Raw genomic sequence first — 115,343 nt, forward strand, 5'->3', positions numbered from 1 at the left:
AGTCCTTCTCCTTGCAAGTTTTCCCGATTGAAAGACTTGTGTTTTTGCGGTCTTTTATAAATGAAATTATGATACTTCTCTCCCCTGTTTTATTCGCTTTTGGAGCAAGTGTAAAGGTGTAACTTACCATTTTGTGTCAATTTTTATCGTTTTTCACGAACATTTTTTTCAGATATTCCTGTTTATCGTGTTTTACAAAAATTTTTTCACGAACATTTCACGAACATTTGCCCTCCAAAAGTAAAATATTATAAAATACTGTACAAGAAAAATATTTGTAAACAATTGATAATCAAAGAAAATAAAGCATAATAAAGATTAAGCAAATTATAATAAAACACAATAAAACCGACTGTTAATCAGAGGGTCGCTGGTTCGAGCCCAGCAAGAGGAGCAAAACCATCACAGAAATGTGGTGGTTTTTTGTTTTAGGTTTTTAATTCTTGGACTTATTTGAACGAGGAGATTACCAATTACTAATCCCATTTTGCAAAATTCTGAAATAATTTTCCCGATCAAAGTGCAGCCCGTTTTCAAGGCGGATAAAGAATTTTCAGATTTAAAACCGAAAAATTGATTTTGAATTTTTAATATTTCTATTTTAAGGGTCTCTTTTTTGAGATCTTTTTTTCTGAAAAAATATTGAATTTAATTATTCGGTTTGCTATTTTTTATTCTTCTCCTCGATCCAGCGGCTCATATATTTTGTGGAGTTCAGTTGATGGTGCTGAAGGATTTTACTTAGATAATTTTCGGTTCTGTGATTTTCCAGATTGTTCTCAATTTCCAAAACTTTATTAATGAAAGACCCTGCGAATAATTCTTTTCTGAAAAGAGAATCAATAATTTTATATCCATTTTCCTGAGCTTGGTTCCAAATCCTTTCATCCTGATAAAGCTCAATTGCTTTATCAACAAAAGCCTCTTCAATATCTTCAATGAAACCATTCCAAGGGAGATTTTCGTGCATTGCTTCTGCTCCAACAGAGCTTGTAACATTGGGTAATCCGAGCTTCATACTTTCCCAAAGTTTCCCCTTCAATCCCGCTCCAAAAGGAATGGGTGCCAGCAGAACTTTTGCTTTATCAAAAATATCTTCCACAGAATTCGCTCTTCCTTTTACCAGAAATCCATCTTTCTCATTATGAAGTTCCCAAACCTTCTGGCCGGCATAAGCCCCATAAATATGAAGTTCGGCTTCCGGAAGTTTTTTCTTGATCGCTTTCCAGATTGGTTTCAATTTCAAAACCGTTTGCCAATTGGGTTCGTGGAGGAAATTTCCGATGCTTACAAAGTGTTTTCGGTCTTCAAATGGAATTTTACTTTTCTCAAAATTCTCAGTTAAAAATGGAATGTAAAACAGAGTATCGGGATTGATTTTAAAATCATCAACCAAAAGATGATATTCAAATTGTGAAATGATTAATGCCAGATCACAACGCAAAATCGAGGCAATTTCTCTTAGAAAAATATCATTAACGAGATCGCTCTTTTCAAGATTTCTCCTTTCAACAAAAGCTTTCCGCCGCGCTTCTCTCAGAAAATGCAGATCTTCTGTATCCATGATTTTCGCAGCATCAGGGCAATTCTCAGAAACGCGCCAACCGAATTGTTCCTCGGTCACATAGCGGTCAAAAAGGACGACAGCCGGATTGAGATTTCTAATCTTCTCATCAAAACTTTCATTATTGATTTCAATCTTCTGAACTTCGATTTTCTCGGAAAATTCAATGTTATTTGAAGCGGTCAGAAATGTGATTTTGTAATCAGCTTCAGAAAAAAGCTGCATCAGTTGCATCATCCGATGTCCGGCCGCAGTAGAAGCCGGCTCGGGAATAACGAGACCAATGATGACAAGATGTTTCACGAAGGCAAAAATAGAGATTCTAACTTTAAAATTTGAAGTCTGATGGAATTTAATAACGATTGTGATTAAATTGTCTTTGGATTTTCGAAACGTTTTTACTAAAACAATCTTGATTTCCAAGAAAAATAATGTTAATTTTGGCTTATGCGAATAGAAAACGAAATCAAGTTGGGGTTCAAAGATGTGATGTTTCGCCCGAAGCGATCCACACTCAAATCCCGGTCGGAAGTGACGATAGAAAGAGAATTTACTTTTCTGCACACGAAGAAAAAATGGAGCGGCGTTCCGCTGATTGCCGCCAATATGGACACAGTCGGAACTTTCGAAATGGCAGAAGCTTTGTCGAAAGACAAAATCATCACAGCCATACACAAACATTATTCCGCCGAAGAATGGAATCAATTCTTGGCAGGAAAAACCGACGAATTCTACCAATACATCGCCCTGAGCACCGGAACCGGAAAAGCGGACGAAGAAAAAATCAAAACCATTTTGGACGCCAATCCGAAGATCCAGTTTCTTTGTATTGATGTTGCAAACGGCTATTCCGAGCATTTTGTTCAGTTTGTAAAGAAAGCAAGAAAAAATTTCGCCGATAAAATCATCATGGCAGGAAACGTCGTCACCGGCGAAATGGTGGAAGAACTGATTTTGGCTGGCGCTGATATGATTAAAGTGGGAATTGGCCCGGGCTCGGTCTGCACAACGCGTGTAAAAACGGGTGTTGGCTATCCGCAACTTTCTGCCATCATCGAATGTGCGGATGCAGCGCACGGATTGGGCGGACAAATTATTGGCGACGGCGGGTGCAAAGTTCCTGGTGACGTAGCGAAAGCCTTTGGTGGCGGTTCAGATTTTGTGATGTTGGGCGGAATGTTTGCCGGACACGACGAAAGTGGCGGCGAGCTGATTACGGAAAATGGAAAAACTTTCAGATTATTCTACGGAATGAGTTCTCAAACCGCGATGGATAAACATTCCGGCGGCGTGGCAGAATATCGGGCTTCTGAGGGGAAAACCGTGAAAGTTCCTTACAAAGGTCCCGTCTCGGAAACGGTGAAAGATATTTTGGGTGGCGTTCGTTCCACTTGCACTTATGTTGGTGCTTCGAAGTTGAAGGAACTTTCTAAGCGAACGACTTTTATCCGAGTTCAGGAGCAGGAAAATCAGGTTTTTAACAGATAGAATCTTAATATGAACAAATTCTCATTTTTGTTATTACTTTTCATCATCTCTTGTACAAATCAAAAATCTATAAGCATTCCAGAAAATTTTTATGAAAATAAAATACCCAAGCTTTATAGTGATGAATGGTATAATCTTAACTATTCGAATGATGATTATTTAGTAAAAAATGACAATGGAAAACTTGTTGTTGAAAAAACTACATACAGAAACTCTTCAACATTAAATATTCTTGGAGGAAAACTCCTTGGTGAAAATGGTGGAGAATGGGGCGGAGAATTATCTTTTAAATCAAATGATGATATTTTGCCAATTAAGAAAATCAAATCTGGAAACATTGTACAAATTTTCAAATTTCAGAATCGAATTTTTTTTATCGAAGGCTTAGCTCATTTATCTACAAGTGAAGGCAAACTTTATGAATTGTACCCAAAAGATTTTAGTTATAAAAAGCTTATTGATTTTGAAGACGCTCCCGAAGCAGTTACAACTTATAACAATAAAATTTTTGTAGCCTCACATCAAAATTTTTATGAAATAGAAAATTTCAAAAAAACTAAACTATTTGAGAAAGAATTTTGGGGAAGTTTATATCCAAATTCAATTGCTGTTTTTGACGAGGAAAATATTTTCTTGGGAATAAGAAGTGGAATCGTAAAAATAAATCTGAAAACTAAAAAAATTGAATTTTTCAGAGAAAATAAAAAATAAGAAAAACAGCCATAAGCTGGCTGTTTGTTATTTTGCCGCTTCTAAAAATATATTCAACTTATTGAATTTTAAGTTTTTAAGTGCGGATTTTTAAGGAATGACCATTGATTGAAATCCTCAGATATGCGGGTGTATATGAAGTCCTTAAAATTTAGAAGTTGATGACCGGTTTATAGTTCTCTATTGAAAAGTTTTATGGTTGGAAAGGTCCAGAATTCTTTCCGCTTTTCCTGTGGTGATATACTTTTTCACATTCTCTATTCCCATCTTGCTTGAATGCAGCAGCACACCTTCGACCATTGCGGAATTGTGTGGGGATCCCAAGACGTTTGGCAATTCTAAAAACGGAAAATTCAATTCAAATTTATTTACAAAAAAAGGTTCTATCCACCAGGCATCTATGGCCGCCTTGAAGGTTGGGGTCGCTTTAAGCTTTTGGAATAAAGGCTCTTCCTCAATGATTTGTCCACGAGCCAGGTTGACCAGGATAGCATTATCTTTCATTTTATTGAGTTCTGCGTGGCCGATAAGATTATTAGTCTCTTCTGTTAGCGGGATTGTAATGACCACAAAATCTGAATTAGAGAGCAGGAAATCCAATTCGTCTAGTGTTCCAATCCAGTCGGTTTTTTCCGTACTCTTGCCGCTGGTGTTTATGGCGAATATTTTACAATCAAAAGCCGACTTCATTATTTGTCCAATACGCTTTCCAATACTTCCATAACCTATTATTCCACAAACTTTTTGGTCAATCAGCATAGATTTACTGTCAAATTGATTGAATATTCCCTGTTTCATTTCTTCATGCCTTAGTCTTAAATTTTTGGCCAATGATAAGATCATACCCACGCCATGCTCTGCCATTGGCTTTGCATAGGCGCCCATATTGCCGGCTACAATGGTGTCCTTGGGAAACCTGCTAAAATCCAGATGGTCATAACCAGCCGAAAGGAGTTGGATAAACCGAATTCCTTTAAAGGCACGATCCTCCACTTCGGGAAGTTCAACGGTGGGATTTCGAGCAATTAAGATGTTCGATTCTTTGAGTTTTTCTTTCTGAATTTCTGGGGATAAGCCATTAAGAAAATGAACTTCTGCCATTCCCTCAAGTTCCTTTCTATAGTATTCAGTTTCCTCATCGCTTGCTTTATTGCTGACTGAAATAATATACCTTGAGTTTTTCATATCTTAAATTGGGAATTTTGATTCTCCACCATCAACAGTCCATATTGATCCGGTCACAAAGGAAGCTGCGGGAGAAAGCAAAAAAGTGGCAACTCTACCAATCTCTTCCGGTGCTGCAAAACGACCTAAAGGAATGTTTGCCGCCATTTGTTTTTCTGTCTCTTCTATGTTTTGACTTTTTTCCTTTGCCACCATCTCTACGTATTTAGCCACAACTTCGGTATTCGTATATCCCGGGGCAATACCATTTACCCGAATACCTTTAGGCGCCAATTCTTCTGAAAAAGTTTTGACCATACCCGCCACAGCCAGTCGCAGATTGGAAGCCAGGGTGTAATCTACGGACGGCTGCCGTATATAACTTGAAGTATTGAGCACAATACTCCCTTTATCACTAAGAATTTTCAAAGCATGGTAACAGAGATGCCTCACAGATGCTATAATGGTGGTGTAACCTTTGTCCCAATCTTCGGAAGAAAGGGAGGATAGATTTCCCGCAGAAGGGGCTCCTGAATTGGTGAAAAGCAAATCCAGTTTTCCTTGTTGTTCACGTACAATATCAAAAGCTTTTATGATGTCGCTTTCGTTGGTAACGTCGCATACTAAAGGAATGACTTTGTTTCCAGTCTGCCCTTCAATATTTTTTGCTTTTTCTTGAATACTTTCTTTTGTGCGAGCACATGCATACACTATTGCTCCTTCTCGGGATAGCTCTTCTGCTACAGCTGCTCCCATGCCTTGGCTGGCTCCAGCTACAAAGGCTATTTTGTTCTTAAGTTGTAAATCCATTTTATCAATTGGCTGTAATTAATCCTCCGTCTACATGTATATTCTGACCCGTGATATACTGGTTTTCTTCCGACAGCAGAAAAGTGATTAATGCTGCCACATCTTCAGGCTCTCCAAATTTCTTCAACGGAATTTCTTGGATTGTTCTTTGGTCGACCTCTTCTTTGCTAATGTTCTCTTGATCTGCGTACCGCTGATTAAAATCCAGAATCCGTTGCGTCGCGATGTAACCAGGAGCTACTGTATTGATTAATATCCCATCACTGCCTAATTCCATAGCTGCGGTCTTTAACGCGTTGACTAAGGCGGCCCTCAAACTATTTGATAAGACAATCCCTGCGCGTGGGCTTTTGACCGTAAAAGAACCTATTGCTACCACTCTACATTTCTGCTGTTTCTGCATAATGGGTGTCAATTCGCGCAAAAGCCTAAGCGGACCGTGCAGCATGATACTGGTATAAGTTTCCCATTCTGCATTAGATACTTCCATAAAAGGTTTTACAGGAGGTCCTCCATGGTTGAGGAGCAGAGCATCTATTTGACCTTTTTCTTCTACTTTGGCTATTAAAGCTTTGATGGTGGCAGCATCGCCCAAACTTCCATCCACTCCCTCTACTACTGCGCCATATTCCCGGAGTTTTTTCGCCGCATCAGCTGTATTCCTGCTGTTGATGATCAATTCATATCCTTTTTTGGCCATCATTTCTGCAGTGGCATATCCAATGCCCTTTGAAGCTCCTGTAAGCAGTGCTATTTTTCTTTCCATCATTTAGCCGCCTCTTTTAATTTTTGGATAAAATCTTCTCTCACTGGGGTGAAGATGTCGAGAAGAAGAGTGTCTTCTACCGCTTCCAATTCGTGCTCTTCATTAGAAGGAAAGTGTACAACTCCGCCTTGCGACAAAGTAAATTCTTCACCTTTCATTCTTACTTTCACCTGACCTTTGACTACATAACTCATTTGTTCGTGAGGATGAGAATGTTTGGCAGCTATACTTCCTTTTGGTAAGTCTGCCTGCACCGTCATTAGCTTATCCCCTGCAAAAGGAAAAAGCTTTAAATTCCCCACCTGAAGATGGGGAAGTTGATTCATTTGTGCAAATTTACTGTTATTCATATATCATATTTATTTTTTAAAAGATGGGAATTAGTATAACTAATTTTTATAGACAACATTATTTAGGCCAAACTTTTGTGAATGTGAAATTAACAAAAGGAGCCTGAGACCATCTATTTTCACTAGCTACATCAAAGGCCGCTGTTAATCGAAACATATAAGTTTTATACTGTTTAAAAAATGACGGACCGATGGAAAATACCATTTCTTTTGAATTTGGTATGGTGTTCCCCGCTATTTTATGGTCTGACAATTGCTGTAAATAATAGCCTGCTGCCCCAACTCTAAATTCTTTCCCTACATTGTAAGAGACTCCATAATTCATATAGAAAGCTTGACCTGGTTGGGTTTCATCAACGCCAAGACCCACAAATGGATCATTGTTCTTTGAATTCCACATATAGCGGAATCGCATTGAAGTTTCCCATTTATTACTTGCGTCCCACTATATTGTAAAGGCATAATAGGGCATAATGCTCCATACATTCGATCCCACATTGACTACCTTTTCTTTATCATAAGACCCAATGGGAAGGATGACATTCAATAAAAAACGGTGAAAGTACGTTTTGCCGAATAGTTTTTTATTTGGCCATTGAACACCTCCTCCTACAATAACATCACCAAGTCCAAATTCGCTTTCATCTAAAACAGGAGGCACCTCAATTCCTACATTGACTAGGGGAACTAAGATTTCAGCCACCGGGAAACCATTGAGCATTGGCTTTTTGGAGACTATGGCCAAATGATTGATGAAAAGAAAATTGTGCAGGCTATTGTCCCCGGGAATTTCGTCGCCATTTGCATCGTTTAGCCTTGTTGAATTTTGGCTGCCCAGAAAAGCCTCGTAAAGGATCGCTGGGCCTGCAACTCCGTCATTAATACTTGTTAACCCTAAATCATTTGCAGGCAAATTTACTTGCGCTTGAAGAACTAAAGGAAGGCAAGAAAACGAAATTAACAATAATGACGTTCGTATTTCTCTTGAAATAAATTTGTTTAAACTTTTCATGGTATCATTTTTTTGATTTATTCAGGACCAATAGAATTCGCTAAAAAATCAGGAGACAGCTCTGGTCCCCACCAAATGATACCCTCAGCCAACTCACTTTCTCTCCAAAGAACAGGCTTCCAGTCGGGATCGTAAATATGATAACCACCACTAAACAGTTCCAGTCTGATTCCACTTCCCGGATCAATTGCATAGATGAACCCTGCTTGGGAGATGCCGTGTTTTCCGGGAGCTAAACTAAGCTCAATGCCATTTTCCCTATAAATATCTGCAGCTCTTGCCACATCTTGGAAATTATCAAGATAAAAGGCGATGTGGTGTAATCTGTTTTGACGTCCGGCTTCGTCAAACATTATAGCCAAATCGTGTACTAAAGTGGTTACAGATGTCCAATAAGCCATTCCAAATCCATTGTCGAGTTGGATGTATTCACGATTTTTGAATCCAAAAAGTTCTTCATGTAATTCCATACATTCTCGCGGATTTCCCACATTGAAATTAACGTGATCTATGCAGCGAGGAGAGATTCCATGATCCCAAGCTCTATATGCTTGATTTTTAAGTCTCGATCTTTGGCCTTCAGGAGCCAATGGCCTTTCCATCTCGTAGTAGATTTCATAAGTCTGCCCCGTCGGTAAATCAAATCGAAACGCCTTTCCAAGACCTGCCTCTTCGCCTTCAGGAACCCAAGCGGGATTTAAGCCGGCATTTTTTACCTTGTCATAAAAATAATCTACATCCTCTGGCTCGTGGGTTTTCCAGGCAATATGATCCAGCATAGCTACATCTCCTTCAATTAAAATCAAAGAATGATGTTCAAATTCTGCCCATGCGCGATAATAGATTTTATTTCCTTCGCGCTTTTGTTCGTTTAATCCCACTACATCGTGAAAAAACCAATGTGATTTTTCAAGATTGGGTGTTACAAGGGCTACATGCCCTAGTTTTGCTAGTTTTGTTTGCATTGTAAATTGATTTTGGTTAGTATTTGTTTTCAAAAAAACCCTTCAATAAAAAATGAAAAGATTCTTTATATTCTATTTGAGTCCAGTGGCTGCAGTGACTAAAAATGTGCATTTGAGCATTTGGAAGATGCTTGATGAGATAATGGCTGGTTTCTACATTGACTAATAGATCCTCCTGACCATGGATGAGCAAGATAGGATGATTCATGTTTCTCAAAGAACCATCGGGGATTACCAATTCATCGATATGTTGTTGTCTGGGAGCCGGGAACATAGCCTCAAATGATCTACGGATATTGGAATCTGATGAAGCCTCATGTCTCATTTTTGCAATTTCTCTCAATTGATCTCCTATAACAGTATTATCGTATGAAAACCAAGAAATTATATTTGCCATAAGTTCAGGCGAAGGATCGTCATAATATCCCCAGGTCCTGTCCAGTTCTGTAGTAATGGTGGTGGGTACGCCGGCAGGCCCCATAAGTACAACCCGATCAAACCGGTCTGGGAAATCCATTAAAAGCTGAAGGCTGATAGCGCCTCCCATTGAGTTTCCGACCATATGCACCTTTTCCAGCTTTAGTTCGTCTAACAGGGAAATAATTTGGTCCATCCATAGCCGCATCCAGTTACGCATCCCTTTAGGTGGTTTTTCCGGATGGTTGCTTTTTCCAAAACCAACGAGATCTGGTGCAATACAATGGAATTTTTCACCAAATTCGGGCATGATATACTGCCAATTGGACCATGCGCTAGCTCCGGGGCCAGAACCGTGCAAAAACAAAATCGCTTCTTTATGACTTGCCCCACATTCATTGAGGTACGTATTATTCGCACTTTTTACGATACGGTGAACAACTTCTTCCATGAGTTTTAATATTATTTAAAGATTAACTAAACATTTATTCAATATTAAAACTTTAAATGACACGAGTTGTGCATTATATTGTCTTAAAAGTGCACAATTCGAATATTGTCTTTTTTCTTTGATGGATAGGGGATTTCGGAAAATGGAAGTTTGTTTATCTTTTACGATAGCTGTTCCGGAAGTCTTTAGGTGTTTTGCCTACGTATTTCTTGAACATCCTAAAGAAATAGGTGGGATGACTAAAGTCCAACTGATAGGCAATTTCAGAAATTGTTCTGTCCGAATAAATAAGTAACCTTTCCGCCTCATGGAGTAGTCTCTCTCTTATCACTTCCCCGGCGGGATGTCCCGTTTCGTTTTTTACAACATAATTAAGATAACCTTCCGAAAGGTTCAAATCGCGTGCATATTCGGATACAGTCTTTTTGTTTATGAAATGTTCCTCAACCGCTTGAAAAAATTTATTCACAATCACTTGAGATGATGTGTGGCGGGTGCTACTTTCCTGCAAATTATTACACTCATAGAGTTTTAATAATACAAGATGTAAATAGGATCTAATAATCTCATCTTTCAAAAATGACCCGCTAAGATAGGTGCTATATATATATTGAATAAGATCATTCACTTCTTTCGAGGTGGAACTGTCCATCTTCACGATTAGGAACCTTTTTGAAATATTGTGTTTGATAATTCTTGCTAAGTGACTTTTATTTTCAGAATGGATTTCAAAAAAATCTGAGCTGAAATGCATGGAATATCCTCGTATTGTTTTTGTAAAATTTGTTGCGTGAATGGTGTTTGGATAGAGGAGCAGAAAATGATCGTTTTGTATTTCATGTTCTTTTTCATCTATTGTGACGATGTATTTACCTTCCGATATCCATACTAACTGAAAAAGATGGCTATGGCAATGTGGCTCCAGCACCCTTATTTTCTGAGCCAAGCTTTCAATAGTATTTATTGAAAAATAATCTGTGGGATGTTTTAGAGAATTTTCACCATATTCTAAATAATTTGGGATGGTTTTCATTCAGTAAGGTATTTTTTTAATAAGCGATTCAACTAATAAATGCAACTTGCCTTTTGTTATTGACTTATTGTAAATGTACTTGATTTGGTGTTAAAAAACCAAATATTTTTTGATCTGTTGTATTTTCTACATATTAAATATCATTATCAGTGATTTTGTGAAATTTTCCCCTTTGTTAAAATTTTTGTTTGCCGATCTTTCCAAAACGTGATAAGGTTTTTCAAAAATAATCATCCCCCATCATTCACTATACAGTATTTGGTGCTTTTTTAAAGTCTGTCCAATTCTCTTCTCAAAGCAATCGAAGCTTTTGTGACTTCCAGAGTCCAGTCATCAGCGGCATCGCCGTCTGCACCATCGGAAATATATTTCAAACACAGAAAATCTACGCCTTCTGCTTGCGCCACTTTCGCAAGTGCAAAAGCTTCCATATCGATCACGTTATATTCAGGATTAATGTGTTCGATTTCAAATTGGTCGCCTGACCCGCAGATGCCATTCGGGAGATTTTCTAATTTTAATCCATATTCTAAAAGTATAGCTTCATCAGAAAACGGCGTTTCAAACTTCTGAAAACCTAAAGCTCTCACATCCATATCTCTCTGAATGAATCGATTGCAGTTTACAACACTTACTCTATCGAAGGTTGTACTGCCAGCCGTTCCAAGATTGATAATCAAATCCGGATTAGATTTCTGAATTGCTTTCGTCAGATTGTAAGTCGCTTTAACTTTTCCGATTCCCACGAACACTTTTTCGAAATCCTCAAACTCTTTTCCTGCTTCTGATTCCAAAGCAAAAACCAATAAGATATTATGGTAATTTTTTTCGTTGATTGTCATATTTTTATAAAAAAAGCTTTTTGAATAATTTACAAAAAGCTTTATAAGTATTTGATTTCGTTTGTATTAAGTCAGCATTCCGCCGTCCACATTCAGGACTTGACCGGTAATGTAGGACGACATATTGCTGCCGAAAAAAACGCACGCGTTGGCCACGTCTTCAGGCTCTCCGCCACGTTTCAAGGGGATGCCGTCTCTCCAACCTTGCACCGTTTTTTCGTCCAATGCAGCGGTCATTTCAGTTTCAATAAAACCTGGAGCAATTGCATTGCAACGGATATTTCTGGAACCTAATTCCAAAGCGACGGATTTTGTGAAACCAATTACGCCGGCTTTTGATGCGGCATAATTGGATTGGCCTGCGTTTCCCTTCACACCAACCACGGAGGTCATATTGATGATCGAACCGGATTTTGCTCTCATCATTGGTTTGATGACCGCTTTTGTCAGGTTGAAAACGGAGTCCAAGTTCACTTTGATAATCTTGTCCCAATCGTCTTTTGACATTCTCATCAACAAGTTATCCCGAGTAATTCCGGCGTTATTTACCAAAATATCAATCGCTCCGAATTCTGCCAAAACATCTTCCACCAATTTTTGAGCAGCATCATAATCGGAAGCATCGGACTGATAACCTTTGATTTGAGTTGTTTTGCTCAATTCCGTTTCCAATTCTTTGGCTTTTTCTACCGAACCAGCGTATGTGAACGCGATTTTGGCGCCTTCTTTGGCAAAAACCTCAGCAATTCCTCTTCCGATCCCTCGGGTTGCACCTGTAATGATGGCTACTTTACCTTCTAATAGTCCCATAGTTTGTATCGTATTTCTATTTGTTAGGGCAAAAATAGTATTTTAAGCATTATTCACAATCAAAACAATCTCCCCTTTCAATGTTTTGCTTTTTGAAAATTCGATTAATTCCAAGATTGTCCCGCGCTTTGTTTCCTCAAATTTCTTGGAAATCTCTCTGCTCAAGCTCACTTTCGTCTCCTCGCCGAAGAATTCTTTGATCTGTTCCAAAGTCGTGTTGATTTTATGCGGACTTTCGTAGAGAATAATAGTCTTCTTTTCTTCCGCCAGCTGTTTCAGCTTGGTTTGTCGGCCTTTTTTTTGTGGTAGAAAACCGGCAAAATAGAAATCGTGATTTGGCAATCCCGAAACTACAAGCGCCGGCACAAAAGCGGTTGCGCCGGGTAAACAAATCATTTCCAAGTCTTTATCTGCGCAAGCCTTCGCCAAAAGATAGCCCGGATCTGAGATTCCCGGCGTTCCTGCATCAGTTATAATCGCAATCGTTTGACCATTTTCCAAATCTTGAATGACTTTCTCTGTCATCTGGTGCTCGTTGTGCAAATGATAAGACTTCACAGGTTTTGAAATCTCATAATGCTTCAGAAGAAATCCCGAAGTTCTGGTGTCTTCGCACAAGATATAATCGACCTCTTTCAGCACCTTTACCGCGCGAAAGGTCATATCTTCCAAATTTCCAATCGGCGTTGGCACGAAATATAAAATTCCCCTCATTTTTTCTTTTTTTGTTGCAGTTGGAATAAATTCCAACCTTTGTACATAGCCCGTTTCTATGGAACTTTGCCTAAACTTTTTTTGTTCAGGTTGGAATAAATTCCAACCTGACGATATCTTTCGTTCCTACGGAACTCCACTAACCAAGTCGCAAAGCGACGACCGATTTTCGAAACCTAAGATTTTAATCTTAGGGACATCAACCTTAGGATTTCGACACCTACGGAAATTCCGCACAAACCAAGTCGTAAAGCGACGACCGATTTTTCAAACCTAAGATTTCAATCTTAAGGACTACTCAACCTTAGCACCTCTGTTCCTACGGAACTCCACTAACCAAAGTCGCAAAGCGACGACCTATTTTTCAAACCTAAGATTTCAATCTGAGGAACTTTCTTTAGAAATTAAATCCTCAAACCAATAATTTTCATCGTAGTTCACTTCAAATTTTTTCAATAATTGGAGATATTCATCTTTAAAAGTTTGCTTTTTGTGATGTTCTTCTTGATTTTCAATATACTTATATACTTTCCCTATCGAAGATTGATTATAACTAAATCCTCCGAATCCTCTTTGCCATTCAAAACGTTCTTCTAAAAATCCGTTTTCATTAATCCATTTCGATGATTTTGCTTTAACACTTTTCATAACCTCAGAAAGAGAAAGTGTAGTTTTCAAAACAAAAAAACAATGGACGTGGTCTTCCACCCCATTTACAATAATAGTGCTACATCCTGTTTCGTTTATCAAATTTCCAATGACAGCAAACAACTCTTTACGGAAGTTTTCCCTTATCAAAGAATTTCTGTACTTTACTGCAAAAACGGCTTGTACATATAACTTTACATACGTGTTAGGCATCTTTCTGTGCGTTTTTTATGGTTACCAAAACTTGATGTATGTCGTTTCATTTGCTCAAAACAAAGTCGCAAAGCGACGACCGATTTTCGAAACCTAAGATTTCAATCTTATGGACTTCAACCTTAGGATCTCAGCTCCTACGGAAACTCCGCACAAACCAAATCGCAAAGCGGTACTTTCTTGTTCAGGTTGGAATAAATTCTAACCTTACGATATCTGTCGTTCCTACGGAACTCCACCAACCAAGTCGCAAAGCGACGACCGATTTTTCAAACCTAAGATTTTAATATTAGGGACATCAACCTTAGGATTTCAGCACCTACGGAACTCCACCAACCAAAGGAGCAAAGCGACGACCGATTTTCGAAACCTAAGATTTCAATCTTAGGGACATCAACCTTAGGATCTCCGCTCCTACGGAAATTCCGCAGAAACAAAGTCGCAAAGCGACGACCGATTTTTTCTCCAACCCTAAGATTTCGATTTTAGGGACTCTGCGGCTCAGTACAAAAACAGCTACAAAAATCTGCTCTCCACCAAGGACCACAGTCTCTGTGCATAGCTGTCAACTTTTTTCCAGTCTTTTTCGTAATAAATATCACTCAAAAATTCTTGAGCTTTTTCCAGAGACGTAAAAGAATTAAGAGTGGCAACCACTTGATTCAGTTCGCTTTGGCTTCCACCAAAAAGATACTGGGAAAAGGCTATTCTGTCATTCAGATCAAGCTTAAATTCCGGCTTCGGCTTTGGTGCTTCCATATATTCTTTCGGAACATTGCTTTTCAGGATACTCCCGGCATCCGATTTTGGTTGTTGAGGATCGGAATCTTCCAATTGATCCTCATCAAAAAGTGATTTAGTAATTTTTAAACCCTTGATACTTGCCAACTTTACTTTTCTATCGTGATGCTCCTCCGGATTTTGATCTTCGTAAACTTTTTGCGTTTTTTCTTTACCGGACGTTTTTTCTTTTGATAATTCTACAATTTTCCTTCGCTTTTGTTCAAGTTCCTTTAGTTTGGCTTCTTTTTCCGCCAGTCTTGTTTCGTAATCATTTTCCTCTTTTGTTTCCTCTTTTTCCATTGCAAAAGAAAAACGGCTGTCTTGCATTGGTTCTAATTTAGAAGAGATATTTTGAAAGAGATTCTCCTCTAGTTCTGAACCGATTGTGGTTGTACGGCCAGCGATTTCTTCTGAATCCGGTGCTGTCGGAGAAGCATGCCGTGCATCCTTTTTTTCCAGTGAATTAACTTCTGCTACTTCGGCACCAGCGTCTAAAATATTTTGTACGTCATTTTCTCCCGTCGTGGTATCCACAAGCTCATTTTCATCTTGGACTTTTAGGTCATAAATTGAATCGGATTTTTGCATTGTTAATTGATAATCAATATCTTCTTGACTTGAAGATTGAGTTGGCGCGTGATTGATTCCTTTAGATAATTTCAAATAAGAGAATTTCTGATAAAGCGCCGTCAATTGCTGTTCTTTGTCCAATAAATCTTCTAAGGAATCGTTTCTGGACAATTCTTCGAGGAGAATTTTGATTTCCCCAAAAATACTTTCGTATGGTGGTTGCAAGATTTGCATAATAATTTTTGATTAATTTTTACCTAAATTTGATATTTATAAATTTAAGAACAATTTTGTTCAATAAAAGGATTTTGTGAAGTTTTTCTGAATAGAATTTTAAAACAATTTTGCTAAATTAATAATGTTTTTAGAAAATACAATTAATCATTCCAAACAAAGCGGCTGGATGGAGGTGATCTGCGGTTCGATGTTTTCCGGCAAAACCGAAGAACTCATTCGAAGACTGCGGCGAGCAGAATTGGCAGGTCAGATCGTAGAGATTTTCAAACCAAAAATCGATACGAGATATTCGGATGATGATGTCGTCTCTCATAACCAAAACAAAATTCGGAGTACCAGTGTCGAAAGTCCCTCGGAAATCCTTTTGTTGGGCTCGAACTGTCAAGTGGTGGCCATTGACGAAGCTCAGTTTTTTGATGAAAGCATCGTAGACGTAGCTAATCAGTTGGCAAACAGCGGCATACGGGTGGTGATTGCAGGCTTGGATATGGATTTTTTAGGACGTCCATTTGGGCCAATGCCTAATCTGATGGCAACCGCAGAATATGTGACCAAAGTTCATGCAATTTGCAAAAGGACGGGCAATTTAGCAAATTATTCTATGAGAATCACATCAGGAAAAGATCTGGTGGAACTCGGGGAAACCGAAGCTTATGAAGCTGTGAGCAGAAGCGTTTTTGTCGAAGAAGTTTTGAAAAAAAATAAATAGTTTATCTGTTAATAGTCAATGAATTACACCATCAAGGAGATTGCTGACATCACCCATTCTAAGTTTTTCGGAAATGGTAAAACCAAAATCAAAAACATTGCTTTTGACAGTAGAACGATTTATTCGGCGAAGCAAACCGCATTTTTGGCCATCAGCACCCAGAAAAATTCTGGCCAGAAGTATATTGATAAGGTCATTGAAAAAGGAATTAATACGATTATCACCGAAAACGAAATCACAAATGCTTTTGTAAATCAAATTATTACAAAAAATTCCATTGAGTTTTTGCAAACCTTGGCCCGATATCACTTCGAACATTCTGACATCAACTCCATCGGAATTACCGGAAGCAATGGGAAGACAATCCTGAAAGAATGGCTTTATCAGTGCCTTTGGAATGAATTTGCAACGGTCAAAAGCCCTAAAAGTTTTAATTCGCAAATTGGTCTGCCCTTGTCGGTTTTACAGATTGAAAAAAAACACGAACTGGGAATCTTCGAGGTTGGAATATCTAAACCCGGCGAAATGGAAAAGCAGGAACGCGTTTTCCAACCAAAAATTGGCCTGCTGACGCATATCGGCTCCGCACATTCTGCGAATTTCAGCTCTGAAGAAGAATTGATTCGTGAAAAACTAAAGCTTTTCCAGCATTCAGAAATTATTTTTTATAATGGCGATAACTTGTTGACTGAGAGCATCATCCGGGAACTATATCCCCACAAGAATTTAATATCCTATGGTTTAGAAAGCAGCAACCGCATTACCATTATTTCTGAAATTAGCAATCGTGCAGAAGATATCCAAATCCAATATTTCGACGAAATCATCTCACTCCCCATCTTCCAACGAGATGACGCCACGTTGACCAATGTCCTCGCATTGGTCGGGATTCTTAAGGAATTAGGTATCTCCAATTCGGATATCAAAGAAAAGATCGACGATTTGAAAGCTGTAGAAATGCGTCTGGAAAGCGTCGAAGGTGTGAGAAATAACCTGATTATCAACGATTCTTACAACTTGGATCTGGATTCTTTGAAAATCGCTTTCCAATTTATCCGGGAATACAATAATCCAAGAAAATCTCTCATCCTAACGGATATTCTTGATTCGGGCGAGAATCGGACTGCGCTGTATCACGAAGTTGCTGAGCTCGTGAATGAGCAGAAATTTGACAAAATCTTTTTGATTGGCGACGAAATTGGTTCGTTTTCCGCACTATTTAGTCCCGCGCCATCTGTATTTAGCACTACAAGCCAACTGATTGAAAATAAAGCACTTAATGAGATAGAAAACCAAATCGTTTTGCTGAAAGGCGCAAGAAAATTTAAGATTGAAAGAATCAAAGAACTCCTCGAACTCCGAAAGCACGATACCGTTTTGGAAATTAATTTGAATGCCATTCTTCATAATATTAATTTTCATAAATCTCTTTTGAAGCCAGAAACCAAAATGATGGCAATGGTAAAGGCGAATGCCTACGGATTGGGAAGCTATGAAATTTCGGAATTTCTGCAACTGCATCATATTGATTATCTGGGTGTTGCCTTCGCCGATGAAGGAATCGAGTTGCGAAAAAAAGGAATCACAACGCCCATTATCGTTATGAACCCCGAGCAGCACAGCTATGACAGCATCATCGAGTACAACTTGGAACCGGAAATTTACAGTTTGCGGGTTTTGGAAGTATTCAATGAGCAATTGCTGAAGTCCGGAAACCAGCAAAAATATCCCATTCACGTAAAGCTAGAAACGGGGATGCATCGTCTTGGGTTTAAAGATTTCGAACTGGACGAACTAATAGATCGGTTGAGAGTGACCAATGTACAGGTAACCAGCATTTTCAGTCACTTATCGTCGGCCGATATTCCCGAAGAGAGAGATTTTACACTTCAGCAATTGAAAACTTTCGATAAAAATTCGACCTATCTTATTAATAAGCTGGGCTACAAACCCCTTCGGCATATTTTAAATTCTTCAGGAATTACAAATTATACTGATTATCAATATGATATGGTAAGGATCGGAATCGGAATGATCGGTGAATCTTCCAATAAATTAATAAAAAATCAGCTCCAGAATTCGGTATGTTTTAAAACGGTAGTTTCGCAAATTTCTGAGGTAAAAAGCGGAGAATCTGTGGGTTATGGCCGAGGATATCGAACGGACCAAGACACAAAAATTGCCACGATTCCCGTGGGATATGCAGACGGTATTCCAAGAATGGTCGGAAATATGGTGGGAAGGGTTGGGATCCATAAAAAACTTTATCCCATCGTGGGAAATGTCTGTATGGATATGATGATGATAAGAGTAGATGGAGCCAATGTGGAAGAGGGAGATCCTGTTGTCCTATTCAATTCAAATCCGACGTTGGGAGAATTTTCAAATTATTGCAAAACAATTGCTTACGAAGTTTTAACATCGATTTCTCCGCGTGTAAAAAGAATCTATATCAAAAATTAAAATGATTAAAAAATTTATCATTTTTCTTCCACTTTTAGCTTATTTGATAAGTTATTCGCAAGTGAAAGAAAATCTTAAGATACCCAAAAACCCCCGAATTGGACTTTCTCTTTCTGGCGGCGGAGCCAAGGGCTTTTCTCACGTGGGCGTTTTGAAAGTGATAGATTCTCTCGGAATTAAAATCGATTATATTGCCGGAACCAGTATGGGCGCGATTGTAGGCGGTTTATACGCTGCCGGATATACAGGAAAAGATATCGAAAAAATCGTGATGGACACGGATTTCTATTCCTTGATCACGGATCCGAAAACAAGAAAAGAGCTTCCATTCTTCAACAAAAATGTAGACAAATATCTTTTGACTTTTCCTCTGAAAAACGGTAAAGTTTCTTTGCCATCGTCCATCAGCACAGGGCAAAGAAATATTTATCTTCTGAAAGAGTTGTTGAAAAATGTTTCAAATATAGATGATTTTTCCAAATTACCTATTCCGTTTCTATGTGTGGCTACAAATCTAGAAAGTGGCGAAATGAAAATTTTTGAAAAGGGCGATTTGGTTTCGGCCATTCTGGCAAGCTCGGCTTTTCCCTCGCTTTTGGAGCCGGTGAAAATCGGGGACAGCATCTATATTGATGGTGCAATGAGCGTAAACTATCCCTCCAAACCATTGAAAGACAAGGGAATAGACATCGTCATCGGCGTAGATCTCAACCAGCCATTAACCAAGCGGGATAATCTGAACAGTGTCATCGATATCCTTAATCAAGTCATCGATTTTGGCATTCAGAAAGAGACCAAAAACCAGTACAAATACACCGATATTAATATCAAACCAAACCTTACCGGAATGACCGCTACCAGCTACGACGACAAGCGGATGATTCTGGATAGCGGCTATGCAGAAGCCTTGAAATATACCGACATTTTAAAAGAATTGCCCAAGAGAAATTTCGAAAGATTGCGGTCTCCCACCAATCCCATATTCTCAAGTGTTTACAAAATCGACAACCTTGTGGTCGAAAATGAGAAAATATACCGTTCTAATTATATCCGTGGAAAAATGGGTCTTAAAACGCCTTCGCTGCAAACCTACGGCAGTATAAATAAAATGCTGGACAAGCTTTATGCCACCAATAATTACAAATTTCTCAATTACGACATCGTTCAGGAAGACAACCGTAATTATCTCAAACTGTACGTCACAGAAGATGAAACCCGCCATTTCCTCAAGATAGGTCTCCATTACGATGAAATCTTCAAGACAGGTTTGCTGATAAACTACTCGGGCAAGCGCCTGCTTTTTAACAACTCCAATCTGTCTTTGGACATTGTAATCGGAGATAGTCCCAGATATTATTTTAATTATTTTATCGATAACGGTTATATTCCCGGCGTTGGCATATATTCCTCTGCGATGAGCTTCGATCTCAAGGATTCTCATAAAAACACCTTGGAGACTTGGGACTGGTTCCGGAACGAAGTTTATATCCAGTCTGTATGGAACGACAAATTTGCAATAGGCGGCGGTATAAGCTACGATTTGTTCAAAAGCGACAAAAATGGTGCAGATAAAAAGGATGAAAAATACCTAAATCCGTATCTCTTCCTCAAAAGCGATACGCAGGACGACAAAGATTTTCCGACCAGAGGATTTTATTTGAATGCCGAGGGCAAAATTATAGATCTTTTCGGAAGTGATCTGGAGGAAAAACCGATTTTGATCAAAGCAGACATCAAGATGAATTTTTATTTCTCAAAAATGTTTACTTACCGGCTCAATTTGTACGGAGGCATCACGATCGGCGACATTTTGCCCTCGTTTTATCAATATAGGATAGGAGGCATTTTCGAGCAAAATATTGTCAACTTCAAGAGGTTTGCCGGCTATCAGTTTGGCTTGCTTAATGATAATAACATTTTTTTGGCATCCAATGATTTTCAGTTTAGGTTCGGTAAAAATTATTTTTTGGTGGCCAATTTCAGTATTGCAAATCTTTTCGATTCTATTAAATTTGCAGATGCTGCAAAACTTAATTACAATTCCGCGGGAATCACCGGCGGCTACAAATCGCCTTTTGGGCAGATAAAACTGAATTTCAGCCATTCTCTGGATCGTCATAAAGGAATTTTTTCTGTTATACTGGGACATTGGTTTTAAATAATGATAAACTTTTTCTTCGAAAATATTGAATCTCAGGATATACCGCCGAACACAGCACCTTGGCTGGAAGATTTGATCCTTTCAGAAAACAAAAAACCCGGCGAGATTAATTATATCTTCTGCGATGATGAATATCTTCTGAAAGTCAATCAAGACTACCTCCATCACGACTATTATACCGACATTATCACCTTCGACTATGTAAAGGGGAAAACTATTTCAGGAGATATTTTCGTATCTTTGCCCCGCGTTCGGGAAAACGCCTCGTCCTTGGAAAACGATATTGAATCAGAATTGCGGAGAATCTTGGCTCACGGCATTCTTCATCTGTGTGGATATACGGACAAAAGCGATCAGGAGCGGTCTACAATGCGAAAAAAAGAAGATTTCTATATCAATCGGTATTCAAATTTTTAAGGAGCTATTTCCCGCTTTCCGCTCTTACTCCTCGCGCCAATGCTTTCCAACCGCATGCTGCGGGGTAACCGCTTCAATCGGGGCTATTTCCAATCATCATGTTTCACGTGAAACATTGTTTTTTAAATTATAAAATATGATAAACGACATATATGATGTCATAATCGTTGGCGCGGGCCACGCCGGTTGCGAAGCCGCCGCTGCTGCAGCCAATTTAGGCTCAAAAACTTTATTAGTCACCATGAATATGCAGACCATCGGCCAGATGAGCTGCAACCCCGCTATGGGCGGCATTGCAAAAGGCCAAATCGTAAGAGAAATCGATGCAATGGGCGGCTATTCTGGCATTGTGGCAGATAAATCCGCAATACAATTCAAAATGCTCAACCTTTCTAAAGGTCCTGCAATGTGGTCTCCGAGAACCCAGAACGACCGAATGCTTTTTTCACAAGAGTGGCGACTGGCACTGGAGCAAACTCCAAATCTGGATTTCTTCCAAGATATGGTCAAAAGCCTGATTATCGAAAATGGTAAAGTTGCAGGAGTCATTACTTCCTTAGGAATACAAATCAAATCTAAAGCTGTGGTTCTTACGAACGGTACTTTCTTAAACGGCCTTATTCACGTGGGCGACAAACAGTTGGGCGGCGGTCGAATGGGAGAGCCAAAGGCTTTTGGTATTACTGAACAGCTCGTTTCCTTAGGCTTCGAAGCCGGCAGAATGAAAACCGGAACTCCACCCCGCATCGACGGAAGAAGCCTCGATTATTCCCAAATGGAGGAACAAAAAGGCGACGAAAATCCACAGAAATTTAGCTTTTTGGACACTCCGAAACTTACAAAACAGCTACGCTGTCATATCGTTTATACCAACGAAAAAGTTCACGATATTTTGCGAGAAGGATTTGACAGAAGTCCTATGTTCAACGGTACGATCCAAAGCACTGGTCCACGCTATTGCCCAAGTATCGAAGACAAAATCAACCGCTTTGCAGAGAGAAACAGACACCAACTTTTCGTAGAACCGGAAGGTTGGAAAACTATCGAAATCTATCTGAACGGCTTTAGCTCTTCGCTTCCGGAAGATATACAAATAAAGGCGATGAAGCATATTCCGGGTTTCGCCAATGTTAAAGTTTTCCGTCCGGGATATGCCATAGAATACGATTACTTTCCCCCTACCCAGCTTTCGCATACCTTAGAAACAAAACTGATTGAAAACTTATATTTTGCCGGTCAAATCAACGGTACCACCGGATATGAAGAGGCTGCAGGTCAAGGTCTGATGGCGGGCATCAATGCACATAACAAAGTTCACGAAAAGGAATCTTTCATTCTAAACAGAGACGAAGCCTATATCGGCGTTCTAATAGACGACTTGATTACTAAAGGAACCGAAGAACCTTACCGGATGTTCACTTCCCGTGCAGAATACCGATTGCTTCTGAGACAAGATAATGCCGATATTAGATTGACCGAAAAATCCTACAAGCTTGGTTTAGCATCCGAAGAAAGATTGCGAAAAGTGCAGGAGAAAATCAGTAAAAGCAACGAATTAGAAGCGTATTTAAGAGATACGTCTATCAAGCCAGCACAGATCAATCCAATCCTCAAAAACATCGCTTCAGCATTGGTTGACCAAGCTTATAGAGCCTCCCATTTTCTGAGCCGACCTAATATGACTTTAGAAAGCTTGGAAGAAATCAATGAAATTAAGGACATAACATCGGCCTATAAAGAAGAAGTCAGAGAGCAGGCCGAAATCAATATCAAATACAAAGGCTACATCGAGAAAGAAAAAGAAAATGTAATCAAGCTACATCGGCTGGAAACCATCAAAATACCTGAAGATTTTGATTTTTCCCAGATATCATCTTTATCTACGGAGGCAAAGCAGAAAATGACAAAAATAAGACCAGTAACCATTGCGCAGGCGGGAAGAATTAGTGGTGTATCTCCATCCGATATTAATGTACTATTGATTTATTTGGGAAAATAAAGACAATGTTCCACGTGAAACATTTAATCGCAAGAATCCATTTTAAATAATTAAAAAATACCCATATCACAGAATTACCAGTATGAAAATTAAAGACTTTTTTCTTTCTCAGGAGGAATTCGAAATTGCAGAAACAGAAACAAAAGGGGTTTTAATAACCCAACCGCTTCCTTCTAATATTTCTAAATACTATGAAAGCAAAAACTACATTTCCCATCATCAAGACAGCGGAAGTACGAAGGAAAAAATATATAAATTTTTGCAAACATTCAATCTTCTTTATAAGAAAAAAATTCTGTTGGAAAGGCTCAAGAAGGGATCCAAAGTTCTGGATTACGGGTGCGGCGCCGGCGAATTTGTCAAATTTATTGAAAATGATTTCGTCACTTTTGGTTTTGAACCTAATTCTAATGCTAGAAATGCCGCGCTTAATAAAACCGCAAAGACTAAAATTATTGATGATTTGAATGCCGTTTCAGATCAAAGTCTTGATGCTATAACGCTTTGGCACGTATTCGAGCACATCGACAATCAAAAAGAAATCTTAGCTGCATTCCATTCCAAATTGAAGGAAAAAGGATTATTGATCATTGCTGTTCCCAATTTCACTTCGTATGATGCAAAGCATTATAAAGAATTTTGGGCGGCTTATGATGTTCCGAGACACGTTTTTCATTTTTCGAAATCCGGCATGGAAAATCTGATTTCAAAACTTCCCGAATGGCAATTAATAAAAATTAAGCCACTTCTGCTCGATTCATTTTACATTGCTTTATTGAGCGAAAAATACAAAAAATCATCGCTTTTCTGGCTAAAAGCTCTATTCCATGGGACGGCTTCTAACGTAAAAGCCATTTTTACCACCGAATTTTCAAGTTTGATATATATTATTGAAAAAAAATAGAAAATGAATTTTTGACCGGTTTATAAAGGTGGTTTTTTTTCAAAACAAGAAAAAAAACTTCACAAATAAACAAATTTATTCAAAATTGTAAACTTTCAGTAAAAAAAACGGCAAAATGATTTACCGTTTTTTTATTCCCGAAGAACTGGGATTCAGTTATTAATAGCAGCGACACCGGGAAGCTCCAATCCTTCTAAGCTTTCCAACATTGCGCCTCCGCCCGTGGAAACATAACTTACTTTGTCCGTAAAACCAAATTGTTTCACAAAGGCAACACTATCGCCACCACCAACTAATGAAAATGCGCCCAGTTTAGTAGCCTCTGCAATACTGTCTCCTAAAGCTATAGTTCCTGCTGCAAAATTTGGCATCTCAAAAACACCGACAGGACCATTCCACAGAATTGTCCTGGAATCCAAAATTACATCGTTGAATATTTCTCTTGAGCGCGGACCGGCGTCTAATCCTTGCCAATTTTCAGGAATTTCCATGATATCAACTACTTTTTTTTCTGCCTCGTTACTAAAATCGTCAGCAATCACAACATCGGTAGGCAGGTACACTTCTACTTTATGTTGTTTTGCTTTTTCCAATATTTCAATCGCAAGACCTTTCTTGTCTTCTTCCACTATAGATTTACCAATTTTTCCGCCAAGCGCTTTTATAAAAGTAAACGCCATTCCTCCACCAATTATTAAATTATCAACTGCGGGCAAAATGTTTTCGATAATCGTAATTTTGGTAGAAACCTTCGAACCTCCGAGTATGGCGGTTACCGGTTTTTCTCCGGAATTAAGTACCTTATCTATGGCTATGAGTTCTTTTTCCATCAACAAACCGAAAAATTTAGTAGAAGGAAAAAATTGAGCAATGACAGCCGTGGATGCATGTGCTCTATGCGCTGTGCCAAAGGCGTCGTTCACATACGCATCGCCTAATTTTGACAGTTTCTCCGCAAAACCTACATCGCCTTCCTCTTCTTCTTTGTGAAAACGCAGATTTTCCAATAACAAGATTTCTCCGGGCTGGAGCGCGGCCGCAGCTTGTTCCGCCTTCTCGCCTACCGATTCTTCTACAAATTTAACTTCCCTTCCCAGAACCGCTGATACATCTGGAAGGATATTTCTAAGGGAATATTTTTCATTTACTTGACCTTTGGGTCTACCCAGATGTGTCATCAGTATCACCGAACCTCCATCGGCAAGGATTTTCTCCACCGTTGGCTTTACAGAAACAATCCTAGTATTATCGGTAACTTTAAGATTTTCATCTTGTGGCACATTGAAATCTACACGTACCAATGCTTTTTTGTTTTTAAAATTGAAATCTCTTATTGTTTTCATTAAGTTTAAATTTTCTTATTGAATTGGAAAGGCATTATCTCCTCCCGCTTTCACAAATTTAAAACTTATTCTCGCCTTTTGGAAATTTTATTTGCAAAAAAAATCCACAGATCAACATAACAATATATTTATTTTCTTTTATTAATTTATAAAAAAGACATTGTCGAATATTGTTGTAGTGTGGGAGTATGGGGAGAAAAATTAGGGCAATATTTTGCCACACGAAATAGTGAATAACAAGTAGTTTGTTAACATTAATTTAATATTGATAATCAAAGCATTACTATTTTTATCAACAAATGTTTATAATAAATATGAAACTTCTCTATTAATAAAAAGCTGGGGATAATTTCTTTTGTTGAAAGCTAAAAGTAAATAGAAATTAAATATTGTTCTTGCCGAGAAATAGTTCAATACGAAAATCGGTTGATAATAACAACAAATATTTCTGCAAAATTACCCACAGGTTTTCGGTGTACTTCCAACATTATATTATCATATTTTTAATATTTATACCAACAACTCTTGAAATATTAAAAATTACCTTGAAATTTTTATTTATTTGGATAGAAGAACGGTTTTTTTATTGAAAAGTGAATTAAAATATTATGCCAGGTTTAATAAAATAAATGTTAAATTTATAGCAGAATTAATAAAATAATTAGGTTGATAATGAAAAAGATAGCTATCGCTGCCGACCACGCGGGTTTTGAGTACAAAGAACTGCTTAAAAAGCAGCTCGAAGGTAAATACGAAGTACAAGATTTTGGAACTTATTCTGCTGATTCTGTGGATTATCCTGATTTTGTGCATCCGGCTGCAGCATCTGTTGAAAACGGCGAAAACGAACTCGGAATTTTGATTTGCGGCACCGGAAACGGTGTGCAAATCACTGCCAACAAGCATCAAAAAATCCGGTGTGCTCTTTGCTGGATGCCCGAACTTGCCACTCTTGCAAGGCAACACAACGATGCCAATATGATGTCGATGCCCGCAAGATTCATTGCCAAAGAATTAGCGTTGGAGATTGTAGATAAATTCCTAACCACAGATTTCGAAGGAGGAAGACATCAGAACAGGGTCGATAAAATAGCAATCTGCTAATTATCAAAAGCTTGTATTAGCGGGTATTGCAAGTTTTATTTTAAAGTTATATCTTTGTAGCACATTCCTTTTAGAGAATCTTCTTTCTCACGAACCGTAAACTAATAGAGCGGTTTTTCAAACTCCCCATTTTATTTTTATCTTTAATAAAAATTAATAACAAGAGAATTTTTGCAGTTGGAACAGAATGAAGATGAATGTTAATTTCAAACAATGAAAAACAAAAAAAATACAAGTCATAAAAACGAACAGAAGCTTCTGGAATTAGGAAAAACCATCCTCCGTTTTATGAATCAGAACACATCCAAAATCTATAATTACAAACAGATTGCGGACGGCATAGAGTACAAGAATCCCAGACAAAGAGAGCAAGTGATCCAAGCGCTACACAGATTGCAGGCAACGCAGAAAATCAAGGAAACGGAAAAGGGAAAATACATCATCAATCTCAATATCGAAGGCACTTTGACCGGTGTCATAGATTTCAACCAGTCCGGCAACGCCTACGTGAAAGTGGAGGGGATGGCCGATGATATTTTCGTGCATCAAAAAAATGTAAAAGATGCTCTGCAAGGCGACAAAGTCCTTTTGGTAACTTATAATTTCAAAGGCAAAAAAGTCGAGGGGGCGGTGGTAGAAGTCTTGGAAAGAGCTAAAGATACTTTTGTGGGCGTTTTCCAGAAGATCGCGGAAAAAGATTTCGCTTTCGTAATCTTCGATAAGAAAACTATGAACACCGATATGTTCATCTCCAAAAATCATTTCAATGGTGCGGAAGACGGCGACAAAGTCATTGTGAAAATGCTCGAATGGCGCCCGGTAAACAAAAATCCGGAAGGCGAAGTTGTGAGGGTTTTGGGAACGCCGGGCGATCACGAGACCGAGATACATTCCATCCTTGCAGAATATGGCTTGCCCTACAACTTCCCTCCCGAAGTGGAGCAAGAGGCCGACAAAATAGACAGAAGCATCAATGGTGAAGAAGTGGCAAAACGTTGGGATATGCGCAACATTTGTACATTTACCATCGATCCCAAAGATGCCAAAGACTTTGATGATGCTTTATCCATCCAAAAATTAGATAATGGGCTTTGGCAAATAGGCGTTCACATTGCAGACGTTTCGCATTACGTGAAACCGGGAACCATTCTGGATCGCGAAGCTTATGAGCGGGCAACCTCGGTTTATCTCGTGGACAGAGTGGTGCCGATGCTGCCGGAAGTGCTGAGTAACGACGTTTGCTCTTTGCGCCCCAATGAAGATAAATTCACTTTTTCTGCCGTATTTGAAATGGACGACGAAGCAAAGATTCATAAGCAATGGTTTGGCAGAACCGTCATCCATTCCGACAGGCGATTTTCTTACGAAGAAGCTCAGGAAAGAATCGAAACTCGGGAAGGAGATTTGACGGAAGAAATCCTTCAGCTTGATAAATTGGCCAAAATAATGCGGGCCGAAAGAATCCGAAACGGAGCCATCACCTTCGACAGAAGCGAAGTAAGATTCAATCTGGACGAGAATAGCAAACCGATTGGCGTTTATTTCAAAGTCAGCAAAGACTCCAACCATCTGATTGAGGAATTTATGCTATTGGCCAACAGAAAAGTATCCGAATTTATCTCCCTAAATAAAAGGAACGAACCTACCGGAAATACTTTCATTTATAGAATTCACGACGACCCTAATCCCACGAAACTACTTGCATTGCGCGATTTCGTAGGCACTTTCGGTTACAAACTGGATTTGGCCAATACTCATAAAGTAGCAGAATCGCTGAACAAATTATTAAATGATGTCAAAGGCAAAGGCGAAGAGAATATGATTGAGACTTTGGCGATGAGAAGTATGAGCAAAGCTGTTTATTCCACAGACCCCATTGGGCATTACGGACTTGGCTTCGAATATTATTCGCATTTCACCTCGCCCATCCGTCGGTATCCGGATTTGATTGCCCATAGATTGCTTCAACATTATTTGGAGGGTGGCAAATCTCCCAACAAAGAAGAAGTAGAAGTCCAGTCCAAACATTGTTCCGCGATGGAACGTTTGGCTGCTGAAGCAGAACGTGAAAGCATCAAATTTATGCAGGTCAAGTTTATGCAAGACCACGTGGGAGAGGTGTTCCACGGCGTGATTTCTGGAGTTGCAGAATATGGTTTCTGGGTAGAAATACCAGAAAACGGAGCAGAAGGAATGATAAAACTGCGCGACTTGGTAGATGATTCTTACTCGCTGGATGCAAAGAATCACGCCATTGTGGGTTCCAGAACCGGCAATACATACCAACTGGGCGACAAAATAAAAATAAAAGTATTGAAAGCAAATCTGATCGCAAAACAACTCGACTTTAAAATTGTAGAGTAAGAATATGAGAGGTATTTAAAAAGTAAAATGTAATTTTGCTTCCATCTTTTGAAGAGATGCATTTGGCTTTTTATAAAAACAAAAAATGTTAGAACTCATTTTATATGCTGTCGGCTTGGGAATTATGCTGAGTTTGGTTTTCATCGGGCCTGTCTTTTTCCTGCTGATAGAAACCAGTTTTTCACGCGGACCCCGGCACGCTATAGCTTTGGATTTAGGGGTGGTTTCTGCAGATATTATTTGCATTATGGTCAGTTATTATGCCAGTGCAGACTTGGTCAGCATTATCGATCAGCATCCCGGGTTCTACCGCATTTCGGCTTTTTTGATTCTCATTTATGCCATTTATATGCTTCTCTCTCGGACGCGCATGCACCTTCCGGGAGAAGAAAAACTCATCGATCAGAATTATATAAAAACCTTTCTCAACGGATTTTTGCTCAACTTGCTGAATATCGGGGTTGTCCTTTTTTGGCTTGTAACCGTGATTTCCGTAAGAAATGCTTATCCGGAAATCGAAGATTTCGGTCTGTATATTGCCATCGTTATAGGGACTTATCTGCTCTTAGATCTTGCAAAGATCCTATTGGCCAAACCATTTCACAACAGACTGAATCAGCGCCTTGTCAATAAAATCAGAAAAGGAGTAGGCTTTATTTTAATCATTTTCAGTATCGCAATTTTTCTTCAGAGTATTAAGAAATTCAATAAATTCGACGAAAAACTGGAAAATGCGGAGAAACAAAGCCAGAAAGCAAAGGAATAAGGAGATACCGGATTTTCAACTTTTTCTTTGAAACAAATTAAAAATCATTCCCTCAGATCAGGTAGAAAGCGTGCATCATAAAAAAGAATGAAAAAAATCATTTTTCCAAAATCCTTAAAGAAAGGAGACCGGATTGCTATCATATCTCCCGCTGGCTCGGTGGAAATTCCTCAATTGGAGCAAACCCTAAACTTAATAAAATCCAACGGATACGACGTTGTTTTAGGCGAAAATCTGTATGCCAAATACCAACACGGATATTCATACGCCGGCACAGAAAAGCAGCGAATCAATGACCTCAACCGGGCATTGAACGACCCCCACATTGCTGCAATTTGGGCATCAAGAGGCGGTTACGGTTGCCAGCAATTGGTACAACATATTAAACTTTCAGAATTCAAGACAAATCCAAAATGGTTTATCGGATATTCGGACAACACGGTCATTCAGAGCTATTTATTTCAGAAGGGTTATGCCTCGATTCACGGGCAAACGATTAAAACCTCTGGCTTCGGTGTAACGGAAAAAAGTTATGAATTAATTTTTGATATTCTAAAGGGAAGATACCCAAATTACAAAATAGATTCCACCGCCTTTAACCGCAGAGGAGAGACTGCAGGGGTTTTGGTGGGTGGCAATCTCGCCTTGATTTATGCGCTTTTGGGAACCCAATATTCTTTCGATTTTAAGGATAAAATTTTGTTCATAGAAGACATTGGTGAGAATTTTTATGCGATGGACCGAATGATTATGAGTCTCGAATTAGCCGGTGTTTTCAAAAAAATCAAAGGACTCATCGTGGGCGGCATGACCAATATGGGCAAAGAAAATGAAAATGAAAACTATGACCAATCTTTCGATCCTTTTGTAAACCAATTGATTGCAGAAAGAGTTTCAAAATACGATTTTCCAACCGCCTTCAACTTTCCCAACGGCCATATTTTTGACAACCGACCTTTGATTATCGGTTCAGAAGTGAAGATGTCTGTCGGCGAGAAAGTGGTGATTGAAATTTAATCATTTATCAACTATCATTTATCAACTATAAATATGGCAGACCACAACGAGTTCGGAAAAATAGCAGAAGACCTTGCGGTTGATTTTTTGCTTAAGGCTAATTATAAGATTCTTGTCCGGAATTTCCGCTATCTAAAAGCTGAGGTTGATATCATCGCGGAATATGAAAATCAAATTATCATCGTAGAAGTCAAAGCCCGACATACAGATGCTTTTTTGGAACCTCAAGAAGCAGTTAACAAAAAGAAAATCAAATTATTAGTTGCTGCGGCCAATTATTATATAGAGGAAAATAATATCGATAAAGAAGTTAGATTTGATATCATTTCAGTTCTTCCGAACAAACAAAAAACTTTGGAAATTCATCATATTATGGATGCTTTCCAAAGTTTTGAAATGTAATTTTGAAAAAAATTTGCGCTTCACAAAAGACATAGATTTGGGAATCTATTTTTCTCCCAAACGATTTATTTGATTTCTACACATCCAACTCTGCCGCCGGCATTTCCGGTAGGTTGTGTATGAAAATCGTCTACACCGGCGTGGATCACGACAGATTTACCGATGATATTTTTCATAGGATCTTTGCATCCCAAACACCATTTATCGGTGCTGAAAATCAAACGTGCTGTGCCATCTTTTTTAGCTTCGATGTTTCCGATATCTCCCATATGGAAATGTTCGGTATCCCATTTTCCGTGCGCATCTTTGGACGGATTCCAATGTCCGCCGGCAGTTGAAGCATCTGTTGCGCTGCAATTTCCAAATTCGTGGATATGAACAGCGTGCAGACCTGGCGATAGTTTGAAAACGCTGAGATCCATCTCAACTCTGCCCTTATTCTGAGTGAAATTAGCCGTCCCCTGAGTTTCTGTATAAGACTTTGGACGGATGGTGTATTGCTTAGAAACGGTTTTGCAAGACGCTAATGTAAGCGCCGCAACAGCAACAAGTAATAAATTTTTCATAATTAGTTTATTTGATTAATTAACGATTAAAAAGCAGTTCTTGCTTCAATGTCAAGTGAGTAACAAATTTAAAGCCAACATGATAAATAGTCTGTAGTGAAACCTTAATGACGGTTCGGCGGTTAAAAATTACAAATCAGTCAGTTTAAATTTAGTTTAAAAATGGGGCTCTATATCTTTGGACAAAATTAAAAAGGATGATGACGCAACTAAGGATATTACTATTATTAACTTTTTTGATCAGTATAAGAGTTTGGTCACAGATCACAGTATCTGGCCAAGTAATATTCAAGAACAAAGCCCTGAAAGACATCAACGTTACATTGAAAGACACCTACGACGGCGCAACCACCGACGATAAAGGCAATTACTCATTTTCAACAGCAGAATCCGGAGATAAAATTTTGGTTTTTTCGGGTACCGATTATGAGGAAATGGAAATTCCCGTGAAGTTGGAGGGCAAAAATATTTTCGTTGCAGCCCTTCTGAAAGCTCAGATCAACGAGATCAACGCCGTCGTAATCACTGCAGGAAGCATCGAAGCGAGTGACAAGAAAAGAGCAGCGACATTGCTTACGCCGCTGGATATTTACACGACAGCGGGAGCCAATGGCCAGATTTCTACTGCTTTGGGATATTTGCCGGGCGTTCAGAAAGTGGGCGAGAGCGAGGGATTATTCGTAAGAGGCGGAACGGGAACCGAAACCAAAATCTTTATGGATGGGAATCTTATCAATAATTATTTTACCAATTCGGTTCCGGGTATTGCTGGCAGAGATCGTTTCAACACATCACTTTTCAAAGGAAATATATTTTCAAGCGGAGGTTATTCAGCGATTTACGGACAAGCTTTGTCATCTGTTTTGATTCTGGAAAGTGTGGATTTGCCAGAGAGAACATCATTCGATTACGGGATTTCTCCGATTTTTTTAAGTGCTAATTATCAAAAATTAAACAAAGAAAAAACAGCTTCTTGGGGTGTTGCCGGAAGTTATTCTAATCTCGGATTGATGGGAAAACTGTTCAATTTCAATACAGATTTTGGTAAATATCCGCAAGGTTATAACTTCGACGGAAATTTCAGAATTAAAACGAAAGGAGGAGGTTTCATAAAATATTACGGAAGTGTAGATGAAAACCAAATGTCTGTTGGATCAAAAAGCTTAGAGCCAGATTATGACCGGAATCAAGTGAATTTAACAGGTAATAATATGTACCATAATTTGTCTTACAGAGAGAAATTTGGGAAATATCTGGTGAATATTGGCGCATCATATTCTTATAATTCCAGCGATCTTGATTTTAAAAACCTGTTGAATGATGTAGAAATGAATGATACAAAAATCAACAGCAAATCAAATTATATTAATAGCAAATTGGTAGTTGAAAGAAAAATAGGCAGAAATACAGTACGAGGAGGATTTGAACTCAATAATGCTGATGAAAATATGAATTACGGAACTTTCGAAAAGAAATATAAAGACCTCATTTCATCTGCTTTTGCTGAAACAGATTTGATTTTCACTAATGATTTATCTGCAAAAATAGGAGCCAGAACAGAACATTCTTCTTATCTCGACAAATGGAATTTTGCACCAAGAGCCGCTTTAGCTTATAGGATTTCCAAAGAATGGACGACGTCTTTGGCATACGGAATGTTCTACCAAAATCCGGAAAGCAAATATCTCATTTCAAACAATTTCGATTTCCAAAGAGCGGATCATTATATTTTTCAGGTTCAAAAAAACGCTGATGGAAGGAATTTGAGATTCGAAGCATTTTATAAGAATTATGATAAACTCATCAAAACATCCTCTATCGCTAGTGGAAGTTCTACATCTCCAAATAACCAATATACACAGTTTGCAGATAACAATGGCGGTGGCGGTTATGCAAAAGGAATCGAATTGTTTTGGAGAGACAAAAAGACATTCAAAAACATCGATTATTGGCTGACTTATTCTTATTTGGATTCCAAAAGAGATTTTTTAAACTATCCTTTTAGTTTAGCGCCCAATTTTGCTTCAAAACATACCATTAATGCTGTTGCGAAGAAATTTGTAATGGATTGGAAAACTGGTTTCAATCTGTCTTATACTTATTCAAAAGGACGGCCTTATTACGATATCATTTCCGATAATGGTAATAACATTCTTCGAAATCAGGGGAAACTGAAAGATTACAGCGGACTCAACTTCAGTGTCAATTATGTGCCGAGTGTTGGTAAAAAAGATTCAAAATCATTTACTGTTTTTGTTTTGAGCATCAATAATATCTTAGGAAATAAAAATGTTTACGGCTTCAATTATTCTGCAGACGGTGCCAGCAGAACTGCTGTAAGGCCACCGGTTAATACTTTTGTCTTTGTAGGAGTCTTCGTAAGTTTTGGTGTTGATAAAACGAATGATGCGATTAATAATAATTTGTAATCATTCAAATATCAATAGAGTCGGGCTTTAGCCCGACCTATTAAAGAAGTACAGGAATGGCTTTAGCCGAAATTTCAATAATTTACAACTCAGTCACAGAAAATTACCATTCAGCAGAATAAAGTTTTATTCAATCAAAAGAGCTTATATCTTTGAATTATAAATTAAAACAAACCCTAAAATATTCACCTATGAAAAAATTAATCATAAGCAGCAGCCTTACATTATTGAGCTTTTCTGCCTTTGCGCAAACCGCCTATGAGAAAGTGATGACAGAAAAGATTGCAAAGATTCAGGATCACAAATCACCAGAAGAATTCACGGCGCTTGCCAATGATTTTGATCGGATCGGAACTAAGGAACCCGCCGAGTGGCTACCGTATTATTATGCCGCTTTTGCGACGATTCAGAAGGCACGCCTACTAATGCAGTCTGGTAAAACGGCAGAGCTGGATCCTGTTGCAGAGCAGGCCGAGAAGTACATTGCGAAAGCGGAGGCGCTGAGCCCCAATAATGCAGAGATCTTTATCCTAAAAAAAATGACGAGTAGTTTCCGGATGATGGTAGATCCAATGGGGCGGTATATGTCGGAATCTCCAATTGCGCAAAGTGCCTTGGCAAAAGCGAAAGAATTAGATTCAGAAAATCCCAGAATCACGGTTCTTTTAGCAGAAGATGCTTACTTTGCACCGGAACAATACGGCGGAAGCAAAAGTAAAGGAATAGAACTTTTCAAAAGATCTTTGGAACAATTTGCGGTTTACAAGCCTAAAACGGCGCTTGATCCGAATTGGGGGAAGTCTGAAGCGGAATATTTTATCAGCCAGAAATAAAACACAAACATTCATATTCCATAAAATTCCTTCGCCAACGGGTAAGGAACTTCTATTTGAAACCAAAAAAGCTTTCAGCTTTTGGAATTTTTATTTTTTGTATTTTTGAGAAAACCTTTATTAATGAATATTAAACCGATATTAATAACAGCTGGAGTCCTCTTTTCAGCGACTATTTATTCTCAAAAAATGACTTATCCCAAAGCACAGAAAGGCACTCAGACAGACAATTATTTTGGAACTCAGGTTGCCGATCCTTACCGCGATCTGGAAAACGATTCTGAACCGACTAAAAAATGGGTGGACGAAGAAGTGGCCTACAGCCAGAATTATCTTTCGAAAATTCCTTACCGCGATCAGATCAAAGATCAGCTGAGAACGATCTGGAATTACGAAAAAATATCGGCGCCGTTCAAAGAAGGTGATTATACTTATTTTTACAAAAACAACGGATTACAGGCACAATCTGTGATCTACAGAACCGGACTTAAAGCCAAGAATATCGAAGTTTTTCTGGATCCGAATCAATTTTCTGATAAAGGAACAACGTCACTTTCCGATCTTTCATTCAACAAAAAGGGAAATCTTGCGGCTTATTCTATCTCAGAAGGGGGAAGTGACTGGAACAAGATCATTATTATTGATGCCATTTCGAAGAAACAAATCGATGATACTTTGATTGATGTGAAATTCAGTGGAATCTCCTGGCAAGGGGATGAAGGCTTTTATTATTCCAGCTATGACAAGCCAAAAGAAGGAACGGTACTTTCCGGAATGACGGATAAGCACAAAGTTTACTTTCACAAATTAGGGACAAAACAATCTGAAGACAAACTGATTTTCGGAGGCGAAAAAACACATAGAAGATATCTTTCTGCTGGTGTTTCAGAAGATCAGAGATTCCTGATCATTTCCGGAGCTAACGCAACCAACGGAAACGAATTGTACATCAAAGATCTAAAAAACGGTGGCGATTTTATCCAGGTCAACCAGGGTTTTGATATTAATGCTGATATTGTGGATACGCAAGGTGATGATCTTTTCATCTTCACAGACAAAGATGCACCGAATATGCGATTAGTAAAGGTCAGTATCAAAAACCCAAGTCCTGAAAACTGGAAAGATGTGATCCAGGAAACCGAAAATGTTTTGGGAATCTCCGGCGGCGGCGGTTTTTTCTTCGCAACGTATATGAAAGATGCGATTGATATTGTAAAGCAGTGCGATAAGACAGGAAAACTCATCAGAGAAATCACACTACCTGGAAAAGGAAATATCTCCGGTTTTGGAGGTAAGGAAAAAGAAAAAGATCTCTATTATTCCTTCACGAATTATATCACGCCGGGAACGACTTACAAATACAATGTAGATTCCGGAAAATCAGAAGTTTATCAGAAACCGGATGTGAAATTCAACCCTGAAGATTACGTTTCCGAACAAGTTTTCTACACTTCAAAAGACGGGACCAAAGTTCCGATGATGATCAATTATAAAAAAGGAACCAAGCTGGACGGGAAAAATCCAACGATCCTTTATTCATATGGTGGTTTCAACATTAGTTTGCAGCCAGCTTTCTCTGTAGTGAATGCCATCTGGATGGAAAACGGAGGAATCTACGCGGTTCCAAACATCCGTGGCGGCGGCGAATATGGAAAAAAATGGCACGATGCAGGAACTAAGATGCAAAAGAAAAACGTGTTTGAAGACTTCATCGCGGCTGGAGAATATCTACAGTCAAAAGGTTATACTTCGAAGGAATTTATGGCGCTTTCCGGGCGTTCAAACGGTGGGCTTCTGGTTGGTGCAACAATGACGATGAGACCGGATCTGGCAAAAGTTGTTTTCCCTGGCGTTGGTGTTTTGGATATGCTGAGGTATAACAAATTTACGGCTGGCGCAGGCTGGTCTTACGATTATGGAACAGCTGAAGACAGCAAAGAAATGTTTGAGTATCTGAAATCATATTCGCCGGTTCACAATTTAAAAGCAGGAATTTGCTATCCATCAACGATGATTATCACAAGCGATCACGATGATAGAGTAGTGCCGGCACATTCATTCAAATTCGGGGCAGAGTTGCAGGAGAAACAAAGCTGTAACAATCCAATTTTACTAAGAATCGAGAAAAACGCCGGTCACGGAGCTGGCCGTTCTACGGAACAAGTGATTGGTGAAAATGCAGATCTGTTGAGTTTTGCATTGTTTGAAATGGGAATTAAATCTTTAAAAAAATAAATCATATTAATGATAAAATCCTGAAATTTGTCTTCAGATTTTTGTGCTTTGGAAGAGTATTTGATGCAATTGGGTAGTAACTTAATACGCTTCTCATAATGAAAACAAATCTCTTAATTGTAGCTTCCATAGCAGTCGCTTTAGTGTCTTGTAAGAAAAATGAAGACAGTAAAATGGTGAAACAATCCTACTCTGCCGAAACTGAAGTGGTAGAAAATAACGGCAAAATCGACAGTGCCACTACTGCAAAAATGGAAAAAGAAGTCAACGGCAAAAAGATCAAGTCGGAGTCTTATCCTTACAAAGGTCTCGACGGAAGCCGTGCCAAAGCAACATTTACGGATAACGGCGAAGAAAAAACCATTACCATCGAAGCCAACCATACAAAATATGTTTTGGACTTCAAACGGTCAACACCAAAAGGAGAACTCTATGAAAGAAACGGCATCTCTGCAGAAGCATCGGAAGATTCGCTTATCATTTCCCAAGGCAATACCGTCATCCCTCTGGAAAAAATCAAGTAAAACGAGGCAATAGCAAATGAAATCCCAACAAATATTGGGATTTTATTTTGTTTTTTACACCAAAAGAATCTTTCTTAAATCTTACTCAGCAAAGTCCTGAAATTCACTTTTTCATCAATAATCTTTCTAAGATCAGCCACAGCGACCCTCTCCTGCTTCATCGTGTCGCGATCTCTGATGGTGACAGTGTGATCTACCAAACTGTCGTGATCGATTGTGATACAAATTGGCGTTCCGATCGCATCCTGTCGTCTGTAACGTTTCCCGATCGCATCTTTTTCTTCATAGAACAGGTTAAAATCATACTTCAGATCGTTGAAGATTGTTTCTGCATATTCTGCCAAACCGTCTTTTTTCATTAATGGAAGAATCGCTGCTTTTACCGGCGCCAAAGCTGGCGGCAAACTTAGAACCGTTCTTTCTGATCCGTCTTCCAAAACCTCATCTTTAAGACAAGTCGAGAACAGAGCTAAGAACAATCTGTCCAATCCAACCGAAGTTTCTACAACGTAAGGCACATAGCTCTCATTTCTTTCCGGATCAAAATACTGTAACTTCCTGCCCGAGAATTTCTCGTGGGCCTTCAAATCAAAATCAGTTCGGCTGTGAATTCCTTCCAATTCTTTGAAACCAAAAGGAAAATTAAACTCGATATCAGCCGCGGCATTCGCATAATGCGCCAGTTTCTCGTGGTCGTGGAACCGGTAATTTTCTGCACCAAGACCCAGCGCTAAATGCCACTTAAGACGCGTCTGTTTCCAATATTCATAAAATTCCAACTCCGTTCCCGGCGGCACAAAATATTGCATTTCCATTTGCTCAAATTCTCTCATTCGGAAGATGAACTGCCGCGCAACGATCTCATTTCTAAAGGCTTTTCCAATCTGCGCAATCCCGAATGGCAATTTATGACGAGACGTTTTTTGAACATTCAGATAATTGACGAAAATCCCCTGAGCCGTTTCCGGTCTTAAGTAAAGTTCCGTGGCATTTTCCGAAGCAGCACCCAGTTTGGTCCCAAACATCAGGTTGAATTGTCGCACTTCTGTCCAGTTTCTTGAACCCGTATCAGGATCGGCAATTTCCAACTCCTCGATCAATGCTTTCACATCCGCCAGGTTTTCAGTTTCCAGAGATTTTGCCATTCTCGTAAGGATTGCCGCTCTTTTCGCCCGATATTCCAAGACTTTGGGGTTCGTCGCTTCAAACTCAGCTTTGTTGAAAGCATCACCAAATCTCTTGGCCGCTTTTTCTATTTCTTTATTTTCTTTTTCCTCAATTTTCGCGCAATAATCCTCGATCAAAACATCAGCACGGAATCTTTTCTTAGAATCTTTGTTGTCGATCAAAGGATCGTTGAACGCGTCCACGTGTCCGGAAGCCTTCCAGATTGTCGGGTGCATAAAGATGGCAGAGTCTATGCCCACGATGTTTTCGTTCAGCTGAACCATCGCTTTCCACCAGTATTGTTTGATGTTATTTTTCAGTTCCGCACCGTTTTGTCCGTAGTCATAGATTGCAGAAAGTCCGTCGTAGATCTCAGAACTTGGGAAAATAAAACCATATTCCTTAGCGTGAGAAATCACCTTTTTGAAAACATCTTCTTGCTTTGCCATATCGAGTTGAATTGATGTGCAAAAATAAGGAAAATGTAGGAAGTTGAGACAACTTTTTGGATTCCCAAAATCGAGCGTTCAAAAACCCGAATTTTAAGGAGCCGGGAACCGGCTGTCCGTTGCAAACCTAACGAAGTGGTTCGACGTAGTCAATCTTTTTTGCCACACGCTTTGCCAAGATGACACGGTACAAAAACGGCAAAAAAGGATTTCCACTACCATCAGGGCTAGTAACGTTTTCGGCTTCGAAAAGAAAACTTCAAAAAAAATCGATGTTTCACAATAGAACGAGAGAGAAACGCAGAAAAAACTTCCAAAACCCATCTTCCCGCTTCCCGCAATTTCATTACTTTTGTGAAACTTCTTTCCGATGTACAAACGCATTATCCGCCCGATTCTTTTCCACTTCGATCCGGAAGCGGTTCATCATTTTACCTTTTCTGTTCTGAAAAATTTCGGTTTTCTGGCTCGATTATTTTTACCAAAACCAATCGAAGATAAAAGACTCGAACGCGAAGTTTTCGGACTCAAATTCAAAAATCCGGTGGGCTTGGCTGCAGGTTTTGATAAGGATGCAAAACTCTTCAACGAACTTGCCAGCCTTGGTTTTGGCTTCATCGAAATCGGAACTTTGACACCCAAACCGCAGCCCGGAAATGATAAAAAACGCCTGTTCAGATTGAAGGAAGATTCTGCCATCATCAACCGAATGGGTTTCAACAATGGCGGCGTGGACGAAGCCATCGAACGATTGAAGAAAAACAAAAACGTGCTCATCGGCGGAAACATCGGCAAAAATAAAGCGACGCCAAACGAAGAAGCGGTTAACGATTACAAAATCTGTTTCGAGAAATTATTTCCGTACGTCGATTATTTCGTCGTGAATGTCAGTTCGCCAAACACACCGAATCTGCGTGAACTTCAGGATAAAAAACCTTTGACGGAAATTCTTTCGTCACTTCAAAACCTCAATCTCCAAAAGCCAAAACAAAAACCTATTCTTCTAAAAATTGCTCCTGACTTGACGGATGAGCAGCTTTTGGACATCATTGCAATTGTAAAAGAAACCCAAATCGCCGGCGTCATCGCAACGAACACCACTTTGTCGAGAGAAAATTTGATTTCAGAAAATAAAACCGAAACCGGCGGACTTTCCGGCAAACCTTTAGCTAAACGCTCAACAGAAGTCATCAGATTTCTGTCAGAAAAAAGCGGAAGAGCTTTCCCAATCATCGGCGTTGGCGGAATCCATTCGGCGCAAGATGCTTTGGAAAAACTGGAAGCTGGCGCGAGTCTTGTTCAGCTTTATACAGGCTTCATCTACGAAGGTCCGGAGTTGATTAATGAAATCAATCGCGCAATTCTTCAAAAATCATAAACAATGGAACTTATTACACTTAGGATTTTCAACACCGAAATAGAAGCCGAAATGCTTAAGATTTTTCTAGAAACCAATGGCGTTGAAGCCTTTGTCTTCGGGAATATTTTGGCAAATACCTACAATCTTTTCAACACAACAAGCGGCGGCGTTCAGCTGAAAGTCTCGGAAAACGACTTCGAAAAAGCGAATGAATTGATGACTGAATTTTATAACAAAGACAATCAGTAAAAAACAAAACCTCGCCCAATTTGACGAGGTTTTGTTATAATTTTCCTAAAGTTTTAAAACTTAAAATCTACACCAACATAGAAATTCTGCTTCATCACCGGCGCATAAACCATTCCGCCATCAAAGTAATTTCCAAAAGGATTGCCTGCATCCAGAATTGCAGTTTTCTGTTGATAGCCAGTTAAATTTTCTCCACCCAAATATACTCTGATTTTCTCAGAAAAGTTCCTTGAAATCTGAGCATTCAAAGTAGAATTACTTGGCGAATAATCTCCAATTTGAAACTCTGCAGGATTCGATTTCGTATTCGGAAGTCTTTGTTTTCCTACTAAATTTAATGTCGTATCGAAACTCCAGAATCTGCCTTTTTCTGTTTTATTGGTTGAATATGCCAAGTTCGCAAATCCACGGTGTTTCGCCATAAACGGCACTTTTTTCAGTCCGCTCAAGTAATCCAAAGCGACATCGTAATATTTGTAAGCCATTCGAAATTCCAGATTTTTAACCGGCTGAAAATCCCATTGCGTCTGGAAACTATTGGCAAATGATTTTCCTTCCAAATTATAAAACAGAATCTTCTGAGCAGATTCATCCAAATCCGTCACCACTTGATTCTGGAAATCGGTTCTGAAAAAATCGGCCAAAATACTGGATTTTCTTCCAAACAATTTGAATTCCTGCTGAAGACTTACACCATAATTCCAAGCGATTTCCGGTTTCAAACCATAGATTTCTCCGCCATTATTTTGGATTTCAATTTTCCGATTGGATGCAAAATAAGCCTGATTTTCCGCAAAAATATTCGCAGTTCGGAATCCTTTTCCGGCTGAAATTCTGAAAATCGTTTTCGGCGTCAAATCGTATTTGAAATTCATTCTCGGCGTAAACTGTGTTCCTGCAAGATTGTGAAAATCAACGCGAGCGCCCGTCACCAAAGTGAATTTTTCGCCAGTCAAAGTATATTCTGCAAACAATCCCGGAACGGTTTCAGTTCTCTTGTAATTGTTCAAAAGATAATCTTCATCATATTTATCATAAAGGAAACTCGCGCCAACTTTATATTTGTTGTTCGTATTTCCGATGATGCTTTCGAAAATCAAATTGGAATAATAAGACGTTTCTTTCCCAAAATAATTTCTTAATCCGAAAAAGCTATCTTGCTGATGATAAGTCAGTTGATTCATCCAACCGAGACTTTGATAAGGCTTTCCTTTGAAAATATAACCCGTTTTGTTCCACAATTGGAATCACGAAATATCAATCCCGACGCCATAAAGCGTTTGGTCTTGCTGCGGAATTCTTTTATTAAATCCGATTTGTCCGGCTGTTCGTTCATCTTTCAGAAAATTAATTCCGAAGTGCGTCCCAAATCCGGAGCCTTCCAAATCGTTGTAATTCAATAAATAAGCTACATTTAACTGACTCCCTTTTGGTCTGTCAAGAAAGTTGTCATCATTCATATCCGTATCGCCAAAAGTTCCGTTTCCGTGAAGCAAAACACTTTGGTTCCATTTGCCGGAAAGTGGCGAAGTGCTGGTTACATTAGCTTCAACGCGGCCGTTGTTATCGGCAAAAAGATTGATTTCGGTCTCCGCTTTTTTAGCATCATCTTTGGTTTTCAAAAGTTCGGTATTGATTTGCCCCGTGATGCTTTCGTAGCCGTTCACAACCGTACTTCCACCTTTCGTCAGCTGGATGCCGCCAATCCATCTTCCAGGAATAAAAGTCAGTCCGTATGGCGAGGCCAAACCGCGGATTTCCGGCAATTGCTCTTTGGTAAGCAAAGTGTATTTTTGGTCTAATCCCAACATTTTCAGCTGCTTGGTTCCGGTCACAGCGTTGCTGAAGGAGACATCGACGGTTGCGTTGGTTTCAAAACTTTCGGAAAGATTGCAGCAGGCGGCTTTTAGCAATTCTTTGGAACTGATGTTGAAGACAAGTCCGGCTTCCTTCTTGTTCAGAGCGGTGGCCTCTTTTTCCCGTATCAATTTTACCCCTTCGATCTGCTTCTCATCATTTTCCGAGTGATGAAGAAGAGTATCATTAGGTTTTTCAAAATCAGAATCTCGGGAGTAAAGGCAGCATTCTGGGAGCGCGTTGTAAACCTCATCCGGCGCTCTATATTTTTCATTGTCGTGGCCGGCGTCCGCAATGCTTTTCAGAATGGCATCGCCTGTCACTTTTGATTGGTCGAGGGTGGTTGTCAGCGTCTGGTTTTCGGCGCTCCAATTGGCGGAAGTGGCGCCGGCGGTTAGAGCCGCTTTTTCTATTCTCGCTTTGCATTGTCCGCAATTTCCTTTTACCAAAAACTGTTCGGTAATGGTTTGTCCCAGGGAAAAAACAGATGCCAGCATTAGAATAAAAAACGTAAGTTTTCTACTTAAATAAGTCATCGTTGAAAAGTTTAATTAATTATTTAAGCTCGCAAACTTGCGTTGGATCACACGATTGGGCCATTTTTTGGCTATTGTCCGGTCGGTCGTATTGGCAGCAAGATTCCAGTCCGTTGTAAGTTGTGTCGGACGCGCGGAACATCTCGTTGTCGTGGCCCGCGTCGGCGACACTTTTCAAAATCGTTTTTTTATCAGTTTTGGAAGCGTCATAGCTTACGGTCAAGGTTTTTTTGCTTATGCTCCAGTCGGCAGTGCTTACATTTTTATCGGCTTTGGCAGCCGTTTCGATGCGTTGCTTGCACATTTTGCAGTTGCCTTCCACTCGGGCGGTGAAGGTTTTTGTTTGTGCGGCAACAATTGAAAATAGAAAAGTGGGAAGGAATAATATTCCTGATTTTATGATAGAATACATTTTGATTAATTTTAATGGGTTGAATGATGAAACTGTGAGAAATCCTCAACTATTTTTCAAGCTGAGATTTTCGAAACGTTTAAAAAATGATATTAAAATTAACCAAGCTTTGGCGGCTGCCAAATATTGAAAGATCGTTCAAGAGGCGTGCGAGGATTATAAGAAAATGGATTGCTGATTTCGAAAATGGGTGCGTTCAAGGCGTTATCTAAACTGTTTAGAATAACAGAAAAGACGAATCCGGCATTGCAAATTTTGCAGCTGGAGCAGTTGTCTTTGCAGTTCTTGTCTTTCTTTGAATCGTGATCGCAAGAATTAGATTTTTTCTCTTCTTTTTTGCAGCAGTCGGAGCTTTGAGTCTGCGCTTCGCAACAAGAATTCTCAGAAACTGCCGTAGCAAAATTCTGATTTGGAAATATAAAAATTCCCAAACAAAAAATCATTAGCAAAAGTTGCAGTTTTCTAAGCATTGCTTTGCAAAATTAGGAAAAATATTTTATCCCATCGGCACAATTTTTTCTTCAATAAAGAACCGACGCTAATGGAAATTGGCATTCTATTTCTTCGTAAATTTACATCAATGAAAAATTTATTGATTTTAACTTTTATGAACTTCTTTCTGTCCCATTGCGCACAGAAAAAAATAGATTTAACCCAAAAACCAGAACAACAGACTATGGAAAATAGCACCCACACCAACAATCCGTATTACTCGAGAACCGATAAAACCAAGCTGAATGTCTCCAATGAAGAGTGGAGAAAAATCCTGCCGCCGGAAGTTTATGCCATTGCAAGAGAGGCCAATACCGAATATCCTTTCACCGGAAAATACAATGATTTTGATGAACTCGGGGAATATTATTGCGCGGTTTGCGGCAATCATCTATTCCGTTCCAGTTCGAAATTTGCAAGCTCCTGCGGCTGGCCAAGTTTCTACGAAGCCGATAAAGACGGCGTGATTTACAAAAGAGACACCTCGCACGGCATGGAAAGAATAGAGGTGCTTTGCAAACGTTGTGATTCCCACTTGGGACACGTTTTCAATGATGGTCCGCCGCCGACAGGGATGCGCTTCTGCATGAATTCTGCAAGTTTGGATTTCGAGCCGGATAGCCGAAAATAGTTTCGGCCAAAAAAGTTTGATAAAAAATGGATTTTAAAATCGCAAAGATAAATTTGCGATTTTTGTTTCATTCATCGCAAATCACTTTCGAAATAATTTGGATGCAGTGCAATTGGCCTAATCAGAGAGAAAAATTATATCTAAAATTAGCCTAACTGAACTTAATCATCCTTAATTTTGTAGTTCTAAATCTTAATAAAATTGAAAACCATCTTCATCACGGGCGCCACTTCCGGAATCGGAAAAGCAACTGCAATCCTTTTAGCAAAACAAAAAAACCGACTCATTCTCTGCGGAAGAAATCAAATAATTCTAGAAGAACGGAAAACTGAATTATCAAAAGAAACAGAAGTTTACACTTTGAGTTTTGACGTCAGAAATTCGGATGAAGTTTTCGATGCAATTGGCTCGCTTCCAGACGAATGGAAAAACATTGATGTACTGATTAATAATGCCGGAAATGCCCACGGATTAGATTCTATCGCAGACGGAAATCCTGAAGATTGGGACGCGATGATGGACGGAAATGTCAAAGGTTTGCTGTATGTTTCCCAGCCGATTATAAGATTAATGAAAGAAAAACAGAACGGACAAATCATTAATATCAGTTCGGTTGCGGCAAGACAAACTTACGCCAATGGCGTCGTCTATTGCGCGTCGAAAAGAGCGGTGGACGTCATTTCTGAAGGGATGAGACTGGAACTCACGGAATTCGGAATCCGCGTGACGAACATTCAGCCGGGCGCCGTGGAAACGGATTTTTCGAAAGTGAGATTCAAAGGCGATGCGGAAAGAGCCGCGACCGTTTATGCTGGTTACGAGCCATTAATCGCTGAAGACATTGCCGATGCGATTGCTTATTGTATCAATGTTCCGGAGCGTGTTTCGATCGCAGAATTCACGATTTATCCAAAAGCGCAGGCCGAACCAAGGACGATTTACAGGAAATAAAGAGATGTTTTTAAGTCCAATTTTTTAATGGAAGCGAATCTTGCAGTTAATCATAACATTTGCCGAATGAAAATCCTCCACATAGAAACCTCGTCCAAAAACTGTTCTGTTGCCATTTCTGATGGCGAAGAAATGCTTTGTCTGTGCGAAGAAGTTTCAGATAATTATAAACAATCCGAAAGTCTTCATTCGTTTGTAGAATGGGCTTTGGAAGGTGCCGAGATTTCTTTGAAAGATTTGGATGCAATTTCTCTTGGGAAAGGTCCCGGTTCTTACACAGGCCTTAGGATTGGCGCCGCTTCTGCAAAAGGATTTTGCTATGGTTTGAAAATCCCGTTGATAGCCATCAATTCCCTGGACTCGATGGTCGAAGAATTTGTAAATCAAGGGTTTGAACTTATTATTCCGTTGATCGATGCCCGAAGAATGGAAGTTTACACCGCTGTATTCGACGGAACTTCCGGCGAAATGATTTCTCAAACGGAAGCCAAAATCTTAGACGAAAATTCCTATTCCGAATTTGCAAATAAGAAAATTCTGTTTATTGGCGATGGTTCAAGAAAAGCGCAAGAACTTCTAAACCTTCGAAATGCAGAATTTAGATCCGATATTTATCCTTCGGCAAAAGGATTGATAAAAAAATCTGTTGAGAAATTTAATCAAAAAGATTTTGAAGATACCGCATATTTTGAACCTTTTTATCTAAAGGATTTTCAGGGAATTAAGAAAGCAGACCGGATCAAAAAACCATAAAAGTTACAAACCATCTTATTTATTTCTTTGAGATTTTATAGAGTTTCCCGCTATCCGTAATCGCATAAAGATTTCCATCCATCCCGTTCAAAACATCCCGAAATCTTTCGTTTTGGTCAAGCAGTAGCCGCTCTTCGCCCACGACTTTATTATCTTTGATGACGATTCTGTTGATGTGTTCGCCGCTGAGGCAGCCGATGAAAAGATTGTTTTTCCATTCCTCGATATTTCCGGTGTAGAAGGTGATGCCGCTGGGAGAGACCACCGGATCCCAATAATAAACCGGCTGTTCTGTTCCCGCTTTTTGAGTGGTTCCGTTATTGATTTTTTGACCGTTGTATTCGATTCCGTAGGTCACGTCGCCCCAGCCATAATTTTTTCCCGCCTTGATGAGGTTGATTTCGTCGCCACCTCTCGGTCCCATTTCCGTTTCCCAAAGTTGCCCTTTTTCATCGAGCGCCAAGCCTTGCGGATTTCTGCTTCCGTAGGAATAGATCTCGGGTTTGTAACCGGTTTTTCCAATAAAAGGATTTCCCGGAGCCGGCTGCCCGTCTTTAGTTATCTTTAATATTTTCCCCAAATAATTATCGGTTTTCTGGGCATAGACCCTCGTTTGCTTATCCGATCTTTCGCCCGTGCTTACAAACAGATTTCCGTCTCGGTCAAAAACCAATCGGCTTCCGTAATGTTTGTCGCCTTCATAAGTTGGCGTAGCGCGGAAAATCACTTTCACATCGGAAATAGTTTTTAAATCTTGCGATAATTTCCCCTTTCCACAGCTGTATGATTACCGTTGGCATAAGGTTCGGAAAAACTAAAGTAAATAATATGGTTTGTGGGGAAATCGGGATCCAAAGCCACATCCAGCATTCCGCCTTGTCCTTTGGCATCTACTTTGGGGAATCCCATTATTTTAGAAACCGATTTTCCATCAGCAGAGACGACGTTCATAAAACCCGACTTCTCTGTAATTAGGAATCTTCCGTCGGGCAGGTTGATGATTCCCCACGGTCTTCCCAGCACGTCATTAAGGACTTCGACTTTATAAGGCGTTGTTGTTTTTACTGGTGTAATTCTGGTTTGTCCTGGGAAAGCAGGTTTGTAATTGGTGTTTGGTTTTTCCTCTTGGGCTGTCGGTTTGCTGGGCTGTCCTTTCCATTCGCAAGAATATAAAAGAAGCAACGCGCAAAGAATAGTTGGGAAGGTGGATTTTAACATAGGATTATTTTCTTAATGGGATGAAAAAATAATGCCAGTGAGTATCTCAGAGATTATTTCGCAAGATAGATAAATGTAAATATTTCGTATTTTTGTACTATGCAATTCAAACTTCAATCAGACTATCAACCCACTGGAGATCAGCCACAAGCCATAGAAAAATTGGTAGAAGGCATTAATGTCGGCGAGAAATATCAAACGCTTTTAGGGGTTACAGGTTCCGGAAAAACTTTTACGATTGCCAATGTTGTGAATCAGGTTCAGAAACCGACTTTGGTTTTGGCGCACAACAAGACTTTGGCGGCTCAGCTTTTTATGGAATTCAAGGAGTTTTTTCCAGAAAATGCCGTAGAATATTTTGTGAGTTATTACGACTACTACCAGCCGGAGGCTTTCATTGCATCGACTAATACGTATATCGAGAAAGATCTCAGCATCAATGAAGAAGTAGAGAAACTCAGACTTTCTGCCACCGCCAGTCTGCTTTCCGGCCGGCGCGACGTTTTGATTGTTGCATCCGTTTCCTGCATTTATGGTGTAGGCAACCCAAAAGAATTCGAGAAATCCCTGATTAGCATCACGAAAAGTGAAAAAATATCCAGAACAAGACTCCTCAATTCGCTCGTGGGTGCTTTATATTCCAGAGCTTTGAATGAATTCCAAAGAGGAACTTTCCGCGTGAAAGGCGACGTTATCGATGTCTATCCGGCGTATGCCGACACGGCCGTCAGACTTCAGTTTTTTGGCGATGAGATAGAAGCGATTCAAAGTTTCGATCCGGTTTCTGGCACCGTGATTTCTAATTTTGACTCGATTAATATTTATCCGGCCAATCTTTTCGTTACCACACCCGAGACCATGCAGTCCGCGATCCGTCAGATTCAGGATGACTTGGTAAAACAAGTCGATTTCTTCCGGGAAATAGAAAAACCTTTGGAAGCAAAACGTCTGCAAGAACGCACGGAATTGGACTTGGAGATGATTCGAGAATTAGGCTATTGCTCGGGCATCGAAAACTATTCCAGATATATGGACGGGCGCCTGCCGGGATCTCGGCCATTTTGTCTTTTGGATTATTTTCCGAAAGATTACTTGATGGTCATTGACGAGAGCCACGTCACCATTCCGCAGGTTCACGCGATGTACGGCGGCGACAGAAGCCGAAAAGAAGTTCTGGTGGAACACGGTTTCCGATTGCCGGCTGCGCTGGACAACAGACCTTTGAAATTCGACGAATTTGAAATGATGCAAAATCAGGTAATTTATGTATCTGCTACGCCTGCCGATTATGAATTGGAAAAATCCGGCGGAACCTATATTGAGCAGATTGTGCGCCCTACCGGACTTTTGGATCCTGTTATCGAAGTTCGTCCAACGCTGAATCAGATTGATGACCTCATCGAAGAAATCAGCAAAAGAGCAGAATTGGATGAAAGGGTTCTCGTCACGACATTAACCAAAAAAATGGCGGAGGAGCTCACCAAATATTTTACCAAAGTCGGCATCAGAACGCGCTATATCCATTCCGATGTCGAGACTTTGGAAAGGATTCAGATTATGCAGGATTTGCGACTCGGTTTGTTTGATGTTTTGGTGGGCGTCAATCTTTTGCGAGAGGGTTTGGATCTGCCGGAAGTTTCGTTGGTCGCAATTTTGGATGCAGACAAAGAAGGCATGTTGCGTTCCCGAAGATCAATCATCCAGACGGTGGGTCGTGCGGCCAGAAACCTGAACGGACGAGCCATAATGTATGCAGATAAGGTTACAAAATCTATGCAGGCCGCCATCGATGAAACCAATTATCGACGGGAAAAACAAATGCAATACAATACCGAAAACGGCAAAGTTCCTACGGCACTTAACAAAAAAATCAGTGAAAATCTGGTGGGCAGAAGCAAGGATTTCCCGGATGAGAAATACATCCAAAAAGTGCTGATGCAGGAAGTGGCGGAAACCAAAGCGCACTACGGAAGCGCAGATATCGAAAAAATTGTGGTTGCAAAGCAAAAAGAAATGGAAGCCGCCGCGAAGAATCTGGATTTCATAAAAGCTGCTAAACTACGGGACGAAATTGCTGCCCTGAAAGCTTAATGCGGAAGTAGATATTTGTAAAACTTCAGGATTTTTTTGGCTTTTCGTTTGCGCGCTTTCTGCGCGCTGTAGTCGGTGATTTTTTTGCGGCAGAATTCGTAGTCGGCGCCTGAAAGTTTGGCATATTCGGCGCTGATGCTTTCGATAATTTTGCGATCGTTGGTGAGTCTCTCGAAATTTTTTAATCTTTTGGTGATATTAATTTCCTCATAAAAACTCATTCGGTTGAGATCTACGAGGAAATACAGGTATTGACCTTCCGATTTTTTTATCAAGAAGTTGCCGGCGGCATTATCGATAAAGATGATTCCGTGCTCGTGCAACCGGTAAATGAGTTGGGTATATCCTTTGATGATCTGTTCTCTGTCTGCAAAATCAGGGTCTGCCAGCACGTCTGCCAGCGTGCAAACCTCCTGCAATTGTTCACTAATATAGTAGCTGGAGGTGACTCCGATCCAATCGTAATTCTCTATATAAGCAATGGGTTTTGGTGTCAAAAAACCTTTGTCCAAAAGCATATGAGCGTAGTCGTAAGAGCGGTGTGCCTTGGATCTTCTGTAATGTTTATAGACGTGTCTGTTGATAATGTTGTGTTGTTTGAAAGATTTAAAATTCAGTACCAAATCCTTCACTACGAAGTACTTAACAACATTTCTGTTTCCGCGTCCTACAACAACACCCTCATTTTTAAAATTATTCAAAATGTTCAAAATGTCATTTTTGTAGAGCGCATATTCCTCGGATAAAACGAACTTCATAATGTTGCTACTTTAATTTTTTTTATTTCAGTGTTGTTTCTATCATATCCATCATTTTGTCAAGATCTACATCATTGGTATTGATGGAGAAGCTTTTGTCGTTGTAAGGCATGTACGTGGCTTCGTCCGTAACTTTGAAAAGCCCAACTGTAGGCACGTTTACAGAACTGGCGAGATGCATGACACCATTGTCTGCCGCTATGAATAAGGCGCAATTTACGAGAAAACCACCCATTTCACGAATATCTTTACTGTAAAAATTCGGAATTGCAAAATTCAGTTTGGAAACGTTTTCGACGGGGAGAAGTTCGACGATGTTGTAATCCGGAAATTTGGCTTCCAGCTTTTGGTAGAAGGCAATCCACCATTCTTCGGAATAGCATTTGGTACCGGTGGCATTGGTAAAGAGGCAGATGGTTTTCCTGTCGTTTTTGGTTATTTGTTTTAGATTTTCTTTTCCTTTTTCAATTTCTTCTTGATCCAAGATGATTTTTAGGGATGGGACTTTGGATGTATTTTCAGGAAAACCCAATTCTGTAAGGAATTTTCTTAGATTGTAGATGGTTTTTTTGGCGTCGTGTTTATAATCGGGATATTTTGCGCTAAGTTCCTCATCCTGATCGCCAAAAAGTTTGTAAGTTGCATTGGTGGCGAGAAGAGACAGCCGACCGGATGATGAGCCGGGATTGGAATTGATGGCCAAGTCGTATTTTCGGCGTCTCAGTTGAAACCAGCCCGCGATATACTTTCCCAAATCGCTGAAAGGTTTTTTTGGAAGCTGAATGTAGCGGTCAATATTTTCATAATTTTTATAAATCACCGGCGCGACACTGCCCTTGACGAAAAGGTCGATGCGGCTGTCGGGAAAAGTATTGATAACCTCCTGTACCAAAGGCGTTAGGAGCAGAAGATTTCCCAGTCTGTGGTTGGGTCTGGAGATCAATATTCTTTTGATGCTAACCTCTTTGTTGGGATTAGAACCATACTTCTGCTTACCAATATTTTTGGTAAGCCTGCGCATTAATGATCGCCGTGCCGCATTTATTCTTTTGTTGAATTTCATCCATTAAAACTTATACACGGTTGTCTTAGATTTTGAATTTACGGTGTTTCCCCGGATGGGTGTCAATAGATCCATCAAGCCATTTATCTTAATTTCATAGATGGTGGAAAGTTGCATTCCTAGTTTTCCTTTTGGAAATCCGCCATTTCTCGCGAACCATTCCAGGTAGCTTATGGGTAAATCTGCAAGCACCGCGTCTTTATATTTGCCAAAGGGCATCCGGACTTCGCAAATTTCTTTCAGAATTGCAGTATTTGGCTTTTCCATCAGACGATGAGATTTGCCGGTTTATCCCGGTCATTATTTTCATTGGGCAATTGGAGTGGCGGAGGAGCGTCTTCGTCGGAAAACTCGTCTCTGTAAACCTGCATCAATAATAAGGTAATAGACAGCAAGATGGGTCCAAAAATCAAACCCATAAACCCAAATATATTCATCCCCATTATTATTCCGAAAACGGTAACCAGCGGATGGATGTCTTCCAGTCTTTTGAGCAATGTAAATCTTAACAAATTATCGGTGAGCCCTACCACGGCAAGTCCATAAAGGATGACGCCCAGGCCGGGACCCGTGCTACCTTCGGCAATCATAAAAATCCCTACCGGCACGTAAACAATGGCCGCCCCCACGAGGGGAAGCATCGATGCAACGGCTGTGAGGGCAAACAACAGCATGGGGCTGGGAGCGCCAAAAATGGAGTAACCAATCAAAGAAACAACACCTTGCCCCAATGCTACCACGGGAATCCCGATGGCGTTTGCGATCACAAGTTTGTTAAACCGTTCGCCGAGCATCTGCGTGTTGGTTCTTTTGAACGGCATTGCTTTCACAACGGTTCTTTCAAACAATCTTGCCTTTACAAACATAAAATAAAGAATAAAATACATGGATATTACCACGGTAAATGTATTGAAAGTGGTGCTGACGGCCTTTGTGGAAAGCGTTCCGGCAAAATTGGTCATCTTATTAATATTCTCTTTGCTAAGAATGTCGAACCCGACTTTGGAATAGATAAACTGGTGGATTTTTTCCAAAAAAACATTGAATCGATCCAGATAGGCGTTCATATTGGCTGCCTTGGAAACCAGCATATCGACAATGAAATAAACGGGAAGAATAAGAACAATCAATGAGGCCAGCATCAAAACGAAAGCTGCAAGCCACGGTTTCCAGTGCTTTACCTCGACTAAATAATAGTTATACCTTCTACAGACGATGTAGAGCGTGACTGCGCCTAACACCGATGGAATAAATAGTGCCAGATTCCAGCCAATCAAGCCGACTAAAATGCATATTAAAATAATTAAAGCTATCTGTTTTATGACAACAGACTCTATCGGTTTACCTGAATCGGACATATTTTTATAATTTAATTTTTTTCTAATTGTCTTGGCAAGGCAACATACGCACAGTAAGCGGAATACATTGTGGAATAGTAAAAGAGATAAGTAATAATGACGCCAATGCCGCAGGCAAGAATTCCCAATGCAGAACACAAATAAGCCAAGAGATTAATCAATAAAAAATCACCGTAATGATCTTTTACCACTTCGATAGATTTTCTGACCGCATCAATGGCAGAAACATTCTGAAACAATAAAAATGGAAAACCCAGGAACAAGAACGGCATCACAAATACAGCGGGCAAATAGCAAAGATTGGTACAAATCATAGCAACCACAGAGAATATTAATCCGTACAAAACAATATTTAAAAAATTTTGTCTATACCCGATGAACAAGTCAGAAAAGTCGATCGGTTGGTTCAGGTTTTTTTTGTGTGCCACATAAATAGTACCTACAATAAGCGGAGAAAAAATTAGAATATTGATGAGAGAAGCGCCTCCTGCGAAAGTCCAAAAAGGAGTTCCGCGATACAGTTCTTGGTAGATCTCCGAATTATAAGCTCCCATCGATTGAGAAGTTTGACTGATCTCCACGACAGAGGACCACAACCCCGTCAAAGAAAACAGAATAGAGAGCGCAATAAAAAAGATAAGCCCTGCCACCAAAGGATAGATAAAGATACCTTTGTAAAGGTCGAAAGCATGCGAGATAATGCTGCCAGAATCTCGGCCGGGAACTTTACCCGCTGTTTCCAAATCAGTAAAATTTTCCATAGTAGTTTAAGTTTGAAGTTATTATCAAATCTACATAAAAAAATTATGAAAATAAATTATCATCCCTAAAATTATTCTTCAAAATTTCCTACCAGATTTTTATACAGGACATAAATCATTGCATTCCAGAACGGAAATGTAAAAAATATGCCGAAGAAGAACAGAAGGAATCCACTATATGAAAAAAAGCTGGCCACGATGCTTGCAATAACAATTAGAATGAAATTCTGCAGAAAAATCTGCACACTGATTTTGAAAGATCGGAAATAGCTAAAGCCTCGGAAAAACATCAGCGCCGGCACAAAAAGTACCATCGGTATCCACAGCAATGTAAAAATGGAAAGAAAACTGCTAATAACATTCCAGACCAAAGCATAGAATGCAAACAGAAAGAAATAATGTCCTTGGTAGCCCGCAAAAAGATCACCCGTTACAGGCTTTTCTTCAAGATCCAGCTTTCTGTAGATCTTAAAAAAACCAATATTCAAAGGAAAAATAATCGCTTTGATAACCATCATTACTTGTAAAAAATAAACCGCATTGTCCGTCTGCATCAAGGCTTCGTATTTTTCCAGAAAAGCTTGACTGTCGGTATAAAGAAGACTTTGAAACTTCTGAATCTCATCGAAAAGTCCGTAATAGCGAAAAGCGTACAATCCTGCAAACAGCGTGACGGAAAAATAGAGCACCGAGAACAGGAACTGAAACGGCAAGGTGCTTACCCAATATTGATAGGCGTCTGTCAGCAATTTCCCGAAATCCGGTTTTGGCGGCGTCATTCTCAAACTTTTTTTGCAAAAGTAACCAATTAATGTCAAGAAAAAATTCTTGATTTTCAAAAAAAGACAATTGTTAAAAAAAACTTTAACCCCCAATGTCTATGCAATTCCAATCGATCTAATTCCTACTTTTGTTTTATGTTTCAGAATCCGGAGTTTCATAGAATGGATGTCTTGTCGGCACAGGGAGAAGCCTTCTTTTTCCTGATCGATTTTTTGATGACCGATGTCAAAATATTTTCTCCTAAAGACATTGAAAATAAAACTTTATTAATTGATTTCCCGAACGTTAGCAACGTTAATGAGGAGGACGAAGAACTGCCCGAGTTTGAATGGAAATCCTTTCCGGAATCCTTAGAAATTTATCAAAAAGGGTTTGAGCTGGTGCAAGATCATATCAAAAAAGGAAATTCTTATCTGGCCAACTATACCAGAAAAACAGAAATCCAAACCGGGTTGACGATGGAACAGATTTTCCGATTTTCCAAAGCGAAATACAAAATACTGCTACCCGACCGATTTGTCTGCTTCTCCCCCGAAACCTTTATCCAAATTATTCAGAACAAAATAGTGACACATCCTATGAAAGGCACAATTGATGCTAAAGTGATCCATGCTGAGGAACTGCTGAAAAACGATCCAAAAGAGAAAGCAGAGCATTACACCGTGGTCGATTTGCTGCGAAATGACCTGAGTATGGTAGCCAATGATGTGAAAGTAAACGATTTTCAGCGCATCGACCTCATCAAAACACAGCAAAAAGACCTGTTGGCAATGAGCTCCGAGATCGCAGGCGATATAAAACCGGAATACCAAAACAAAATAGGCTCGATTCTGCAGAACTTGTTGCCTGCCGGATCTATCTTGGGTGCTCCGAAAAGAAAAACTTTGGAGATCATTTTGGAAGCTGAAGGATATCATCGCGGGTTTTATACCGGAATTGGCGGATATTTTGATGGTAGAAATCTCGACTCCTGTGTGATGATCAGATTTATCGAGAAAGAAAACGGTAAACTGTATTTCAAAAGTGGAGGCGGAATCACCCACCGGAGTATTTTAAGCCACGAATACGAAGAAATGAAAAACAAAATCTATGTCCCGATTTATTGAGAGCATCAAGGTCGAAGATCAAAAAATCTTCCTTGCGGAACTTCATCAGAAAAGAATGATGGAGACATTCGCGCATTTTGGAAGCGCATGCGAACTCGATATTCAGAGCATATTTGTCAATCTTAAACACAATGAAAACGGACTTTTCAAATTACGTATAGAATATGACTTGGACAATCATTTTACAACGAAACTCATCCCGTACGCCATTTCGCAGCACGACGATTTCGAATTGATGATGGCCGACGAAATAGATTACAGCTTTAAATATGCCGACAGAAGGCCAATCGAAAAATTAAAAAAAGAAAGCGACGCCGAAGAAATCATCATCGTAAAGGAAAATCACATCACAGATACTTCGTATTCCAATCTCTTGTTCCTGAAAGACAAAAAATGGTTCACGCCATCAACTTACCTGCTCAATGGCGTGATGCGGCAGCATTTGCTAACGAAAAAGAAAATAAAAGAAGCCGAAATCACGCTGGACAACATCAAAGAGTTTTCTCACTTCCAACTCATCAATGCGCTCAATGATTTTGATGAAACGTCCATCTATTCGATCGAGAGCATCATCAATCTGCCGAAGGAAGAATCGGATTTGGATTTTGGATAAACAATTTTTCCGCGACTTATTACAAAAATGCGCTATTTCAACTCCGAAAAATACTGTTTCAGGACATCGGCATTATTGCAGCCGGCCGTCATCACTTCCAAAATTTTTGGTTTTGGATTTGGTTTGAAGAAGTTGGGCAAAACTCTATCCAGCGTGATTTCTTCCTCCACTTTGGTATAATCAAATCCGAAAGTTTTAGCCACCGATTCCGCATTTCTGTTGTGTTGCGTTGCGATGTACTCGTCCAGCGCATTGGTTTCGCTCGCTCCAGGAATAATTTTAAAAATATTTCCCTCGCCATTATTGAAAATTACAATTCTCGTGTACGGCGGAATGTACCGGTTCCAAAGTCCGTTGATATCATAGAAAAAAGAAATATCGCCGGTGATCAAAATGGTAGGGTCATCTTCCATCATCGCAAACCCCATTGCCGTAGAAGTGCATCCGTCGATGCCGCTGGTTCCTCGGTTGCAATAGACGTCATGTTTCTGAAAATCAAATAATTGTGCATATCGGATAGCCGAACTGTTGGAAAAATGAATTTTATAATTCTCCGGAATATGCTTGGATAATTGGTAAAAAAGATAAAAATCCGAGTAAGGCGCTTTTTTCAAGAACTGCTCGTGCTTGGCGTCTTTTTTATCTTTCAAAACATCCCAAAGATTGAAAAATGGCCGTGGTTCCAGATTGACAGATTTTAACAATTGGGCAAAGAAAACCTGTGGCTTCGTTTCTATTTTTTGAGTCAAAGCATTATAAGTATCAGGCTGCCAATGCTCATCAATGTGCCAATGCTTGGTCGGCCGGGCTTTCCTTAGAAATTGTTTTACCCTTTTGGAAACCACATTTTGGCCGATGGTGATCAGCAAATCCGGCGCGTAGGTGTAATAATCGGTCTCAGAAAAATCAGTAACATAGCGGTCGATGTGGGCAAAAAACTTCTCGTGCGCCAGATTCGAATTCGTTTCTGTCAAAACCACAACGGTGTGATTTTTAACCAGTTGAGCGAGCTGTGTTTCCAACTCAGGGTTGGGAGCCAGAGTTCCTGCCAGAATCAAAATCCGCTTGGAAATGTTCCAGTCTGCTATAAGAGTGGACGGCATTTCATAATTTTTTTTCCGGATGCTGGGTTCTACCCGTGGGAAAAAAGGCAATTCATCTACAAGGTTGTAAAGCGGCTCTGCCAAAGGAATATTGATGTGAACCGGTCCGCTTTTTTCAATGCACAGTTCGACGGCTTTTTTTACTGTTTCGAAGTTATGGTCATCGGCGCCCTCCTCGGCGTCTTCCAGCAGTTCGAAGTCGCCGTAAGAATGCTGTTGGTAAAGATTTTTCTGGCGAATGGTCTGCCCATCAAAAATATCTACAAAATCCACGGGTCGGTCTGCCGTCAAGATCAAAAGTGGTACGTTATGATAAAATGCTTCTACGACGGCGGGATAATAATTGGTGGCAGCAGAACCGCTCGTACAAGTGATGGCGACGGGCTTTCGGATAGATTTCGCAATTCCCAGACCAACGAAAGCTGCCGATCTTTCGTCCACAATGCTGTAACATTGGAAGGCATCAATCTCCGAAAAATGGATGGCCAACGGGGCATTCCTAGAGCCGGGCGAAATAATTACCTTATCGATACCGTATTGCTTGAGGATGTGGGCGAGAATTTGGATGCTGCGTTTCGCAGAATATTGCTTCATTTATAAAATTTACTGAGAATTTTTGAACCACGTAGAAATATAGAACTTAGAAGCATACAACTATAAACTAAAGAGTCGCTTCTTTTTGACAAAACTATTATGCTGCTGTGGTTCTGAATATGCAAAGCTAATCAAAAGTACGGAAAAATCTGCCTAAAACAATCGCAATTGTTGTGTTTTGCTTCCGGTAAAATGCTCGGTCGTGAGCACCACTCTTTCTTGATTTGAAAAAAATTTCTTTTTGCCGATTTCAAATGTTTTGTGAATCATTTCCGCGATGTTTCCTTCGCCTTGATAACGCTTGAAAAAACGTTTTTCGCCCAGGTTTCCGCCGCGCATCGAGCGGATGAGGTTTAGCACTTTGTCTTTTCTGTCGGGGAAATGCGTTTCCAGCCATTGGATGAAAACGGGCTCAACCGTGTCGTTTAGTCTTACCAAGGTGTAGCCGCAAGTTCTGGCGCCCGCTTCTGAAACCGCTTTCATTATGCCAAGACTTTCGTCGCTCGTCAAACCGGGGATCACCGGCGCGATCATCACATTCACGGGGATATTTTTCTCAGATAATATTTCGATGGCCTTCAGTTTGTTTTTTGCGGTGGAAGTTCGAGGTTCCATCACGCGCCGCAGGTCTTCATTAATAGTGGGTATGCTCATCGAAACCGAAATCAGATTTTTTTGAGCCATTGGTTCCAGAATGTCGAGGTCGCGCAAGATCAAAGCGTTTTTGGTAATGACGGCAACCGGATGTCTGTAGTCCAAACAAACCTGCAGCAGCTTTCTTGTAATTTCAAATTTTCTCTCAATCGGCTGGTAGCAATCGGTATTTCCCGAAAGCAAAATTGGTTTTGCGATATAGGATTTCTTCTGAAATGTTTTTTCCAAAAGCTCAGGCGCGTTTTTTTTCACCATCAGTTTTCTTTCGAAATCGATACCCGCGCTGTATCCCCAAAATTCGTGCGTTGGTCGTGCGAAACAGTAGGAACAGCCGTGCTCGCAGCCTTGATAGGGATTCATGGAATAATCCATCATCAGATCCGGACTTTGGACAACATTGATGATGCTTTTCGGGAAAACTTCGGTCACTTGAGTTTTGATGGTTTCCTGCTCATAATCTTCCGGCTCGTGCGTAAACCGGTCGAATCTGTTGACGACATTTCGTTGGGCGCCTTGCCCTTTTGGGATGAAATCTGACATAAAAAATCATAAAATTAAGGAAACAAAATTGCAGATACCGAATTCGATTGCTGAACAATTCAGAATATCGATGGTCTGAAACTCTGATTCAGAATTAGCTTTAGAAAAAGCATTGCGTTTCGTCTAAAGTCTGACGTTTCTTTGCGATTGCCGTGGGCTTTACTTCAATCCAAATTTAATATTAAACTCTGAAAATCAGAGCGTTTTAAATAAAAAAACAATCGATGTATAGGCTAAAGATTATTTTGCTAAAGTGGGAAAAACTTTGCAAATTATAAACCATTATATAGAAAATTAAAGATTGAATTTATCAAAGCCGAATGGAAAGGCTATCAAAAATTATCCTTAGAAAAAGAAAACCGTCGGTCGAAATTATGAAGTTTCCAGAAGACTACTGACAAGGAACCGAAGCGCTCTTATGATTCTATAGTTTCATAAAAATGCTTCTAATTCGATTCCTTCTTCTCCTCCGGAATAAAAACTGCGCTTCGAATGACCAAACAATAAATGATGGTCGGAATAATCACTTTTATAGATTTTGTTTTTTAAATATTTTCTCGCAACCAAAACGCTCAGAACGGCTGCCGTCCCGAAGAGTCCGAAAAAGATTATTTCTGCATTTCGCTTCATACCACATATAAGATTAGTACTTTTTCCGAAGCAAAAGATGTTCCTTTTTTGGGAAGCCGCACCAATCTTAGCATTTTTTTAATATTGCAGGGCGCTGCTGTTCACAGTTCAGCACCTTTTTTTAACAATTCGGTCACATATAATTGCCCAACGTGCTTATCTGTTCTAATTTTGAATTCAGAAATTATAAACATGAAACGAAAAATTTTCACAACTATTTTATGGATATCGCTGGCAACAGGCATACTCTTTTTTGTGGTTTTCAGCGAGGATAAATCGCCAATGAATCTGCTGTTGTATATTTTGAATTCTTTCATTTATGCATTTGTTTTAACCTTCGGAAATACGGCGGTGAATGATTTTCTAAGCAAAAAATATTCTTGGACGCAGCAGACAAGTCGCAGAACCGTCTATGGCATATTGGCAACCATTGTCACCAATGTGGTGCTTATTTTTTGCTGCAACTACTTGGTTTTCGTCGTCATCAACGGAATGCCTAAAGCGGACTTCTTTTCAGAAAAAATGAATCTTACCAATTGGTTCATCCTGAACGTTGCTTTTCTGATCTCCGCAATTTTGCACGCCAACGGTTTCATGCAAGAACTCAAAAAAAGCACAAAAAAGGAAGTGGTAGAACAAAAACTGATAGCAAAATCTGCCAATGCGCAGTTCGAATCGCTAAAGAATCAACTGGATCCGCATTTTCTTTTCAATTCTCTGAATGTTCTTTCGGCGCTCATTGACGAAAATCCGGATCAGGCTCAGAAATTTACCACCGCGATGTCGAAAATTTATCGATACGTTCTGGAGCAGAAAGACAAAGAATTGGTGACCATTGCAGACGAAATAGAATTTGCAAAAACCTATTGCAATCTTCTGAAAACCAGGTTCGAAGACAGCGTAGAGTTCACTTTTGAAATTCAGCCCACTGATTTGCAAAAGTTCGTGGTTCCCCTCTCGCTGCAATTATTATTGGAAAACTGCATCAAACATAATTTGGCCACCTCATCAAAACCTTTGCACATCCGCATCTTTACCGAAGAAAAATTCCTCTGCATCGAGAATAATCTTCAGCCGAGAGAGCAAATCAAAGAAAGCGCGGGAATCGGCTTGGCCAACATCGTTCAGCGGTACGCACTTCTTACCAAAGACCATGTTTATATAGAAAAATCCGATCAATTTTTTAAAGTAAAAATCCCAATATTAACAGAAAAACCATCTCAAGCAATGACAACTTACACCCCACAATCTACGGAAAACGGCGCTTACGAAAAAGCGGTAAAAAGAGTAAAAGAACTGAAAGGTTTCTACGGAAACTTGATCTCGTACTGTATTGTTATCCCATTTTTAATTATAGTCAATTTGATGACTTCGCCCCACGAAATATGGTTTTACTGGCCAATGTTGGGATGGGGAATCGGACTGCTGGCACACGGAATGAGCGTTTTTGCCATTGGAAAAAACTGGGAAGAAAAAGAAATACAAAAAATACTTAACAGAGAAAATCAAAATAATTATGGAAAATAACAACGAAATATTGCGTTGCGAATTAGTAAAGAACTCAAAAAAACAAAACGATGGAAATTATTAAAGACAAAAACGATATCAAATATCTTGAGGCCAAGAAAAAAGTGAAACGACTCAAAGGTTTTTATACCCATGTCTTGATTTATGTTCTTGTAAATTTGTTGATCGTCTTCATTAATATCCAAAATCTAAAACCCGGTGAAAGCTATTTTAAACCAGAAAATTTCATCACCTTGTTCTTCTGGGGAATCGGATTGTTGGCGCACGGAACAAGCGTTTTTCTTCCCGAGTTCGTGCTGGGCAAAAACTGGGAAGCGAGGAAAATTCAGGAATTAATGGACAAAGAAAAATAGTATGTACCTTTTTTCTATTAAATAAAATAAACTATAAAAATGATAAGAACGATCATCATCGAAGACGAAAAACCGGCAGTTAGACGACTTGAAAAATTATTAGGTTTGTTTGCTGATTTACAAATAGTTGCAAGCCTCAATTCTGTGGACGAAGCTGTCGCATGGTTTAATATAAATGAACATCCGCAACTGATTTTTTCGGACATCGTGTTGGGCGACGGATTGTCGTTCGATATCTTCGACCAAGTTTCGACAAAGGCTTTTATCATTTACACAACGGCTTTTGACCAATATACTTTGAAGGCCTTCAAGCTCAACAGCATCGATTATCTTTTGAAACCCATTGAACAAGAAGACTTGGCAAAAGCCATCGAAAAATATAAATCGTTTTTACCGGAGGAAGGCAGTGTTAATTCGCAGGAAATCAGGCAAATCGTGAAAAAAGAGCGTGCAACGCTTTCGAGGATTTTGGTGAAAATTGGTTATAATTTGAAAGTGGTTTCCATCAATGAAGTCAGTTGCTTTTACAGTGAGAATAAAATCGTCTATCTCCAAACCAAAGAACGAAATTTTCCAACTGATTTCACTTTGGATGAATTGGAAAATGTTCTTGAAGAAAGTAAGTTTTTCCGCGTCAACAGGCAGTTTATCATCAGTTCAGATTACATCAAAAATATCCACACTTCACCAAATTATAAAGTTGATTTAGCGTTTCAGCCGGACGAAGAAATTACGGTTAGCCGCGAGCGCGTGAAGGATTTTAAGGAGTGGTTGGCTGGAAATTGAAAATAAAATAGGCTTCAGAAAGTTCCCGAAGCCTGTTTGATTATTGATCTTAATGTATTTTTAGGCGATCACGCCACTTCCGATCAACTCATCATCCAGATACCAAGCTGCAAACTGCCCTTCTGCAATCGCAGATTGAGGATTTTCAAATTCAATATAAAATCCATTTTCGAATTGATGAATGGTTGCTTTCTCCAAAGTTTGACGGTATCTGATTCTTGCCAAAACTTCCATAGATTCGCCGTTTTCCAATTTCAAATCTTCGCGAACCCAATGCAGTTCAGCGTTTTCGATCTTCAAAGCTTTTCGGAACAGTCCAGGGAAATTTTTTCCTTCGCCTACGAAGATGAGGTTGTTTTCCATCTCGCGGCAGACGATGAAGCAAGATTCCTTGTGACCACCGATTCCCAAGCCTTTGCTTTGACCAATTGTGAAAAACTGCGCTCCTTGATGCTTGCCAATCACCTTTCCGTCCTCTTTTTTATACTTGATTTTGGTCGAAAGATATTCTAATTCTTCCAACTTTGAAGAGAAAGATGGTGTTTCTTTATGGAACTCGGGAAAATCATTGAAGATTTCTACAATTTCACCTTCTTTCGGAATCAGCTGTTGCTGAAGAAAAGTTGGCAAACTCACTTTCCCAATGAAGCAAAGCCCTTGCGAATCTTTCTTATCCGCCGTTACCAATCCAATTTCTTTAGCAATTTTGCGAACTTCCGGCTTCGTCAATTCTCCGATTGGGAAAAGCGCTTTGGAGAGTTGATCTTGGCTGAGTTGACAAAGGAAATAACTTTGGTCTTTGTTATGATCCTTCCCTGCCAAAAGATGAAAAATTTCTTTTCCGTTTTCATCAAAAGTAGAAGTCACGCGCGCATAATGTCCGGTCGCAACTTTCTCAGCGCCAAGCGATAAGGCCGTTTTCATAAACACATCGAATTTCACCTCGCGGTTGCAGAGAATATCGGGATTCGGCGTTCTGCCGCGCTGATATTCATCAAACATATAATCTACGATGCGCTCTTTGTAGAGCTCGCTCATATCGATGACTTGAAAAGGAATTCCTAATTTTTGTGCAACGAGAAGCGCGTCATTGCTATCTTCGATCCAAGGGCACTCATCTTCCAATGTGACCGATGCATCGTTCCAGTTTCGCATAAAAAGGGCGATGACTTCGTGACCTTGCTGCTGCAAAAGATAAGCGGCCACGCTGGAATCTACGCCACCGGAAAGGCCAACAACTATTTTCATTTTGGTTCAATTTTACGAAACTCTTGACGGGAGTTCTTAGTTTGAGATGGCAAAAATACGATTAAAAACTTTCTTCGGGAAAATCTAATCACCCATATTGATAAAAGCGATGAAAAAAAAGACCACCGTCGTGGGGTGGCCTTTAGTTTAGAATTTATCAATGAAGTACTTAAACGATTTGCTCTTCTTTCGCTGTTTCGCCTTCTAATCCATCTTTGGCCTCGTTTACTTTCAGAATTACAGTTTCGCCTTCGCCAAACTGCCTGTTGACGAGCATTTCTGCTAATAAATCTTCGATGTATTTTTGAATGGCGCGTTTCAGCGGTCTTGCTCCGAAATCTTTGTCCCAACCTTTTTCTGAGATGAAATCTTTGGCGTCTTCGGTCAATTCGACTTTATAACCCAATTTTTCCAATCTATTGTAGAGTTTAGACAATTCCAAATCGATGATGCGTTTGATGTCTTCCTGTTGCAGAGAATTGAAGATCACAATATCATCAATCCTGTTCAGAAATTCGGGAGCGAAGGCTTTTTTCAAAGCGCTTTCTATCGTTGCTCTGGCTCTGGCATCGGTATTTGTTTTCTTGGCTGCGGTTCCGAATCCAACACCGTCTCCGAAATCCTTAAGGTCTCGGGTTCCGATATTGGAGGTCAGAATAATGATTGTATTTCTAAAATCAATTTTCCTTCCCAAAGAATCTGTCACGAACCCTTCGTCCAAAATCTGCAACAAGATATTGAAAACATCCGGATGCGCTTTCTCGATTTCATCAAGAAGTACCACGGCGTAAGGTTTTCTGCGAACGGCTTCGGTCAATTGTCCGCCTTCTTCGTATCCCACGTAGCCCGGAGGCGCACCCACCAATCTGGAAACGGCAAATTTCTCCATATACTCGCTCATATCGATTCTGATCAACGATTCGTCCGAATCGAATAATTCGCGCGCCAATACTTTGGCCAACTCGGTTTTTCCAACGCCGGTAGTTCCGAGGAAAATGAAGGTTCCGATCGGGCGATTTGGATCTTTCAGCCCGGCTCTGTTTCGTTGGATGGCCTTCACCACTTTTTTCACGGCATCTTGCTGTCCTATGACTCTTCCGTTCAGTTTTTCGTCCATCTGAGCCAGTTTGTCAAGTTCATTTTTACCCACTTTGGTTACAGGAACTCCGCTCATCATAGAGACTACCTCTGCAACGCTTTCTTCCGTTACTTCTTCTTTCTTCTCTTTGACGTCTTTGTCCCATTTTTCTTGCGCAAGATTCAGTTCTATTTGGAGCCTTTCTTCCTCGTCTTTCAATTTTCTGGCTTCGAGGTAGTCCTGAGCTTTTACAGCTTGCTGTTTTAGCTCTTTCACTTCTTCAATTCGTGCTTCATGCTCGATGATTTCGGAAGGCACTTTCATATTTTTGATGTAAACTCTGGAGCCGGCTTCGTCCATCGCATCGATGGCTTTGTCTGGCAGGAAGCGGTCTGTGATGTATCTTGAAGTCAAATTTACACAAGCTTGGATCGCCTCATCGGTGTACTGCACGTTGTGGTGATCTTCGTATTTGTCTTTGATCTGATGCAGAATCTGAATCGTTTCGTCCACCGTAGTAGGCTCCACCATCACTTTCTGGAATCTTCTTTCCAAGGCGCCATCCTTCTCGATGTACTGTCGGTATTCGTCAAGGGTTGTTGCGCCAATGCACTGGATTTCTCCTCTTGCCAATGCCGGTTTGAACATATTGGAGGCGTCCAAACTTCCTGTAGAACTTCCCGCACCAACGATGGTGTGAAGCTCATCGATGAAGAGAATGACGTCGCGGTTCTTTTCGAGTTCCGTCATAATTGCTTTCATTCTTTCTTCGAATTGTCCACGATATTTGGTGCCGGCAACCAAGCTGGCGAGATCCAATGTAATGACTCGTTTTCCATAAAGAACCCGGGAAACTTTCTTCTGCTGAATTCTCAAAGCCAAGCCTTCTGCGATGGCAGATTTACCAACGCCCGGCTCTCCGATCAAGAGCGGATTATTTTTTTTCCTTCTTGATAAGATTTGAGAAACCCTTTCGATTTCTTTTTCACGACCGATCACGGGATCCAGTTTTCCGTCTCTTGCAAGCGATGTCAGATCTCTTCCGAAATTGTCCAAAGTCGGGGTTTTGCTTTTCTGGGCGCCCAGATTGCCGGAAGGTTTTTTCATCTGTCCGTATGGCTCTTCTTTTTCGTCGTCTTCATCGTAGGCGCTATTTTGGGGCAGTTGGTCTGTGTTTTTCAGCATCGTTCTATATTCTTTTTGAACGGCATCATAATCGATATCGTAGGCCTGAAGAATATTGACCGTTGGGTCTTCTTGTTTGTAAAGAATGCCCAGCAGCAGGTGAACGGTGTTGATATCGGAAGATTGATACTGGCGGCACTCCAGTTCGGATCTCTTCACTGCCTGATCTGCCATCTTGGTAAAAGAAATACTTCCCATATTGGCCGTAAACGGGTTGGAGTTTACTGCACTTACGGTTTCAATTTTTCTTTTAATCTGAGTGAGATCCGCGTTTAGACTTTGAAGGATCTCTTTTGCAGAATTTTCAGTTTTGATGATTCCTAAAAGGAGGTGCTCTGTATTCAGAAATTCGCTTTGCAAACGTCTTGCTTCATTCTTGCTTTGCTTGAACACGCGGTTCAAACCGTCTGAAAATTTATAATCCATAATTAAAAATTATACACTAAGTTATGTTTTTTATGATAAATCCTACAATTATTTATTGTAAAATTCAAATATTTGTTTGCAAATAGATTGCCAGCGGAAAAAAATGGACTTTATGACTTGATTTTTTTAAAAATTGTTTAGGTTTGTAAGCCTCAAAAATTATTAATGGAAAATTGGTCAGAGTATGTTGGTTACCTCGCTTCGGTTTTCGTAGTGGTGAGTTTTTTATTAAAGGATATCACTGCACTTCGCACCGTGAATTTGCTCGGTTGCATTTGTTTCGTCATCTACGGCGTCTTTAGCGGAATGCTTTGGCCCATCATTATTCCCAATGCTATCCTCTCGGTGATTCAGGTTTTTCACATTATAAAAAAGGATTGAAAATGAAAGTCGTCGTGAGTGTTTTTAATAATTTATATACCGACCAGCGCGTGGAGAAGGTCTGTAAAACACTATCAGACAACGGCTACGAACTTATGCTCATCGGCTGCAATTGGCTGGGTTCGCCCGAAATGAAACGGCCTTACCCTTTTTTCAGGATCGAATTGAAATCTAAAAAACTGCGTTTTGCGTACATAGAATTCCAAAGAAAACTTTACAAAGAACTGCTCAAAACGGCTGACAATAAGACCATTTTGCTGGCCAACGATTTGGAAACCTTAATGCCAAATTATCTAATTTCCAGAAAACTCAATATTCCCCTTATCTTCGACAGTCACGAGATTTTTACGGAGATGCCCACCGTGCAAGGACGCTGGGTAAAGCACGTCTGGAAAAGAATAGAAAAGACTTTCGTTCCGAAAATTAAAAGAATGATGACGGCCAGTAATTCCTATGCCAACTGGTTTGTAAAGGAGTATGACATAGATAAACCCTTGGTAATAAACAATTTACCGAGGCGGATGGAATTTACGGGAATCAGGGAAAACTCTCAAAAAATAATACTTTATCAAGGCTGGCTCAATTATTCCCGCGGAATAGACAAAGCAATCTTGGCTATGAAATTCATCGAAAATGCAGAGTTGTGGATTGCAGGAACAGGTCCTATGGAAGATGAATTTCGGAAATTGGCCAAAAGAACCGGACTCGGAGATCGAATAAAATTTCTTGGAAAACTCGCTCCCGAGGATTTGCGAAAAATCACGCCCAAAGCAGATGTAGGACTGAGCATCGAGGAAAACAACGGCCTGAGCTATTATTATTCTTTGCCCAACAAAGTTTCAGATTACATCCAGTCGCGCGTCCCCGTGGTAGTCTCCAACTTTCCCGAAATGGCAAATATTGTGCAGACTTTTGGAGTTGGAGAAATCATAGACAACCACTCGCCCGAGCATCTTGCCGAAAAAATAAATCTCGTTTTGCAAAATGGTAAAGCCTTTTATCTTCATAACCTGAATGTGGCTTCGGAAGAACTGTGCTGGGAAAATGAAGAAGACAAACTGCTGAAAATTTTCAGCGAAGCCAGAAAGGAATTGGAACACCGGCATTAACTTTATCTCTTTTGATGCATCTAAAAGTTGCATCATTTTTGTATCAATAAAACAACGAAAAACAACGAAAAATGAGACGTCTCATAGTACTCTTCACTTTTGCTCTGCTGTTGCTTAGTTGCGGAAGCCAAAATTATTTAGATTCAGCCACCTTAGCTTCCGCGATTGAAAAAAAGGAATTCGATTTCAACGCCACTAAAGCCTTCCCGATGGGCGGTGATGTGATCGGTATTCTCAATTCGATGCCCAATGCTTCTGCCGGGAGAATTTTGAATCTGGATCCAGGCTATGGTTTTAATCTTAAAAAAGATTTACTAAGCGTGTCGCTTCCCTATTTCGGTCGGGCTTACAACAGCAATCCTGCCGATGCCAGTAAGGGCGGAATCCGGTTCGAGTCGAAAGAATTCTTTATCAAGGAATCTAAAACCAAAAAAGGTAATCCGCTTTTGGTTATTACCCCAAAAGATCAGCAGACTTCCTACACACTTACTCTCGAAATTTTCAAGAATGGAAGCGCATTTTTATCCGTGAGCTCTAATGACAGGCAACCAATCAGTTACGACGGAAATATCTCTGTTGACACACGCTAATTTTCGAATAATTTCTTTACAAATTCTCGGGCTTCGGAACTGGCGTTCGAAACCAGTTCGGAAGCCTTTTTCTGATGTTCCAGATACGAGATTTCTAATTTGTGATCTATTTTTGCCTTTTCAAGAATATACTCCTTCACCCAAAACTCAAATCTTTTCTCAGCCTGATTTTTCCGGTTTTCGAGGAAAGTTCCGTTCTTTTTTTTGAGGGAAATGAACTCTTCCACCTTTTCAAAGACCTCCGCAAGTCCTTCGTTTTTTAGAGCCGAGCCGAGAATAATCGGGACTTTCCAGCCTTTTTCTTTCGGAGTGATGAATTGCAAAGCTCGGGACAATTCGGTCTTTGTCAGTTTCGCTTTTGCGAGATTTTCGGCGTCCACTTTATTAATGAAAATCAGGTCTGCCATTTCCATAATGCCGCGTTTGATGCCTTGCAGTTCGTCGCCACCACCAATGATTTTAAGGTAAAGAAAGACATCTGTGATATCATTTACCAATATTTCGCTTTGCCCCACGCCGACGGTTTCTATCAAAATATAATCGTAGCCTGCCGCCTCGCAAATCAGCAGGCTTTCGTAGGTGGTATTGGCAACGCCACCGAGAAATCCGGAAGTCGGACTTGGGCGGATAAAGGCATTGGGATTCTTTGCCAATTCTTCCATCCTGGTTTTGTCGCCCAGAATGCTTCCTTTGTTGAGCGTCGAGCTGGGATCAACCGCCAAAACGGCCACTTTTTTCCCTTGTTCGATTGCGAGTTTTCCGAAGGTTTCTATGAAAGTAGATTTTCCCGCGCCCGGAACGCCCGTAATTCCTATTCTGACTGAGTTTCCTGTCATCGGCAAGATGGCCTTCAAAAGTTTGTCGGCAAGATCTCGGTGTTCGGGTTTTTTGCTTTCGATGAGGGTAATGGCTTTCCCAAGAATGCGCTTGTCACCCGCTTTGATCCCTTTTACATAATCTTCGATACCGAATTGCTTTGCCATATTTGGAACAGTTACAAATTAGAACTTTCAGCCAGAATTGCTTACGAAATTATTATTTTTGATGAAATTCAAACTCAAAAATAATGAAAAAATATATATACAGTTGGTGTCTTTTAGGAGCGATTGTTTATTCTTGCAAAACTCAGCAATCTACGTCGGCATCAGCCTCTGCTTCAAGCACAGATCTTACTAAATCTGAAATGCTGAAAAAAGGAGAGGACCTGTTTAATCTGCGATGCGGAAGATGTCACGATCTGCCCGCGCCATCACAATTTACCGCCGCAGATTGGGAACCTATCATGGCAAGAATGGCACCCAAAGCAAAATTGTCGGCAGATGAAACCAATTGGGTTTCGGCTTATGTGAATGCGAATGCTAAGAAATAAAAATAGAGAACCTCAAAGTTTCTCTATTAATCATTAATTCTGTACTTTTTACATTTTACAAAAATTACCAAGGACTGATTCCTATCTCATCGTCGATATCATTACTATAAAATTGGCCAGTGGGAGCGTCATCATCTGTCACGGTATGTTTAATTATGAAGCTGGCAGCACTTTCCACAGATCCGGGTCCGCGATGTCCATTGAAGTCTGTCGCCGTATAACCAGGATCTATCACGTTCACTTTAAAATTTGAATCTTTCAATTCATAAGCCAAAACGATGGTGTAAGCATTCAAAGCCGATTTTGATGGGCCGTAAGCAGCATGTTTTACCTGATAATATTTCCATGTTGGGTCGCTGTGAAGCGTCAATGAACCGAGTCCCGAAGTAATATTGCTTATTCTCGGTCTGTCGGATTTTTTGAGCAATTCTAAAAACGCCTGCGTTACATTGATCACACCGAAGAAATTAGTTTCGAAAACCTCTCGGATATTATCAACAGAAGTTTCTGCTGCAGTTTGAGGCAGAGTACCGGGGATTCCCGCATTGTTAATCAGAATATCAAGTTTTCCCTGTTCTTTTTCGACAATATTTTTAGCTGAAGAAATTGATTCCGGTTTGGTAACATCTATTTCTATCGCTTTGATGTTTTTTAATCCTTGTTCGCTAAGTTCTTTAACAATTGCTTCTCCTTTCGCCAAATCACGGCTTCCCAGATAAACAAAAAAACCTTTCTGTGCAAGCTGTTTTGCTGTCTCAAGACCAATGCTTCTGTTGGCACCTGTTATTAATACTATTGTATTCCCGTTTTGTAAATTATTGTTTTCGAGTTCGTGATTCTCTGTATTCATTTTTTTGTTTTTAAATTGATGAAGTGTAAAATTACGCCAATTATACACAAAAGCAATTGTAAAATGACAAAAGAAATTTTAATTAAGTATTCTTTATTTTCTGATTTGTCATTTGGTAAAAAATCATTCTAAAAGCTTTTCCAAAATTTCAAAAGCGCTCTTCGGCAAATTCGTTCCGGGTCCGAAAATAAAGTCGGCGCCGTTGGCATATAAAAACTCGTAATCCTGCTTGGGAATCACGCCGCCAACGACGATGGTGATATCGTCGGCACCTAATTTTTTCAGTTCTTCCACAACCTGCGGAACCAGTGTTTTGTGACCGGCCGCCAAAGAAGAAATACCCAGAATGTGAATGTCATTTTCTACAGCTTGTTTCGCCACTTCTTCCGGCGTTTGAAACAGCGGCGCCACATCCACATCAAATCCCATATCTGCGAAGGCTGTTGCGACTACCTTGGCACCTCGGTCGTGGCCGTCTTGTCCCATCTTGGCCACCATAATTCTGGGGCGTCGGCCATTCTCATCTTCAAACTTTTGGCTCAAGGCAACGGCTTTGTCGAAGTATTCGTTTTTTCCTGCATTCATAGCGTAAACTCCTGAAATGGTTTTGATATTGGCTTTGTAACGTCCGAAACTCGCTTCCATCGCATCGCTTATTTCGCCAAGCGTTGCTCTTCGGCGAGCCGCTTCGATGCATAATTCCAACAGATTTCCTTTTCCTGTTTTAGCGGTTTCTCGGATTTGACTCAGAATTTCTATTACCGATTCGGCATTTCGTTCCGATTTTATTTTGTTCAGTCTTTCGATTTGTTTTCTGCGGACTTCCGTATTATCGATGTCGAGGATTTCGATTTCGGACTGTTGCAGATGAGATTTAAAAGAATTAATACCTATGATAAATTCTTCTCCGCTGTCGATTTTCGCCTGTTTCACGGCAGATGCTTCTTCGATTCTCATTTTCGGGATTCCGGCTTCGATGGCTTTGGTCATTCCGCCTTCTTGTTCCACTTCATCGATGAATTTGGTAGCTTCCTCAATCATTTGCTGAGTCAACGATTCTATCAAATGACTTCCACCCATTGGATCGACAACGTCGCAGATGCCACTCTCTTGTTGAAGAATGATCTGCGTATTTCTGGCAATTTTCGCCGAATAATCGGTTGGCAAAGCGATAGCCTCGTCCAAAGCATTGGTGTGCAGCGACTGCGTTCCTCCCAATGCGGCCGATAAGGCCTCAATCGCAGTTCTTGTGATATTATTAAAAGGTTCCTGCTCCGTCAAGCTCCATCCCGAAGTTTGCGAATGCGTTCTGAGAGCGAGAGATTTTTGATTCTGAGGATTAAATTGTTGGAGAAGATTGGCCCAAATATATCTGGCGGCGCGCATTTTTGCAATTTCCATAAAATGATTCATTCCGATGGCCCAGAAAAAGGACAATCTTGGCGCGAAATCATCGATGTTCATTCCTGCTTTGAGCCCTGTTCGCACATATTCCAAACCGTCGGCTAAAGTGTAGGCCATTTCCAGCACCGGTGTTGCGCCGGCTTCCTGCATATGATAACCTGAGATGGAAATGGAATTGAACTTCGGAATATTTTTAGAAGTATATTCAAAAATATCGGCGATAATTTTCATCGATGGCGTCGGCGGATAGATGTAAGTATTCCGAACCATAAATTCTTTGAGAATATCATTCTGAATGGTTCCGGAGAGCTTGTCCATAGAAACGCCTTGCTCTTCTGCGGCCACGATGTAGAAGGCCAAAATCGGCAAAACCGCGCCGTTCATCGTCATCGATACGGAGATTTGATCCAAAGGAATCTCGTTAAACAAAATCTTCATATCCTCAACAGAATCGATCGCAACGCCTGCTTTTCCAACATCGCCGACGACTCTTGGGTGATCGGAATCGTAACCGCGGTGCGTTGCGAGATCGAAAGCCACGGAAAGCCCTTTTTGACCGGCTTCCAGATTTCTACGGTAAAAGGCATTCGATTCTTCTGCGGTTGAAAATCCTGCATATTGCCGGATGGTCCAGGGTTTTTGGACGTACATTGTGGTGTACGGACCGCGAAGAAAAGGCGGAATGCCTGCCGAGCCGGCCTGGATGTCTTTGTTTTTTACATCTTCGCTGGTGTATTTTGATTTCAGCTCCAAACCGTCTTTTTCAAAAATATAATTTTCTGAATTGGAATCGAATGTAATGTTCTTAAAATCAGGGGTTTGATTTTGGATTTGGTGACGCATTTTGTTTTTCTTATCTTGAAAGTAAATGTAAGGATTTTTGCTGATGTGACTCAACAATGAATGCAAAGATAAATTTCGAAGCGACAATTTGTCATTTATGTTTGGATGGTCTTTTTTTTGTGAAATCTGGATTGGCTGTGGAACCCTGCGACAGGGATAGTAGTGGAAATCCTTTTGCTTGGGAAATGCGGCAATCGATGACGAGTCGTGATAAGCAAAAGATTGTAGCGGATAGCCCGGTGACAAAATAGCGGGGGAAAGTTTTGGCTTTTGGCAGTCGCCCAAAAAGAAGTTCGAGTTTAGATGTTAGAAATTAGATTAATTCTGATGTCGGGGTTTTCGATAGTTAATAAAACAAAAAAATAATATAAATATGTCAACAGGAAGTATTAATGTATCGGTGGAGAACATCTTTCCATTGATTAAAAAGTTTCTTTACAGCGATCACGAGATTTTTTTGCGTGAACTGATTTCGAACGCAACCGATGCCACCACGAAGCTGAAACATCTGATAACTATCGGAGAAGCAAAGGTGGATTACGGAAATCCGATCATCGAAGTGAAAATTGATAAAGAGGCTAAAACGCTGACCATCAAGGATCAAGGAATAGGAATGACGGGTGAGGAAGTTGAAAAATACATCAACCAAGTAGCATTTTCGGGCGCCGAAGAATTTCTCGAAAAATATAAAGATTCTGCCAAAGATGCCGGGATTATCGGACATTTTGGTCTTGGATTTTATTCGGCGTTTATGGTGGCGGAGAAAGTGGAAATCTTAACCAAATCTTACAAAGAAGATAGTAAAGCCGTTCGTTGGGTCTGCGATGGAAGTCCGGAATATACGCTTGAAGAAACAGAAAAATCTGACAGAGGAACGGACATCGTGCTTCATATTGCAGAAGATTCTTTGGAGTTTTTGGAAGAGCATAAGATCCGTGAACTTCTCTTAAAATATAATAAATTCAATCAAATTCCTATCAAATTCGGAACCCGAAAAGAAACATTGCCTTTGCCGGAAGGCGCTGCGGAAGATGCAAAACCGGAAACCGTGGAGGTGGACAATATTATCAACAATCCCAACCCGGCGTGGACGAAAGCGCCCTCTGAGCTGACCGAGGAGGATTACAACAATTTCTACAGAGAGCTGTATCCGATGCAGTTTGAGGATCCTTTGTTTCATATCCATTTGAATGTGGATTATCCGTTTAATTTGACCGGAATTTTGTTCTTTCCAAAATTAGGAAACAATATCAATATCGAGAAAGATAAGATCCAATTGTATCAAAATCAGGTCTTTGTGACGGATGAAGTGAAAGGCATCGTGCCGGATTTCTTGATGCTTCTGAGAGGCGTGATAGATTCTCCGGATATTCCGCTGAACGTATCGCGATCCTATTTGCAGGCGGATGCCGCCGTGAAGAAAATCTCGTCGTACATCACCAAAAAAGTGGCCGACAAGATGGTAGCGCTCCTCAACGAAAACCGCGAAGACTACGAAAAAAAATGGAACGATATCAAAGTCGTGATAGAATATGGGATGATCTCGGAGGATAAATTCTATGAAAAATCTGACAAATTTGCACTTTATCCCACAACCGATGGCCAGTATTATCTTTGGGACGAGTTGATGGAAAAAATCAAAACCAAGCAAACCGATAAAGACGGCAAAACAGTCATTCTATACGCATCCAACACCGATGAGCAACACAGCTACATCGAGGCGGCGAAAGAGAAAGGCTATGAAGTGCTATTGCTCGATTCTCCCATCGTGCCGCATCTGATCCAAAAAATGGAGGCCTCGAAAGAAAAAATTGCTTTTGCAAGAGTGGATGCAGATCACATCAATAATCTCATCAAAAAAGATGAGCCAGCCATCTCCAAACTGAATGAATCGGATAAGGAAAAATTGAAAAAAGAAATCGAGGAATGTGTCAACGATCCGAAATTCACTGTTCAGTTGGAAGATCTGGATTCTGCCGATGCGCCGTTTACCTTGACTCAGCCGGAGTTTTTCCGAAGAATGAAAGATATGCAAGCTACAGGCGGCGGCGGAATGTTTGCAATGGGTGGTTTCCCCGAAATGTACAATCTCGTCGTCAATTCCAATTCCGAATTTGCGGAAGAATTGCTCAAAATAGAGGATGCCGATAAGAAAAAAGCGATGATTAATCAGGCGTTGGATTTGGCAAAATTATCTCAAAATCTACTGAAAGGAAAGGAACTGACCGACTTTATCAAGCGTAGTTTTGAGAGTTTGAAGTAATCATTTTCAATCAATAAAGAATAGCGACCGAAATTTTGGGTCGCTATTTTTTTATATGAAATTGGCGATGGTGTAAATAATCAGTCCTACCAAACCGCCGACGACCGTTCCATTAATACGAATAAATTGCAGATCTTTCCCCACCTCCAACTCCAGTTTTCGGCTGAGTTCTTTGCCTTCCCAATTCCCGACGGTGTTGCTAATTAATTCCCCAAAACCTTTGGTGTTTTTCAGAATATATTTGTATGCCGTAACCCGCACCCAATGATCGATTCGGTGCTGAAATGGCTCATCATTTTGGAGGTTGTCAACCAGCTCGCCGAGATTTTTTTGGATGTATGATTTCAGTTTAGAATTGTTTTCCGTCAATTCAACAATTAACGAAGATTTCAGCGAATGCCAAATATCCTCGGCATATTGATTCAGTTTTTCACCATCCAGAAATTCAAGTTTTATGCCTTCAAACTCCGATTCCCATTTTGGTTCATCTTTCAATTCTTTGGAAAATTCAAAAATCTTTTGGGTGATTTCGGTTCTCAGAGGATGGTTTAGGTCTTCTTCCACTTCCCGGAAATAATCGCTGAGACCTTTCGTGATTTTTTCAGAAATTTTGGAGTCCACCGATTTTGGGATGAAGAAGAAACTTTCCTTCTGCACACGTTCCGTCACCAGTTGCTGATTTTGAAGAATATAGTTTTTAATTTGCGAACTCAATCCGGTAATCAATCTCTGATGATCATTTTTGTGTAACAGATATTCGATTCCGTTTCCTATGATGGCATTGAGTTTTATGGATTGCGACATTTCTTGCGCTTTATTCGTAATGAATTTCACCACAGCGTCGTCGTCCAGTTTTTGAAGAATATCCATTAAAATAGAAGACAGCTCGGAGATCAAAAGGTTTTGATTTCGTTCCTTTGAAAGCCAATCGCCCAAATAAGCCGAAACTTTTAGTTTTTGAATATAAGGTCGGATATTTTGAGGCGAAAGAAAATTCTCCACCACGAAGTTGCCCAGATTATCGCCGATTTTTTCTTTGCTGTTTTCGATCAGATTTGTATGTGGTATTTGGATTCCCAAAGGATAATGAAAAAGCGCCGTCACGGCAAACCAATCGGCCAAAGCGCCCACCATCGCTGCTTCCGAGAAGGCCCGGATGTATCCGATCCAATGCGAAGGATTTTGTTTTTGCAATACAGTCATCCCCACAAACACGATCGCCATCAAGATAAATAATCCCGTTGCCAAGCGCTTGTGATTGCGAAGTTGCTTTTTTTTGAGATCATCATTCATAAAACAAGAAAATCGAAAATCATTCCAAACAAATTGATCGATAATTGGGCAAATTAGATTTAATTTTACACTAAAGTATTTCTGATGTTGAAAAAACCTTTGAATATATCGCTTCTGCTCATAGCAGGAGTTATTCTCGCCGTTTACATTTCCGGCTATCAGTACCTTTTCAAAGGCATCCGATTAACTTATTTGCGCGGAAAAACCAGCTCGACGATTGACGATGGCAAGTATTTCCCGGCTCGCTCGATTTCCAAAGGAAACCCCAAACCTTGGCCGATTGATAAGGATTACAACAAAATCGCGCTGTCTCCCCAATTAGAAAAGCATCTAAAGGACACAGAATCTGTTTCTTTTTTGATCATCCGAAATGGGAAGATTTTGCAGGAAAGATATTGGGATGGCTATAAAAATAACACCGCCAGCAACTCATTCTCAATGGCGAAAACTGTCACCGTCCTCTTGCTTGGAAAGGCCATTGATGATGGTAGAATCGGGAGCCTCGATCAAAAATTTTCGGAATTCTATCCCGAATTTTCGGAAAAATCGTTTGGGAATGATTTGACCTTGCGAAATCTCGCAACGATGGAATCCGGACTTGATTGGGACGAAGATTACAAAAATCCGTTCTTGCCCAATGCAGCCGCCTACTACGGATTTTCTTTAGCCGAGGTGGTCTTCCAAAAAAAGATAAAACAACAACCGGGCAAAAAATTTGAATACCAAAGCGGCGCTACTCAACTATTGGGGTTTGCTGTTGGCAAAGCCGTTGGGATGCCACTTGCCGAGTACGCTTCTGCAAAACTGTGGAAACCGCTTGGTATGGAACAAGATGCAGATTGGACAACGGACGATCTGGGTGTGGAGAAAGCGTTCTGCTGCATCCACTCCAATGCGCGGGATTTTGCAAAACTGGGCTCGCTGCTTTTAAACGGCGGAAAATTTCAGAATATTCCTTTGATTGATGAAAAATTTGTACATCAAATGATTACGCCAACGCAGAACTCAAACGGTGTTTACGGAATGGGCGTTTGGATAAATGACGACGCCAAGATTCCCCATTATTATCTTCGGGGGCTTTATGGTCAGTATGTCATCGTAGTTCCCGCTTTGGATATGATTATCGTGCGATTGGGAAATAAAGAAGGACAAGAAAAGGATGCTAAAAACCGCCCGGCAGAAGTGGAATTCTACATCAACGAAGCCCTGAAAATGGCGCAGAAATCTTAGTTGGCGTCATAATCCAAAAGTGCAAAAATACTTAGCAGAATACTGTTTCTCAGTTTCTGTTCGGCCTCTTTCATATATTGCGCATCGGTCGTCGCAGCAATGTAAAGTTCATAAAAATCCCTGTTTCTGATGACGAACAAAGTAGAACCAATAATCATCGTAAAGACGTCTTCGGATTTTGGTGCGTTATGAAAAACGCCGGAAACAATACCCTTCTTCACCACCTCATCGATCCTCGCCACGCAGATCTGATAAAACTCCAAAAGATCATCTTTCACGTGATCCATCATCCGGATATCCTGCGTCACAAAACCGTAAAAATAATTGTACTTGAAAAGGAGAGACAATATAAAATTGACGATTTCCTTCAGCTGCATCTCCGGTTTCCCGTCTTTGATGGTTTGGGCAAACTCAGAAAAACTTTCTTTGGTTCGTTGCGCACGGAGTTGGTATAGGTAAGACATCATCTTTTCCTTGGATCCGAAATAGTACGAGATCATCGCCACATTGATGTTGGCTTTGCTACAAATCTCGCGCACCGTAGTAGCATCGAAGCCTTTTTTAGCAATTAATTCTTCTGCAACATCCAGAATTTTAATCTGTTTCTCGGTAAATTTTTTTCTCATGGATTAGGAAAAATCTTTGTAAAAGTAGCAAATTCTTTGATTACTTAGAATAAATTCGATGTTCAATTTTATTGCCGACCTACGCAAACTCGGGCATTGCACTTTCTCCCAAATATTTAGCTTTGAAATGATGATGATCGTTTCCTTATCGGGTTGAAAAAGTTTAATTCCTTATCTTTGAGTATGGATTTGCTGGATTTTCACCATCATCAACTCGGTAGAAGCGGAATTTATAATTTAGGTTTGGATGAAGAAATTCCAAATGCCAAATTTTCCGCAGGGTTGCATCCAAAAGACATCAGCAAAAACTGGAGATCCGATTTCGAAAAAATCAAAATCACTTCTCTTTCCGCAAACTGCATTGCCATCGGCGAATGTGGGTTAGACAGCAATGTTGCCGTCGATAATGAACTTCAAAATGAAGTTTTCGCCGCACATATTTCTTGGGCGGAAACCGTCAGAAAACCGATCATCATCCATTGTGTCAGGAGATTTTCGCAGATTTTGCATTACAAAAATGCGAAGATTCCCTTAGTTGTTCATGGGTTTAATAAAAAAGAGAATATTGCGCGGGAACTTTTGGAGGTGGGCTTCTATCTCAGTTTTGGATATGCGGCTTTAGAAAACTTATCTTTGCAAAATATCATTAAAAATATGCCTATTCAAAAACTCTTTCTGGAAACGGACGATTCCGATTTTGAGATCATTAAGCTTTATGAAAAAGTGTCTGAGATTAAGTCTATATCTATGGAAAATCTGAAAAATCAAATGTGGGAAAATTTAAATCATATTATTGAGAATGGATAAATTTTGGCTGGAACGCACCGAATTGCTAATCAAAAGGGAGGGCATTGAAAAACTTCAAAACGCTAAAGTCCTGGTAGTTGGCTTAGGTGGTGTAGGATCTTTCGCAGCAGAATTTCTGGCGAGGGCTGGCGTGGGAAAAATGGTGATCGCAGACGGTGACGTTGTAGATATTACCAATATCAACAGGCAATTGCCTGCTTTGCATTCTACGATTGGGAAGCATAAAGTGGACGTGGTGGGAGACCGCTTGATGGACATTAATCCGCAACTTGAGCTGACAAAAATCAATGATTTTTTGGAACCGGAAAGAATGGAAGAACTTATAAAATCGGAAAAATTTGATTTCGTGCTGGATTGTATCGATTCTCTAACTCCAAAATTGGCTTTAATTATCGCTTGCAGAAGGACCAAAACCAAACTGGTCTCCTCGATGGGCGCCGGCGGAAAGACCGATCCCAGCAAAGTTTTGGTGCGCGATATTCACAAGACCCACAATTGTCTGTTGGCAAAACAAGTGCGAAAACGGCTGAAGGAAGAAAAAATCGATAAAGGTGTCCGATGTGTTTTCTCAACAGAATTGCAAGATGAAGAGAGCCTGAAAATGACCGATGGTGCTAATTTTAAACGTTCTTTTTATGGAACAATCAGTTTTATGCCGGCGCTTTTCGGATTATATGCTTCGGCGGAGGCTATCAATTATTTAATGGGAAAAGAATAATTTTCCGAATGATGAAAAACACCTTCCCCTCGCACGAAAAGCTGAAAAGAAAAGCAGAAATCGACCATCTTTTTAAGAAAGGGAAGTGGCTGACGGTGGACAATATCCGGGTGATTCACATTAAATCTGGTGAAAGTTTTTCCGTTCCCAATCATCGAGTTGGCGTTTCGGTGGGTAAGAAATTTTTCAAAAGGGCGGTGGACAGGAATCGCATCAAACGCTTGCTGAGAGAAGCTTACAGACTAAATAAGGCGACCTATCTGGAGGCGTTTGGCGATCAATCGATGGCGATGATTTTCTGGGCTTCTAAAGAAATGCCTGAAAGTTACGCCGCAGTCGAAGCTGAATTTTTGAAACTTTGCAGGAAGAAATCGGATATATCTTGCTAAGTGCATAAGACAGAGACTACTTTTCTAACAAAAAGACCGCGAATTGCGGTCTTTTATATTTGTGTTAATAATGTTTGCGGCCAATTAGTTGACCACGATATCGTCAATTTGCATTGTTGTGGTAACCCCGTTGCCCGCGCCTTCGTATTTGAAAACTATAAATCCGTTTCCGGTAAGCGTTGCAGGCAGATTATAAGTTCCCGCTGAGGTCAGAACGCCATATCCTGAAGTTGGTGTTTTAGGAATGGTAAAGTTGGAAGTAATATCGGTAAGCGTTGCTTCAGAAATATTTCCTCCGACTGTATAATTCGTGGTGGTATAGACCTTCAATGCATCGCCATTATAGTATCCGACATTCACTCTGAAAGCTAAGGTATTGGCGGCGGTAAAATCCACAGGAACTATAAAATACGTTTGGAAAGATCCGGTTCCTGCATTTGCAGACATCTGGATGTACTTATTGCTGCTGAAAGTTTTCAGTTGCCAATATCTGTTGCCCACCAAGGGGTCGTTCACATACTTAGGGAAGGTATCGGTATCCACGGAATAGCTTTCAAAATTTTCTGAAAAGCTTCCCAAATATGAAATTGCTGTTCCACCTTTAGGCGGTGCGGCATCCGGTTTTATATATCTTGGATTATCAAATTTGACATCGGTAAGGCTTCTGATCAGCATTTGGTAGCTGGAATTGTATTTGCTTACTACGAAGGTCAGATTGCCATTTCCTGTTGGCAACAAATTGGCTCCAAAACTAGCATATCCCGAATTTCTTAGGACGGACGTAGCGCCTGATTTGTCTTCAATACCTCTGTCTGTATCTTGGCCTACCCCTGCAATGTAATTAATGTAGGTGGTTGGTTGCGGCAGAACGACTTCATCTACAAACTGCACATCATCCACGGTTACCAAAGTATTAATATATTTGGCGGCCTTAGCTTCATTAAGATTGGCAAGCTTTGTAGGAACAATCTGTGCGACATCCATTTTGTTGCCGTTGCAAACGCCTGCGAGATATCTTGTCAAAAGAACGCTTGGGATTCTTCCTATAGCATACGTTGGGTCTATCGAGCCTATTTTAATCGTACCCCTGTCCAATCCCAAGACCAAGCCGTTAGCTTTGATCCGGATGTGGGCTCCCACAGGGAAATCCGCATAGTTAGAAGCTTTATCGACTTCCATTTGTAATCCAACCGTTGGGTTTTCCGGTTTATCCTGAAAAGAGATTGTCTTGTAAAAGTTACCGTTTTCGTCGGACGAAACAACATAGGCATCAAAAATTACCGGTGCTCCATCTGCAGGAACTTTATATGTTGCGGCAGAATAACTGGAACCGGATGGGGGTGGGGGTGCTAAAGCCACAAATTCTGCCATTGTAATGGTGGGCGCATCAAATCTATTGTTGCACAAGACCTCTGGCGTATTCCAGTCATCATCCTTGACGCACGAAGAAAAGGTGGCTGCCACAAGCGCAGAAAAAATCAATGTTTTGATAGTTGTATATGTTTTCATTTTTTTTGGTTTAAAATCTTACTTGTAAATTTATGAAATAGGAACGTCCTTGAGTATACCAATATTTAGGACCGAATAATGTTTGACTTCTGTTAAAATCTTCTTGGAAACCGTCGAACTTCACATTTCTTGTCTGTTCGAAGCCGCCGGTGATATAATTAGTGTTGTCGAAGATATTATTGACACTTGCCGAGATCAATATATAATATTTGCCCAGCAACCAAGACTTACCAACATTTGCATTGATAAAATGAGCAGAAGGAAGTTTGTTTGGAGCCAATAGCCTTCTTAGTTCGGCGTCATCCACTCCGGCATAAGGCGTATCGGTATTTCCGTTTTGTACAAAACTTTGCGACCTCAATAGCGGAGAAGGATCTAGATAATTATTATCCAAGTAGTTCCAGTTTGCTCCGATCCACCAATATTTCGGAGAATTATATCTCAAACCTGCCGAGAATGCCATCTGTGGCGTTCCCCCTTGTTTGTAATCCTTTAGAGACGATTTGCCGAAATCCACAAAAGACTGTCCATTGTCGAACACGCCGATAGCATCGGATGCGAAATAAACTTTCGGATCATTGCGGTACGTGTATTCTCCATAGCTGGCGACGCCTTGGAACGACAGCGTTGGCAATATTTTAACATCTACGCCAAGTTCTGCACCCAGGTTTCTTTTCTCTACGTTCGACATTACTTGCGTCACAAAAGCACTCTGAATGTATTGTCCGCCCGTATTGGTGTCGGTAGTTCCACCACTAGTGGAATTGTCTATCTGGATACCATCTGCGAAGAACCGCTGTACATTTGTTTCGTTCTGAGTATCGATTAAAAAGGCAGAAGCTCTGATTTTGAAAAATGGAGAATTGATCACATAGCTCAAGTCGTTTGCATTGACCACCGTATTTTTGATATTCGGCGCCACGGCCGCATTAAGTCTTGGGTTGATGAAAAGATCCTCCAAAAAAGGCGCTTGCGAAAAGAACGCACCGTTATAAATCAGGAAGTTTCTTCCGTTGATTTTGTAAATGATTTGACCTTTCAACCCAAAGTTCCAGAATTCATAATCTTTGCTTTTCCCGAAAGAACTATCATATAAATAATGTTTGAATAAGCCTTCCCTGTTAGAGGTGGAATAAGCTGCAAGAGCAGAGACAAAGACATCGAATTTGCCTTCGGAGAATTTGAAACCGGGATTTACCTTCACTTCCTGTCTGCGGAAGATGTAATTATAAAGCACTCTGTCGCCTTCTTTTTTAGCTACGTTCGCTTCCCCTTCATTATATAACGCTGAGGTTCCGGGATTATTAGTTGCCGCAAAAGGATCTTTATTCAGAACAAAATCGGCACCTAAAAGATCATTGACCTCTCTGTACAAGTCCGACCGGTAATTCTGATAAGAAATGTTCAATAAAAAACGGGTCTTATCGGTAAAATTATAGGTATAATGGGTTGCGGCATTCCAGATCTTGTCATCGCTCACGTCGTCTACAAGATAGTACAATGCTCTTTTTCCGGTGGCGCCATATTGGGTAATAGGTGCCTGCCCCAAATTAGCCGCATACAGCTTGTCCCAATTAATCTGGGTGACAGTAGGGTCTCCATTTTCCCACGCCGTTTTCGAGGTTTGATAGGCATCGCCCGCGGCGAGATAACTATCGGTGGCGGGATCCCAGACAAATGCTTCCGGATTTAATGAGCCGAAATAGCTGGGTAAGTTTCTGTAATAGGTAGGAGAAGGATTGGGAACGCTCTGCCAATCAAGCCGCGAGCCCCTGTCTTTTCCAAACTGATATGAGACCGACGTCCATAGATTGGAGTTCTTGTTGATTTTTAAGAAATCCTGCAATTGGAGAAGCGGCTGAAAGCCTTTTTTGACCCTTTCGCTTCTCTTATCTCCATTTTGCCAGCCCCAATATGAATTATAGTGAACGCCTCTGTAATCATAAACCTCCTGCGTGCTGGGACTGGAGGTAGATCTCCGGTAAGGCGAAGCAAAAGCGTTGAATGTGATGGTGTGATTGCTGCTGATTTTTTTCTCGATTCCTAAATAAGTGCCATAAGCATCATAAAAAGTTCCTTCCTGAATGCCCTCTTCTGCCCATCTTTTGGCGCCCATCAGTGTAAATGCCCATCCGCTTCTCGACATTCCGGAAGAATAGCGCAAAGAAACCCTCTGGCGGTAATTTCTGTTGGTGACAGAGTAAACAGCTTGAAACCCTTTTCGGTAATCGCTGGCTTTTGTATTTTTGTAAATAACACCACTGGCTCCGCCGAAAGCATATTCGGAGGGCGAATGGTTGGCTGCTATTTCCGGATATCTCACGATCTCATTGAGACCGCCCCAATTAGAAAAATCGACATTTCCATTGTCGGATTTCACCATAGAGACGCCGTTCATTATGTTTTCGGAGGTTCTGCCGTCAACACCTCTCGGCCGGAACCAATAGGCACCAAGATCAAAGCTGGCGATTCTGCTGAAAACATCTTGAGAGGATTGCAAAAGACCGACGGTTGAGGTTTGGCTTGCTTCTTCATCGTCGTCGTTATCGAGGATCGCAAGACCCTGTTCTGCACCTATCAGAGCGGGATACAGCGTAATGACGCCCAGGTCTTTTCTTTTTTCGGTAGTAATATCAAATTCCAAAGTTTTGGTCTCGAAATTGGGTTTTGATACCACAATCTGATAATGGCCGGATTTCAGATCTACAAACTGGAAATATCCAATCTTGTCTGCCGTAACACCATTACCTTCTCCTTTCAGATCTACTTGCGCTTGCTCCACGGGCTTGCCGTTGGCATCTTTCAAATAAGCAAAAACCGTGGTCTGTGCATAATAAAAGGAGGCCGGAAGCATTGTAAATAAGGAGATTAATGACAGTTTTTTAATCATAAAATCAATTAGGTTTATTTGCTCTTTTTTCTAATATTCAATCCATTACAGACGGAACGCAAATGTAAATAAAATTTCCATAATTAGAACTTTTTAACATTTTATTTATTTTAACAAATTGTCAATTATTTTGCAGCATCATTTACAAATCACAAAAACTTGATATTTTTATTTTGCAACAGACCAAAAAAAATTACTTTTGTAGCCTTAGAAATTTTATTTTACTTTATGAAAAATATATTGGGCGTAATAGCTTTTTTATTCCTGTCTTTATTCCCTGCACAGCAAAAGAGACAGGTGCGTGTTGCCACAGTGGGATTTCTGAATGTCGAAAATCTCTGGGATACCATCCGTTCTGCGGATTATATAGACGGAACCAAAGACATCAGCAATCCCGCCTTCCACAGAAGTGTGCCTCTGGATTCTGTAAAATATCTGGAAGTTACAGACCCCGACTATGCAGGTCCGTGGAACGACCAATCATTGAAGGGCAAAAAAGTCGTAAGAATACAAGGCGGATCCGAAGAATTCACGCCCAAAAGCAGTAAAAATTATACCTACGACATCTACAAACAGAAGCTGGTGAACGAGGCCAAAGTAATCTCAGAAATGGGAAGAGCTTACACCAATACGGCTCCCGTGGTTGTAGGATTGATAGAGGTAGAAAACCGCCAAGTGATAGAAGATCTCGTCAAAGAACCCGTGCTGGCAAAATACGATTATGGCATTGTTCATTTTAACTCCTACGATTACAGAGGGATAGACATCGGTTTTATTTATCAGAAAAGAAGATTCACACCATCCAAGTCGTGGAAGAAAGAGATTAAAGTTTACGGCGAAGAAGGCAGAAGAGATTATACGAGAGATATCGTTGTAATGATGGGCTTCCTCGACAACGAGAAGGTAGCATTCTTCCTCAATCACTGGCCATCCAGAAGAGGTGGAGAAGCAGTTTCACTTCCGAAACGCAACGCCGCTGCCGTGGTGCTGAAACAGCAAATGGACAGTGTGAGAGCGTTAGACCCTGCCACGAAATTAATCGCAATGGGAGATTTTAATGACGACCCTATCAGCTCAAGTCTCAAAAACTATCTCAAAGCGGTGGGCGATCCTAAAGATCTTTCGGAAAGCACGCCTTATCTCAACTTGATGTATCCTTTGTATAAAAAAGGCGTGGCGTCTTTAGCTTACCGGGATGCCCCCAATCTCTTCGATCAGATCATTGTTTCTGCCAATTTATATTCACCAAATAAAGAAGTGAGAAAAGACTACACGGTATTCAAAGCGGAGATCTATGCGCCGGCCTATCTAATTACAAAAGAAGGGAGCTTCAAAGGTTATCCGTTCCGCTCTTGGGCGGGCGATACTTTTACCGGCGGATATTCCGACCACTTCCCGGCTTTTGTGGTACTGCAGAAAGATCCCACGCCATAGCTTAAGATGATTCCAAAACAGATGAAAGCCGTTTTCTGTCTTTGGAATGATTTTTTGATAATTTAAAGGAAATATATCTGTCATGAAAAATATAATTGGCTTAGCTCTGCTTTCTATTTTTATCTGGTCTTGTTCTGCCGGTAAAAAGCCACCTGCCGAAGATCAAAGCCCGGCTGTCGCAGTGCAAAAGAAAACCGATTCTGCAGATGAATGGGAAATTACGGTGTTCGATGCAGGTTACGAAAACTTTGTGGCGACGAGAGCCTTACCCCGATCCATGTTTACAGAAAGCTACTTGAAATCCCGAAATACCCTTCTGGTCAGCGAGTGGAATTCCAGATTCTACTCGGGTGTGAATCCTTCTTTTTACGAAGTCGCGATAGATTATGACCCGCAAGAAAATTACGGGTTCGAATTCGAGTACAGATTGTATCAATTCTTTGCCTATTGCAATTGGAAATACGGCGTCCGATTTTCAGGACTTAGAGTCTCGGATCGTGTTAAATAAGAAAAAAGGCTGACACTAATCGTTGATTTCCCATATTAATTGTGGGATTTCCTTGTGCCTTATTTTTTTAGATTAAGCGATTCCTTCTTCCTCGCCTTTCAGCTTCTCGGCATTTTCTGCCATGATGACGGCATCCATCATTTCCTGAATATCACCGTTCATATAAGCATCAAGATTATAAATAGACTTGTTGATGCGGTGATCCGTCACGCGCCCTTGCGGATAGTTGTAGGTCTTGATTTTTGCAGATCGGTCGCCGGTGGACACCATCGTTTTTCTCTGAGCAGCGATATCGCCAAGCACTTCCTGCAATTTGATGTCATACAACTTTGCCCGAAGCATTTCCATGGCCAGTTCCCGGTTGGCGAGCTGAGAGCGCGCCTGTTGGCAAACAACGACTAAGCCCGTGGGTTTGTGTGTTAATTGCACCTTGGTTTCCACTTTGTTGACGTTCTGCCCGCCGGCGCCTCCGGAGCGCGAAGTTTGCATCTCGATATCTGCCGGATTGATCTCCACATCCACTTCTTCGGCTTCCGGCAAGACCGCAATGGTTATGGCAGAGGTGTGTACACGACCCTGAGATTCGGTTTCCGGGACGCGTTGTACCCTGTGGACGCCTGATTCAAATTTCATAATGCCATAGACGCCTTCGCCCTGCACTTTCATAATCAATTCTTTGTAGCCTTTGGCAGCTTCGCTGGCGTCTGTGATCTCGTGTTTCCAGCCTTTCATTTTGAAATACATCGTGTACATCCGGTACATATCTTCCACAAAAATTGCCGCTTCGTCGCCTCCGGTTCCGGCGCGCATTTCCAAGATAATATTTTTGTCGTCCGCAGGATCTTTGGGGATCAGGAGAAACTTCAGTTGTTCTTCATATTCGGGTAGTTTTTCCATCGCCTCATACTTTTCTTGCTTTGCCATTTCTACAAATTCTCTGTCGCCGCCGTCCGCAATGATTTCGTCCGATTCTGCAATGGTATCGAGGGCGGCTTTATATTCGTCAAAGACTTTTACGATCTTCCCCAGATCGCTGTATTCTTTGTTCAGCATCGAATATTTTTTTTGATCCGAGATCACATCGGGCTGGATGATGAGCTCCGCGACCTCATTATATCGTTGTTTTATAGCTTCCAGTTTGGGGATTAATGACTTAGACATATTAAATTTTTAGGGTGCAAAGATATGGAAATAAGAAACAAGAAGAAAACGCCAAGAATTAAGTCTGAAGGGTTCAAGAGAACTAAAAAATCCACTCTTATTAAAGAATGGATTTGAATATATGTTGTTTCGCTTCGAGTGCAATCTCTCACGAAAAGAAAATTGCCAACTTAATGGTGATGCCCGGTGCCGGCGCTTTGTTCGCCTGCGGGTTTTTGATAAATTACTTCTACGCCTTCCTGCTCATAAAGCTTTTTGTATCGCACCTGCTCGGGATCGAAGTTTTTGTTGATCTTTCCGTAATATTCTGCCAAGCCTTCGGTGAGCCAAAGCGGAACGATGAAACCGAAAAACATCAAAATACACCAAAATCCGCACAAAAGCATTGCGAAAAAGTACAAAGTCCAAAGAAATTGGTAAACCGGCCAAAAAGCAGATAACATCATATCGCTATATATTTTTAGCAAAAATAAATGATTTTATTAGATCTGACAAAATTTAGGACTTGATTTTTTTCATTTTGCCACACTTTTAGTTTTTAGTAAATTCGTAAGGTTGTAAAATCAGCTGAAATGAAGTTGGAAAATGCCGGATAAGAATAACAAAACCCATAGCCCCGATTGCAGTGGAAATCCTTTTTTTCGGCGGCGGCAAGGCTGAGGAAAAAAAAGATTGCAACGGAAAGCGGGAAATAGCTCCTAATAAAAAGAATCAAAACGGATGGCTGAGCGGAATCGAATATTTTCTATGATCAATAATAAATCTAAATTATAATGAATTTCAGAATCGAAAAAGACACGATGGGCGAGGTGCAGGTACCCGCAGACAAGTTTTGGGGCGCTCAGACCGAGCGGTCCCGCAACAATTTCAAAATCGGGCCGGCAGCAAGTATGCCCCGCGAGATCATCGATGCATTTGCTTACCTGAAAAAAGCCGCCGCTTATACCAATGCAGAGTTGGGCGTGCTTTCTGAAGAAAAAAGAGACCTGATTGCCAAGGTTTGTGACGAAATCTTGGAAGGTAAATTGTATGATCAATTTCCTTTGGTGATCTGGCAGACAGGCTCGGGAACACAATCTAATATGAACGTGAACGAAGTGATTGCCAACCGATCGCACGTTCTCAACGGTGGAACTCTCGGTGACAAACCGTTTATCCACCCGAATGACGACGTCAATAAATCTCAGTCTTCCAACGATACCTATCCAACGGCTATGCACATCGCAGCGTACACCAAAGTCGTGAAAGAAACTTTGCCGGCTTTGGATAAACTGAGACAGACGCTGGACGAAAAAGCCAAACAATTCCGCAATATCGTGAAAATCGGGAGAACGCACCTGATGGATGCCACGCCTTTGACTTTGGGGCAGGAATTCTCGGGCTATGTGGCACAATTGGATTATGCGAAAAAAGCAATCACGCATACTTTGGAGCATTTGAAGGAGTTGGCGCTTGGCGGAACTGCCGTCGGAACCGGACTTAATACGCCGAAAGGTTATGATGTTTTGGTGGCTAAATATATTGCAGAATTTACAGGACTTCCTTTTGTGACGGCACCCAATAAATTCGAGGCTTTGGCAGCGCACGACGGTATTGTGGAATCTCACGGTGCTTTGAAACAATTGGCGGTTTCTCTTTTCAAAATTGCCCAGGACATTCGCTTGTTGGCTTCCGGGCCAAGATCTGGCATTGGGGAAATTCACATTCCGGAGAACGAGCCGGGATCTTCCATTATGCCGGGAAAAGTAAATCCGACTCAGAATGAGGCTTTGACAATGGTCTGCGCGCAAGTTCTTGGCAACGATACCACGATTTCTTTCGCAGGAACGCAGGGAAATTACGAACTGAATGTTTTCAAACCGGTGATGGCTTATAATTTCTTGCAATCGGCACAATTATTAGCCGATGCGATGATTTCCTTTAATGACCATTGCGCCGTCGGAATCGAGCCAAATGAAAAGAGAATCAAAGAATTGGTGGACAAATCGCTGATGCTGGTGACAGCGCTTAACACGCACATCGGCTACGAAAACGCTGCAAAAATTGCGAAAACAGCTCATAAAAACGGAACAACTCTGAAAGAAGAAGCCGTCAACCTCGGACTTCTGACAGCAGAGCAATTTGACGAATGGGTGAAGCCGGAAGATATGGTCGGGAGCTTGAAGTAGTTTCAAATGAATCTAAGATAAAAAGATCTGACTTTGTGTAGTTCGATCGATAGAAAATGTTTATGGTAACGGGCTTTAGCCCGTTTTTTATGAATTAAAAAGAGGTTTTGAGCCAAATAAAATCCAAATTCACAAGGATTTTTGGAATTTTATCTTTTAGTTTAAGAGTTATTTGGTGTTTTTTCGATAAAAAATAGTTACATTTAGATAGCGATTTGCATGTGCGATTCTCATTTACTGGAAATCTCATAAAAAAATCATATTTATTTACTAACAACGAAACGCTTTTGAATAAAGGCTTTTTAAGAATTGTTAATAATTTTGTTAGCATCTTGATTCTTTCAAAATTCTAAAAAAACTATCTTTGTACAATGGCACAGAAGGATACATTATCGTCTTTGATTCACGGTAATTTTGCAAAGGAACTCTCCATTTCGGATGGCAAAATGCCGCCCAATGCATTGGATTTCGAAAAATTAGTGATAGGTACTTTTTTGATTGACAGAAAAGGGCTCGATTATTCTATCGATCTCTTGACGCCCGAAGTCTTCTACGATCCAAGACATCAAACCATCTTTGCGGCCATCCTGAAATTGTACGAAAATAATTCGCCGATTGACCTGATGACCGTTATCCAGGAACTGAAAAGAACCGAAAAATTGGGTCTCGCAGGCGGCGATCACTACATTATCGATCTTACAATGGGCGTGAGCTCGTCGGCTCATATAGAATATCACGTGCGGGTGATCTTGGAAAAATTTATTCTGAGATCCTTAATCAATGTTTCCGCCAACGTGATAGACAATTCTTACAAAGAAACAACCGATGTTTTCGAATTGCTGGACAAAGCCGAGCAATCCTTCTTCGAAATCACCAACGGCACCATTAAAAAAGGCTTCGATACTGCCAACACTTTGGTAAAAGACGCCATCGATAAAATCAAATCCTTAAAAGACAAAGAAGGTTTGTCCGGCATCCCATCCGGATTCTCAGCTTTGGACAGGGAAACCGGCGGCTGGCAAAACTCCGACCTCATCATCATTGCCGCTCGGCCGGCGATGGGCAAAACGGCTTTTCTGCTGTCGATGGCTCGAAACATCAGCGTAGACCAGCAAATTCCGTTGGCATTGTTTTCTCTGGAAATGGCCTCTGTGCAGCTGATTACCAGAATGATCTCCTCGGAAACGGGGATTTCGTCCGAGAAACTGCGAAAAGGACAAATGTCGGACGAAGAATGGCAACGGCTTTTCACGAATGTTTCCGCCTTAGAAAATGCGCCGCTTTATATCGACGAAACGCCCGCGCTTTCTATTTTTGATTTCCGTGCCAAATGCCGAAGGCTGGTCATGCAGCACGGCGTAAAGATTATTATGGTCGATTATCTCCAGCTGATGACCGCAAACGCCGGAAAAGGCGCCGGAAATCGCGAACAAGAAATCGCAATGATTTCCCGATCCTTAAAAGCCATTGCAAAAGAACTAAACGTGCCGGTGGTCGCACTTTCTCAACTTTCCAGAAGTGTAGAGGCGCGTCCCGGAAAAAGACCGCTGCTCTCCGACCTGCGAGAATCGGGCGCTATCGAGCAGGATGCAGATATTGTTTCCTTCATTTTCCGACCGGAATATTATAAGATTCCTTATTGGGAGAATGACGATGAGAACGTAAAATCCAGCACAGAAAACCAAGCGGAAATCATCATCGCAAAACACAGGAACGGCGCAACGGCCGACGTGCGGCTGGCATTTCACAAAAATATCGGTAAATTTGCCGACCTCGGAAGCAGTTACGAGTATATCCCTTCCAACTTCGGACAGAAGGATGAGCCGTCCGGATTCGACAGAATTACCATTACGAGCGACCCGCATACAGCATTCGGGCTTCCGAATGAAAACAATCAAGTCTCGGGTTCTGCGATGAATGACGACGACGATGATGACTTTCCTTACTAAGCGATTGGAAGATCTTATATTAACAACATTTTACTTCAAAGCATAGTTTGAAATCTGAAATTTCCACTATCTAAAATCCTCTTAGATTGAGTTTAAGAATCGAAATCTATACAGACGGTGCCTGCAGCGGAAATCCCGGGCCGGGCGGATACGGAATCCTGATGCGCGTTCCGGAAAAAAATTATCAAAAGACTTTTGCACAAGGCTTCCGAAAAACCACCAACAATCGGATGGAGCTGATGGCTGTAACGGCTGCTCTTTCGAAATTAAAAAGCGCAGACAATGACGTCCACATCTTCACCGACAGCAAATATGTTGCAGACGCCATCAACCAGAATTGGATCTTCGGATGGATCAAACGCGGGTGGAAGAACGTAAAAAACCCGGATCTTTGGAGAGAATTTTACAAATTATACCAGATTCACAATCCTCATTTCCATTGGATCAAAGGCCACGACGGTCATCCCGAAAATGAAATTTGCGATCAATTGGCTGTGGCGGCTTCCAAGTCAGGAGATTTGGCGATTGATACCTATTTTGAGAATCAAAATGATGGAGGCTTGTTCGATTAAACATTCCAAAAATCCCGATCCAAACTTCGGTATTGGATGGCTTCCGAAATATGTTCGGCTCGGATATTTTCAGAATTTTCAAGATCGGCGATGGTTCTTGCGACTTTTAGAATTCTGCTGTAGGCTCTTGCAGAAAGATTAAGTTTCTGCATTGCGGTTTTTATCAACAGTTGAGAATACTCGTCTAAAACACAATATTTTTCCATTTCCTTGGATCCCATCTGCGCGTTGTAGCTGATGTCGGAGTCCTTGTATCGCTCATTTTGGATGTCTCTTGCCTTGTTGACACGTGCTCTGATGCTGGCGCTGCTTTCGCCCTTTTTCTTTTCCGCCAGCTGATCATATTCCACCTTCGAAACTTCTATATGAATATCAATTCTGTCCAAAAGTGGTCCGGAAAGTTTGTTCATATATCGTTGCATTTCCATTGTAGACGAGGTATTATTAGGGTCGTCGGGGAAATAGCCGCTCGGACTTGGGTTCATACTGGCGACGAGCATAAAACTCGCCGGATACTCGATGGTAAATTTGGCTCGGGAAATAGTCACCACCCGATCTTCCAGCGGCTGTCTCATCACTTCCAAAACCGTTCTTTTGAATTCGGGCATCTCATCCAAAAAAAGCACGCCATTGTGAGCCAAAGAAATCTCGCCTGGTTGCGGATAACTACCTCCGCCGACCAATGCGACGTCGGAAATGGTATGGTGAGGCGCCCGAAACGGCCGGATGGTTATCAAAGAATTCTCGGCACCCATCTTGCCCGCGACGGAATGAATCTTAGTGGTTTCCAAAGATTCTTTGAGGCTCAGAGTAGGTAAAATGCTCGGCAGCCGCTTGGCAATCATTGTTTTTCCGCTACCGGGCGAGCCGATGAGAATGATGTTGTGACCGCCTGCCGCCGCTACTTCCATCGCGCGCTTAGCCGCTTCCTGCCCTTTGACCTCATCAAAGTCGAAAGGAAAATGATCTACTTTGTCCTGAAACTCCTTTCTGGTGTCGATTTCGAATTTTTCCAAAGGCGCATCTTCATTAAAGAAATTAATGATTTCCGTGATATTATCGATGCCGTACACGTCGAGCTGATTGACGATGGCGGCTTCTCTCGCGTTTTTTTTTGGCAGGATGATGCCTTTGAAGCCTTCCTCTCTGGCCTTTATCGCAATGGGCAAAACGCCGCGGATGGGTTGCAGACTGCCGTCCAGAGAGAGTTCGCCCATAATGATGTACTCGCCGAGCGTTTCATATTTGATCAGATCGGAGGCGGCCAAAATTCCCAAAGCAATGCTGAGATCGTAAGCAGAACCTTCTTTCCGAAGGTCGGCCGGTGCCATATTGATGGTAATTTTCTTGCCGGGAATTTTGAATCCGGAATTCTTGAGCGCAGCCGAAATACGATAGCTGCTTTCCTTGATGGCATTATCCGGAAGCCCCACCAAATGGTAGCCAACGCCTTGATCTACATTGACTTCTATGGTAATTATCTGTGCAGAAACGCCGTGGATGGCTGCACCATAAATTTTGACAAGCATCTGCGTGTAGTTTTAACAAAAATAAAAAAACTAAACGATGAAACCAAAGCGTTAAATGTTTTTTGAAAAATAAGTACGATTACATAAAACGTTCGCCTTTTTTCAGATTTTTTAGATCGAGAACGTAATCTTTGATCAGTTGGTCGTTATCTCTTGGGCAGATCAATAAAGCTTTGTCGGTATCTACGATGATGTAATTTTTAAGACCATCGATGATGGCTACTTTATTTGGATTCTTGAGTCTGATGACATTGCCTTTGGCGTTGTAGGTCAAGACGTTTTTGCCATTGATGGCGTTGTTGTCGTTATCTTTTTTTGCATTGGTGTATACGGAGGTCCAAGTGCCGAGATCGCTCCAGCCAAGGTTGGATGGGATCACATAGACGTTGTCGGCCTTCTCCAATATGCCGTTGTCTATGGATATTTTGCTCACGGTAGGGTAGATTTGGTCGATGCATTCTTTTTCCGCTTCGCAGTTGTACTCGCAGCTGTCGAACTGGTTGTACATCTCGGGAAGATGCTTTTTGAAAGCGGAAATAATGCTTTTCACACTCCAAACAAAGATGCCGGCATTCCAAAGAAAATCTCCCGACTCCAAAAAGCTTTTCGCAATTTCCAGACTAGGTTTTTCGGTAAATGTTTTGACTTTGCAGTAGTTTTGATCCTTTTGCTGGATGAACTGGATGTAGCCGTAGCCGGTATCGGGACGTGTGGGTGTGATTCCCAAGGTTACCAAATAATCATTTTCCGAAGTCAGGCGGAACGCCAGTTCTACTTTTTCGATGAAGGCGCTCTCTTTCAGAATCAGTTGATCGGCGGGCATCACAATGATATTGGCTTCGGGATTGACGGCTTCAATTTTTTTGGCCATATACAGATTGCAGGCCGAGGTATTTTTCATTGCCGGTTCGCCTACGATATTTCCGATAGGGATATCGGGCAATTGCTGTTGTGTCAGTTCTACATATTCCTGATTGGTAATGATGTAGATGTTTTCTGTGGGGATCAGTTGGCGGATTCGGTCATAAGTCTGCTGAATCATTGTTCTTCCGGTACCTAAAATATCGTGAAATTGTTTTGGAAATTTTTGAGTGCTCATCGGCCAAAACCGGCTTCCGATGCCTCCTGCCATGATGACACAGTACTTATTGTTGCTCATTTATTGTTATTTTTTCGACCTTTGCCAAAGGTCTGAATAGATACTTTTTGGAGTTTTTCCTTCGGAGGCAAAGATATAACTTTTTCTTTTTTTCCAGGACTACGTAGGTGTCGCCTTTGTAGATAAATTCATCATTAATTAACAATTCCTCAACAAAGACGGCATTCTCAGCCGGATTTTCGATATGGAAATAGCGAACCAGCTCCGGGCTGGCCATAAAATTGGCTTTCGGGTTTCGGGAGAAGTTTAAAATAATAGGTTTCAAATCATCGCTGTAAACATCGATACTTTCCAAAAGCATCTCACGAAAAGTATCTTTCCACTCCTGCCCGTGGGCGCTGATCCGGAACTTGAACTTTTCAAACGCGATAAGATGTGCCAGCTCGTGTGTCAACACAAAAAAGAAAAGTTGCTTGTCTAAGGTGGCATTGACGGTAATCTGATGCGATTTGTCGGGCAATCGGCGATAATCTCCCAGTTTGCTTGTTCTGCTTTTGGTAATTTTGATATGGATGTAGTAGTCCGAAAACCATTTTTTAAGGTGATGAAAGGTGTGATCCGGAAGATATTGCTCCAAAATATTAATTGACATCGGACAAATCAAATTATCGGCAAAAATAGTCATTAGCTGGGATTTTAAAGAATTTATAGCAACTTATTCATATTTTTCTTAAATTTCCGATAAATTGTAACCGTTGAATAAATATGGTTTTTTTTACTTGCTGCTGCTCCTAATTGTCGCATGTTCTCCCAAGGATGACTCCCAGAAGACTCCAAAAACGGATCATAATCCGGCAGATGTTTACTTTGAAAAAGCTTTGGTCTTGATGGACAACGATCTGGATAGTGCTTTTCTGTATCTAAATCGGGCGCAGGATCTTTATCAAAAAAGAAATGACAGTTTCGGGCTGGGAAAAACGTATGCGAAAATGGCTATCGTTCAAGAGCGGGCCGGCGATAATTTTGGAAGTGTCGAAACAGGTCTTTTGGCTACAAAATTTCTAAAAGAAGAAGACACGGCACAATACGGTGCCTTGTTCCTCAACTATAATAATCTGGGGGTCTCGTGCAACAATCTCAAAAACTATGCGGATGCCAAGCGGTTTTATCGCAAAGCAGCAAAATTCGTCAAAAATCCCATACATCGGCTGATGGTGGCAAATAATATGGCTATCGTTTTCCATAACGAAAAGCAGTACGGCCAAGCGGTGGACATATTCTCCAAACTTTTGGACAGCGTGGGATCCCAGAGCAAATACTATCCAAAACTACTCCTCAATTTTAGCAGATCCAAATGGTATCAGGACAGAAATTATAACCCCGTAAAAAATTATCTGAAAGCCGAAAAACTAAGTCAGAACTTCGATGACGACTGGACGAAAGATGCGGCCTATGCTTACTTGGCTTCTTACTATTTGAACAAAAACAATGACTCTGCCAGGCTGTACGCCAACAAAATGCTTGATCTTGCCTACAAATTAAAATATCCCACAGACCAGTTGGAGGCTCTGCAAATCTTGATAAAAATCTCCGGTGGATCGCAAGTTCAAAAATATTTTAATACCTATTGCAAAATCCAAGACGAGCTCATCACGAAGCAAAACAGAGCCAAAAATCAGTTCGCACTGATCCGGTTTGAAAGTGAAAAAATGAAGGTTGAAAATTTGAACTTACAGAAACAAAAAACAATCATCGAATATAAAGTTCTGCGCCAGAAAATAACCAATATTTTTATGATTATAATCATTATCATCCTTGCAGTTACCGTCTTTTGGTGGTCTCGGCGCAAAAGGCAAAGGCTGATTGCAGAAGCCAACCAACGGCTGCAGGAGCAACGGTTGGATTTCTCCAAAAAAGTTCACGACGTGGTTGCCAACGGCATTTATGAAGTGATGGCCACGATAGAAAATCAACCCGATGTGCCAAGAAAGCAAATACTGGATAAGCTGGAACTGATGTACGAAAAATCGCGCGATCTGTCTTACAACAATGATCGGCATCAGGAGTTCAACGAAAAGATATCCAGTCTCGTAAGCTCTTTCCACAATGCCGAGACCAAGGTCGTCATTATCGGGAACGACCCGGATTTTTGGAAAGACATCGACGGTTTTTCCAGAGAGGAATTGTTCCAGATCATTCGCGAACTGCTGGTCAATATAAAAAAACACAGCAATGCCACGCAGGTTATCTTAAAATTTGTGAACGAAGAAGGAGCGCACGAGATCCGATATGCCGACAATGGCGTAGGGCTTCCTGAGAATTTTCCGGAAAAAAACGGATTGAAAAATATAAAAGCAAGATTGAAACAGATGGATGCCCGGCTGGAGATAGAAGAAAGCCGGCAGGGTTTAAAAATGGTAATCAAACTTAAGAAAGAAAATGTTCAATAAAATCCTTATAGCAGAAGATCACGAGTGCAGTAATCTTTCTGTACAGAAAGTTTTGGAGGATTTGAAAATCCCGAAAGTAGATCACGTATATTATTGCGATGATGCCCTTTCTTACGTCAAAAAATCCTTGGAATCCCGACCGTACGACTTGCTGATAACGGATCTTTCCTTCGAAGAAGATCACCGAAAGCAAATTATAAAAAACGGTCGTGAGCTGATAAAGTGCTGCAAAGATGCGAGCCCGAGTCTCAAAGTAATCGTTTTCTCCTTGGAGCACAGACTTGGCGTCATTGATCTGCTTTTTTAGGAGTTTAAGATTGATGCCTTCGTGCGCAAAGCAAGATCCGACGCCAAGGAATTAAAAAAAGCCATTGAAGTCGTGAGCCGGGGCGAAACTTATATTTCGCACGACCTTCAACATCCGGTGAAAAGCGTGAACACGTTGGAGTTTAGCAATTACGACCTCATCATATTAAAATTACTTTCAGACGGCGTTTTGCAAAAAAATATTCCGGAGATTCTGCAGGAAAGGGATATTCACCCCAATAGTCTTAGCAGTGTAGAAAAAAGGATGAATGCCATGAAACTTGCATTAGCGGTAAAAAACAACGAGCAATTGATTGCCAAATGCAAAGATCTGGGCATATTCTGAACTACACATTAGCACAAGATAAAAAAATTTGCCTTTTTATATGCAATATTTTTAGTTTCTAATGCTTGTGGAAATTTTCTTAATTTTGTAATCTTAAAATACGACAACAGATTATGTTTAGCAGTTTACAAGATAAGCTCGATAAAGTCCTTCATAACATTTCCGGACGCGGAAAAATCTCGGAAATCAACGTTGCAGAAACCGTAAAAGAAATCCGCCGCGCCCTCGTAGATGCCGATGTGAACTACAAAGTTGCAAAAGATCTCACAAAACGCGTGCAAGACAAGGCATTGGGTCAAAACGTGCTTACCTCTCTCACGCCGGGTCAACTGATGACGAAAATCGTTCACGACGAGTTGGTAGATCTGATGGGCGGCAGCCAAGAAGGCATCAACCTTTCCGGGAAACCCAGCGTAATCCTCATTGCCGGTCTCCAAGGTTCCGGAAAAACGACTTTCTCCGGGAAGCTGGCCAATTACCTCAAACAAAAACGGAACAGAAAACCCCTTTTGGTGGCTTGCGACGTGTACAGACCCGCCGCAATAGATCAATTGAAAGTTCTTGGCAGCCAGATCGATGTCGAAGTCTATACGGAGCCCGAAAACAAAAATCCAACTTCTATCGCAGAAAATGCCATCGAATATGCAAAATCCAACGGTTTTGATACCGTCATCATAGATACTGCCGGCCGCTTGGCGATAGATGAGCAGATGATGATCGAAATTAAATCCGTACGCGACGCCATAAAGCCCGGCGAAACCTTGTTCGTCGTCGATTCGATGACGGGTCAGGATGCTGTGAACACGGCAAAGACCTTCAACGATGTTCTTAATTTTGATGGCGTTGTTCTTACAAAATTAGACGGCGATACCAGAGGAGGTGCCGCTTTGACGATACGTTCTGTTGTAGAAAAGCCCATCAAATTTATCTCCACAGGAGAGAAAATGGAGGCCTTGGATCTTTTCTATCCAGAAAGAATGGCAGACAGAATCCTTGGGATGGGAGACGTGGTTTCCTTAGTAGAAAGGGCTCAGGAACAGTTCGATGAAGAGGAGGCGAAAAAACTTCAGAAGAAAATTGCCAAGAATGAATTTGGTTTTGATGATTTCCTAAAACAGATCAATCAAATCAAAAAAATGGGAAATATGAAGGATTTGATGGGGATGATCCCCGGCGTGGGCAAAGCAATCAAAGATGTGGACATCAACGATGACGCTTTCAAACACATCGAAGCCATCATCTACTCTATGACACCGGAAGAACGAAGGCGGCCTTCTATCATCAATGTATCCCGAAAGCAGAGAATTGCGAAAGGAGCCGGCAGAAAATTGGAAGAGGTAAATGCGCTGATAAAGCAGTTCGACCAAATGGGAAAAATGATGAAGATGATGCAAGGCCCTCAGGGCAAACAAATGATGCAGATGATGAGCAAGATGCCCAATATGCCGGGAATGGGCGGCGGCCTTTTCGGGAGATAATTTCTTCTGAGCTTAATCGGCATGCGAAACCGCAGTTCCTCGGCTGCTTTTTCCATCAATAGCAATTTGATTATTCGATTCGGTTTTAATATCCAGAAGCTCATGAAGCCAACCAATGAACAGCGATTGGAATTTTTCGGGATCAAATAAGGAGAAAAACCGATTGAAAGTATCGTGAGACGGGATTCCGTTGGTTAAATCCAAATATTTTGAGAGAAATTCTTTTCTTGATTTTCCAAAATCTGCAACTTCTTCCCAATCTACTGCATTGCAAATGATCGCAAGAATGGTAATGAATACAATATTTTCTACAGGATGTAATTTTTTTCTCTCCAATCTAAAGTCTTGAATGTTTTTTGCAAACTTAAGTAATTTATTCATATCTATCTGATTTTCAGATAAATATACGAAAAATTATTTGAAAAACCAAATATAAAACCCTGAATTTCAGCAATTTAATGAAAATTATTTGAAATATTTTTTAATGCGTTTGGCCAGCTCTATCATTTTGGTTCATTTTTATTTCAAATATAAATCACATCCGTCTTCAAAACTTTTTCGCCAAATTGTTCCAACTTGGTTTTATAAAGCTCCACTTGCTTTTGATCCTTTTCTTTCTCCAATCCGGTTTTGAAATCGATGATGATGAAGCCTTCTTCTGTTTTGATAAGCCGATCCGGCCGGTAGGTTTTGGAAACGCCATCTTCGGTAGCAAGCAAGTCTCTTTCATTTATAATCGTGAGATTGTCTGCAAAATAAGAAGCAAAACGGCTATCGTTTAGGATTGTTTCAATTCTTTGCAGAATCGATTTTTGCTCATCTTCGGTAATCGTTCCTTCCATCAGATAGGCATTCAGAACTTTCGGCAGATCTTTTTTTGTTCTGATTTTTGATAAGATTTCGTGCGCAAAAATCCCCATCCGAACGTGTTCTACGCGGGTTTGATAATTTTTGGATGTCGTGGCGATTTCGATATTCGAGGTCTTTTCCTTTTTTTGAGAAATAGAGCGGATGCTCTGGGACTTAGATTCTTTTTTCTCTCTCTGTTTTTGCTTTTTCAATCGTTCCGGAGACACTTCGTAAACATCGAAAGAATCAAGTTTTTCACCATTTTCTGCAGGCTGAAATTGCTTTGCAAAATCAAATAATTCCAAATGATTGGTGGTCTGGTTCGGCTTTTCCAGATAGAGGAAGAGCTGCTCCACAGGCCGCGTGGTTGCTACATATTGCAGGCAGAAACGATCGATTTTGTTTCGGTAAGAATGGATCAAATTGAAGTCTGCCGATTCCCCATCATACCGTTCCAACGCTGGCGAAAAAGGCTTTAAAATCACCGTTTTCAGCGCATCCTCGCTTCCCAGATCAAACCATTGCGAGAACTTTTTGTCTTTGTTTTCATTTCTCATCGGTAGGAAAACGATCGGGAACTCGAGGCCCTTCGCCTTATGAATCGTCATAATCTTGATGGCATCTACGTTTTCGCTCGCTTGAATGCTGATTTTCGAGGCTTCATCTTCCCAATATTGTAGGAAATCCTTCAGCGTTGCTCCCAAATTTTGAGTGTAATTATGAAGCATCTCGAGGAAGTTCAGCAGGAAATCGGTTTCTTTGTTTTCTACCGAAAATTCGTGAACATAATATTCGATGTAATTATACAGATTAAGTGTCGGAATGTCTGTCTGCACGAGCTCTACATCATATTTTCTTTGGATGAAGTCTTCTATATCTTTCTTGTTTGCCAATCGCAGAATTGCTTCCATTTCCGAAGTGAAATCCGCCATCTCAATTCTGCCCGCCACATTCAAAAAATACATCATTTTGACCAAAGCTTGGCGATTTTTCGGAACCAAATTCCATTTTAGAAATTCTATCAAAGCCTTTATGGTAAAGGATAAATCCAACGTAAGACCTTTTTCCGAAATCGTTTTGATGTAGGTTTCTTTCCCTCTGTAAATGACCTTCAAACTGCCCAAAAGTTGAGAATAACTGAAGATCTCAATATTGCCGCGGCAGAGTATCGTGATATCGGAAAAATCGAAACCGTTGTCCAGACTTTCTTGGATGTCCTGATGCATCTTCTCTACCACCGACTCGTAAAAAATATCTTTGTTGCTGTTTTCCACAAGATGGATTTTTACGCGCCCATCCATCGTAGATTTTGGCTCTTGCAAAGCGCTCTCGCCGAAGATTTTTTGATGTTCTTCATTCAAATCTTTGGACATAAAATCGTACAATTGATTATTAAAATCGACAATATTCTTTGCGCTTCGCCAATTGAAGCCCAGATTTTCTAAGCTCGCCAATTTCGGCGTAGTTTCTTTTCCATTGATGATGTTTAGCATCAGCTGGCTCTCGCCCCCTCGGAATCTGTAGATGCTTTGTTTGGGGTCGCCCACGATGGTAAAGCTGGTATTTTCGGAGGTGATGCAGTTGTCGCGCAGCGGGAGGAAGTTCTGCCACTGCATCGTAGAAGTATCCTGAAACTCGTCGAAGAAATAATGCTGAAACTGCGTTCCGACTTTTTCGTAGATGAAGGCAGATGGCTCGTTTCGGAGATTTTCGTTAATCAAAATATTAAATTTGGAAAGCAAAACCAAATCGTTTTCTTCCTCTATTTCCGATAGTTTCTTTTGGATGTCGGCGTTCACTTTTAGCGGAAGAATGGCTTTCAATATTTTTTGTTTTTTCTCAGCATCGATGTAGAGTTGGATGCTTTCTTCCCGCCACGAAATCAATTGTGGGAGAATCTCCAATATCTCCGCTTGCTTGCGTTTTCCTTTTGCGGAAGCGCCTTTCAGAAAGCTTTCTAATTTGGATTCTTCTGAGTTTGAGGGGAGCGGAAATTTGTCAGTCTTTTTGGTATGAAAGTCCAGCATTTTGACGAAAAAACCTCCGATGCCCTTTGTTCCTTCCGCAAAATCTTCGATTTCCAGGCCTTTGCTTTTGATTAATTCCAAAGCCTTCTTTGCGATTTGCAGCGATTGCGATTTCAGATCCCGAATGCTTTCTCTCAGCTCCGTTTTTTTATGTTCATACGCGTCCCATTCAAAATCTTTGTTGGCTTTCAAAGGCTCGTAATGTACATCGTTTACAAATTCTTTTGCCGTTTTGTACAGGGTTTGGTTTAGGTTGATCCGCTCGTTATTGTCCAAATTGTAATGCACATAATCCATAAAAGCATCGGAAACGCGTCCGTCTTCACCGATTTCGTTCAGCATTTTGTCCACCGCTTCTATCAGGTAAGGTTCGGATTGGATTTCCAAATTGAAATTCTGTGGCAAACCCAATTCATAAGAAAAGCTCTTGACCAATCGGGAATTGAACTTATCGATCGTGCCGATATTCAGCGTAGAATAGTGGTGCAGAATATAATCGAGGATTTTCTGAGACCGCTCGTGCAGATCTTTAATAGGAATTTTATACCCTTGATTTGCCAATTGTTCCTGAATATTTTTAAGATCCTGATTTTCGGAGTAATTATCTTTTACGAATTCGCCCAGATAGAAAAGGATCCGTTCCTTCATTTCATTGGCTGCTTTGTTGGTGAAGGTGAGTGCCAAGATGGTTCGGATGGCATCGGATTGATTGGGAAATCTAAGGCAAATCATCAGGATATGCTGCACGAGGCGGTAGGTTTTGCCGGAGCCGGCAGAGGCATTGATGACGGTGTAAGAGTTTTGCATCCTTATTTATATATTAAGGAAGCAATTTACAAAATAGTTTTAAAAAAGTTTAGTCCGTCTCCACATCATAGTCCAATCGGAAAGATTGTCTGTGATGGATGGTGGGGCCATATTTCTTGAGTGCTTTCTGGTGCAGCTTGGTACAATATCCGAAATTGGTGTTCCAGCCGTATTCCGGAAACTCGTCGTGCAGCTTGATCATCAGGTTGTCGCGGTAATTTTTTGCGAGGACGGAGGCCGCGGCGATCGATAGATATTGGCCGTCTCCTTTGATGATGCATTGATGAGGCGTATCATTATAAGGATGAAACCGGTTGCCATCTACCAAAATAAGTTCCGGTTTGTTTTTCAGCTGATCTAAGGCGAGATGCATGGCGCGGATGCTGGCGTTGAGAATGTTATGTTGGTCTATAAATGCCGGGGAAAGTTCTGCGATGGCAAAATCGACTGCATTTTCTCGAATATAGACATCTAGACTTTGGCGGATTTTAAAATTTAACATTTTGGAATCATTAACCAAATTTTGCTTAAAATTTTTATTTATAATTACGGCAGCCGCGACCACCGGGCCAGAAAGGCAACCCCTTCCGACTTCGTCGCAGCCTGCTTCTATAAAGGATTTGGAGAAATGTTTGAATAGTGGCATACATTGAAAATACTTGTCAAAGTTATAGAAATCAAAAACTTTGCATAACACAATTAACAAATTTTTAACAATTTATGTTGTATATATTAATAAAGTTTTGCATTTTTGTTCATTGAAAAATTTGATTTGATATGAAAAAATTAACAGCAAGCGTGTTGGCAGTGGTTCTTTCATCGTCTTTTGCAGTAGTTTCTGCACAAGCGGTACAGGATACTGCTCAGTCACAAGATATCGAAGGCGTCGTAGTGACGGCTTTGGGTATCAAGAGAGAAAAGAAATCTTTGGGTTATGCTTCTCAAGAGATTAAGGGAAGTGTTTTATCAGAAGGAACCACAACCACAGGGAACATAGCTTCCCAATTGTCTGGTAAAATCGCTGGTTTGAACGTAACAACCACTAGTAACTTTGGCGGTTCTGCTAACTTAGTCATTAGAGGTATTAAAGGTATTGGTGGCGGTAATCCACTAATCGTTATTGATGGATCGCCGGTGGATAACACTTCTACTTATGGTGCGGCCTTGGATTACGGTAATGCGCTCTCAGATATCAACCAAGATGATATTGAGTCTATTAACGTATTAAAAGGTGCAGCAGCCTCCGCTCTTTATGGAGAAAGGGGTCTTAATGGTGTTATTGTAATTGTTACCAAAAACGGTAAAGGCAAGGATGATGGATCTTGGGGCGTGACTTTGTCATCGAGTATTCAGGCGGGATTTGTGGATAACAGTACTTTCCCTAAGTATCAAAGTAAATATGGTGGTGGATATGATCCCTCGTTCTATACCGAACCTCCTGCGCCAGATGGACATCCTTATGCAAACTTCGCAGAAGATGCATCTTGGGGACCGGCATTCGATCCAAATTTATTGGTTTATCAGTGGGATTCTTTTGATCCGAGCTCTCCAAACTACGGAAAAGCAACACCGTGGGTAGCCGCAAAAAATGGACCTATCGAATTCTTTAACACACCTGTCACTTACAACAATACCGTTTCCTTGGAAAAAGGAGTGAAGGGAAAGAATATATTATTTACTTATGATAATATGACATCCGATGGTCTGGTACCGAATTCTCATCTAACAAAGAATACAATGTCGCTAAAGGTTAATTATGACCTTACAGATAAATTACATACATCATTTTATACTACTTTGACGCTCCAAGAAACAAAAGGTAGAAATGTTACCGGATATAGCGACAACTTGATAAGTGGTTTCAGGCAATGGTGGCAGACCAACGTAGACGTGAAAGCTTTGCAGTCAGCATATAACTATGGGATAAGAAACGCAACTTCTGCAAATAACTATGGTAACGTAACTTGGAACAGAATCAGCTCGGAAGATGGAACACCTATTTTCTGGAATAACCCATATTTTCAAGTCAATGAGAACTATTCAACTGATGACAGATATAGAAGTTTCAGCTATGGACAGTTGGTCTATGATTTTAATAAAAATTTCAGCTTAACGGGCAAGGTGTCTTATGACCGCACGAATCTGTCTATTGAGAACAGGTTAGCCGTTGGATCGCTTTCTCAAGGGTTTGGAGCTTCCGGTAATAGTGTGGCATCCGGATATGCAAGACAAGATATAACCAGAACAGAAACCAACTATGATGTTTATCTGAACTATAAAGTAGATATTACAGATAATATCAATGTAAGTGGTATCGCTGGAGGCAACATTCGCAGAAATTACTATAATTCCATCTATGCTTCTACAGAAGGAGGATTGGTAGTGCCTGGAATCTACGCAGTAAGCAACTCTGTATATGCTCCGCTCGCGCCGGCAGAAACCGTCTGGACCACGCAAACCAATAGTGCGTATGCAACAGCGTCATTCGATTTCTACAAAATGTTCTACTTAGATGGTACATTTAGAGCTGATGAGAGTTCTACTCTTCCTGCAGATGACAATACCTATTACTATCCATCTGTAACGGGTTCGTTTATAGCATCCGAATTAATCAAAGCTGATTGGCTTAATTTCTGGAAAATAAGAGCAAACTATGCTGAAGTAGGTGGAACGGCCGCTGCATACCAATTGGTAAATTCTTACACAGCTTCTGGTGTATTCAATGGCGACACGCCTGTCGGGATGTATGGCTCCGTACTTACAAATAACAATAGTGAATTGAAACCTCAAAAATCTAAAGAATTTGAAGTGGGTACAGAAGTGCATTTCCTTAAGGACAGAATTACACTAGACTTTGCATATTATAAAACTAAAACGACTAACCAAATTATCACTTTGCCGGTATCTTCCGGAACTGGATATACCGGACAGGTGATCAATGCAGGTCAAATTGATAATAAGGGGTATGAAGTGAGTTTAGGCTTGGTTCCTTTCAAAACACCTACTTTCACTTGGAATATGGACGTAAACTGGTCCAAAAATGAAAATGAAGTAGTCTCCTTAAGTGGTGATGCCACCAACTATTTATTGGCAAGTTACCAAGGAGGTGTTTCTATGAACGCTAGAGTGGGTGAAGCTTGGGGTACCCTTGTAGGTTCCGATTATGTATATCTCAATGGTCAAAAGGTCGTCGATCCTGTTACAGGTCGCTATCTTATAGAAAATAACAAAATTATCGGAAATGCTACACCGGACTGGATCGGCGGCGTAAGAAACAGTTTTAATTACAAAGGATTTTCTTTAAGTTTCTTGATAGATGTGAGAAAAGGCGGGGATATATTTTCTCTGGATCAATACTATGGACTCGCTACAGGTTTGTATAAAGGTACAGAAAACTACAGAGAAAGCGGTACTGTTTGGGAAGGTGTTAATCCTAATGGACAACCCAACACAACAGTGACAATCAATCCTTCGTCATTTGGCTCAATGGATGGCTATCGTCGTATGCCGGCCAAAAGATTTGTGTATGATGGATCTTACGTAAAATTAAGAGAAGCAAGTATCGGTTACTCTTTACCTAAAGCATTGCTTTTTGGAACTTTTGTGAACGAGGCCAAAATATCCCTTGTAGGAAGAAACTTGTGGATTATTCATAAAAATCTTCCGGCTGCTGATCCCGAAGCTATGGTTGGCGGTGGCATCCGCGCCTACGGATACTCCCTCGGCTCTCTTCCACTGACTAGAGATATTGGTGTAAATGTAACCTTAAAATTCTAAATTAAAAAAAATGAAAAAGATATTTAATATATTAACGATAGGTGTTATTGCTGCAACAAGCTTTACATCTTGTGAAAGGGATCTGACATCTCTTAATGACGATCCCAAGCACCCGACTGTATTGCCATCACAAAATCTAATGGCAATGGGTCAGCATCAATCATCGTATTACATGTTTACCGGCAGTGTAAACTTTAATAACTATAGATTTTTTGTACAGCAGTGGGCTGAGACAACTTATACGGATGAAACCAATTATAATTTAACGACGAGAAACCAGCCACGGAATCATTTCAACAGAATGTATGTATATTCTCTTAATAATTATGAGACTGCAAAAAAGAATCTTGAAGAAGAAGCAAATAGCCCGGCTATTAAAAATAACAAACTTGCATCTTTAGAAATAGCTGAAATTTTTGTTTGGGAAAATGTAGTAGATACGTTTGGTGATGTGCCTTATTCCGAAGCATTCAAAGGTAATGAACAAATTTATGCACCTAAATATGACGATGCCAAGGAAATTTATCTTAGTCTTTTAAGTCGAATTGATGCTGCTGTTGCACTAATTGATGAATCTAATGCCGGATATGTTGATGGGGGAGATATCGTCTATGACGGCGATATGACAAAATGGAAACGTTTTGCAAATTCAATTAAACTCAGATTAGCAATGAACTTGGCGGATGAAGATCCTGCATTGTCGAAGTCAGCAGCAGAGGCGGCAATTGCCAGCGGCGTCATTTCGTCCCATGATGAATCTTATGTATTTAACTTTGACGGAGGCACTTTTAGCAATCCTATTTTTAATGATTTAGTCGCCTCTGGTAGAAATGATTTTGTGCCTTCTGAGCTTGTTATTAACACCATGAATTCCAATAATGATCCAAGACGCGAAACTTGGTTTACACAAAAAAAAGTAAATGATAGTACTTTTGTCTATGTTGGGGGTGTTTTTGGAGAACTTAATCCATTTGCTGACTATTCTCACATGAGCAGTTTCTTTTTAGCAAGTGATGCACCAGCTAATTTGTTAAGTTATACAGAGGTTTTATTCTTAACCGCTGAAGCTGCTGCAAGAGGTTACTCTGTAGGAGGAACGGCGGAAAGTTTTTACAATGCTGCAGTAGCTGCTTCTATGGCAGAAAACGAGGTATCTACTGAAGATGCAACCACCTATTTGGAAGCTCATCCTTTTGATGCTGCCAATTGGAAACAATCTATAGGTCAGGAAGCTTGGATTGCTTTATTTAACAGGGCTTTTGCTGCTTGGAATTTTTCACGAAGACTGGATGCTCCAACCTTTGTAAATCCTCCGGACTCCCAGTTGGATGGTGTTCCGGTAAGGATGCCGTATTCTGATCAAGAATATGTGTTGAACGCTGCTAACGTGGGTGCGGCAGCATCCAAAATTGGTGGAGATAAAGCCACAACCAAACTTTTCTGGGATAAATTTTAATTAATATTTAAATTCTATTACCATACTCAAAGACCGCAATTTTGCGGTCTTTTTATTTAATACATTTAATCCGCGCCCGCAAATGCCCGTCTGAGTTGTAAGGCGGACATTTTTTTGTTTGGTTTGTTTGGGAACGCTTACCGGTTTTTTCTCTCTAAGAATTTTCTGATATTAATCCAAAACCAAAATCCTCATTTTTTATTGGTTGTAGCGCGAAATCTTTTTTTTGTTTTCAGATTTCAGTACTTTTGCTTAATTAATAAAAACTTGTAATGGGAAGAGCATTCGAATATAGAAAAGCCTCAAAAATGGCCAGATGGGACAAGATGGCCAAAACGTTTTCAAAGATCGGAAAAGATATTGCTTTGGCCGTAAAGGCCGGAGGACCGGATCCCGAAACCAATCCGGCGCTGAGAAGATGCATCCAAAATGCCAAAGGCGCCAATATGCCCAAGGAGAATGTAGAAAGGGCTATAAAAAAAGCAAGCGGCGCCGAAGCCGAAAATTATGAAGAGATCACTTATGAGGGTTATGGCCAGGGCGGCGCCGCCTTTTTCATAGAATGTACGACCAATAACCCCACCAGAACCGTTGCCAACGTACGTGCTATTTTCAATAAGTTCGACGGCAGTCTGGGGAAAAATGGTGAATTGGCTTTTATTTTCGACCGAAAAGGAATTTTTACCATCGAAAAATCGCAAATCAAAATCGACTGGGACGACTTCGAAATGCAAATGATAGACGCCGGTGCGGAAGAAATCGACCAAGACGAAAACGAAGTCCTCATCACAACAGCGTTCGAAGATTTCGGAGCCATGTCGCACAAGCTCGACGAATTGAAAATTGAAGTTAAAAGTGCCGAACTACAGAGAATTCCAAATAGCTCCAAAGAACTCACAGAAGAGCAGTTCAAAGCTAATATGAAAATGCTGGAACGCTTCGAGGAAGATGACGATGTTCAGAATGTTTTTCACAATATGGCAATCACCGATGAGCTTATGGAGAAAATCTAAACTGCAATCATAAGCACAAAAAAAATTCCTGAAACTTAACTTTTCAGGAATTTTTTATGCTTGTTGTAAAAAACGCTGCTTATGCGTGGGGTTCAACCGATACAAAAGATCTGTTGTTCGCTTTCTTTCTGAATACAACTTTACCGTCCACAAGAGCGTGCAAAGTGTGATCTTTGCCCATCCCAACGTTTTCACCCGGGTGATGCTGAGTACCTCTTTGTCTGATGATGATATTGCCGGCAATAGCGTCTTGTCCTCCGAAAATCTTCACACCCAGTCTTTTGGAATGAGATTCTCTACCGTTTTTGGAACTACCAACTCCTTTCTTATGTGCCATTTTATTTTAGGTTTTTCGTTTAAGATTATTCAGCGGTGTCGCTGGGTTCTGTTACTTCGCTTTTAGCTGCTTTCTTTGGTGCTGCTTTTTTAGCCTCCTTTTTATCAGAATCGAAACCGGTGATGCCCGTTACAAGAATCTGAGTGAGAGATTGCCTGTGACCATTTTTCTTGGCATAACCTTTTCTTCTCTTCTTTTTGAAGATGATGACTTTGTCAGCCAGAACGTGATCCAGAATTTCTACATCTACGGTAACACCGCTTACAGCCGGGGCACCTACGGTTACGGAGCCGTTCACAGTAAGAAGCACCTTATCAAAAGAAACTTTCGTTCCTTTGTCTCCTTTCAAACGGTTCACAAACAACTTTTGGTTTTGCTCAACTTTGTATTGAAGCCCTGCTATTTCTACAATTGCAAACATTGTTTATAAATTTTATATTATTCGAGGTGCAAAAGTACAGTTTTTCTTTCTAAAACACAAACACTTATCAGGAACTTTTGATATTTATAATTTCGCGAGTCTGTGAGCCTCTTTCATTCCTGAAATCTGCCAGAAACTTAATTTATAAATCTTTTATAAGCGAAACGGCTCCGTGAACCTAAAACAGCCGGTTATTTTAAAAATATTTGTGGACTTTGTGTTCAAAAAACTATAAATTTGACAATAGAATTTCCTGTATTAATGATCAATTTTATAAAGAAAAATATTGCCCTCTGGTGGGCCAAAAGTCATGTCGCCAAAACGAAGAATTTCAAAGCCAATGCGGTTAAGGATCAGGAAGAACTCTTGCTTGCCCTCGTCAAAACGGCTGAGAAAACCTTGTTCGGAAGAGAACATCAATTCGAAAATATAAAAAATGTTCAGGATTTTCAGAGTCAGATCCCCATCGCAGATTACGAAGATCTGAAACCTTACATCGAGAAAATCAAAAAAGGACAATCCAAAATCCTTTGGCCGGGGTTGCCCGAATATTTTGCAAAAACTTCCGGAACCACTTCCGGCGCCAAATACATCCCGATTTCCAAAGAAGCGATGCCTTTCCAGATCGCGGCCGCTCAAAGTGCAATCTTTCATTACATCGCTCAAAAAAACAACGCCGATTTTGTGAACGGAAAAATGATTTTCCTGCAAGGTTCGCCAGTTCTGGAAGAAATCAACGGCATCAAAGTCGGCAGACTTTCCGGAATCGTAGCGCATCACATCCCCAATTATCTCCAAAAAAACCGACTGCCAAGCTGGGAAACCAACTGCATCGAAGATTGGGAAACCAAGATCGATAAAATAGTAGAAGAAACCGAGAACCAAAATATGACCCTGATTTCCGGAATTCCGCCCTGGCTGATTATGTATTTCGAGAAGTTGATTGACAAACACGGAAGAAAAATCACAGAGATTTTCCCGAAGCTTCAGCTCATAATAACGGGCGGAGTAAACTACGAGCCCTATCGAGACAAGATGAACGAATTGCTGGGGAAACCTGTCGATATCATTCAGACGTTTCCGGCATCGGAGGGTTTTTTTGCTTTTCAGGACGATTTTACCAAAGAAGGCTTGTTGCTGCTGACCCATCACGGGATTTTCTACGAATTTGTGCCCCTGGAGCAATATGGCAAACCCAATGCAGAAAGATTGACGCTGAAAGATGTGGAACTGAACAAAGATTATGCTTTGATTTTGACGACCAATGCCGGGCTTTGGGCTTATTCGATTGGTGATGTGGTGCGTTTTATTGATAAAAATCCTTATAGGATTCTGGTTTCCGGAAGAACCAAACATTTCACTTCGGCGTTTGGCGAGCACGTGATTGCGTTTGAAGTGGAAGAAGCTTTGAAAGCGACTGTCGAGAAATTTCCTGCTCAGATTACGGAGTTCCATCTGGCTCCGCAAGTGAATCCGGCGGAAGGTTTGCCCTACCACGAATGGTTCATAGAGTTTGGAAAAGAACCTGATCATTTTGATAATTTTAAATCTGAATTGGATTTGCAGTTGAGGAAACGAAACACCTATTATGACGATCTGATTTCCGGAAATATTCTTCGGCCGCTAATGATTACGAAATTAAAGAAAAATGCGTTTCAGGAGTACGCGAAATCTGAAGGGAAATTGGGCGGTCAAAACAAAATCCCGAGATTGGCAAATGATCGGAAGATTGGGGATTTTTTGTCGAAGTTTAAATTATAACTGAAGAGAACTTCTGGAATGACCCAACCGGTTTTTTATCTTTTGCTGTTAATTTTTTGTATAAACCCATAGCCCTGATAGCAGCGGCATCCTTTTTTGGCATTGCGGTGAAAACGTGGAAAAGATGTTGAACGTGGATCGCAATGCCAAAAAAGATATAGCGGATAGCAGGAAATAGCTCCTTAAAAATAAAAATAAAATAGCGAATGGGTTTTGAAAATCTATGTATAATTACGCACTTTCCACTACTTTTGCAAGATGATTTCGTTCACGCCGCTCCGGGTTCTAAACAACATAGAGTTTAGGCATCTTTTATCGGGCAGATTTTTCCTCATCATCGCATTCCGGATGCTGGCAACGCTGCTCGGCTGGTGGGTTTATCAATTGACGAGGGATCCATTTTCCATTGGTTTGATTGGTCTTTCTGAGGTGATTCCGGCGGTTTCCTGCGCGCTGTATGCCGGACACGTGATCGACATGAATGAAAAGAAGCGCTTGCTTCTGATTTGCAATTATGCCTATGTTTTTCTGATCAGTTTGCTTTTGATTCCGGCGTTTCTGGGTCATAGGCTGCAGTGGACGGGTCACGAGATTACGTATTTTATCTACGTCGTTATTTTCTTCACGGGGATTTGCCGGGCATTTATCGGGCCGCTGGTTCCGAGTATGATTCCGAGAATTGTGAAGCAGGAGAACTTGCCGTACGCCGTGACGCTGAACCAAGCTACTTTTCTGATTGCGTCGGTCTCCGGGCACGCGTTATGTGGTTTTCTGATTGCTTTGATTACTATTAAGTGGACTTTGGTCGTGATTGTCGGCTGTATGCTTTTGGCGTCTTTATTTTTTGGGACGGTCAACAGGCAGTTTTCGGAGAATAAAAATCAGGATGTGAATGTTTTTGAAAGTATGAAGGAAGGGCTTTCCTACATTTATAAAACCAAAGAAATCTTTGCGGCGCAGATGCTCGATATGTTTGCGGTGCTTTTTGGTGGTGCGGTGGCGATGATTCCGGTTTTTGCGAGTGATATTCTGAAAGTGGGTTCCGAAGGTTTTGGATTGCTGAATGCGGCTTCCGATATCGGTTCGATGTTGATTATCATTACGCTTTCATTGGTTCCGTTGAGGAGGAATCAGGGGATGATTTTGCTTTTCGTGGCTGCCGGATTTGGACTGTGCATCATCGGCTTCGGATTGTCGAAAATGTATTGGCTCTCGTTCGCCTTCTTGGTTTTGAGCGGAATGTTGGACGGCATCAGCGTTGTAATCAGAGGAACTATTGTACAGCTGAAAACGCCGGAGGAAATCCGTGGACGGGTTTTGAGCGTGAATTCAATTTTTATAATGTCTAGTAATGAGTTGGGGCAATTTGAAAGTGGACTGGCGGCGAAGTTGATGGGCGTTGTCCGGTCCGTGGTTTTTGGTGGCGCGATGACGGTTTTGACGGCTTTGGTTATCGGCGCGACTTCTAAGAAATTGAGGAAGATGGAGTATTAAACCATTTTCAAAAGAAATATTTCTTTTTGTTTTGTTTAGTAATGCCCTCTGAGTGATTCGATATAAATGATCTCGTCAATCACTTCATAGACGATTCTATGTTCCTGGTTGAGCCTTCTGCTCCAGGAACCTGTCAGACTGTATTTTAAAGGTTCTGGTTTACCAATGCCTTCAAATGGATTTTCCTGAATACTTTCTAATATTTCGGAAATTTTCTTTTGAATAAATTTATTTCCGGACTTTCTCCAAAATTCTAAATCCTTTTGGGCTTGTTTGGTAAATTCTATTTCCATAGATCTTTGAGAGCGATCTTTTTGGTTTCACCATTTGAGATTTCTTTTCTTGATTTTTCAATCTTGGAAACAAAATCTTTGTTGTAAGCATCTTCATTCTCGACGAAATCTACTTCCATCGCTTTAAGAATGGTTTTAATTTTCGCCAGTTCTTTTTTGTTTTTTGGATTTATAGTAATTGTCATCTTTAAATTTGCATTAAAATTAATAAAAATATTTATATCAAACTCCTGATTTTCGCAATCATATCATCACCCAATTTATCAGCTTCTTTCTGAGAAAAAGCCTCTGTATAAATTCTGATAATCGGTTCTGTATTCGATTTTCTGAGGTGAACCCAATTTTCAGGGAAATCGATTTTGACACCGTCAACCGTTGAGATTTCTTCGTTCTTATATTCTTCCTGAACTTTGATTAATAAAGCATCTACGTCGATATCCGGCGTTAGTTCGATTTTCTTTTTGCCCATAAAATAGCTTGGATAAGTCGCTCTCAATTCCGAAACCGTTTTGTTTTCTTTGGCCAAATGTGTCAAGAATAATGCAATGCCAACCAAAGAATCACGACCGTAATGCAGCTCTGGATAGATGATGCCTCCGTTTCCTTCACCGCCGATCACGGCATTTTTTTCTTTCATCAAGGTCACAACATTCACTTCTCCAACCGCACTTGCGAAATATTCTGAATCAAGGTTTTTAGCAACGTCTCTCAAGGCTCGGCTGGACGAAAGATTGGAAATCGCCACGCCTTTTTTATCTTTCAAAAGGTAATCTGCAACCGCCACCAACGTATATTCTTCGCCAAACATTTCGCCTTTTTCATCGATGAAAGCCAATCGGTCAACATCCGGATCTACCACGATGCCCAAATCTGCTTTTTCCCGAACCACCAATTCGCAAATGTCGCCAAGATGCTCTTTCAGAGGTTCCGGATTGTGAGGAAATTGTCCGGTTGGCTCGCAATAAAGCTTCACAACTTCGACACCGAGTTTTTCCAAAAGTGGAGGAATCGAAATCCCACCCGTAGAGTTTACTGCATCAAGTACGACTTTGAATTTCTTAGCTTTTATCGCTTCGACATGTACTGTTGGTAAATCTAAAATTTGTTTGATATGAATATCGAAAGCGTCATTTCGAGTTTCATATTGTCCCAAATCATCCACTTCTGCGTAACAGAAATCTTCATTTTCCGCCAACGCCAAAACTTCTGCACCGTTGTCTCCACTGATGAATTCGCCTTTGTCATTCAATAATTTCAAGGCATTCCATTGTTTTGGATTATGAGAAGCGGTGAGGATGATTCCGCCGTCGGCTCTAAGTTC

General features: G+C 40.6%; 101 protein-coding genes and 3 pseudogenes (2 of these 104 cut by a window edge). 52 read left to right on the top strand and 52 right to left on the bottom strand.

Annotation, left to right across the window (positions count from 1 at the left end):
• Positions 1 to 130, bottom strand: partial view of a site-specific integrase gene (locus tag DTW91_RS01810; protein WP_125201706.1) — the 5' portion only. It extends 1,082 nt beyond the left edge of the window; only the first 130 of its 1,212 coding nucleotides appear in the window; the start codon lies at positions 128 to 130; the stop codon falls past the left edge of the window.
• A 534-nt stretch (positions 131 to 664) separates the two neighbouring features.
• Complete coding sequence (locus tag DTW91_RS01815; RefSeq protein WP_228412612.1) at positions 665 to 1,867, bottom strand: glycosyltransferase; 1,203 nt, start codon at positions 1,865 to 1,867, stop codon at positions 665 to 667.
• 144 nt (positions 1,868 to 2,011) lie between these two features.
• On the opposite strand from DTW91_RS01815, the gene DTW91_RS01820 reads away from it, so the two are divergent.
• A complete protein-coding gene (locus DTW91_RS01820) occupies positions 2,012 to 3,052 on the top strand; it encodes a GMP reductase (RefSeq protein ID WP_125201707.1) in 1,041 nt (346 codons plus the stop codon).
• A gap of 9 nt (positions 3,053 to 3,061) precedes the next feature.
• Positions 3,062 to 3,763: a hypothetical protein gene (locus DTW91_RS01825; RefSeq protein ID WP_125201708.1), complete on the top strand. Its 702-nt coding sequence runs from the start codon at positions 3,062 to 3,064 to the stop codon at positions 3,761 to 3,763.
• Between the two features lie 180 nt (positions 3,764 to 3,943).
• Here DTW91_RS01825 and DTW91_RS01830 read toward each other — a convergent pair whose 3' ends face one another.
• The 13 genes and pseudogenes from DTW91_RS01830 to DTW91_RS01895 form a co-directional block, all read right to left on the bottom strand.
• Positions 3,944 to 4,948, bottom strand: coding sequence for a 2-hydroxyacid dehydrogenase (locus DTW91_RS01830; RefSeq protein ID WP_125201709.1), 1,005 nt, complete (start codon positions 4,946 to 4,948; stop codon positions 3,944 to 3,946).
• 3 nt (positions 4,949 to 4,951) lie between these two features.
• Positions 4,952 to 5,737 carry an SDR family oxidoreductase gene (locus tag DTW91_RS01835; protein ID WP_125201710.1) on the bottom strand — a complete coding sequence of 262 codons (786 nt, stop codon included), beginning with the start codon at positions 5,735 to 5,737 and terminating at the stop codon, positions 4,952 to 4,954.
• 4 nt (positions 5,738 to 5,741) lie between these two features.
• Positions 5,742 to 6,506: an SDR family oxidoreductase gene (locus DTW91_RS01840; RefSeq protein ID WP_228412613.1), complete on the bottom strand. Its 765-nt coding sequence runs from the start codon at positions 6,504 to 6,506 to the stop codon at positions 5,742 to 5,744.
• Positions 6,503 to 6,853: a cupin domain-containing protein gene (locus tag DTW91_RS01845; protein ID WP_125201711.1), complete on the bottom strand. Its 351-nt coding sequence runs from the start codon at positions 6,851 to 6,853 to the stop codon at positions 6,503 to 6,505. Before DTW91_RS01845 ends, DTW91_RS01840 begins: the two co-directional genes overlap by 4 nt.
• A 58-nt stretch (positions 6,854 to 6,911) precedes the next feature.
• A pseudogene (locus DTW91_RS12790) lies at positions 6,912 to 7,865 on the bottom strand (transporter).
• A gap of 17 nt (positions 7,866 to 7,882) precedes the next feature.
• Positions 7,883 to 8,830, bottom strand: a complete 948-nt coding sequence (locus tag DTW91_RS01860; RefSeq protein ID WP_125201714.1) for a VOC family protein — start codon at positions 8,828 to 8,830, stop codon at positions 7,883 to 7,885.
• Positions 8,831 to 8,846: 16 nt separating this feature from the next.
• Positions 8,847 to 9,698, bottom strand: a complete 852-nt coding sequence (locus tag DTW91_RS01865; RefSeq protein WP_125201715.1) for an alpha/beta hydrolase family protein — start codon at positions 9,696 to 9,698, stop codon at positions 8,847 to 8,849.
• A 154-nt stretch (positions 9,699 to 9,852) separates the two neighbouring features.
• Positions 9,853 to 10,731 carry an AraC family transcriptional regulator gene (locus tag DTW91_RS01870; protein ID WP_125201716.1) on the bottom strand — a complete coding sequence of 293 codons (879 nt, stop codon included), beginning with the start codon at positions 10,729 to 10,731 and terminating at the stop codon, positions 9,853 to 9,855.
• 269 nt (positions 10,732 to 11,000) lie between these two features.
• Positions 11,001 to 11,573 carry a nucleosidase gene (locus DTW91_RS01875; protein ID WP_125201717.1) on the bottom strand — a complete coding sequence of 191 codons (573 nt, stop codon included), beginning with the start codon at positions 11,571 to 11,573 and terminating at the stop codon, positions 11,001 to 11,003.
• Positions 11,574 to 11,639: 66 nt separating this feature from the next.
• Positions 11,640 to 12,383 carry a 3-oxoacyl-[acyl-carrier-protein] reductase gene (fabG, locus tag DTW91_RS01880; protein ID WP_125201718.1) on the bottom strand — a complete coding sequence of 248 codons (744 nt, stop codon included), beginning with the start codon at positions 12,381 to 12,383 and terminating at the stop codon, positions 11,640 to 11,642.
• A 42-nt stretch (positions 12,384 to 12,425) separates the two neighbouring features.
• Positions 12,426 to 13,097, bottom strand: coding sequence for a 16S rRNA (cytidine(1402)-2'-O)-methyltransferase (gene rsmI / locus DTW91_RS01885; RefSeq protein ID WP_125201719.1), 672 nt, complete (start codon positions 13,095 to 13,097; stop codon positions 12,426 to 12,428).
• Between the two features lie 378 nt (positions 13,098 to 13,475).
• The gene (gene tnpA, locus DTW91_RS01890; protein ID WP_125201720.1) at positions 13,476 to 13,958 is read right to left on the bottom strand and encodes an IS200/IS605 family transposase; all 483 of its coding nucleotides are present in this window, start codon (positions 13,956 to 13,958) and stop codon (positions 13,476 to 13,478) included.
• 516 nt (positions 13,959 to 14,474) lie between these two features.
• On the bottom strand, positions 14,475 to 15,545 hold the full coding sequence (locus DTW91_RS01895) for a hypothetical protein (protein ID WP_125201721.1): 1,071 nt from the start codon (positions 15,543 to 15,545) through the stop codon (positions 14,475 to 14,477).
• 124 nt (positions 15,546 to 15,669) lie between these two features.
• Between DTW91_RS01895 and DTW91_RS01900 the strand changes: the two genes are divergently transcribed.
• From DTW91_RS01900 to DTW91_RS01925, 6 genes are all read left to right on the top strand, one after another.
• A complete protein-coding gene (locus DTW91_RS01900) occupies positions 15,670 to 16,257 on the top strand; it encodes a thymidine kinase (RefSeq protein WP_125201722.1) in 588 nt (195 codons plus the stop codon).
• A gap of 18 nt (positions 16,258 to 16,275) precedes the next feature.
• Complete coding sequence (locus DTW91_RS01905; protein ID WP_125201723.1) at positions 16,276 to 18,720, top strand: bifunctional UDP-N-acetylmuramoyl-tripeptide:D-alanyl-D-alanine ligase/alanine racemase; 2,445 nt, start codon at positions 16,276 to 16,278, stop codon at positions 18,718 to 18,720.
• Between the two features lies 1 nt (position 18,721).
• Positions 18,722 to 20,878, top strand: coding sequence for a patatin-like phospholipase family protein (locus tag DTW91_RS01910; RefSeq protein ID WP_125201724.1), 2,157 nt, complete (start codon positions 18,722 to 18,724; stop codon positions 20,876 to 20,878).
• Positions 20,879 to 20,881: 3 nt separating this feature from the next.
• The gene (gene ybeY / locus DTW91_RS01915) at positions 20,882 to 21,298 is read left to right on the top strand and encodes an rRNA maturation RNase YbeY (protein ID WP_125201725.1); all 417 of its coding nucleotides are present in this window, start codon (positions 20,882 to 20,884) and stop codon (positions 21,296 to 21,298) included.
• A gap of 136 nt (positions 21,299 to 21,434) precedes the next feature.
• The gene (mnmG, locus tag DTW91_RS01920; protein WP_125201726.1) at positions 21,435 to 23,297 is read left to right on the top strand and encodes a tRNA uridine-5-carboxymethylaminomethyl(34) synthesis enzyme MnmG; all 1,863 of its coding nucleotides are present in this window, start codon (positions 21,435 to 21,437) and stop codon (positions 23,295 to 23,297) included.
• A gap of 82 nt (positions 23,298 to 23,379) precedes the next feature.
• Positions 23,380 to 24,201, top strand: a complete 822-nt coding sequence (locus DTW91_RS01925) for a class I SAM-dependent methyltransferase (RefSeq protein ID WP_125201727.1) — start codon at positions 23,380 to 23,382, stop codon at positions 24,199 to 24,201.
• A gap of 152 nt (positions 24,202 to 24,353) precedes the next feature.
• Here DTW91_RS01925 and DTW91_RS01930 read toward each other — a convergent pair whose 3' ends face one another.
• Entirely contained in the window at positions 24,354 to 25,544 is a 1,191-nt protein-coding gene (locus DTW91_RS01930; protein WP_125201728.1) for a phosphoglycerate kinase, read from the bottom strand.
• A gap of 672 nt (positions 25,545 to 26,216) precedes the next feature.
• Between DTW91_RS01930 and rpiB the strand changes: the two genes are divergently transcribed.
• The 5 genes from rpiB to DTW91_RS01955 all read left to right on the top strand — a co-directional run bounded on the left by rpiB (position 26,217) and on the right by DTW91_RS01955 (position 31,197).
• The gene (gene rpiB / locus DTW91_RS01935) at positions 26,217 to 26,648 is read left to right on the top strand and encodes a ribose 5-phosphate isomerase B (RefSeq protein ID WP_125201729.1); all 432 of its coding nucleotides are present in this window, start codon (positions 26,217 to 26,219) and stop codon (positions 26,646 to 26,648) included.
• A gap of 213 nt (positions 26,649 to 26,861) precedes the next feature.
• Positions 26,862 to 29,012 carry a ribonuclease R gene (gene rnr / locus DTW91_RS01940; protein WP_125201730.1) on the top strand — a complete coding sequence of 717 codons (2,151 nt, stop codon included), beginning with the start codon at positions 26,862 to 26,864 and terminating at the stop codon, positions 29,010 to 29,012.
• Between the two features lie 85 nt (positions 29,013 to 29,097).
• Positions 29,098 to 29,778 (top strand): LysE family translocator, encoded by a 681-nt coding sequence (locus DTW91_RS01945; protein ID WP_125201731.1) that lies wholly within the window; start codon positions 29,098 to 29,100, stop codon positions 29,776 to 29,778.
• 87 nt (positions 29,779 to 29,865) lie between these two features.
• Entirely contained in the window at positions 29,866 to 30,795 is a 930-nt protein-coding gene (locus DTW91_RS01950) for an LD-carboxypeptidase (protein WP_125201732.1), read from the top strand.
• 33 nt (positions 30,796 to 30,828) lie between these two features.
• Positions 30,829 to 31,197, top strand: coding sequence for a YraN family protein (locus tag DTW91_RS01955; protein ID WP_125201733.1), 369 nt, complete (start codon positions 30,829 to 30,831; stop codon positions 31,195 to 31,197).
• A 65-nt stretch (positions 31,198 to 31,262) separates the two neighbouring features.
• Here DTW91_RS01955 and DTW91_RS01960 read toward each other — a convergent pair whose 3' ends face one another.
• Entirely contained in the window at positions 31,263 to 31,763 is a 501-nt protein-coding gene (locus DTW91_RS01960; RefSeq protein WP_125201734.1) for a superoxide dismutase family protein, read from the bottom strand.
• A gap of 197 nt (positions 31,764 to 31,960) precedes the next feature.
• Here DTW91_RS01960 and DTW91_RS01965 point away from each other — a divergent pair, with 197 nt between their 5' ends.
• From DTW91_RS01965 to DTW91_RS01980, 4 genes are all read left to right on the top strand, one after another.
• A complete protein-coding gene (locus tag DTW91_RS01965) occupies positions 31,961 to 34,192 on the top strand; it encodes a TonB-dependent receptor (protein WP_125201735.1) in 2,232 nt (743 codons plus the stop codon).
• A 191-nt stretch (positions 34,193 to 34,383) separates the two neighbouring features.
• Entirely contained in the window at positions 34,384 to 35,025 is a 642-nt protein-coding gene (locus DTW91_RS01970; protein WP_125201736.1) for a hypothetical protein, read from the top strand.
• A gap of 189 nt (positions 35,026 to 35,214) precedes the next feature.
• The gene (locus DTW91_RS01975; protein ID WP_228412614.1) at positions 35,215 to 37,260 is read left to right on the top strand and encodes a prolyl oligopeptidase family serine peptidase; all 2,046 of its coding nucleotides are present in this window, start codon (positions 35,215 to 35,217) and stop codon (positions 37,258 to 37,260) included.
• Between the two features lie 98 nt (positions 37,261 to 37,358).
• Complete coding sequence (locus tag DTW91_RS01980; RefSeq protein WP_125201738.1) at positions 37,359 to 37,784, top strand: hypothetical protein; 426 nt, start codon at positions 37,359 to 37,361, stop codon at positions 37,782 to 37,784.
• A gap of 74 nt (positions 37,785 to 37,858) precedes the next feature.
• Here DTW91_RS01980 and DTW91_RS01985 read toward each other — a convergent pair whose 3' ends face one another.
• Positions 37,859 to 39,400 (bottom strand): glycine--tRNA ligase, encoded by a 1,542-nt coding sequence (locus tag DTW91_RS01985; protein ID WP_125201739.1) that lies wholly within the window; start codon positions 39,398 to 39,400, stop codon positions 37,859 to 37,861.
• Between the two features lie 370 nt (positions 39,401 to 39,770).
• Between DTW91_RS01985 and DTW91_RS01990 the strand changes: the two genes are divergently transcribed.
• On the top strand, positions 39,771 to 40,778 hold the full coding sequence (locus DTW91_RS01990) for a quinone-dependent dihydroorotate dehydrogenase (protein WP_125201740.1): 1,008 nt from the start codon (positions 39,771 to 39,773) through the stop codon (positions 40,776 to 40,778).
• A 3-nt stretch (positions 40,779 to 40,781) separates the two neighbouring features.
• On the top strand, positions 40,782 to 41,009 hold the full coding sequence (locus DTW91_RS01995) for a putative signal transducing protein (protein ID WP_125201741.1): 228 nt from the start codon (positions 40,782 to 40,784) through the stop codon (positions 41,007 to 41,009).
• A 53-nt stretch (positions 41,010 to 41,062) separates the two neighbouring features.
• Here DTW91_RS01995 and DTW91_RS02000 read toward each other — a convergent pair.
• Both DTW91_RS02000 and DTW91_RS02010 read right to left on the bottom strand, forming a co-directional pair.
• Positions 41,063 to 43,814: pseudogene (locus DTW91_RS02000) on the bottom strand (TonB-dependent receptor domain-containing protein).
• Positions 43,815 to 43,912: 98 nt separating this feature from the next.
• The gene (locus DTW91_RS02010; RefSeq protein ID WP_125201743.1) at positions 43,913 to 44,284 is read right to left on the bottom strand and encodes a hypothetical protein; all 372 of its coding nucleotides are present in this window, start codon (positions 44,282 to 44,284) and stop codon (positions 43,913 to 43,915) included.
• Between the two features lie 206 nt (positions 44,285 to 44,490).
• Here DTW91_RS02010 and msrB point away from each other — a divergent pair, with 206 nt between their 5' ends.
• The 3 genes from msrB (at position 44,491) to tsaB (ending at position 46,641) form a co-directional block, all read left to right on the top strand.
• Complete coding sequence (gene msrB, locus DTW91_RS02015) at positions 44,491 to 44,937, top strand: peptide-methionine (R)-S-oxide reductase MsrB (protein WP_228412615.1); 447 nt, start codon at positions 44,491 to 44,493, stop codon at positions 44,935 to 44,937.
• A 201-nt stretch (positions 44,938 to 45,138) separates the two neighbouring features.
• Positions 45,139 to 45,888: an SDR family NAD(P)-dependent oxidoreductase gene (locus DTW91_RS02020; RefSeq protein ID WP_125201745.1), complete on the top strand. Its 750-nt coding sequence runs from the start codon at positions 45,139 to 45,141 to the stop codon at positions 45,886 to 45,888.
• 66 nt (positions 45,889 to 45,954) lie between these two features.
• Positions 45,955 to 46,641, top strand: a complete 687-nt coding sequence (gene tsaB / locus DTW91_RS02025; RefSeq protein ID WP_125201746.1) for a tRNA (adenosine(37)-N6)-threonylcarbamoyltransferase complex dimerization subunit type 1 TsaB — start codon at positions 45,955 to 45,957, stop codon at positions 46,639 to 46,641.
• A 19-nt stretch (positions 46,642 to 46,660) separates the two neighbouring features.
• Here the strand turns inward: tsaB and DTW91_RS13015 are convergent.
• Positions 46,661 to 47,859 (bottom strand): annotated as a pseudogene (locus DTW91_RS13015) (PQQ-dependent sugar dehydrogenase).
• A 99-nt stretch (positions 47,860 to 47,958) separates the two neighbouring features.
• Here DTW91_RS13015 and uvrB point away from each other — a divergent pair.
• Positions 47,959 to 49,950: an excinuclease ABC subunit UvrB gene (gene uvrB, locus DTW91_RS02035; protein ID WP_125201747.1), complete on the top strand. Its 1,992-nt coding sequence runs from the start codon at positions 47,959 to 47,961 to the stop codon at positions 49,948 to 49,950.
• Here uvrB and DTW91_RS02040 read toward each other — a convergent pair.
• The 6 genes from DTW91_RS02040 to DTW91_RS02065 all read right to left on the bottom strand — a co-directional run bounded on the left by DTW91_RS02040 (position 49,947) and on the right by DTW91_RS02065 (position 54,669).
• Positions 49,947 to 50,708: a lipopolysaccharide kinase InaA family protein gene (locus tag DTW91_RS02040; RefSeq protein ID WP_125201748.1), complete on the bottom strand. Its 762-nt coding sequence runs from the start codon at positions 50,706 to 50,708 to the stop codon at positions 49,947 to 49,949. The two genes, uvrB and DTW91_RS02040, sit on opposite strands and share 4 nt — an antisense overlap.
• 22 nt (positions 50,709 to 50,730) lie before the next feature.
• Entirely contained in the window at positions 50,731 to 51,771 is a 1,041-nt protein-coding gene (locus tag DTW91_RS02045; RefSeq protein ID WP_125201749.1) for a glycosyltransferase family 9 protein, read from the bottom strand.
• Positions 51,772 to 51,774: 3 nt separating this feature from the next.
• A complete protein-coding gene (locus tag DTW91_RS02050) occupies positions 51,775 to 52,038 on the bottom strand; it encodes a DUF3820 family protein (protein WP_125201750.1) in 264 nt (87 codons plus the stop codon).
• Positions 52,038 to 53,129, bottom strand: a complete 1,092-nt coding sequence (locus DTW91_RS02055) for an AI-2E family transporter (RefSeq protein WP_125201751.1) — start codon at positions 53,127 to 53,129, stop codon at positions 52,038 to 52,040. Before DTW91_RS02055 ends, DTW91_RS02050 begins: the two co-directional genes overlap by 1 nt.
• An 11-nt stretch (positions 53,130 to 53,140) precedes the next feature.
• Positions 53,141 to 53,890, bottom strand: a complete 750-nt coding sequence (locus DTW91_RS02060; RefSeq protein ID WP_125201752.1) for a hypothetical protein — start codon at positions 53,888 to 53,890, stop codon at positions 53,141 to 53,143.
• Between the two features lie 71 nt (positions 53,891 to 53,961).
• Positions 53,962 to 54,669, bottom strand: a complete 708-nt coding sequence (locus tag DTW91_RS02065) for a hypothetical protein (protein ID WP_125201753.1) — start codon at positions 54,667 to 54,669, stop codon at positions 53,962 to 53,964.
• Between the two features lie 138 nt (positions 54,670 to 54,807).
• Between DTW91_RS02065 and DTW91_RS02070 the strand changes: the two genes are divergently transcribed.
• Both DTW91_RS02070 and DTW91_RS02075 read left to right on the top strand, forming a co-directional pair.
• On the top strand, positions 54,808 to 55,779 hold the full coding sequence (locus DTW91_RS02070) for an aminodeoxychorismate synthase component I (RefSeq protein WP_125201754.1): 972 nt from the start codon (positions 54,808 to 54,810) through the stop codon (positions 55,777 to 55,779).
• Positions 55,763 to 56,392: an aminotransferase class IV gene (locus DTW91_RS02075; RefSeq protein WP_125201755.1), complete on the top strand. Its 630-nt coding sequence runs from the start codon at positions 55,763 to 55,765 to the stop codon at positions 56,390 to 56,392. Before DTW91_RS02070 ends, DTW91_RS02075 begins: the two co-directional genes overlap by 17 nt.
• Before the next feature lie 32 nt (positions 56,393 to 56,424).
• Here DTW91_RS02075 and menD read toward each other — a convergent pair whose 3' ends face one another.
• From menD to DTW91_RS02090, 3 genes are all read right to left on the bottom strand, one after another.
• A complete protein-coding gene (gene menD, locus DTW91_RS02080) occupies positions 56,425 to 58,089 on the bottom strand; it encodes a 2-succinyl-5-enolpyruvyl-6-hydroxy-3-cyclohexene-1-carboxylic-acid synthase (protein ID WP_125201756.1) in 1,665 nt (554 codons plus the stop codon).
• Positions 58,090 to 58,242: 153 nt separating this feature from the next.
• A complete protein-coding gene (locus tag DTW91_RS02085; protein ID WP_125201757.1) occupies positions 58,243 to 59,283 on the bottom strand; it encodes a PA0069 family radical SAM protein in 1,041 nt (346 codons plus the stop codon).
• A 432-nt stretch (positions 59,284 to 59,715) separates the two neighbouring features.
• Positions 59,716 to 59,913: a hypothetical protein gene (locus tag DTW91_RS02090; RefSeq protein WP_125201758.1), complete on the bottom strand. Its 198-nt coding sequence runs from the start codon at positions 59,911 to 59,913 to the stop codon at positions 59,716 to 59,718.
• Positions 59,914 to 60,105: 192 nt separating this feature from the next.
• Here DTW91_RS02090 and DTW91_RS02095 point away from each other — a divergent pair, with 192 nt between their 5' ends.
• The 3 genes from DTW91_RS02095 to DTW91_RS02105 are packed head-to-tail and all read left to right on the top strand — an operon-like array spanning position 60,106 to position 62,579.
• The gene (locus DTW91_RS02095) at positions 60,106 to 61,440 is read left to right on the top strand and encodes a 2TM domain-containing protein (RefSeq protein WP_125201759.1); all 1,335 of its coding nucleotides are present in this window, start codon (positions 60,106 to 60,108) and stop codon (positions 61,438 to 61,440) included.
• A gap of 50 nt (positions 61,441 to 61,490) precedes the next feature.
• Positions 61,491 to 61,793: a 2TM domain-containing protein gene (locus DTW91_RS02100; RefSeq protein ID WP_125201760.1), complete on the top strand. Its 303-nt coding sequence runs from the start codon at positions 61,491 to 61,493 to the stop codon at positions 61,791 to 61,793.
• Between the two features lie 39 nt (positions 61,794 to 61,832).
• On the top strand, positions 61,833 to 62,579 hold the full coding sequence (locus DTW91_RS02105) for a LytR/AlgR family response regulator transcription factor (RefSeq protein WP_125201761.1): 747 nt from the start codon (positions 61,833 to 61,835) through the stop codon (positions 62,577 to 62,579).
• A gap of 60 nt (positions 62,580 to 62,639) precedes the next feature.
• Here DTW91_RS02105 and mnmA read toward each other — a convergent pair whose 3' ends face one another.
• The gene (mnmA, locus tag DTW91_RS02110) at positions 62,640 to 63,827 is read right to left on the bottom strand and encodes a tRNA 2-thiouridine(34) synthase MnmA (protein WP_125201762.1); all 1,188 of its coding nucleotides are present in this window, start codon (positions 63,825 to 63,827) and stop codon (positions 62,640 to 62,642) included.
• Between the two features lie 169 nt (positions 63,828 to 63,996).
• On the bottom strand, positions 63,997 to 66,516 hold the full coding sequence (locus tag DTW91_RS02115) for an ATP-dependent Clp protease ATP-binding subunit (RefSeq protein WP_125201763.1): 2,520 nt from the start codon (positions 66,514 to 66,516) through the stop codon (positions 63,997 to 63,999).
• A 165-nt stretch (positions 66,517 to 66,681) separates the two neighbouring features.
• Here DTW91_RS02115 and DTW91_RS02120 point away from each other — a divergent pair, with 165 nt between their 5' ends.
• From DTW91_RS02120 to DTW91_RS02130, 3 genes are all read left to right on the top strand, one after another.
• Positions 66,682 to 66,897, top strand: coding sequence for a uroporphyrinogen decarboxylase (locus tag DTW91_RS02120; RefSeq protein ID WP_125201764.1), 216 nt, complete (start codon positions 66,682 to 66,684; stop codon positions 66,895 to 66,897).
• 2 nt (positions 66,898 to 66,899) lie between these two features.
• A complete protein-coding gene (locus tag DTW91_RS02125) occupies positions 66,900 to 68,006 on the top strand; it encodes a glycosyltransferase family 4 protein (protein WP_125201765.1) in 1,107 nt (368 codons plus the stop codon).
• A 71-nt stretch (positions 68,007 to 68,077) separates the two neighbouring features.
• On the top strand, positions 68,078 to 68,596 hold the full coding sequence (locus tag DTW91_RS02130; protein ID WP_125201766.1) for a DUF4251 domain-containing protein: 519 nt from the start codon (positions 68,078 to 68,080) through the stop codon (positions 68,594 to 68,596).
• Here DTW91_RS02130 and meaB read toward each other — a convergent pair.
• Positions 68,593 to 69,579 (bottom strand): methylmalonyl Co-A mutase-associated GTPase MeaB, encoded by a 987-nt coding sequence (gene meaB / locus DTW91_RS02135; RefSeq protein WP_125201767.1) that lies wholly within the window; start codon positions 69,577 to 69,579, stop codon positions 68,593 to 68,595. The two genes, DTW91_RS02130 and meaB, sit on opposite strands and share 4 nt — an antisense overlap.
• 83 nt (positions 69,580 to 69,662) lie before the next feature.
• Here meaB and DTW91_RS02140 point away from each other — a divergent pair, with 83 nt between their 5' ends.
• On the top strand, positions 69,663 to 69,965 hold the full coding sequence (locus DTW91_RS02140; RefSeq protein WP_125201768.1) for a hypothetical protein: 303 nt from the start codon (positions 69,663 to 69,665) through the stop codon (positions 69,963 to 69,965).
• 64 nt (positions 69,966 to 70,029) lie between these two features.
• Here the strand turns inward: DTW91_RS02140 and DTW91_RS02145 are convergent, their stop codons facing one another.
• Complete coding sequence (locus DTW91_RS02145) at positions 70,030 to 70,815, bottom strand: SDR family oxidoreductase (RefSeq protein ID WP_125201769.1); 786 nt, start codon at positions 70,813 to 70,815, stop codon at positions 70,030 to 70,032.
• Between the two features lie 123 nt (positions 70,816 to 70,938).
• Positions 70,939 to 73,062 (bottom strand): methylmalonyl-CoA mutase, encoded by a 2,124-nt coding sequence (gene scpA / locus DTW91_RS02150; RefSeq protein WP_125201770.1) that lies wholly within the window; start codon positions 73,060 to 73,062, stop codon positions 70,939 to 70,941.
• A gap of 373 nt (positions 73,063 to 73,435) precedes the next feature.
• On the opposite strand from scpA, the gene htpG reads away from it, so the two are divergent.
• The gene (gene htpG, locus DTW91_RS02155) at positions 73,436 to 75,325 is read left to right on the top strand and encodes a molecular chaperone HtpG (RefSeq protein WP_125201771.1); all 1,890 of its coding nucleotides are present in this window, start codon (positions 73,436 to 73,438) and stop codon (positions 75,323 to 75,325) included.
• A gap of 51 nt (positions 75,326 to 75,376) precedes the next feature.
• On the opposite strand, the gene DTW91_RS02160 is transcribed toward htpG, so the two are convergent.
• Positions 75,377 to 76,618 (bottom strand): DUF445 domain-containing protein, encoded by a 1,242-nt coding sequence (locus tag DTW91_RS02160; RefSeq protein WP_125201772.1) that lies wholly within the window; start codon positions 76,616 to 76,618, stop codon positions 75,377 to 75,379.
• Between the two features lie 84 nt (positions 76,619 to 76,702).
• On the opposite strand from DTW91_RS02160, the gene DTW91_RS02165 reads away from it, so the two are divergent.
• Positions 76,703 to 77,848 carry a serine hydrolase domain-containing protein gene (locus DTW91_RS02165; protein ID WP_125201773.1) on the top strand — a complete coding sequence of 382 codons (1,146 nt, stop codon included), beginning with the start codon at positions 76,703 to 76,705 and terminating at the stop codon, positions 77,846 to 77,848.
• On the opposite strand, the gene DTW91_RS02170 is transcribed toward DTW91_RS02165, so the two are convergent.
• Complete coding sequence (locus DTW91_RS02170; RefSeq protein WP_125201774.1) at positions 77,845 to 78,474, bottom strand: TetR/AcrR family transcriptional regulator; 630 nt, start codon at positions 78,472 to 78,474, stop codon at positions 77,845 to 77,847. The two genes, DTW91_RS02165 and DTW91_RS02170, sit on opposite strands and share 4 nt — an antisense overlap.
• A gap of 153 nt (positions 78,475 to 78,627) precedes the next feature.
• Here DTW91_RS02170 and DTW91_RS02175 point away from each other — a divergent pair, with 153 nt between their 5' ends.
• From DTW91_RS02175 to rnpA, 3 genes are read left to right on the top strand one after another with little or no spacing between them, the layout of a single operon-like run.
• Positions 78,628 to 79,281 carry a TatD family hydrolase gene (locus DTW91_RS02175; RefSeq protein ID WP_228412616.1) on the top strand — a complete coding sequence of 218 codons (654 nt, stop codon included), beginning with the start codon at positions 78,628 to 78,630 and terminating at the stop codon, positions 79,279 to 79,281.
• Entirely contained in the window at positions 79,274 to 79,999 is a 726-nt protein-coding gene (locus tag DTW91_RS02180) for a ThiF family adenylyltransferase (protein ID WP_125201775.1), read from the top strand. Before DTW91_RS02175 ends, DTW91_RS02180 begins: the two co-directional genes overlap by 8 nt.
• Positions 80,000 to 80,007: 8 nt before the next feature.
• Complete coding sequence (gene rnpA / locus DTW91_RS02185) at positions 80,008 to 80,388, top strand: ribonuclease P protein component (RefSeq protein ID WP_317126003.1); 381 nt, start codon at positions 80,008 to 80,010, stop codon at positions 80,386 to 80,388.
• An 84-nt stretch (positions 80,389 to 80,472) separates the two neighbouring features.
• On the opposite strand, the gene DTW91_RS02190 is transcribed toward rnpA, so the two are convergent.
• A complete protein-coding gene (locus DTW91_RS02190) occupies positions 80,473 to 81,897 on the bottom strand; it encodes a DUF5689 domain-containing protein (protein WP_125201776.1) in 1,425 nt (474 codons plus the stop codon).
• Positions 81,898 to 81,907: 10 nt separating this feature from the next.
• Positions 81,908 to 84,787, bottom strand: a complete 2,880-nt coding sequence (locus DTW91_RS02195; protein WP_125201777.1) for a carboxypeptidase-like regulatory domain-containing protein — start codon at positions 84,785 to 84,787, stop codon at positions 81,908 to 81,910.
• Between the two features lie 228 nt (positions 84,788 to 85,015).
• On the opposite strand from DTW91_RS02195, the gene DTW91_RS02200 reads away from it, so the two are divergent.
• Positions 85,016 to 86,221 carry an endonuclease gene (locus tag DTW91_RS02200; protein ID WP_125201778.1) on the top strand — a complete coding sequence of 402 codons (1,206 nt, stop codon included), beginning with the start codon at positions 85,016 to 85,018 and terminating at the stop codon, positions 86,219 to 86,221.
• A gap of 82 nt (positions 86,222 to 86,303) precedes the next feature.
• Positions 86,304 to 86,729 (top strand): DUF6146 family protein, encoded by a 426-nt coding sequence (locus DTW91_RS02205; RefSeq protein ID WP_125201779.1) that lies wholly within the window; start codon positions 86,304 to 86,306, stop codon positions 86,727 to 86,729.
• 72 nt (positions 86,730 to 86,801) lie between these two features.
• Here DTW91_RS02205 and prfA read toward each other — a convergent pair whose 3' ends face one another.
• Entirely contained in the window at positions 86,802 to 87,890 is a 1,089-nt protein-coding gene (gene prfA / locus DTW91_RS02210) for a peptide chain release factor 1 (RefSeq protein ID WP_125201780.1), read from the bottom strand.
• A 170-nt stretch (positions 87,891 to 88,060) separates the two neighbouring features.
• Positions 88,061 to 88,336 carry a hypothetical protein gene (locus DTW91_RS02215; RefSeq protein WP_125201781.1) on the bottom strand — a complete coding sequence of 92 codons (276 nt, stop codon included), beginning with the start codon at positions 88,334 to 88,336 and terminating at the stop codon, positions 88,061 to 88,063.
• A 179-nt stretch (positions 88,337 to 88,515) separates the two neighbouring features.
• On the opposite strand from DTW91_RS02215, the gene DTW91_RS12930 reads away from it, so the two are divergent.
• The 4 genes from DTW91_RS12930 (at position 88,516) to rnhA (ending at position 92,579) form a co-directional block, all read left to right on the top strand.
• Positions 88,516 to 88,641: a hypothetical protein gene (locus DTW91_RS12930; RefSeq protein ID WP_262696657.1), complete on the top strand. Its 126-nt coding sequence runs from the start codon at positions 88,516 to 88,518 to the stop codon at positions 88,639 to 88,641.
• Positions 88,642 to 88,663: 22 nt separating this feature from the next.
• A complete protein-coding gene (gene fumC, locus DTW91_RS02220; protein WP_125201782.1) occupies positions 88,664 to 90,058 on the top strand; it encodes a class II fumarate hydratase in 1,395 nt (464 codons plus the stop codon).
• 371 nt (positions 90,059 to 90,429) lie between these two features.
• Entirely contained in the window at positions 90,430 to 92,007 is a 1,578-nt protein-coding gene (gene dnaB, locus DTW91_RS02225) for a replicative DNA helicase (RefSeq protein ID WP_125201783.1), read from the top strand.
• Positions 92,008 to 92,093: 86 nt separating this feature from the next.
• On the top strand, positions 92,094 to 92,579 hold the full coding sequence (rnhA, locus tag DTW91_RS02230; protein ID WP_125201784.1) for a ribonuclease HI: 486 nt from the start codon (positions 92,094 to 92,096) through the stop codon (positions 92,577 to 92,579).
• Here rnhA and DTW91_RS02235 read toward each other — a convergent pair.
• From DTW91_RS02235 to DTW91_RS02245, 3 genes are all read right to left on the bottom strand, one after another.
• Positions 92,576 to 94,108, bottom strand: a complete 1,533-nt coding sequence (locus tag DTW91_RS02235; protein ID WP_125201785.1) for a YifB family Mg chelatase-like AAA ATPase — start codon at positions 94,106 to 94,108, stop codon at positions 92,576 to 92,578. The two genes, rnhA and DTW91_RS02235, sit on opposite strands and share 4 nt — an antisense overlap.
• Before the next feature lie 79 nt (positions 94,109 to 94,187).
• Positions 94,188 to 95,267: a mannose-1-phosphate guanylyltransferase gene (locus tag DTW91_RS02240; protein ID WP_125201786.1), complete on the bottom strand. Its 1,080-nt coding sequence runs from the start codon at positions 95,265 to 95,267 to the stop codon at positions 94,188 to 94,190.
• Positions 95,254 to 95,859 carry a SprT-like domain-containing protein gene (locus tag DTW91_RS02245; protein WP_125201787.1) on the bottom strand — a complete coding sequence of 202 codons (606 nt, stop codon included), beginning with the start codon at positions 95,857 to 95,859 and terminating at the stop codon, positions 95,254 to 95,256. Before DTW91_RS02245 ends, DTW91_RS02240 begins: the two co-directional genes overlap by 14 nt.
• 103 nt (positions 95,860 to 95,962) lie before the next feature.
• On the opposite strand from DTW91_RS02245, the gene DTW91_RS02250 reads away from it, so the two are divergent.
• The 4 genes from DTW91_RS02250 to ffh all read left to right on the top strand — a co-directional run bounded on the left by DTW91_RS02250 (position 95,963) and on the right by ffh (position 99,787).
• Positions 95,963 to 97,657 carry a sensor histidine kinase gene (locus tag DTW91_RS02250; RefSeq protein ID WP_125201788.1) on the top strand — a complete coding sequence of 565 codons (1,695 nt, stop codon included), beginning with the start codon at positions 95,963 to 95,965 and terminating at the stop codon, positions 97,655 to 97,657.
• Positions 97,647 to 97,964 carry a hypothetical protein gene (locus DTW91_RS12795; RefSeq protein ID WP_228412617.1) on the top strand — a complete coding sequence of 106 codons (318 nt, stop codon included), beginning with the start codon at positions 97,647 to 97,649 and terminating at the stop codon, positions 97,962 to 97,964. The genes DTW91_RS02250 and DTW91_RS12795 overlap by 11 nt, the downstream gene beginning before the upstream one ends.
• Positions 97,965 to 97,985: 21 nt before the next feature.
• Positions 97,986 to 98,309 (top strand): hypothetical protein, encoded by a 324-nt coding sequence (locus tag DTW91_RS12800; RefSeq protein ID WP_228412618.1) that lies wholly within the window; start codon positions 97,986 to 97,988, stop codon positions 98,307 to 98,309.
• 113 nt (positions 98,310 to 98,422) lie between these two features.
• Positions 98,423 to 99,787 (top strand): signal recognition particle protein, encoded by a 1,365-nt coding sequence (gene ffh / locus DTW91_RS02260; RefSeq protein WP_125201789.1) that lies wholly within the window; start codon positions 98,423 to 98,425, stop codon positions 99,785 to 99,787.
• Between the two features lie 12 nt (positions 99,788 to 99,799).
• Here ffh and DTW91_RS02265 read toward each other — a convergent pair whose 3' ends face one another.
• The 3 genes from DTW91_RS02265 to DTW91_RS02275 form a co-directional block, all read right to left on the bottom strand.
• Positions 99,800 to 100,168 carry an ISAs1 family transposase gene (locus tag DTW91_RS02265; protein ID WP_125201790.1) on the bottom strand — a complete coding sequence of 123 codons (369 nt, stop codon included), beginning with the start codon at positions 100,166 to 100,168 and terminating at the stop codon, positions 99,800 to 99,802.
• Between the two features lie 143 nt (positions 100,169 to 100,311).
• Complete coding sequence (locus DTW91_RS02270; RefSeq protein WP_125201791.1) at positions 100,312 to 103,470, bottom strand: UvrD-helicase domain-containing protein; 3,159 nt, start codon at positions 103,468 to 103,470, stop codon at positions 100,312 to 100,314.
• Positions 103,471 to 103,519: 49 nt separating this feature from the next.
• On the bottom strand, positions 103,520 to 104,116 hold the full coding sequence (locus DTW91_RS02275; RefSeq protein WP_125201792.1) for a ribonuclease HII: 597 nt from the start codon (positions 104,114 to 104,116) through the stop codon (positions 103,520 to 103,522).
• Between the two features lie 131 nt (positions 104,117 to 104,247).
• On the opposite strand from DTW91_RS02275, the gene DTW91_RS02280 reads away from it, so the two are divergent.
• From DTW91_RS02280 to DTW91_RS02290, 3 genes are all read left to right on the top strand, one after another.
• Positions 104,248 to 107,247: a SusC/RagA family TonB-linked outer membrane protein gene (locus DTW91_RS02280; protein ID WP_125201793.1), complete on the top strand. Its 3,000-nt coding sequence runs from the start codon at positions 104,248 to 104,250 to the stop codon at positions 107,245 to 107,247.
• Between the two features lie 10 nt (positions 107,248 to 107,257).
• Positions 107,258 to 108,703: a SusD/RagB family nutrient-binding outer membrane lipoprotein gene (locus DTW91_RS02285; RefSeq protein WP_125201794.1), complete on the top strand. Its 1,446-nt coding sequence runs from the start codon at positions 107,258 to 107,260 to the stop codon at positions 108,701 to 108,703.
• A 272-nt stretch (positions 108,704 to 108,975) separates the two neighbouring features.
• A complete protein-coding gene (locus DTW91_RS02290; RefSeq protein ID WP_125201795.1) occupies positions 108,976 to 109,716 on the top strand; it encodes a YebC/PmpR family DNA-binding transcriptional regulator in 741 nt (246 codons plus the stop codon).
• Positions 109,717 to 109,795: 79 nt separating this feature from the next.
• Here DTW91_RS02290 and rpmA read toward each other — a convergent pair whose 3' ends face one another.
• Both rpmA and rplU read right to left on the bottom strand, forming a co-directional pair.
• Positions 109,796 to 110,053: a 50S ribosomal protein L27 gene (gene rpmA, locus DTW91_RS02295; RefSeq protein WP_125201796.1), complete on the bottom strand. Its 258-nt coding sequence runs from the start codon at positions 110,051 to 110,053 to the stop codon at positions 109,796 to 109,798.
• Between the two features lie 25 nt (positions 110,054 to 110,078).
• Positions 110,079 to 110,474, bottom strand: coding sequence for a 50S ribosomal protein L21 (rplU, locus tag DTW91_RS02300; protein ID WP_125201797.1), 396 nt, complete (start codon positions 110,472 to 110,474; stop codon positions 110,079 to 110,081).
• A 261-nt stretch (positions 110,475 to 110,735) separates the two neighbouring features.
• On the opposite strand from rplU, the gene DTW91_RS02305 reads away from it, so the two are divergent.
• The gene (locus DTW91_RS02305) at positions 110,736 to 112,235 is read left to right on the top strand and encodes a GH3 auxin-responsive promoter family protein (RefSeq protein ID WP_125201798.1); all 1,500 of its coding nucleotides are present in this window, start codon (positions 110,736 to 110,738) and stop codon (positions 112,233 to 112,235) included.
• Between the two features lie 258 nt (positions 112,236 to 112,493).
• Positions 112,494 to 113,729 (top strand): MFS transporter, encoded by a 1,236-nt coding sequence (locus DTW91_RS02310; RefSeq protein ID WP_125201799.1) that lies wholly within the window; start codon positions 112,494 to 112,496, stop codon positions 113,727 to 113,729.
• Positions 113,730 to 113,764: 35 nt separating this feature from the next.
• Here the strand turns inward: DTW91_RS02310 and DTW91_RS02315 are convergent, their stop codons facing one another.
• The 3 genes in view from DTW91_RS02315 to glmM are tightly spaced (at most 32 nt apart) and all read right to left on the bottom strand, a layout consistent with a single transcriptional unit that may run on beyond the window.
• Complete coding sequence (locus DTW91_RS02315; RefSeq protein ID WP_125201800.1) at positions 113,765 to 114,022, bottom strand: Txe/YoeB family addiction module toxin; 258 nt, start codon at positions 114,020 to 114,022, stop codon at positions 113,765 to 113,767.
• The gene (locus DTW91_RS02320; protein ID WP_125201801.1) at positions 114,013 to 114,207 is read right to left on the bottom strand and encodes a DUF2683 family protein; all 195 of its coding nucleotides are present in this window, start codon (positions 114,205 to 114,207) and stop codon (positions 114,013 to 114,015) included. Before DTW91_RS02320 ends, DTW91_RS02315 begins: the two co-directional genes overlap by 10 nt.
• Positions 114,208 to 114,239: 32 nt before the next feature.
• Positions 114,240 to 115,343: the 3' portion of a phosphoglucosamine mutase gene (glmM, locus tag DTW91_RS02325; protein WP_125201802.1), read on the bottom strand. The gene runs 279 nt beyond the window's last position; only the last 1,104 of its 1,383 coding nucleotides appear in the window; its start codon lies off the right edge, out of view; it ends in the stop codon at positions 114,240 to 114,242.

Source organism: Chryseobacterium sp. SC28 (genome assembly GCF_003932955.1).
GTDB lineage: Bacteria > Bacteroidota > Bacteroidia > Flavobacteriales > Weeksellaceae > Epilithonimonas.

Coding starts and splice junctions, on each gene's coding strand:
- DTW91_RS01980 (WP_125201738.1), top strand. CDS start 37,359: ATGAAAACAAATCTCTTAATTGTAGCTTCCATAGCAGTCGCTTTAGTG.
- DTW91_RS02315 (WP_125201800.1), bottom strand. CDS start 114,022: ATGGAAATAGAATTTACCAAACAAGCCCAAAAGGATTTAGAATTTTGG.
- DTW91_RS01840 (WP_228412613.1), bottom strand. CDS start 6,506: ATGATGGAAAGAAAAATAGCACTGCTTACAGGAGCTTCAAAGGGCATT.
- DTW91_RS02055 (WP_125201751.1), bottom strand. CDS start 53,129: ATGTCCGATTCAGGTAAACCGATAGAGTCTGTTGTCATAAAACAGATA.
- DTW91_RS01995 (WP_125201741.1), top strand. CDS start 40,782: ATGGAACTTATTACACTTAGGATTTTCAACACCGAAATAGAAGCCGAA.
- DTW91_RS02075 (WP_125201755.1), top strand. CDS start 55,763: ATGTCCCGATTTATTGAGAGCATCAAGGTCGAAGATCAAAAAATCTTC.
- DTW91_RS02305 (WP_125201798.1), top strand. CDS start 110,736: ATGATCAATTTTATAAAGAAAAATATTGCCCTCTGGTGGGCCAAAAGT.
- DTW91_RS02115 (WP_125201763.1), bottom strand. CDS start 66,516: ATGGATTATAAATTTTCAGACGGTTTGAACCGCGTGTTCAAGCAAAGC.
- DTW91_RS02170 (WP_125201774.1), bottom strand. CDS start 78,474: ATGAGAAAAAAATTTACCGAGAAACAGATTAAAATTCTGGATGTTGCA.
- DTW91_RS02105 (WP_125201761.1), top strand. CDS start 61,833: ATGATAAGAACGATCATCATCGAAGACGAAAAACCGGCAGTTAGACGA.
- DTW91_RS01845 (WP_125201711.1), bottom strand. CDS start 6,853: ATGAATAACAGTAAATTTGCACAAATGAATCAACTTCCCCATCTTCAG.
- DTW91_RS02040 (WP_125201748.1), bottom strand. CDS start 50,708: ATGAAGTTCGTTTTATCCGAGGAATATGCGCTCTACAAAAATGACATT.
- mnmG (WP_125201726.1), top strand. CDS start 21,435: ATGATAAACGACATATATGATGTCATAATCGTTGGCGCGGGCCACGCC.
- ffh (WP_125201789.1), top strand. CDS start 98,423: ATGTTTAGCAGTTTACAAGATAAGCTCGATAAAGTCCTTCATAACATT.
- menD (WP_125201756.1), bottom strand. CDS start 58,089: ATGAAGCAATATTCTGCGAAACGCAGCATCCAAATTCTCGCCCACATC.
- DTW91_RS02190 (WP_125201776.1), bottom strand. CDS start 81,897: ATGAAAACATATACAACTATCAAAACATTGATTTTTTCTGCGCTTGTG.
- DTW91_RS02050 (WP_125201750.1), bottom strand. CDS start 52,038: ATGGAAAAGCCAAATACTGCAATTCTGAAAGAAATTTGCGAAGTCCGG.
- DTW91_RS01955 (WP_125201733.1), top strand. CDS start 30,829: ATGGCAGACCACAACGAGTTCGGAAAAATAGCAGAAGACCTTGCGGTT.
- rplU (WP_125201797.1), bottom strand. CDS start 110,474: ATGTTTGCAATTGTAGAAATAGCAGGGCTTCAATACAAAGTTGAGCAA.
- rpiB (WP_125201729.1), top strand. CDS start 26,217: ATGAAAAAGATAGCTATCGCTGCCGACCACGCGGGTTTTGAGTACAAA.
- DTW91_RS02320 (WP_125201801.1), bottom strand. CDS start 114,207: ATGACAATTACTATAAATCCAAAAAACAAAAAAGAACTGGCGAAAATT.
- DTW91_RS02100 (WP_125201760.1), top strand. CDS start 61,491: ATGGAAATTATTAAAGACAAAAACGATATCAAATATCTTGAGGCCAAG.
- dnaB (WP_125201783.1), top strand. CDS start 90,430: ATGGCACAGAAGGATACATTATCGTCTTTGATTCACGGTAATTTTGCA.
- DTW91_RS02065 (WP_125201753.1), bottom strand. CDS start 54,669: ATGACGCCGCCAAAACCGGATTTCGGGAAATTGCTGACAGACGCCTAT.
- DTW91_RS02060 (WP_125201752.1), bottom strand. CDS start 53,890: ATGGAAAATTTTACTGATTTGGAAACAGCGGGTAAAGTTCCCGGCCGA.
- DTW91_RS02310 (WP_125201799.1), top strand. CDS start 112,494: ATGATTTCGTTCACGCCGCTCCGGGTTCTAAACAACATAGAGTTTAGG.
- DTW91_RS01945 (WP_125201731.1), top strand. CDS start 29,098: ATGTTAGAACTCATTTTATATGCTGTCGGCTTGGGAATTATGCTGAGT.
- DTW91_RS01865 (WP_125201715.1), bottom strand. CDS start 9,698: ATGGAAGAAGTTGTTCACCGTATCGTAAAAAGTGCGAATAATACGTAC.
- DTW91_RS02160 (WP_125201772.1), bottom strand. CDS start 76,618: ATGAATGATGATCTCAAAAAAAAGCAACTTCGCAATCACAAGCGCTTG.
- DTW91_RS01820 (WP_125201707.1), top strand. CDS start 2,012: ATGCGAATAGAAAACGAAATCAAGTTGGGGTTCAAAGATGTGATGTTT.
- DTW91_RS01830 (WP_125201709.1), bottom strand. CDS start 4,948: ATGAAAAACTCAAGGTATATTATTTCAGTCAGCAATAAAGCAAGCGAT.
- DTW91_RS02280 (WP_125201793.1), top strand. CDS start 104,248: ATGAAAAAATTAACAGCAAGCGTGTTGGCAGTGGTTCTTTCATCGTCT.
- DTW91_RS12795 (WP_228412617.1), top strand. CDS start 97,647: ATGTTCAATAAAATCCTTATAGCAGAAGATCACGAGTGCAGTAATCTT.
- DTW91_RS02275 (WP_125201792.1), bottom strand. CDS start 104,116: ATGCCACTATTCAAACATTTCTCCAAATCCTTTATAGAAGCAGGCTGC.
- DTW91_RS02130 (WP_125201766.1), top strand. CDS start 68,078: ATGAGACGTCTCATAGTACTCTTCACTTTTGCTCTGCTGTTGCTTAGT.
- DTW91_RS01970 (WP_125201736.1), top strand. CDS start 34,384: ATGAAAAAATTAATCATAAGCAGCAGCCTTACATTATTGAGCTTTTCT.
- DTW91_RS01985 (WP_125201739.1), bottom strand. CDS start 39,400: ATGGCAAAGCAAGAAGATGTTTTCAAAAAGGTGATTTCTCACGCTAAG.
- DTW91_RS02215 (WP_125201781.1), bottom strand. CDS start 88,336: ATGATGTTATCTGCTTTTTGGCCGGTTTACCAATTTCTTTGGACTTTG.
- DTW91_RS02045 (WP_125201749.1), bottom strand. CDS start 51,771: ATGAAATTCAACAAAAGAATAAATGCGGCACGGCGATCATTAATGCGC.
- DTW91_RS01950 (WP_125201732.1), top strand. CDS start 29,866: ATGAAAAAAATCATTTTTCCAAAATCCTTAAAGAAAGGAGACCGGATT.
- DTW91_RS02085 (WP_125201757.1), bottom strand. CDS start 59,283: ATGTCAGATTTCATCCCAAAAGGGCAAGGCGCCCAACGAAATGTCGTC.
- DTW91_RS01910 (WP_125201724.1), top strand. CDS start 18,722: ATGATTAAAAAATTTATCATTTTTCTTCCACTTTTAGCTTATTTGATA.
- DTW91_RS02140 (WP_125201768.1), top strand. CDS start 69,663: ATGAAAAAATATATATACAGTTGGTGTCTTTTAGGAGCGATTGTTTAT.
- DTW91_RS01990 (WP_125201740.1), top strand. CDS start 39,771: ATGTACAAACGCATTATCCGCCCGATTCTTTTCCACTTCGATCCGGAA.
- uvrB (WP_125201747.1), top strand. CDS start 47,959: ATGCAATTCAAACTTCAATCAGACTATCAACCCACTGGAGATCAGCCA.
- DTW91_RS02180 (WP_125201775.1), top strand. CDS start 79,274: ATGGATAAATTTTGGCTGGAACGCACCGAATTGCTAATCAAAAGGGAG.
- DTW91_RS02270 (WP_125201791.1), bottom strand. CDS start 103,470: ATGCAAAACTCTTACACCGTCATCAATGCCTCTGCCGGCTCCGGCAAA.
- rpmA (WP_125201796.1), bottom strand. CDS start 110,053: ATGGCACATAAGAAAGGAGTTGGTAGTTCCAAAAACGGTAGAGAATCT.
- rnr (WP_125201730.1), top strand. CDS start 26,862: ATGAAAAACAAAAAAAATACAAGTCATAAAAACGAACAGAAGCTTCTG.
- DTW91_RS02095 (WP_125201759.1), top strand. CDS start 60,106: ATGAAACGAAAAATTTTCACAACTATTTTATGGATATCGCTGGCAACA.
- DTW91_RS02205 (WP_125201779.1), top strand. CDS start 86,304: ATGAAAAATATAATTGGCTTAGCTCTGCTTTCTATTTTTATCTGGTCT.
- DTW91_RS01925 (WP_125201727.1), top strand. CDS start 23,380: ATGAAAATTAAAGACTTTTTTCTTTCTCAGGAGGAATTCGAAATTGCA.
- DTW91_RS01895 (WP_125201721.1), bottom strand. CDS start 15,545: ATGCAAATCTTGCAACCACCATACGAAAGTATTTTTGGGGAAATCAAA.
- DTW91_RS02165 (WP_125201773.1), top strand. CDS start 76,703: ATGTTGAAAAAACCTTTGAATATATCGCTTCTGCTCATAGCAGGAGTT.
- DTW91_RS02120 (WP_125201764.1), top strand. CDS start 66,682: ATGGAAAATTGGTCAGAGTATGTTGGTTACCTCGCTTCGGTTTTCGTA.
- DTW91_RS02285 (WP_125201794.1), top strand. CDS start 107,258: ATGAAAAAGATATTTAATATATTAACGATAGGTGTTATTGCTGCAACA.
- DTW91_RS02195 (WP_125201777.1), bottom strand. CDS start 84,787: ATGATTAAAAAACTGTCATTAATCTCCTTATTTACAATGCTTCCGGCC.
- mnmA (WP_125201762.1), bottom strand. CDS start 63,827: ATGAAAATAGTTGTTGGCCTTTCCGGTGGCGTAGATTCCAGCGTGGCC.
- DTW91_RS02240 (WP_125201786.1), bottom strand. CDS start 95,267: ATGAGCAACAATAAGTACTGTGTCATCATGGCAGGAGGCATCGGAAGC.
- ybeY (WP_125201725.1), top strand. CDS start 20,882: ATGATAAACTTTTTCTTCGAAAATATTGAATCTCAGGATATACCGCCG.
- DTW91_RS02290 (WP_125201795.1), top strand. CDS start 108,976: ATGGGAAGAGCATTCGAATATAGAAAAGCCTCAAAAATGGCCAGATGG.
- DTW91_RS01835 (WP_125201710.1), bottom strand. CDS start 5,737: ATGGATTTACAACTTAAGAACAAAATAGCCTTTGTAGCTGGAGCCAGC.
- fumC (WP_125201782.1), top strand. CDS start 88,664: ATGAATTTCAGAATCGAAAAAGACACGATGGGCGAGGTGCAGGTACCC.
- DTW91_RS01975 (WP_228412614.1), top strand. CDS start 35,215: ATGACTTATCCCAAAGCACAGAAAGGCACTCAGACAGACAATTATTTT.
- rnpA (WP_317126003.1), top strand. CDS start 80,008: ATGATGAAAAACACCTTCCCCTCGCACGAAAAGCTGAAAAGAAAAGCA.
- msrB (WP_228412615.1), top strand. CDS start 44,491: ATGGAAAATAGCACCCACACCAACAATCCGTATTACTCGAGAACCGAT.
- DTW91_RS01860 (WP_125201714.1), bottom strand. CDS start 8,830: ATGCAAACAAAACTAGCAAAACTAGGGCATGTAGCCCTTGTAACACCC.
- fabG (WP_125201718.1), bottom strand. CDS start 12,383: ATGGGACTATTAGAAGGTAAAGTAGCCATCATTACAGGTGCAACCCGA.
- DTW91_RS01900 (WP_125201722.1), top strand. CDS start 15,670: ATGTTTTTAGAAAATACAATTAATCATTCCAAACAAAGCGGCTGGATG.
- DTW91_RS02125 (WP_125201765.1), top strand. CDS start 66,900: ATGAAAGTCGTCGTGAGTGTTTTTAATAATTTATATACCGACCAGCGC.
- rsmI (WP_125201719.1), bottom strand. CDS start 13,097: ATGAGGGGAATTTTATATTTCGTGCCAACGCCGATTGGAAATTTGGAA.
- DTW91_RS02070 (WP_125201754.1), top strand. CDS start 54,808: ATGTTTCAGAATCCGGAGTTTCATAGAATGGATGTCTTGTCGGCACAG.
- DTW91_RS01825 (WP_125201708.1), top strand. CDS start 3,062: ATGAACAAATTCTCATTTTTGTTATTACTTTTCATCATCTCTTGTACA.
- DTW91_RS02200 (WP_125201778.1), top strand. CDS start 85,016: ATGAAAAATATATTGGGCGTAATAGCTTTTTTATTCCTGTCTTTATTC.
- meaB (WP_125201767.1), bottom strand. CDS start 69,579: ATGGCAAAGCAATTCGGTATCGAAGATTATGTAAAAGGGATCAAAGCG.
- DTW91_RS01875 (WP_125201717.1), bottom strand. CDS start 11,573: ATGACAATCAACGAAAAAAATTACCATAATATCTTATTGGTTTTTGCT.
- DTW91_RS02145 (WP_125201769.1), bottom strand. CDS start 70,815: ATGAATACAGAGAATCACGAACTCGAAAACAATAATTTACAAAACGGG.
- tnpA (WP_125201720.1), bottom strand. CDS start 13,958: ATGCCTAACACGTATGTAAAGTTATATGTACAAGCCGTTTTTGCAGTA.
- DTW91_RS02245 (WP_125201787.1), bottom strand. CDS start 95,859: ATGTCAATTAATATTTTGGAGCAATATCTTCCGGATCACACCTTTCAT.
- tsaB (WP_125201746.1), top strand. CDS start 45,955: ATGAAAATCCTCCACATAGAAACCTCGTCCAAAAACTGTTCTGTTGCC.
- DTW91_RS02090 (WP_125201758.1), bottom strand. CDS start 59,913: ATGAAGCGAAATGCAGAAATAATCTTTTTCGGACTCTTCGGGACGGCA.
- DTW91_RS01905 (WP_125201723.1), top strand. CDS start 16,276: ATGAATTACACCATCAAGGAGATTGCTGACATCACCCATTCTAAGTTT.
- scpA (WP_125201770.1), bottom strand. CDS start 73,062: ATGCGTCACCAAATCCAAAATCAAACCCCTGATTTTAAGAACATTACA.
- DTW91_RS01960 (WP_125201734.1), bottom strand. CDS start 31,763: ATGAAAAATTTATTACTTGTTGCTGTTGCGGCGCTTACATTAGCGTCT.
- DTW91_RS02265 (WP_125201790.1), bottom strand. CDS start 100,168: ATGAATAAATTACTTAAGTTTGCAAAAAACATTCAAGACTTTAGATTG.
- DTW91_RS01930 (WP_125201728.1), bottom strand. CDS start 25,544: ATGAAAACAATAAGAGATTTCAATTTTAAAAACAAAAAAGCATTGGTA.
- DTW91_RS01965 (WP_125201735.1), top strand. CDS start 31,961: ATGATGACGCAACTAAGGATATTACTATTATTAACTTTTTTGATCAGT.
- DTW91_RS02235 (WP_125201785.1), bottom strand. CDS start 94,108: ATGCTTGTCAAAATTTATGGTGCAGCCATCCACGGCGTTTCTGCACAG.
- DTW91_RS02010 (WP_125201743.1), bottom strand. CDS start 44,284: ATGCTTAGAAAACTGCAACTTTTGCTAATGATTTTTTGTTTGGGAATT.
- htpG (WP_125201771.1), top strand. CDS start 73,436: ATGTCAACAGGAAGTATTAATGTATCGGTGGAGAACATCTTTCCATTG.
- prfA (WP_125201780.1), bottom strand. CDS start 87,890: ATGTCTAAGTCATTAATCCCCAAACTGGAAGCTATAAAACAACGATAT.
- DTW91_RS01870 (WP_125201716.1), bottom strand. CDS start 10,731: ATGAAAACCATCCCAAATTATTTAGAATATGGTGAAAATTCTCTAAAA.